The following is a 111,861-nucleotide window of genomic DNA, read 5'->3' on the forward strand; positions in this document are numbered from 1 at the left end:
ACGTCCTGGTTCATGGCGTTCTCCCTTCCGCGTCGATCGCGGCCGAAAGCAGGAGGTGGCGGGCCAGTTCGGTCAAGGCGCACAGCGGAATCGAGATCCAGTCGGGGCGGTGGGCCGCTTCGTAGCTGACCTCATAGGCGGCTTTCTCCAGCTGGGCCAGGGCCAGCAGCGAGGCCTCCTGGTCTTCCGGCGGGATCAGCACGGAGGCGCGGGCGTCGCGGTAGCCTTGCAGGAAGGCTTCGGCGGCGCGCTGCCGGAAGCGCGCCAGCAGCGCGTCGCGCAGTTCCGCGGCCGCCGCCGGGGCGCCGGGCGTCTCGCCCGCGCCGGCATTGGCGTCCGCGGGGCCGCCGATGGCGTCGGTGCGCGCCATGGTTGCGGCGGCGTAGTCGAACGAGCGCAGCATGCCCGCCACGTCGCGGTAGGGCGAGGCGAGGGCGCGGCGCGACTTGAGGCTGCTGGCGGGCTCTCCCTCGAAATCGATGAGGTAGGCGTCGGCCTGCGCCACCAGCACCTGGCCCAGGTGGAAGTCGCCGTGGGTGCGCAGGCACAGGGCGCCGGTTTCGGCCTGGGCCATGGCGGCCACGCGAGCCGCCAGGCGGGCTTGATGCTCGAAGTACCATTCCGCGCACGCCCGCGACGGGGCTTCCAGCTTGTCGTAGCGGGCGCGCAGCGCCTGTTCCGCGCGGTCCAGCAGGCGCTGGACGTGGCGGGCGCGGGCATCGGCATCCGTCTGGCTGGCGCGGCGCGGCCGGAAGGCCGGATCGTCAGTAGGCTGTGCCAGCACCGCATGCATCTGCGCCAGGCGCTCGCCAATGGTCGCCGCCATGGCGGCGTACCCCTGCAGGCTTTCCTCGAACTCGGCCGGCCCCTGCCCGACCAGCAGGGCGTTGGCCAGCGTGCGTTTCAGCGTGTCCAGCGTCCAGCTCCAGGCGTCTCCTTCGTTGGCCACGTACTGGTGCGCGACCGCCAGGGTGTGGATCACGCCGTCCGCGTCCTCGCGCTGCACTTCGCCCAGCAGGGCCGGCACGTTGGCGTAGCCCGCGCGGGTCAGGTAGCGGGTCATCTCGGCCTCGGGCGACCCGCCGGCCTGCACGGCGCGGATCAGCTTCAGGATGAGCTGGCCGCCGACGATGACCGAGCTGTTCGATTGTTCGGCCGTGAGCCATTGCAGTTCGGCGTCCGGGGCGATCTCCAGGCCGGCCAGGCCGGCTTCGGGCAGAAAGCGGATGACGCCGGGCTTGTCGCCGGGCTTGCCGCCGCTGCGGCCATCCAGTTCGGCGCCGGCGCGCAGCGCTTGCAACACGCCCCGCACGAAGCCCGGCTCAAGAAAGGCGTCGGCCAGCAGACCCACCTCGGCGCCGCGCCGCACGCGGGCGATGGCGTACTGGATGACGGCGCTCTCGTCCCACGAGAGCACGAACGGCGCCTGCGCGCGCAGGCCGCTCACGCCGTCCTCGGGTTCGATCTCGGCCCAGTAATACTCGCCCTCAGCGGCCCGGAACGGGGTGGCGTAAGCCAGGCGGGCGCGGGCGGGCGGCTCGCTCGCCGGATACCAGCGCTGGCGCGCCAGGTACTGCGGCAGGATCTCCCTTTCCAGCGTTTCGCGCGAGGCATCGGTCAGCGCGGCGCCGCCGCGCGCGCGCAGCACCAGCGTGATGAACTCGGGCATCTGCGCGGGCAGGGTGGCGTGCCAGTCCGGCGGGGCGGCGTCCACGCTCAGGTCCATCCAGTAGAACGCGTAGGGCGGCAAGGTCAGGAGATAGGGCAGCTCGCCGATGGCCGGGAACGGCGTGCCGCCCAGCATTTCGACGGGCACGCGGCCGGCGAATTCCTGCAGCGGCAGCTCGACCGGCTGCGCGGCGTTGGAGAGGTTCGCCACGCACAGGATGGTCGTGTCCTGCCATTGGCGCAGGTAGGCGAGGATCTTGCGGTTGCCGGCGACGATGAAGCGCAGCGAGCCGCGTCCGAAGGCGCGGCTCTGGCGGCGCTGGGCCAGCAGGCGGCGGGTCCAGTTCAGCAGCGAATGCGGATCGCGCTGCTGCGCTTCGACGTTGACCGCCTCATAGCCGTAGAGCGGCCCCATCAGCACCGGCAGCGGCAGCCGTTCGGGATCGGCGCGCGAAAAGCCGCCGTTGCGGTCGGGCGACCACTGCATCGGGGTGCGCACGCCGTCGCGGTCGCCCAGGTGCACGTTGTCGCCCATGCCGAGCTCGTCGCCGTAGTAGAGCACCGGCGTGCCGGGCATGGACAGGAGCAGGCTGTTCATCAGTTCCACGCGGCGGCGGTCGCGTTCCAGCAACGGCGCCAGGCGCCGCCGGATGCCCAGGTTGATGCGGGCGCGCGGATCGGCCGCGTACACGTTCCACAGGTAATCGCGCTCGCGGCTGGTCACCATTTCCAGCGTCAGTTCGTCATGGTTGCGCAGGAAGATGGCCCACTGGCACGAGGCCGGGATGTCCGGCGTCTGGCGGATGATGTCGGTGATGGGAAAGCGGTCTTCCTGCGCGATCGCCATGTACATGCGCGGCATCAGCGGGAAATGGAAGGACATATGGCATTCGTCGCCCGCGCCGAAGTACTCCTGCGCGTCCTCCGGCCATTGGTTGGCCTCGGCCAGCAGCAGGCATTGCGGATACTCGGCGTCGATCACCGCGCGGATCTGCTTGAGCACCTGGTGCGTCTCGGGCAGATTCTCGTTGTTCGTGCCTTCGCGCTCCACCAGGTAGGGCACCGCGTCCAGGCGCAGCCCGTCCACGCCCATGTCCAGCCAATACCGCATGACCGACAGCACCTCCTTCAGCACCTGGGGGTTGTCATAGTTCAGGTCCGGCTGGTGCGAGTAGAAGCGGTGCCAGAAGTAGGCATTGGCGACGGGGTCCCAGGTCCAGTTCGATTTCTCGGTATCGCAGAAGATGATGCGCGTGTCGGCGTAGGCCTTGTCGTTGTCGGACCAGACGTAAAAGTTGCGGGCCGCGGAGCCCGGCCGGGCGGCGCGGGCGCGCTGGAACCACGGGTGCTGGTCGGAAGTGTGGTTGACGACCAGCTCGGTGATGACGCGCAGGCCGCGCGCATGCGCCGCCCGGATCAGTTTGCGCACGTCGGCCACGGTGCCGTAGTCGGGGTGCACGCCGCGGTAGTCGGCGATGTCGTAGCCGTCGTCGCGGCGCGGCGAGGGATAGAAGGGCAGCAGCCAGATCGTGTTGACGCCCAGGTTGGCGATGTAGTCCAGCTTGGAGACGAGGCCGGGCAGGTCGCCGACGCCGTCGTCGTTCGAGTCGAAGAAGGACTTGACGTGCAACTGGTAGATGACCGCATCCTTGTACCAGAGGCCGTCGTCCTGGATGGGCTGGGTTTCGCTGATCATGGCAGGGAATTCGGTGTCATCCGCGCAGCGACAGGCGCCACACGCGATAGGGTTGATCGGGGAGCAGGGTCAGCTCGCGGGTCTTGCCCTGCCAGGTGTCGCGGCCTTCGGCCAGCAGGTCCTCGGCGGCGAGCGCTCCGGTATCGGGCTGGCCGAACAGCCACAGCGGCGCCTCGATGCGCGCCGGCTGGGGGTTGAAGGGATCCAGGCTGATGGCGGCCAGCACCACGTTTCCATGGCCGGGCGTGCTCTTGTAGAACGCCAGGACGCGGTCGTTGCCGCTGTCCACCAGCGTCAGCCCGCGGTGGCTTTGCAGGGCTGGATTGGCGCGCCGGATCTGGTTCAGGCGGGCGATCTCGGCGCGGATATTGCCCTCGGCGTGCCAGTCGCGCTGGCGCAGTTCGTACTTCTCGGAGTCCAGATATTCCTCCCGGCCCGGCAGGGGCGCGGCCTCACATAGTTCGAAACCGCTGTAGACGCCCCACAGGCCGGACCCGAGCGCGGCCAAGGCGGCGCGGATCAGGAAGCCGGGGCGTCCGGAGGTCTGCAGGAAATACGGGTTGATGTCGGGCGTGTTGACGAAGAAATGCGGCCGGAAGAAGTCGGCGGCGGGCGACGACGACACCTCGCTCAGGTAGGCGGCCAGTTCCGCCTTGTCGTTGCGCCAGGTGAAGTAGGTATACGACTGGGTGAACCCGATCTTCGCCAGCCGGTACATCATCTTCGGACGCGTGAAGGCTTCGGACAGGAAGATCACGTCCGGATGCTGGGCGTGCACGTCCGCGATCAGCCACTGCCAGAACGGCAGCGGCTTGGTGTGCGGGTTGTCGACCCGGAAGATCCGCACCCCGTGCCGGGCCCAGAACAGCACCACGTTGCGCAGGGCTCGCCACAAGGCCAGCTTGCGCACGCGCCGTGGCGGCGCGCCGTAGAACGCGACGTTGACGATGTCCTCGTACTTCTTGGGCGGGTTCTCGGCATAGCGCAGCGAACCGTCGGGGCGCCAGGAGAACCAGTCGGGATGCTGCGCCAGCCAGGGGTGGTCCGGCGAACACTGGATCGCGAAGTCCAGCGCCATCTCCATGCCCTGGCCGCGGGCCGCTTCCACCAGCCTGAGGAAATCCTCCAGCCTGCCCAGGCGCGGCTCGATCGCGTCGTGCCCGCCGTCCGGGGAACCGATGGCATAGGGGCTGCCGACGTCGTCCGGCTCGGCGCGCAGGCTGTTGTTGCGGCCCTTGCGATTGCGCTGGCCGATGGGATGGATGGGCGGCAGGTACAGGACGTCGAAGCCCATGGCGCGCACGTCGGGCAGGCGCTGGATCACGTCGTCGAAGGTGCCGTGCCGGCCCGGCTGCGGCGATTGCGAACGCGGGAACAGCTCGTACCAGCTGGAGAAGCAGGCCTCGCGGCGGTCCACCCAGAGCGGGTAGGGCTGCGGGCTGACGGCCTCGAACGGCCGGTCGTCCAGCGCGCGCATGGCGCGCGCGAGGCCGTCGTCGAGCAGCAGGGCGATTTGTTCCTCGTCCGGTGGCGAGCCTTCCATGTCCGCAGCGCTTCCCTCGTCGGCGGATGGCGCGGCGAGCCGGCCCAGCGCGTCTTGCAGCGTGTCTCGCGCCGGACGGGAGCCGGACTCGGGATCCGCTCCGGCGTCGGTTTCGGCCTCGGCCCGCGCCAGCGCGGCGCGCAGCAGCTGCACGCCCTCCATCCGCTCCAGGCGCAGGTCGCGGCCCGCCTTATGCTTGAGCTCCAGGTCGTGGCGGAAGGTTTCCCAGGCGTCGAACCAGGCGCAGACCACGAATTCGTGCGCGCCGACGCGGCGCGGCCGGAAGGCGGCCTCCCAGCGATCGTTCTCGCCGCGGACGAACGGCTGCACTCGCCAGCGCGTTTCGTCGACCGCCCGCCAGCGCAACTCGGCCGCCAGCTGTTCATGGCCGTCCATATAGATGTCGGCGCGCACCGCGATGCGTTCATGCGGGATGCACTTGACCGCGAACTCTCCGCCGTTCACCGTGGGGCTGACGGCCTCGACCGCGATGCGCGGGCTCGCCGCGCCGTCCGGGCGCGCGCGCAGGCGCCGCGACGGTTCGAGCACGGGCTGCGTGGGTTCGAGCAGGAACAGGGCGCAGTCGGCCGGCGCCAGGATGTGTCCGCCAGCGGTGCCGCCCACCGGCGGCGCCAACGGCACGATGTCGGCGGGCGGCAGCATCGGGGCCAGCGCATCCCAGTCGAGCAGGGCCTCGGCGTGCGCGGAGGGGTTGAGGGCCAGCGCCGCCGTCGCGCCTTCGACCGTGTCGCGCAGCAGCACGGTGCAGCGGCCGTCCCGTCCGCCCGCCATGCGCAGGGGCCCTTGCGGGCGAGCGTCGGCAAGCCAGCGGTTCACGGCTTCCACGTCGGGCAGGGTGTGCTCGTCCGCTTCGTCCAGCATCAGACCGTCCGCGCACAGCGCGGCGCTCCAGATGGCCCGCCGGCCCCGGGCCGAGGCCGCCGGGCCGGCGTCCCCGGCGCCCGGCGGCGCGGCGATGACCGGCGCGATGTCGCGCAGCCGGGCGTCTTCCTCGGCCAGCCACTCCGATCGATAGTCCCACCAGGGCAGCGACGAGCACAGGCCGTCGAAGCGGGCGTCGCGCAGGCCCGCCAGCCTGGCCGGCGTGAGGCCGGCGGCCCAGGCCAGCAGGCGCAGCCCGGGATGATGCCGCCGCAGCGTGGCGGCCAGGGTGGCCCAGTCCTCGCCCGGCAGGCTGTGCGGCGCCTGGAACATGAATCCCGTCACGCCGTGGCGGGCCCAGCGCTCCAGCCGCTCGGTCCAGGCCGCCAGGAAGCCGGGCGGCAGCGGGCCGTCGCGCAGGGTGCGCACTTCCCGCGCCTCTACCGGTTGCCGGGGATCGCGGGCCGGATCTTCGGCAGGGGGCAGATACCAGTCCGGCCCCGCGGTGCCTTCCACGGCGCCGCGGGCGCAGCGGTCCAGCGCCACGTCCACGTATAGCGCCAGTCCCTGTTTCGACAAGGTCTCGGCCGCGCCGTCGAACCATTGCGTGATGGGGACCGGGCTTGCGTCGAGCAGGGCTCGGTCCGCATCCACCGGCGCCCGGGTGCCGCCGCCAGGGGCGAGCAGCCAGGGCGCCGGCAGCAGCAGGGCGTTGAAACCGCGGCGGCGCAGGCGGGCGCACAGCGCGGCGTCCGGCCGGGCGACGGATCCCGGAGGCAGCCGGCCTTGCGCGCCGCCGAGGACGCGGTACAGGCGCAAGGGCGCCTGGACGGGGATGGCTGCGGTCGAGGTCGGCACCGCTACCCTCCCTACACGGGCGCCGGCATGGCGCCGCCCGAGCGTTGCCGCGCCGCCGGCGGAGCGGCGCCGATGGCACGCTCCGCGCGCGCCGGCACGGCGTCGTGGGTGTCCGGGTCCGCCAGCGAGCGGTACAGGCTGGCGTACAGCCCGATGGCGGAACGCCAGCCGAAGTCGGCGCTCATGGCGTTGCGCTGCATCGTCCGCCACAGCATGGCGTGGCCCCGCAGATGCACCGCGCGCGTGATGGCCTCGCACATGGCGGCGGGGCTGTCGCCGTCGAACAGCAGGCCGTTGGCGGATGCCATTGCCGACAGCGGGGCGCGCGGTCCGGGGTCCTCGATGGTGTCGGCCATGCCGCCGACCCGCGAGCCGATCGGCAGCGCGCCGTAACGCATGGCATACAGCGGCGTCAGGCCGAAGGGCTCGAAGCGGCTGGCGTGCAGCAGGATGTCGGCGCCGGCATGCAGGCGGTGGGCCGCCGCCTCGTCATAGCCGATGTGGGCGGCGCAACGTCCCGGATAGCGGTCCGCCAGCGCTTGCAGGGCCTGTTCGAGGCCGTGGTCGCCCTGGCCCAGGATCGCGACCTGCAGCCCAGGGTGGCGTTCCAGCGCGTCGGGCAGGGCCTGCGCGGCCACGTCGGCCATTTTCTGTTCGGTCAGGCGGTTGCCCATGGCCATCAGCGTCACGCCCGCATCCACGTCCAGGCCGAACTCCCGTTGCAGCGCGGCCTTGCAGCGGGCCTTGTTGGCCAGTTCGCGGACCGAAAAGCGCAGTGTGCCCAGGTGCGGATCGCGGGCGGGATTCCACAGGATGTTGTCGATGCCGTTGGGAATCGGCAGCAGGTCGTCGGCGCGGCGGCGCAGCAAATCGTCCAGCCCGCAGCCGAAGGCGGGCGTCATGATTTCACGCGCATAGGTATGGCTGACGGTGGTGACGCGGTCGGCATAGCGGATGCCGGCCTTGAGGAAATTCAACTGGCCCCAGGCGCCCACGCTCTCGCTGCCGCGGTAGCGCTCGGGGATGCCCAGGTCCGCCGCGCACTCCATCGGGAACCGGCCCTGGAAGGCAAGGTTGTGGATGGTCATGACGCTGCGCACGTCATGCAGGCCCTGGGCGCGCAGCAACAGCGGCACCAGACCCGCATGCCAGTCGTGGGCGTGCACCAGCGTAGGGTGCAGGACGCCGGGCAGGCCGCCCGCGACGCGCGCCGCCGCATGGGCCAGCGCCGCGTAGCGCAGCGCGCTGTCGGCATACTCGCGGCCCTGTTCATCGAGATAGATGCCGGCGCGGTCGTACAGCGCGTCGTTCTCCAGCAAGAGGAAATCCAGGCCGGATTGCGGGCATCTGCCGGCGATCAGGCGCGCATCGCCGCCCGGCAGGCCGGGCAGCTCGGCAACCAGCCGGACGCGCTCCAGGCGCTCGCGCACGCCCCGGTAGGCGGGCAGCAGCACGGCCAGCGGCAGGCCCGCCTGCGCCAACGCGCGGGCCATACCCGTGATGGCGTCCCCAAGGCCGCCCGTCTTGGCCAGTGGAAAGGCTTCGCCCGCCACTATCAGGATTCTCGTTTTGGCCATGCCTGCTCCCGGTGAGTTGCGGGGCGCCGGGAAAAAAGCGACGCGTCCGCCGAAGCTTTGCAAGGCGCAAGTGCCGTGCCCAAACCTCGCGCCCGGATGGTGCGCGCGCCGATTTCCGGGCGCGGGCATGGGGCTTGCTGTCCCTTTCTCCCATGGCCGCGGGCCGCAACGGGCCCCAAATAGCTAACGGAAGTCACGCTAGTAACGTAACGGGAGCAAAGTATGAAAACAGTGTCGGACTTCGTCCTCGAAAGGCTATCCCAATGGGGGGTCAGAAGGGTCTACGGCTATCCCGGCGACGGGATCAACGGCCTGATAGGCGCCTTCGGCCGGACGGAAGCGCCGCTGGAATTCATACAGACCCGCCACGAGGAAAGCGCCGCCTTCATGGCCTGCGCGCACGCGAAGTTCACCGGACAGGTGGGCGTGTGCCTGGCGACCTCGGGGCCCGGCGCCATCCACCTGCTCAACGGCCTGTACGACGCCAAGCTGGATCACCAGCCCGTGGTGGCGCTGGTGGGCCAGCAGGCCCGCAGCGCGCTGGGCGGCGATTACCAGCAGGAAGTCGACCTGATCAGCCTGTTCAAGGACGTGGCGCACGATTTCGTGCATATGGCCGCGAGCGCCGAACAGGCGCGCCACATGATCGATCGCGCCTTGCGCATCGCGATGGAGCGGCGCGCGGTTACCTGCGTCATTTTTCCAAACGATGTGCAGGATTTGCCGGCGGTCGAAACCCCGCCGCGCGAACACGGCACCGTGCGCACCGGCATCGGCCTGACGTCGCATGCGGGCGTGCCCGGCGAGGCGGCGCTGCGCAATGCGGCCGATATCCTGAACCGCGGAGAGCGGGTCGCCGTGCTGGTGGGCGCGGGCGCGCTCGACGCCGGCGCCGAAGTCCGCGAAGTGGCCGAACGCCTGGGCGCCGGCGTGGCCAAGGCCCTGCTGGGCAAGGCGGTGCTGCCCGACGCGCTGCCTTACGTCACGGGCTGCATCGGCCTGCTCGGCACCCAGCCCAGCTGGGACATGATGAACGAGTGCGACACGCTGCTGATGGTGGGCACCTCGTTCCCGTACGCCGAGTTCCTGCCGCAGGACGGGCAGGCGAGGGCGGTGCAGATCGATCGCGACGGGCGCAAGCTCAGCCTGCGCTATCCGGTCGAACTGGGTTTGGTCGGAGACAGCCGGCTGACGCTGCAGGCGCTGCTGCCGATGCTCGAACGCAAGACCGCGCGGCGCTGGCGCGAGCGCATCGAGAAGCAGGTGGCGCGCTGGCGCCAGACCGTGCGCGAACGCGCCATGGTCGATGCCCGGCCGCTCAATCCGCAGCGCCCCTTCCTGGAGTTGTCCCAACGCCTGCCGCCGCAGAGCATCATCACCTGCGATTCGGGCTCGGCCGCCAACTGGTATGCGCGCGACGTGGATCTGCAGGAAGGCATGATGGCCTCCGTGTCGGGCGGCCTGGCCACGATGGGCTGCGGCGTGCCTTACGCGCTCGCGGCCAAGCTGGCCCATCCCGAGCGGCCCGTGATCGCCCTGGTGGGCGACGGCGCGATGCAGATGCTGGGCATCAACGAATTGATCACCATCGCCCATCGCTGGAAGGACTGGGCCGATCCGAGGTTGATCGTCATGGTGCTGAACAACGGCGACCTGAACCTGGTGACCTGGGAGCAGCGCGTCATGGGCGGCGACCCGCGCTTCGCGGATTCCCAATGGCTGCCCTCGTTCTCCTATGCCGAGTACGGCCGCCTGCTGGGCCTGGAGGGCGTGCGCGTGGACAGCCCGGACGCGGTCGGCCCCGCCTGGGACCGCGCGCTGGCCGCCGCCAGGCCCGTGGTGCTGGAGATGGTGACCGACCCCGAGATGCCTCCCTTGCCCCCGCACATACCGGCCAAGCAGGTCGGGGCCTACCTGCGCGCGCTGCGCAAGGAAGACGCGGCGGCGGGCGGCGCGGCGCTGCGCGCCACGATCAAGCAATGGTGGGCGGGCTGAAGCCGGGCCCGCCCACGCCAGTTTCCAGGGTTTGCAACCCATTCAGGAGTCCATCATGGCCAAGCCCCCATCGCCCACGCCGTCCCAGCCGGGACAAGGCAATCTGCCGTTCCCGGACCAGAGCCCGGCCGAGCAGCCGCCGCCCGACCCGGCGGGCCGCAAGCCCGACAAGAACGGCCACTGGCCGCCCGACAGCCTGCCCAATCCCTTGCCCGGACTGGATCCGCAACAGACCCCGGGCATAGACCGGCTCTCGGGCACGGCGCTTGCGGATGCCATCCGCGTCCGCGCCGGACAGGGCTGGAAGCGGACTTTTTCAAGGAGACCTTATGAGCAAGCATGAACGATTGCGCGACATGTTCCATCCGGCGGACAGCTCCGCGCGCACCATCCGGGAACTGATCTCCGGGACGGAAGCGCTTTTGCGCAGCACGGCCAGTTACGGTGGCTCCGAGATCGAATCCGCGCGCGACCGGCTCAAGCAGCAGCTGGAGGCCGCGCGCGAACAGGCGAAGGGCTGGGAGCGGGTGGCCTGGGAACGCGCCAAGGACGCCTCGCACGCGGCGGATGAATACGTGCACGAGAACGCCTGGAAAAGCGTGGCCGGCGCGGCGCTGATCGGCCTGCTGGCCGGCGCCTGCCTGATGTCCGACCACTGGCGCCGCTGAGGGCGCCTCATCCTTTTTGCCCATTGATGATCCGTCACGGATCCAGGACGATGCACAGGTTGTGCCGGGCGCAAGGCTTCGCGAGGGCGGGGCCGGGAGTACCGGTCCCACCCCTCACTTCGGGAGCGCACGATGAGCATGAACGCGGTCGCGCCGGGCCGCCGGTCGCCCTGGGGCAACGCCCTGGGCGTGCTGGTCCTGCTCGCGGCGGTGGCGGCCGTGCTGGCCTTCGCCGCCGTGCGCATCGCGGAGCAGCGCATCGCCAACATGCTGGGGCCGCGCGGCCAGGTGGCGGACGTCCGGGTCGGATTCACCCAGGTGGTGCTCACCGACGTGATCGTGAGCGGCGCGACCGGCCAGGCGGATGCGCGCGCCAGCCGCGTCGTGCTGGAACCGGAGTGGTCCTCGCTGCTGGGCCAGGAAACCGTATTCAAGCGGGTGGTGGTCGAAGGATTCGACTTCGCGGTCGTGCGCGAGGCCAACGGCGATATGAACATCGCCCCGGCCCTGCAGGCCGCGCTGCGCACCGGTGAGCGCGGCCAGGGTCGCGCGGCCCGGGGCAACACCATACACGTCGCCGACCTGCAACTGCGCGACGGCAAACTGGTGTTCGAGGATGCCGCCATCTCCCGGCCGCCCCATAAAATCCCGTTCACGAGCGTGCAGGCGCGCCTGCATCCCATGGCCATTCCCGGCGACGGCACCCGCAGCGAGATGGAATTCAGCGGCAACCTGGACGAGGACCGCGGCGTCAAGAGCGTGGTGCGGGCGCAGGGCTGGCTGGTGGTGGGCGGAACGGACGCGGACATGACCGTCTCGGTGCGGAATATGGGCATCCGTCACGCGGCTCCCTATCTGGCCGAGAATGGCGCCGGATCGCTGGCCGCCGGCACGATGGACCTGGATATGAAAACCGCCATCGCCGACCGCGAGCTTCGGGCCTCGGGCACCGTGGCCCTGCATGGCCTGAAATTCAGCGGCGACGGCTCGCTGTTCTCCTTGCCGCGCAAGGCCGTGCTGGCGGCCCTGAAGGACAACACCGGCGTGCTGCGCTTCAATTTCGCGCTGGCCGGAAACCTGGACAACCCCAAGTTCTCGGTCACTCGCGGCTTCTCGGCGCAGGTGGCCCAGGGCTTCGCGCATGCTGTCGGGGTGGGCGCGGAAGGGGCGGCCGAAGGCGTGACCGGCGCGGTGAAGGAGCTGGGGAACGCGCTGTCGGACCTGCTCAGTCCCAAGCCCTGAACGCCTGGCCGGCCTGCTTTTCCGGCCCCGACGGCGGCTTGGCGGCTGCCGCCGTCGTCTGGGGGGCACGCCGCCGGTGCCGCAGACGCCATTCCATGATCAGGAAGGCCAGCAAGGCCAGGCACAGCGGCGCGAAGGCATACAGCGCCCGGTAGGCGAGCGCCGCGCCCAGGACCTCCGGCGCTGGAATGCGGGGCGCCAGCGCCGCCACGAAAATCGCTTCCGTCGTGCCCAGCCCGCCCGGCACCCGAATGATCACCGCGGCGAAGCTTGTGCACATCAGCACGCCCAGCACCGCCGGATAGCTCGCTTTGCCTTGCAGCAACACGTAGACAATGGCGCCCATGATGGCCCAGGATGTGGCGGCCACCGCGCTCTGCGCCAGCGCCATGCCGGTCCCGGGCAGGGCCGCGTGCTGGCCCATCCAGGTCCAGGTCCGGCGCCGCGACAGGGCGCAGAAGGCGAGGTAGGCCGCGGCCAGCGCCAGCATCGCCACCCCCGCCAGCCGCAGCACGGCCGTGCCCACGCCCCAGCCTTCCGGCACGGGCACGCTGCCCAGGGCGAGGAGGGCGCCGGCCAGCCAGCCGTAGCCGATCCAGTTCGACGCGGCCGAGAACAGCGCCACGCGGGTGGCGACCGACTTGCGGCAACCCAGCCGGGCATACAGGCGCAGCCGCGCGCCCAGTCCGCCCAGCAGCACGCCGAGATTGAGGTTCAGCGCGTAGCTCGTCATCGCCACGCCCAGCACCTTGGGCCAGGGCAGGGTGTGATGCGTATAGCGCTTGGCCAGAAGGTCCAGGGCGCCGTAGGCGAGATAGCCCGCGACCACCAGCCCCGAGGCCAGGGCGATGCTGCCGCCGGGAATCCGGCGCATCGACACCCAGACCTGCGGCCAGTCCACGCTTCGGCCAAAATGGATCAGCAGGGCCGCCACCACCACCAGCACCAGGGCCGGCAGGATGCGCTTGAGCCGGGGCCAGCGGTGCCGCAAGGCCCGCGTCAGGGAAGATCGGAACACTCTCATGCCGTCTCCCTTTCCGTCGTCATCGGCAGCGATTGCAGGCGAGGCTTGTGCGCCGGCAGGCTGCCCGCCCAGGCGGGGAAGCGCCGCAGGAAGTGGAAGACCACCACGCCGATCCACAGGCGCCGCAGGCGCCGGGTGGAATGCGCCGGCAGCTCGATTTGCTTGCAATCCTGTTCGATCAGGCGGTCCAGGCTGCGGCGCAGGGCCGCGTTCAGCCCGCTGTCGCGCGCCACCACATTGGCTTCCAGGTTCAGCGCCAGGCTCAACGGATCGAGATTGCTGGAGCCTATCGTCGTCCAGTCTTCGTCCACGCAGGCCACCTTGCCGTGCAGCGGCCGCTTGCAGTATTCGTAGATCTCCACGCCGGCGTCGATCAGGTAGTCGTAGAGCATGGAGGCCGCCAGCCGGGCGACCAGCACGTCGGGCTCGCCCTGCAGCAACAGCCGCACGCGCACGCCCCGGCGCGCCGCGTTGGCCAGGTCGTGCAGCAGCTGGTAGCCGGGAAAGAAGTAGGCGTTGGCGATCAGCACGTCGTGGCGCGCCGCCCGCACGCCGGCGCGGTAGTAGCGCTCGATGTCGGTCCGGTGCTCCACGTTGTCGCGCACCACCAGGCGGCCGCCGCCGTCGCCCGCGGGCATGGGGTCCCAGCGGGCGGGCCGCCTGACCAGCCGCCTCGGCCGGCCGCCCGCGAGCGCGGCCCGGGCGTAGTCGGCGATGTCGGCGGCCAGCGGCCCCTCGACCCGGACGGCGTAATCCTGCTTGGCTTCGGGGCCGTAGTCGGGCAGGTGGTCCGCCGAGAAATTGATGCCGCCGACGAAGGCGCAGCGGCGGTCCACGGCCACGATCTTGCGGTGCATGCGGCGGAACACGTTCGTGCGCACGCCCAGGAAGCGCGGCCGCGGATCGAAGATGTGCACGCGGATGCCGGCGTCCGTCATGGCGCCGATGAACGCCTCGTCCAGTTCGTCGGAGCCGTAGCCGTCCACGGTCAGGTCCACGCTCACGCCGCGCCGCCCCGCCTCGATCAGGGCGCGCTGGATCTCCTGGCCGACCGCGTCGTCGAACAGGATGAAGGTCTCCACCAGCACCTCCTCGCGCGCGCCGGCGATGGCTTCGAGCACGGCGGGGAAGTAGCCGCTGCCGTTCTCCAGCAGCGTATAGCGATTGGACTCGCGCCAGCTCAGGTTCATAGCGCGATCTCCGCGCAGATCGGCACGTGGTCCGACAGTCGCGACCACACGCGCGGCGCCAGGGGCACGGGCTGCCAGTCGCGCACGCTGCGCACGTAGATGCGGTCCAGCCGCAGCAGCGGCCAGCGCGCCGGGAAGGTGCGCGCCGGCCGACCCAGCCGCGAGGTGAAGACTTCGCGCGTGCCGCAGTCGCGCATCGGGCCGTCGGCGCGCAGCCGCCAATCGTTGAAATCGCCCGCGATCAGCAAGGGCTCGTCGGCCGGCACGCCGTCGGCCACCAGCTCGCACAGCCGCGCCAGCTGGCGGCTGCGGTGCCGCTCCAGCAGCCCCAGGTGCACGCAGATGGCATGCACTGGCGCGCGCATCGAAGGCAGCCGCAACACGCAGTGCAGGACGCCCCGGCGTTCATGTCCGTCCAGACTGACGTCGTGGTTCTCGTAGCGTTCGATGGGATAGCGCGACAGGATCGCGTTGCCGTGGTGGCCGGCCGGATAGACCGCGTTGCGGCCGTAGGCGAAATCGGTCCACAGCGTGTCGGCCAGGAATTCGTATTGCGACAGGGCGGGCCAGGACTGATGCCGCTCCGCATGCCCCTGGTGCTCGCCCAGCACTTCCTGCAGGAAGACGATGTCGGGGCCCGCCGCGCGCAGGGCGTCGCGCAGTTCGTGCAGCATGAAGCGGCGATTGAAACTGGTGAAGCCCTTGTGGGTGTTGACGGTCAGCACGGTCAGCGTGGTGGCGTCGATATAGTGCGAGGCGGGCATGGGGCGTTCCGGGGAATGCGATCCCCGCGTGGGGAGCAAGCCCCGTGCCCGGCAGGTAAAGAGGCGTAACGCCCGTCTGGCGCGCGGAGGCAAGGCGGCATGAGCAAATGAGAAATGGGCATTTCCGGGACGGGTGCACGCGGGCCTATCATCGGCTGCTTCATTTCTGCGGAACGCTCATGGCCGAATTGCTGCGCATCGACAACCTCACCGTGGACCTGCCGCCCGGCGCGGACCGTCCGCACGCCATCAAGGGCCTGTCGCTGTCGGTGAACGCCGGCGAAATCCTCTGCGTGGTCGGCGAAAGCGGATCGGGCAAATCGCTCACGGCCGGCGCCATCCTGGGGCTGTTGCCGCCGGGCGTGCGCGCCGGCGCCGGGCAGGTCCTGTGGGAAGGGCAGGATCTCCTGCGGCTGCCGGAAGACGCGCTGCGCCGCCTGCGCGGCAAGCGCATCGGCATGATTTTCCAGGAACCGATGACGGCCCTGAATCCCTTGCGCACCATCGGCGACCAGATCGCCGAAGTGTTCCGCACCCATGCCAGTCTCGCGCGCGCCGAGATCCGGCGCCGCACCCTGGCGCTGCTGGATTCGGTGCGGCTGCCGGACCCGGCGCGGGCGCTGGGCGCCTATCCGCACGAGCTGTCCGGCGGGCAGCGGCAGCGGGCCATGATCGCCATGGCCCTGGCGCTGGAGCCCGCCTTGCTGATCGCGGACGAGCCGACCACGGCCCTGGACGTCACGACGCAGGCGCAGATCCTGAGCCTGATCCACGACCTGCAGCGCCGCAAGGGCACCGCCGTGCTGTTCATCACCCACGACTTCGGCGTGGTGGCCGAGATCGCGGACCGGGTCGCGGTCATGCAACGCGGCGAACTGGTGGAAAGCGGCACGGCGAAACAGGTGCTGGAGCATCCCCGCCATGCTTATACGCGCGCGCTCATCGGCGCGGTGCCGCCGCTGTCGGCCGGCGCGGCGCGGCCGGCTTCCGAGGTCCGCGCGCCCGCCATCCTGAGCGCGCAGGCGCTTTCCAAGACGTATCGCAAGCGCGGCTGGCTGGGCCGTCCGGCCCGCGAGACGCGCGCGCTGGACGGCGTGACCCTGGCCTTGCGCCAGGGCGCCACGCTGGGCATCGTGGGCGAAAGCGGTTCGGGCAAATCCACGCTGGCGCGCGCCTTGCTGGGCCTGGCCCCGCCCGACGCGGGCCGCATCACGCTGGACGGCGAGCCGCTGGCGTTCCACGGCACGGCCGCGCGGCGGGCGCACGCCCGGCGCGTGCAGATGGTGTTCCAGGATCCCTACGGGTCGTTGAACCCGCGGCAGCGCGTGGGCGACATCGTCGCGCGCGGGCCCATCGTGCATGGCACGCCCAGGGCCGAGGCGCTGGCGCGGGTCCGCGAGCTGTTCGAACTCGTCGGCCTGTCGCCCGATGCCTTGCGGCGCTATCCGCACGAGTTCTCGGGCGGGCAGCGCCAGCGGATCGGCCTGGCGCGCGCGCTGGCCATGCGGCCTCGGGTGCTGATCGCCGACGAACCGGTGTCCGCGCTGGACGTGTCCGTCCAGGCGCAGGTGCTGGCCTTGCTGGCGAAGCTGCGCGAACAGCTGGGCCTGTCCATCCTGTTCATCACGCACGACCTGCGCGTGGCCGCCCGGGTGTGCGATGACGTGGCCGTGATGAAAGACGGCCGCGTGGTGGAGGAGGGGCCTTGCGCCGAGGTGTTCAGCCGGCCCGCCCATCCCTATACCCAGGCGTTGCTGGCCGCCGTGCCGGGCCGCGGCTGGGATCCGGCCGCGGCGGCCCTGCGCCAGGCGGCCTGAAGCCGAGGCAGGGCCGTCGAGCCGCCGGGCGGCGCGTCCTCAGACGGTGCGGGCCGCCCAGAAGGCGGTGCGCACCGCGGGCGAGGCGGCGATGCTGGCGACCACGCGGTCCAGGTCCAGCTCGTCCACCGAGGCCTCGCTCAGCGCCGCCTCGATCTCCACTTCGTTCTCGCCGAACTGATCGATCTTCAGTTCGGACAGGGGCAGCTGTTCGGCTTCCAGCACGTCTTCCAGCACCGTCATGGCGGCCTGGCGCTGCTCCACGTTCGCGATGAGGTGGATGACCGTGGTGACTTCCGTGGTCTGGGCGTCGACCGGCTGGCGGTTGACGTAGCTGACCACGGGGCGCAGCAGGGTATTGGCCGCGAGCACGAAGGCGGTGGCGGCCACGGCCTCCAGCATCAGCGAGGCGCCGGCGCAGGCGCCGATGGCCGCCGACCCCCACAGCGTGGCCGCGGTATTCAGGCCGCGGATGCTGCCGCCTTCGCGCATGATGGCGCCCGCGCCCAGGAAGCCGACGCCCGACACCACGTAGGAAATCACGCGCGCGCCGCCGTCCGAGCCGCCCACCCGGAACGCCATGTCGACGAAGATCGCCGCGCCCACCGCCACCAGCACGTTGGTGCGCAGCCCGGCCGTGCGCTGCCGGAACTGGCGCTCGAAACCGACGATGGCGCCCAGCACGAACGCGGTGAGCAGGCTGACCAGCGTGTTGGCCAGGGTCAGGTACTGGATGTTTTCGAAATTCTTCATGGGGACTCCTGCGATGACGGCGGCGCGCGCCATCATCGGTGATAGATGCGGATTCTTGATGACACCGGCCGGGCCGGCGGGGCTTCAGGCGGGCAGCACCGCGATGGCGGCGCCCGACTCGTGCTGCCAGTGCACGCGCCGCACGTCCGGGCTGCGGCCCAGCCGCAGCGCGATCGCGCCCAGCTGCGAGCGCTGGTGCGGCGGGCACTCCAGCGTCACGACCGTCGAGGCCAGCTGGTCGGACTCCGTCCGCGACATGCGCACGGCCAGCACGCGCAGATCCAGTTCGCGCAGCTCGTAATACAGCTGCTTGCGCAGGACGTTCAGCGTGGCGCCGAGGCTCACGATGGTGAACTGATAGGGGAGGAATTTCTTGACGCGCATGCTCGTCTCCTTGTCGGGGGAGTACGGTGGAAGGTCCACATGCACGCGCAGCCGAACCGGTCCGAAACGCGCGCGGCGATGCCGGCGTATCGGGTCGGTAAGCAGTACGGGGAAGGGCGGCGGCCGGGATGCGCGTGCATCGGGGCCGGGGTGCCGGATCCTGGCTCTGGGCAGGACCGGCGCGGATCAGGTCCGCGGATCCTGCGTCAAGCGGCGCGTGCAGTCGTGTTGCGACTACATCCGTCGTTGTCCACGTTGATCTCTAAAGGGTTGAAAGTGCGGCGAGTATACCGTCCCCTAGGGGTAAACACCAATAAAAATCGGAAAACGCGCGAGGGGGCCGCCCAGGCAGGCCCCTGATTTCAGGTAATATTCAGGTTCCAGTAAGAAAGAGAGCAAGGTGGATGCGCCGCCTCAACGCTGCCCCAGGCAGCCCCGGCCGTCCGCCATCTATGACCGAAGACCCTCCTCCTAGGGCGGCGCCACCCAGCTGGCGCCCTACGCCCACTCCCCGCGACGCCGCGGCCCGCGCCGCGCGTCCGTCCCACGATTTCATCCTGGCCACGGCGCCCACGCCACGCCTGGGCTGCCGCGCGCCGCCCGCCGCCGTCCGCGCGCACCCGCGCCTGCTTCCCCTTGATCCTGGCGACGCCATTCGGCGTCGCGACACGCTTTCCGTGGAACCTTGATGATTTTCGATTGGATGACCGACCCCACCGCCTGGCTAGGCCTGGCGACCCTGGTCGTGCTTGAAATTGTGCTGGGCATCGACAACCTGGTATTCATCGCCATCCTGGCGGACAAGCTGCCGCCCGAACAGCGCAACCGCGCGCGCATGATCGGCCTGACGCTGGCCATGGTCATGCGCCTGGGCCTGCTGGCGAGCATCGCCTGGGTGGTCACGCTTACCGCGCCCCTGTTCACGCTGATGGGCGCGGAGATCTCCGGCCGCGACCTGATCCTGATCCTGGGCGGCCTGTTCCTGCTCTTCAAGGGCACGATGGAGCTGCACGAGCGCGTCGAGGGCAGCGCCAGCCACGACTCGGGCCAGAAGCCGCAGCACGCGGTGTTCTGGCAGGTGATCCTGCAGATCGTGGTGCTGGACGCCGTGTTCTCGCTGGACTCGGTGATCACCGCCGTGGGCATGGTGCAGGACCTGAGCATCATGATGATCGCCGTGGTCGTGGCGATGGCCGTGATGATGCTGGCCAGCCGCCCGTTGATGGGCTTCGTCGCGCGCCACCCCACGGTGGTGATCCTGTGCCTGGGCCTGCTGCTGATGATCGGCTTCAGCCTGGTGGCCGAAGGCCTGGGCTTCCACGTGCCCAAGGGTTACCTCTATGCCGCCATCGGCTTCTCGATCCTGATCGAGCTGTTCAACCAGCTGGCGCGCCGCAACCGCGCCAAGGGCACGCACGCCCTGGGCCGCCGCCAGCGCACCGCGCAAGCCGTGCTGCGCCTGCTGCGCGCGCGGCCCGCCGGCCAGGCGGGCGGGCAGGTGGACGAGGTGGTCGCCCTGGTCGACGGCGTGGGCGACGAGCCCGCGTTCGCGCCCGAGGAAAGCACCATGATCGAACGCGTGCTGTCCATCGGCGGGCGCGACGTCCGGTCCATCATGGTGCCCCGCGGCGACATCACCTGGCTGGACGTGGCCGATACGCCGCAGGCCATCGTGCGCAAGTTCGGCAGCGGCCACTCGCGCCTGCCGCTGTGCGCGGGCGACCCTGCCAACGTGCTGGGCGTGCTGCACTTCAAGGACGTGCTGCCGCTGCTGCAGAATCCGGGCCCGATCGACCTGGTGGAGCTGGCGCGCGAACCGCGCTACGTGATGGAGACCATGCCGGTGCTCAAGGTGCTGGACGAGCTGCGCGCCTCGCGCGACCACATGCTGATCGTGGTGGACGAGCACGGCGTGTGCGAAGGCCTGGTCACGCCCATGGACGTGTTGACGGCGGTGGCCGGCGACCTGCCCGAGCATCTGGAAGACAACGCCGAGTCCTTGCGCCTGTCGGACGGGTCGTGGCTGCTGGACGGCCGCCTCGCCGTGGACGAGGCCGCGCGCCTGCTGGAAGCGCCGGCGCTGGCCGACGACTATCCCGACGCGACGCTGGCGGGCTGCCTGCTGCGCGCGGGCGGCCGGATCCCCGAAACGGGCGAGGCCATCTCCTGGCGCGACTGGCGTTTCGAGGTCACGCGGCGAGACGGCCTGCGCATCGACCAGGTGCGCGCCAGCCTGGTCCTCGACGCCGTCCAGCAATAGGGAAGAGACTGGCGGCGCACCAACCGAGAGGGCCGGGCCAGGGAAAAGCTGCGGGTGCGGCCGCCGCGCCTGGCCTTGCGCGTCGAACCGCCGTTGCCGCGCGCGTCCGACGCCTTGCGCATCGACCGCTAGCGCAGCTCACGCCCCAGCCGTCAGCTGCATATCCGCCGCCACGGCGCGATGCCGGTGGGCGGGCAATAGCCGGCGCAGGGCGTGGCGATCGAGGTGCCGCTCTGGCAGCGCAGTTCCGGCGCCTTCTCGCCGTAGGGCACCGAGCCCTGGCAGTCGCACAGCACCAGCCCCGCGCCCGAAGGCAGCTTCCTGGAGATTTCGGGCGAGTCGAACAGCTCGCCTTTGGCGGTCTTGTCCTTCCGCTCCGCGCGATCGTTCCGCGCCGCGGCCGAGGCGGGCGGCGCGGAGGACGGGGAAGACGATGTGGCGGACGAGGAGGGCGCCGCCCTGGACGACGGCGGCGGCGCCTTGTCGGCATCGTCGCCGTCGATCACGCCGCGCACCTTGGCGGCGGGCATATTGCAGGCCTTGGCGATGGATTGCACCGAACGCCCGTCCTTCGCCATCGCCAGTATCTTCTTGTCGGCGCAGGCCGCCTCCGCGCTCGGCGCCATCAGCGCATACAGCGCCAGGACGGCGGCGGCGAGAAAGCCCGGTCGATACGGCAAGGTCATGGCGCGCTCCTGCACGAAAGCCCGAAGGGCGGATATAGGCCGCAATCCCTAAGCGGAAAGCGTTCCGCGAAAAGCGTAGTGCCCGCCATTCGGCAAAGTCAATGCGCCCCGATTTAATCCCGCAAACGGGCGGAGCCGCTTGCAGGAAGGGGTATCCGTAAGGATGAGAGCGGCTTGGTGCGCGCGCAATGGCGCCTGCCTACCAGGCCTCGACCGCGCGCGCGCCGAACGCATGCCCGGCGATTTCGGCCTCGGCCCGCGCCCGCGCGGCAGCGAGCGCCTCCGCGCTGCGCGCGGTGCCCTGGACCGAGAAGAAGGTCACGTCGGTGAGGCCTATCGTGCCCAGCACGTGGCGGAGATAGGGCGTGAGGAAGTCGGGCTGGGCATGGGCGCCGCCCGAAAAATCGCCGCCCGAGGAAACCGCGACGTACACCGGGCGGTCGGCGAGGTTGCCGACTTTGCCCTCGGACGTGATGCGGAAGGTGTGGCGCACCCGCACGATGTGATCGATCCAGGCCTTCAGGGAAGAGGGTACCGTGAAGTTGTGCATCGGCGTGGCGATGACCAGATGCGTGGCCTCGCGCAGCGCGCGGATCAGGTCGGCGGACTGCCGCAGCGCGCCGCGGCCGAGCTCGTCTTCCGATGGATCCTGGGGCGAGCCCAAGGCCATGGCGTAGCCGGGATCGACGTGCGGCAGCAGGTTGGCGTCGATGTCGACCACGGGCGGCGGCGTTCCGTCCGCCGTCTCGACGAGACGGTCGACGATGCGCTGCGACAGGCGATAGCTTTCGGAGGCGGAGCCGCGGGGGCTGCAGATGATGCGTAGGATGCTCATGCGATGGAGGTGTCGAGTGTCTTGCCGAAGCGGATGGCGCCGGTCAACAGACCTTGCCGGAAATAGAAGCGTTGGGCCAGGGCGTTGGCCAGGCCGGTGTCCAGCACCAGCCGCGCGCAGCCGTGCTCGCGCGCGATGTCTTCGAGCGCCTGCAGCAGCCGGGCGCCCCAGCGCTCGCCGCGACGGTCGGGCGAGACGACCAGGTCGTCCACGTAGAGGAAACGGCCGTAGATCAGGTTTTCCTGGAAGCGGTAGCCGGCCAGCGCCACCGCATGGCCTTCGGGCACGGCCGCCAGCAGGCGGTAGCGCTCCTGGCGCATGCGGCCGATGCGTTCGATGAAATCGGCTTCTTCGTGCAGGTGCGGGCGCAATTCGCGCATCAGCGGCAGGCAGGCGCGCAGCGCGTCCGGCGTGTCGAGGTGGCGCAATAGGGTGTCGTCGGGGTATGTCATGTCTGCCATGGTAGGAGGCGCATGACATAATTAGAAGGGCCATAAATTGATTTTCTGACTATGCCATGATTCACACTACCCCGCCCGCCGCGCCGCCCTCGGCCGCCGGCGCCGAACCGCTGTACCGGCAGGTCTACGAGCGCTTCCGCAACGCCATCGCCCAGGGCACGCTCAAGCCCGGCGACCGCATCCCGTCGGCGCGGGCGCTGGCCAGGGAACTGGGCGTGGCCCGGGGCACGGTGGAAGTCGCGTACTCGCTGCTGGTGTCGGAGGGCTACCTCCAGCCGCGGGGCCAGGCCGGCACGGTGGTGTCGCCCGACCTGCAGCCGCAGGCCTCGGCCAGCGCGCCGCCGCCCGCGCGCGCCACGGCCGACGAATCCCCCTGGCCGCGGTCCTCCGGCGTCCTGCCGTTCCAGATGGGCGTGCCGGCGCTGGACGCGTTCCCGCGCAAGCTCTGGGCCCGGCTGGGGGCGAGGCAATTGCGCGCCTTGCAGGCGCCGGAACTGGCCTATCCGCCCACCGGCGGCCTGCCGGCCCTGCGCGGCGCGACGGCCGCCTACCTGCAAGTGGCGCGCGGCATCCATTGCCAGCCGTCGCAGGTGTTCATCACCTCGGGCTACAACCACACGATGCGCCTGGTCCTGCAGGCCATGTTCGAGCCGGGCGACGAGGTCTGGATGGAGGATCCGGGCTATCCGCCCACGCGGATGCTGCTGGAACAGGCGCGCCTGCGGCCGGTCCCCGTGCCCGTGGACCAGGACGGGCTCCTGGTCGGCGCCGGCCTGGACCGGGCGCCGGGCGCGTGCGGCGCGGTGGTGACGCCGGCCCACCAGAGCCCCTTGTGCATGTCGCTCTCGCTGCCTCGGCGGCAGGCGCTGCTGGATTGGGCGGAACGCTGCGGGGCCTGGATCGTGGAGGACGATTACGACGGCGAGTACCGCTACGTCAGCCGGCCGCTGCCGGCCTTGAAGAGCCTGGACGCGCAAGGGCGCGTGCTGTATGCCGGCACCTTCAGCAAGGTGCTGTTTCCCGGCCTGCGGCTGGCCTACCTGGTGGTGCCCGAGGCGCAGGCGGCGCGCTTCGAGCAGCTATGCTGGCTGTCCGGCGGCGCGCCGGCCCTGACGCAGGCCATCCTGGCCGCCTTCATGGCCGAGGGGCATTTCGGCCGCCATATCCAGCGCATGCGCAAGCTGTACGCGGAACGGCGCGACGCGGCCGCCGCGGGCCTGGCCGACGCGCTCGGCAGCCGCTTGCGGATCGAGCCGCAGCCTGGCGGGATGCACCTGGTGGCGCGGATGGAACCGGGGCAGGGCGACCGGCAACTGGCGGCGCGGATGCTGGAGCAGGGCTTGTACGCCGAAGCGCTGTCGCGCTGGTCCGCGTCGCCGGACGGCCAGCAGGCGCTGCTGCTCGGCTTCACCAATATCGCGTCCCAGGCGCAGGCCCGCGAGCTGGGCCTGCGCATCCGGGCGCTGATGTAGCGCCCGGAGAGATGCCCGGAAATGTGCGCGGACCCGCTCGTGGCGCCCGGCGGCGGCGCGCGCCCGCCCAGGTCGTATGCCTACTTCAGCCCGGCCTTGTCCAGTCCGTAGGCTGCGTCGGCCGAACCGGGCACGTTCCGGAACGACACGCTGAGCCGGTTCCAGCCGTTGATGGCGATCACCATCAGCGTGAGGTCCGAGATCTCGGCTTCCGAGAACTGTTCGCGCAGCGACTGGAAGACCGCGTCGGGCACGCCTTCGGGGCCCAGCGTGGTCACGGCCTCGGTCCAGGCCAGGACGGCGCGCTCGCGCGGCGAGAAGAGGGTGGATTCGCGCCAGATCACCAGGTGATGCAGGCGCAATTCGCGCTCGCCGTGGATCTTGGCCTGCTTGACGTGCATGTCCACGCAGAAGGCGCAGCCGTTGATCTGCGAGGCGCGGATGTCGACCAGGTGGCCGAATTCCCGCGCCATCGCCGTCTTTTTGACCGCGGTGCTGAATTCCAGGTACTTCTTGGTGAGTTCCGCCGAGGTTTCGAAGTAATTCAATCGTTGAGTCATGTTCCTACCTATCCGTATCGTCGAGACCATCTCGATAGCGCCAGGATGCGGCGTAATGGCCTAGCCCGGAAGTGCCAAGAATGACATTTCGGCCTGGGCCATGTCCGGCGGCGTAGCGGTTGAATCCGCAACGCCGCCCGGCTATAAGCTTGAACAGGGGCAGGATACGCATGCCCCGCCTGCCGATGAAGCCCAGTCCCATGCCGCTGCCTCCTCCCCATGACGAACACGTCGCCAGCCCGTCCGCGACGTCGACCCGCGCTCCGTCCGGCCCGGGCTCCTGTCTCGAAGTCTTCCTGGTCTTCCTGCGGCTGGGCCTGACGTCCTTCGGAGGGCCGGTGGCCCACCTGGCCTATTTCCGCACCGAATTCGTGGACCGCCGCCGCTGGCTGGACGATTACGCGTATTCCGACCTGGTCGCCCTGTGCCAATTCCTGCCCGGGCCGGCCAGCAGCCAGGTCGGCATGGCCATCGGGCTGCGGCGCGCGGGCTGGGCGGGCATGCTGGCCGCCTGGGTGGCATTCACGCTGCCCACGGCCGTGGCGCTGGTGCTGTTCGCGCTGGGGCTGGCGCATTTCGGCTGGCTGTCCGGCTCGGCCGCCATCCATGGCCTGAAAGTCGCGGCGGTGGCGATCATCGCCCAAGCGGTCTGGGGCATGGGCCGCTCGCTGTGCCCCGACCGGCCGCGCGCGGGGCTGGCGGTGGCCGCCGCGCTGATTACCGTGGCGCTGCCCACCGCGCTTGGCCAACTGGGCGCCATCGTGCTGGGCGCCGTCATCGGCGCGGTGGCGCTGCAGGTGCCCGCGCGGCCCGCGCTCACGGCCGAGCCGCAAGGCGTGTCCCGCCGCGCCGGCTATATCGCCCTGGGCTTGTTCGTCTTCCTGCTGGCCGCCTTGCCCGCCTGGGCCGCGCTCAGCGGAGAGCCGCTGGCGGCACAACTGGCCGGCTTCTACCGCGCGGGCGCCCTGGTGTTCGGCGGCGGCCACGTGGTGCTGCCCCTGCTGGAATCCGCGTCGGTCGCCGGCGGCATGGTCTCCAATGCCGATTTCCTCGCCGGCTACGGCGCGGCGCAGGCCATGCCCGGCCCGCTCTTCGCCTTCGCCGCGTTCCTCGGCGCCATGTCTTCCGGGCCCTTGTCGGGCTGGGCAGGCGGCCTGGCGCTGCTGGTGGCCATTTTCCTGCCGGGCGCGCTGCTGGTGGCGGCGGCGCTGCCGTTCTGGGAAAGCCTGCGGCGCCGGCCGGGGGTGCGCAATATGATCGCCGGCGTGAACGCCAGCGTGGTCGGCATCCTGCTGTCGGCGCTGTACGACCCGGTCTGGGTCAGCGGCATCCTGGGCCGCGCCGACTTCGCCCTGGCGTTGCTGCTGTTCGCGCTGCTGGTCTATGCCCGGTGGTCGCCCGTATGGGTGGTGCTGACGGCCGCGGCCGGCGGCTGGGCGCTGGGCTGGCTGGCCTAGGGCCCGCGCCCGTCCCGGCGACCGCGGGCCGCCGGCGCCCGGCGCCTCAGGCCTGCCAGCGCGCGGGCCGTTTCTGCAGGAAGGCGTCGATGCCTTCGCAGGCGTCGGCCTCCATCATGTTGCGGGCCATCACGTCGCCCGCGTAGTCGTACGCGTCCGCCAGGGCCATCTGCCGCTGCTTGTAGAACATGCGCTTGCCATAGCGAATGGCCGTGGGGCTTTTCGCGAGGATGTCGTCCACCAGCGCCTGCACGCGCCCGTCGAGCGCCGTGTCCGGCACGGCGTCGTTGATCAGGCCCCAGTCGCGGGCTTGCGCCGCGTCGATGAACCGGGCCGTCACCAGCATTTCGAAAGCCCGCTTGGCCGAGACGTTGCGGCTCAGGGCCACGGCGGGCGTCGAGCAGAACAGCCCCACGTTGATGCCCGACACCGCGAAGGTGGCCGAATCGGCGGCCACCGCCAGGTCGCAGCTGGCCACCAATTGGCAGCCCGCCGCCGTGGCGATGCCGCGCACCTTGGCGATGACGGGCACGGGCAGGGCTTGCAGGCCCTGCATGACGCTGCCGCATTTCCTGAAGAGTTCGCGGTAGTAGTCCAGCGACGGCTGGCTGCGCATTTCGCGCAGGTCGTGGCCGGCGCAGAATGCCCGGCCGGTGGATTCCAGCACGACGCAGCGCGCCTGCGTGTCGCGGGCCAGGGCGTCGATCTGCGCCTGCAACGCGGCCAGCATGGCTTCGGAAAGGGCGTTGAATTGGCCGGGCCGGTTCAGGCGCAGCGTTACCACGCCGCCCTCGTCGGTGCGCGCCAGGATCGGCTGTTCCGCCGTTTCATCGATGTTCATGTCGCCTCCAGGTTGGTATCCCTGGATACTACGGCCTGCGCCCGTCAAAAGGAACCGGGCGCGGCGGGGCCCGGTCAGCCCGCCGCCAAGCGGCGCGACATGCCGGCCGACAGGCACAGCAGCGGCGCCACGATGGCCGCGCCGATCGCGGCCATGGCCAGTTGCGGCGGCATGGCGCTGTCGAGCAGGACGGTGGCGATGAGCGCCGATCCGCTCATCTGGAACAGGCCGTACACCGCGGCCGCGGTGCCGGCGCGTTCGGCGAACGGCTCCAGCGCGAGGCTCAGGCCCGATCCCAGCGCCAGCGAAAAGCCCACGGTCAGCACCGCGACCGGCAGCATGAACGCCCAGGCCGACAAGGGCAGCCACAGCCAGGCCGCCAGGTGCATGCCGGCGGCCAGCAGCAGGGCGGCCATGCCTACGCGCACCATGGTGTGGCGCCCGAAGCGCGCGATGAAAGCGGGCGCGAGGAAGAACGCGCCGATATTGATGGCCGCGTTGCCGCCGAACCAGGCGGAGAAACCCAGTTCGGAATAGCCCAGCTGCTGCACCAGCACCACGGGGGCCGCGGACACGAACACCAGGATCATCGCCATGCCGGCCATGCCGAAGGCCGCGAAGTACAGGAAGCGGCCGCTCGCCACGATGGGCCAGTAGCGGCGCAGGCTGTAGAGCGCGCCCGGCGCGCGGATGGACGCGGCGCGGGTTTCCTCGAAGCGGCTGGCCAACAGGCCCGCCAGCGCGAGCGCGAACAGCACCATGAAGACGAAGGTGCTGCGCCAGCCCGCATGCACCGCCATCGCGCCGCCCACCATCGGCGCCAGCGCGGGCACGGTGCACAGCGCGCCGTTCAGATAGCTGTAGACGCGCGCGCCCACGGCCGGGCTGAAGCAGTCGCGCACCGCCGCGAACGCCACGAGCGACGCCGAGCAGGCGCCCAGGCCCTGGATGACGCGGGCAACGTAGAACACGTCCAGCGAACTGGCGGCCGCGCCCAGCGCCGACCCCAGCAGATAGGCCAGCACGCCGCCCAGCGCCACCGGCCGGCGGCCATAGCGGTCGGCCAGCGGCCCGATCAACATCTGCCCCACGCCCACCGCGAAGATGAACAGGGTGATGCTGGCCTGCAGCGCCGTGACCGGCCGGCCGAAATCCCGCGCCATGGCGGGCAGGGAAGGGAGATAAATGTCTATGCCCATCGGCGTGAGCGTGACCAGCCCCATCAGGAGGCCGATCAGCCAGCGTTGGCCACGGGGAGATAATGCGGACTTCATGAGCAGGCTCGGGGTTCGTTGCGAACCCGGGAAAACCCGATATTATCCATGAACGGAAGTAGAATCAGCCCATGAACGCGCCCGCCCTCCGACCCCGCATCGTCATCCTCTATTGCACCCAGTGCCAATGGCTGCTGCGCGCCGCCTGGATGGCCCAGGAGCTGCTGTCCACCTTCTCGACCGATCTCGGCGAAGTGGTGCTGCAGCCCGGCACGGGCGGCGTGTTCCAGATCACCTACAACGGCGACCTGATCTGGGACCGCAAGAGCGACGGCGGCTTCCCGGAAGCCAAGGTCCTGAAGCAGCGCGTGCGCGACCGGCTCGATCCGGGCCGGCCGCTGGGCCATATCGATGGCCACACGGCCGGCCCCTTGTTCACGCCCGAGGCCTGATCAGGCCGCCGGTTCGGAACGCAGCGCCTCGCGCGCCTTGCGCTGCCGGAACGCCGAGGCCGCCAACAGGCCGATCAGCCCGACGCACGCCACGACGAATCCCAGGCTGATGGGCCGCGACACGAAGATCGACAGGTCGCCGCGAGACAGCAGCAGCGCCCGGCGGAAGTTCTCCTCGACCATCGGCCCCAGCACGAAGCCCAGCAGCAGCGGCGCGGGCTCGAAGCGCATGCGGATCAGCGCATAGCCGGCCGCCCCGAACACCGTCACCATCGCCACGTCGAACAGGTTGTTGTTCGTGCTGTAGACGCCGACGCAGACGAAGAACAGCGCGGCGGGGAACAGGTAGCGGAAGGGGACGGTCAACAGGCGCACCCACATGCCGATCAGCGGCAGGTTCAGAAGCAGCAGCAACACGTTGCCCACCCAGAAGCTGGCGATCAGCCCCCAGAACATGTCGGCGTGCTCCACCATCATCTGCGGCCCCGGCTGGATGCCGTGGATGATCAGCGCGCCCAGCATCAGGGCCATGACGGGATCGCCCGGAATGCCCAGGCTCATGGTCGGGATGAAGCTGGTCTGCGTCGAGGCGCTGGTGGCGGCCTCGGGCCCGGCGATGCCCTCGATCGCGCCGCGGCCGAAACGCTTCGGGTCGCGCGCGACTTTCTTTTCGGTGGCGTACGAAATGAACGAGGCGATGGTCGGCCCGGTGCCGGGCAGGATGCCGAACGCCGCGCCGATCGCCGTGCCCCGCACCAGCGCGCCGCGCGACTGCTTGATGTCGCCCGCTTCCGGCCGCATCGACTTCATGCTGATCTTGCCGGCGGTGACCTTGCCGCCGTCGCCGATGCGGTTGATGTTCTTCAGGAAGTCCGCCACGCCGAACAGCCCCATGGCCAGCGCCACGATCTGCAGGCCGTCGGAGAGCTCCAGGATGCCGAAGTGAAAGCGCATCGTGCCCGTGTTGACGTCGGTGCCGACCACGCCCAGGAGCAGGCCCACCACCACCATGGCCACCCCTTTGATCGCCGATCCCTTGGCCAGCGTCGCGCCCGCCAGCAGGCCCAGCATCATCATCGAGAAATACTCGGCGGGGCCGAACTTGAACGCCACGTCCACCAGCATGGGCGAGAACAGGATCATCGCCAGGATGCCGACCGACGCGCCGCAGAAGGACGAGAACATCAGCATGAAGAGCGCGGAGCCGGCCTTGCCGTTGCGCGCCAGCGGGTTGCCGTCCAGGCAGGCCACCGCGTGGGAGGCGGTGCCGGGCAGGTTCAGCATGATGGACGTAATGCCGCCGCCGTACTGCGAGCCGTAGTAGATGCCGGACAGCATCACCAGGGCCGCCGTGGGCGTCATGGTGTAGGTGAGCGGCAGCAGGATGGAGATCGCCGCCAGCACGCCCATGCCCGGCAGCACGCCGATCAGGTTGCCCATGAAGACGCCGAAGATGGCCCACATCAGATTGTCCAGCGCGAAGGCGATGGAGAACCCGTGCATCAGGTTGTTCAAGATTTCCATGACTCAACCCCAGCGGAACAGCGGGAACTGCAATTGCAGGGCCCAGGAGAACACGGCCACGCCCAGCACCGTCACGCCCGCGGCGAGCAGGGCGGCGCTGCGCAGCGTGTGCTGGCGGTCGCCCAACGCCGAGATGAACACCAGCGCGAAAGTCGCGGGCACCAGGCCGCCGAATTTCCCGATGAGGATGAACGTCAGCAGGCCGCCGATGATGCAGCCCCAGCCGCGCCACTCGGGCGGCGGAAGATCTTCGGCATCATCATCGGCGGCCTCCGGCGCTACGGCCATCCTGGCGATCATCAGGCCCAGCATCACCAGCAACGCGCCCAGGATTGCCGGAAACATCCCGGGTCCCATGCGCGCCAGGGTTCCCAGGCTGTACGTGGACGCCTGCGCGATGGCGCCCAGGCCGAGCACGATCATCGTGCCCGCGGCCCACGCCTCGCGCCGCACGGCGCTGCGTTTGGATTGCATTGTCTTGTCCTCCCGTTGTTGCGCTTTGTCTGACTTGCGTCTGAACAAAAGCTGACTGTGCAATGAATGCGGGAGTCTAAAAATCCAAACTTCCGTTCAGCTTTCAGACAGCTCGGAAGGCGGCATTCACAGCCATATTTCTGCAAAAACGGGGGAAATCCCTAGGAAGGGGAGGAGGGGTTTCGCGGATTGCGAGGAAAAGCTCAGGTCTTGGGAACCCAGGGTTTGCGCTCGCCGCGAGTAAGCGCCGCCGCGAGCCTGCGCTTGCTGGCCTCGGGCCAGCAAGCATCCATGTCGTAGTAGCCCTCGGCCGCGGGCACGCCCTCGGGCAGGCGCAGCCAGGGGTGCTTGGAGCGCACGAAGCAATGCGCGCCGGGCGGAAAATCGGCCGCGCGGTCCAGCGTGCCCGCGTACACCAGCGCGACGGCTTCGCCATAGGCGGGATGATGGCTCCACAGCAACCCGGCGCAGGCCTTGCAGCGCACGACGACCGACGTTTCGCCGTCGTCGGCGCTGCGGTCCGGCGGGTGGCGGCTCAGCTCGCCTTGCAGCAGCATCAGGCGGTCGGACTCGATGGGCGCATTCATGGCGAACGCGGTGCCCGAATGCCGCTGGCACACGGTGCAATGACAGCAATGCACGAAGAGGGGCGGGCTGGCGAGGCGGTAGCGGGCGGCGCCGCAGTCGCAGCCGCCTTCGATCAGGGATCCGGTCACGGCGCGTCTTCCGGAAAAGAGGAAAGGGCGAGGCCAGTGTATCGGCGCGCCGGACGCGGCGGCAGAGGGAATCGCGACACAAAGCGGGGCGATTGCGACAGGGGTTCTATTTCTGTCAAAACTATGCTAAAATACGCCATCTGGCAGCAAAATAACAATAAATTCCTGCTGGAAAAAACCAAAAACCAAAAACAGACCCAAGAATAAACCCAAGGGATAAAACCCGGCGGGCAGGCCCAGCGGCCTGTCCGGTTTTGCCAGCGTTGCCCGCGCGTATGTCCCCCCGCTTCCCACCATGGAACCGCATCGAAGGCACGCTTGAATCCTGCGTATCGCGCTTGTGCGGGGGAAGCCATGCGCCCTGAATAGGAGAACGCTCATGTCTCATCAACTGGTCGGCAAGAAGTGGCGCTTCGAAATTCCTCCCCTGGACTGGAAGGCGCCCGAGGCCAAGAAAGACGCTGACATCAACTCCGTACCGGCGGACGCCGAATCCGTCGAAGACACCGAAGTCCTGCGTTCCTCCGCGTAAGGCCTGACCCGCCGCGCCCGCGCGCGGCGTCTCCCTCGACATGCCCGAGGCGGCGCGCTTCCCGCGCGCCCGCCGAGGCAGTCCCGCTTTCCCCGCATGTTTCTCCCGCAGCCGCCGTATGCCCCCGCGCGGCGGCCTGCCCCCGCGCGCCGGCTTCCGGCCGGCGCGCGCCTTCTCACAGCGAGTCCCTGGAATGCCTGAAAGCACTTCGAGTCCGTATCCGGTTAGGCCCTTCATCTACGCCACGACCACGTCGCGGTCGCTGATGTTCTCGCGCGACGAAATACAGAGCCGCATGTGGACCAAGGACCCCAACGCGCTGAACCTGGAATACACGCGCCTCATGATGGGGTTCCTGCTGCTGAACCCCGAGCCCCGTCGGATTGCGATGGTCGGCCTGGGGGGAGGGTCCCTGGCGAAGTTCTGCTACCACTATCTGCCGTCGGCGCGCATCGACGTCTTCGAGATCAACCCGCACGTCATCGCCTTGCGCGATTCGTTCCTGGTGCCCCACGACGACGACCGCTTCGCGGTGCTGCAAGGCGACGGCGCCGAGCTCATCCAGCGCTACCAGGATGAGTACGACGCCGTGCTGGTCGACGGCTACGACATCAATGGCATCCCCGCGCAGCTCACGAGCGACGCGTTCTACGAGGGCTGCTGGCGAGCCCTGGCCCCGGCGGGCGTGATGGTGTGCAACTTCCACGCGTCGAACTTCAATTACCCGCGCTATCTGAGCCGCATCCGGCAGCGCTATGCCGGCTCGGTCATCGAAGTGAGCGACACGTCCCTGGCGCACCGCATCGTGTTCGCGTGCAAGGGCGAACGCCTCAAGCGCAGCACCGGGCTGCCCACGCGCAAGCCCGAGGGCATGAGCGCCGACCTGTGGTCGCGCCTGGCGCCCGGGCTCTGGCACCTGCTGGACTGAGCCCGGCGGCCGGCTAGGCCGCCGCGTGCGTCACCACGCGGTTGCGCCCTTGCTGCTTGGCCGCGTAGAGCGCCTGGTCGGCCGCCTGGAATACCGCCTCGACCTCGGCGCCGGCCGAGGGCCATTGCGCAACGCCGGCCGACAGCGTGATGCCGGCCGTGCCATGCAGGCGGTTCGTTGCCAGGCGCTTGCACAGGCGCTCCGCCACATTGGCCGCTTCCTGCGCGCCGGCGGCGGGCAGCAGCATCAGGAACTCCTCGCCGCCGTTGCGGCACAGCACGTCCGAGGGGCGCGAGCAATCGCGCATCAACTGCGCCACGCCGCGGATCACCTCGTCTCCCACCGTGTGGCCGTAGGTGTCGTTGACCTGCTTGAAGTGATCGATGTCCAGCGCGATGACGGAGAAGGGCGCGCCCGCCGCCCGCAGCCGATCCACCGCGGCCTGCAGGCCGCGCCGGTTGTGCAGGCTGGTCAGCGGGTCGGTGATGCTGGCCTGGTTCAGCTTGCCTATCTCGTCCTGCAGGCTCGTGAAGCTGCGGATCACGGCACCCTTCAGGCGCTGGGCCTCGAAATACCACGCCTTCACGGATTGGACCCGCTGCATCGCGACGCCCACTTCCCGATGTTCGACATTGGTGGCCAACTGCGACAGCGGCTGCGAGATCTTGCGCGCGCACCACCAGATCGCCAGCAGGCAAGCCAGCGCGAACGGCGCGGCATAGCGGATCAGGGACCAGATCAACTCTTCCAGCGGCTCCAGCGTGGCCTTCGCGGGGCGCTGGGCGATCACGCCCCAGCCGCTCAGCGGCACGCCCGCGTAGCCCGCCAGCATGTCCACGCCCCGCGTATTGACCAGGCGCTGCGCCCCGGCCTGGCCGCGCATGACGGCCGCCACCACCGGGTTGGCGGTCACGTCTTCCCCCACGCGGCTGCCGTCTTCGTGATAGATCAGCCTGCCTTCGCTATCCACCACGTAGAGGTAGGAGCCGTCCTGGTAGGGATGCCTGCCCAGCAGGGTGTGCAGGGCGCCTTCGTTGCGCAGGTAGATGGTGCCGGCGATGTAGCCCAGGTAACGGCCCTCGTCGCCGTGGATGGGGTGGGAAACATTGATCAGCAGATTGCCCGTCAGCGAAACATAGGGCTTGCTGATCAGGGGCTTGCGCCCCTGCAGGGCGGCGCGGCTGCCGGGATTGTCCACCCGCGTGCCCACGAACCCGCGCAGCGTCTGCGAGGCGGCCAGGATGGTCCCATCGGCCCGGATGATGGCCACCGTATTGAAGCTGTCGGTCTGTTGCTGCAGGCGGTCGGCTTCCGTGGCAAGCAGCTCGGGCACGTCGAAGCGGCCGGCCAGGTGCCGGGCGCTGTACTCCAGTTGCCGCTGGGCCGTCCGCAGGAAGGTGCCGGCGCTCTCCGCCAGCTTCGAGGCGTAGACCCGATTGGATTCCAGCGTGTTGACGATGAGCTGCTCGCGCTGGACGCGGTAGCTGGCATAAAGGGCGTTCGCCGTGGCGACGACGGCACTGAATATGGTGAGCGCAAGCACAAGCCCGCGTAGGTGTATTCGCATGGAGAGACCGGGTCGGGCAGGGAAGGCTGGGCGGGATTTTACCGTGGGCCGGAATCGGGCTCGTCCAGCAGCCGCGCCGCCGGCGAACGGGCCGCGGATCCGGCCCGGAAGTAGCCCATCACGGTAGCCACGCTGGCGTGGCCGGTGAGCGCCATGGTGTCGCCCAGCGGCACGTTCTGCCGGCCGGCCTCGGTCACGAAACCCGAGCGCAGGCTGTGCGCCGAAAAATCCCCGGGCAGGCCAGCCAGCTTGCAGCGTTCCCGCACGATGTCGCGCACGGCCGCCGCCGCCAGCGGTTCGCCCAGCACGTCGCCGCGGCGCACCCGGCGAAACAGCGGGCCTTCCTGGATGCCGCTGGCGCGCAGCCAGGCATCGAGCGCCTGCGCCGCCATGCCGGCGATCGGCTTCTGGTCGTCGGCGCGGCTCGCGCCCGCCTGGTTGGTCTTGGACTGCCCCAGGGAAAACAGGAAGCCGTCGGCGGTGCGCCGCGTGTTCTCCACCGTGGCGCTCGCCACCTCGGAGCGCCGCCGCCCGCCGCTGGCCCAGGCGAACAGCAGCAGCGCGCGGTCGCGCAGGCCGCGCAAAGAGTCGTCGCAGGTCGCCAGCAAGGCCTGCAGCGGCTCGCGGGTCAACGCGGCCTTCCTGGCCGGCGCCACGCCGCGCCGCGCATAGGCGCGCCGGGTCCGGGCCAAGAGCTCCCGCAGCCGCGCGCCGCGGCAGGGGTTGGGATGGCCATGCAACTCATGCGCCTTGGACAGCACCGACAGGCGCTGCAACAGAGTGTTCAGACTGGGCGGGCCCAGCTTGCCCTTGGCCTTCAGGCGCACCAGCTCCTGGTCCAGCGCCAGCGGCAGCTCCCATTTCAAGCCTTCGCCCGTCGAGCGCTGGGCGTGATCCACCACGAACTGGATGACCGCGGCTTCCGGAAGGGGGAGGGCAAAGGGCTGGCCGTAGCGCAGCTCGAACCAGGCCGTCCAGTAGCGGATCGCGGCGCGGTAGCTCGCCGCGGTATTGGCCGAACTGCCTTCGCGCATCAGATCGCGCGCGGCGGCGTCGGCCTGCGCGTCCAGAAGCTGGGGATCCAGCGCGGGGAGCGAGCGTTGCAGGGTCAGGGACATAGGTGCAGGACGCGAAAAAAGGAAATCCGAATGGTATGCGGCCGGAATCGCGGTCGCGATCCGAGAATTATAATTAATCATACATATTGTGTATGATATCTAACGTAGATTGATGTTTACCCCCGATAAGGTTCCATTATCGTGAGTAATTAATCCTTGAATCCCGAAAAATCGACGGAGCCCGGCCATGGCCAGCGGAATCACCGAATCAGACGTCTGGAGCGCCGCCGACGCCTTGCTGCTTGAGGGCGCCCGCCCGACCATCGAGCGCGTGCGCCAGAAAATCGGCCGCGGCTCGCCCAATACGGTCAGCCCCTACCTGGAAACCTGGTTCCGGTCGCTGGGCGCGCGCATCAAGGATCCCGGCGCGTTCGCCGTGGCGCCGGCCGTGCCCGATCCGGTCGCCCAGGCGGCCGCGCACTTCTGGGAAGCCGCCATGGCCGAAGCGCGCGCCGAGCAGGCCGAGCGTTATCGCGAGCGCCTGGAAGCGCTGGCGCGGGATGGGGAAACGCTGGCGGCCGACGCCGAACGGCTGCAACGGCGCGAAGCCGGGCTGGCGCAGCGCGAGCAGGATCTGCAGGAAGCCCTCAGGGTCGCCACCTCGCAATTGGCGGCCGCCGAAGACCGGCTGCTGGCGGCCGAGCAGCAACGGCGCCAGCGCGACGAGCAGTTCGAACAGCAGCAGCGCCAGTTGGCCGACGCCCGCGACGCAGCGCAGGCCTTGCTGGCCGAAGCGGAGAAATCGCGCAACCAGCATGCCCAGGCGCTGGAAGCCGTGGAAGCCCGCCACGCGGCCCACGAACGCCGCTGGCTCAACGAACTGGATGCCGAGCGCGGCGCGGTCAAGCGGCTGCAGGCCCGCCTGGACGAAACGCAGGCCGCTGCGCAACAGCAGCTGGCCCAGGCGCGCAAGGCGCTGGCCGAGGAACAGGAACAGCGGCGCCAGGCGGAGCAGGGCGCTCAGGCGTTGCGCGCCGAGGCGCAGGAGAACCGGACGCGCCTGGAAGCCGAATTGGCTGCAATCCGCGCCGGCACGGCCGCTGCCAGGGAACGCGAACTGGCGCAGGAAGCAAGGCTGGCCGCCGCCGAAGCCCGGTCGGAAGATCTGCTTGCGCAGTTGAAGGCAAAGGATGGGCAGTTGGGAGAAATGGCCCGGCACCTGATGGCGCTGAGCGCGGGGGTGGCGGCCAGGGACGCCGCCGACCAGGCCCTCAAAGGCGCGACCTAGACCCGCATGTGGCCAAATCCCGCCGCCCGCCAGAATTTCTTTTCACGCCCATGAGCCAAACCGCTCCGTTCGGATTATCGTAAGCACACGTATCAGGCTGCCGATTCGGCGGCGCGATTGGCACGCAAGCTCCTCGTCCGGAGGGAACCATGTCATTCCGTGTTCTTGCCGCGCTGCTCGGCGCGCTGCTCCTGATGCCGGCCGGTCCCGCGCCGGCCCAGCAGGCCAAGGCCAAGGGCGATCCGCTGTCGCTGGCCTACAACGTGAAGCCCTGGACGGGCGACCTGGACGGCATGATCAAGCGCCGCCAGGTCCGGGTGCTGGTGCCCTATAACAGGACGCTGTACTTCCTGGACAAGGGAGGCGCCCAGCGCGGCATCATCGCCGACATGATGACCGCGTTCGAGAACGACCTGAACGCCCAACTGAAGAACCGCAACATCCGGGTGCACGTGGTGCTGTTGCCCACCTCGCGCGAGCGCCTTATTCCGGACCTGCTCGCGGGCAAGGGCGACCTGATCGCCGCCAACCTCACGGTTACGCCTGAGCGCGCCAAGTCGGTGGATTTCTCCGCGCCGCTGGCCAGCGGCGTGCCGGAGGTCGTCGTGGCCTCGCCCGGCGCGCCCGAACTGAAGTCGCTGGACGACCTGAGCGGGCAGGAGGTGTTCCTCAACCCGGTCAGCAGCTACTACGGCAGCGTCAAGAAACTGAACGAAGACCTTCAGGCCAGGGGGTTGAAGCCAGTGATTATCCGCGACGCCCCCGGGAACTTCGAAACCGACGACATCCTGGAGATGGCCAACGCCGACCTGGTGAAATACACCGTGGCCGACCGCTACCTGGCGAATTTCTGGAAACAGATATTCCTGGAGCTGCGCGTCTATGAAAACCTGCAAATCGACACCGGCAGCGACATCGCCTTCGCCTTCCGGAAGGACTCGCCGAAGTTCGCGGCGGTGCTCAACCCGTTCATGGAGAAGCACCGCGTGGGCACGTCGTTCGGCAACCAGCAGCTGACGAAATACCTGAAGTCGGTGAAATGGGTAAAGGCCGCGGCCGATCCGGGCGAGATCGACAAATTCCACCGCCTCTCGGAGTTCTTCCACAGATACGGCGACCAGTACGGCATCGATTGGCTGCTGATGGTGGCCCAGGGCTATCAGGAATCGCGCCTGGACCAGCAGGCCAAAAGTTCGGTGGGCGCGATCGGCGTCATGCAGATCATGCCGGCCACCGGCAAGGACCTGAAGGTGGGCGACATCCGGGTCGAGGAAGCCAATATCCACGCCGGGGTCAAGTACATCCGCTTCATGATCGACCAGTACTACGCGCGCGAACCCATGACGGACCTGAACAAAGGGCTGTTCGCCTTCGCCGCGTACAACGCCGGGCCGGCCCGCATCGGCCAACTGCGCAAGGAGGCCGCTTCCAAGGGGCTGGATCCCAACGTCTGGTTCGACAACGTCGAGCGCGTCGCGGCCCAGCGCATCGGACGCGAAACCGTGCAGTACGTCAGCAACATCTACAAGTACTACATCGCGTACTCGCTGATCCGCGCGCAGGGGGCGCAGGCGGCGAACTAGGGCCGAGACGGGGCAAGAGCGCCTAATGGCCCGGATACACGCCCTGGAACGGCTCGTTGTTGGGCTCGCCGAAGCTGGAGGAATGGTAGTTGGCGGGATTGGCCGACATCGAAGCGCCGGAGCGCGGCGAACTCGAACTGTAGGAACCGGTCCCGGAACAGCCGGCAAGCATAAGGGCCAGCACCAAGCCGGCCGTGGTCAGGATCCTCATGGCGTACCTCCATAGAGATGTCCGCCGCCAACGCGGCGGAAACCCATCGCCGGCAAGTTGCGTGCCCGGCGACGAGGTTTGCACTGGAACGCGGCAATTTCGGATAAATTCATCGGGTACGCATCGGCGCGTATCACCCGGGCGGGCGCCCGCTGGTCGCCATGCGCCACCATCCAGGGCGGCCGGCCCTGTCAGGAGCAGCGGGTGAACCCACCACGTCAATCAGTCGATATTGCCCGCATCCTGCTCGTCATCGTCATCCTTGCCGGGCTGATGATAGGCAGTCTTTACATCCTGCGGCCATTTTTGCCGGGCCTCGTGTGGGCGACCACCATCGTCGTCGCCACCTGGCCGGTGCTGCTGGGGATCCAGCGCCGTTGCGGCGGGCGCCGCTGGATCGCCACCATCGTCATGCTGTTCCTGCTGCTGTTCGTCATCGTGCTGCCGCTGTACCAGGCGATCTCCACCCTGGCGCTGCACGGCGGCACCATCATGGCGGCGATCAAGAGCCTGCCGGACTACGCGCTGCTGGCGCCGCCGTCCTGGGTCCGGAGCATCCCGCTGGTCGGCCAGCGGGTCGCCACGGAATGGCAGGCGCTGTCGGATGCCGGCGCCGGCGGGCTGCTGGCCCGGCTGGAACCCTATCTCACCAGCGCGGCGCGCTGGCTGCTCGGCCACGCCGCCATCGTGGGCGTGTTCATGCTGCACATGCTGGTCACCGTCGTCATCGCCGGCATTCTGTACGTCAAGGGCGACGTGGCCGCCGAATTCGTGCTGCGCTTCTTCAACCGGCTCGCGGGGCAGCGCGGCATGTCGGCGGTGCGGCTGGCCGGCGCGGCGGTCCGCGCCGTGGCGCTTGGCATCGTGGTCACCGCGGTCGTCCAGTCCGCGCTGGGCGGCATCGGGCTGTGGATCGCGGGCGTGCCCGCCGCCGGCGTCCTGACCGCGCTGATGGTCATGCTCTGCCTGGCGCAGCTGGGCCCGTTCCTGCCGATGCTGGGCGGCGTGGCCTGGCTGTTCCAGAACGACATGAGGCTGGCCGCCGGCGTGCTGCTGGTCTGGGCGATAGTGGTCGCGATGATGGACAACCTGTTGCGGCCCCTGCTGATCAAGCGCGGCGTGAACCTGTCGCTGCTGCTGATCCTGGCGGGGGTGCTGGGCGGGCTGTTCGCCTTCGGCATCGTGGGACTGTTCATCGGCCCCGTGATCCTGGCCGTGACGCAGACGCTGCTGCGCGCCTGGATCGACGAGACGCCCGCGTCCGCCGCCCAGGACCTGGAACCGCAACCGCCGGCCCAGGCATCCGCCGCCGCGGATCGGGATGCTCCCCCCGCCTGAGCCGGGGCCGCTTGAGCGCCACGGCCGCATCGGCTGGTTGCCTGGTCTGCGCCGTTACAACGCCAACGCGTGAGGCCGTTCGGCCCGCGCCGGCGACAGGGCGCGCGCGATCGGCCATTCCCGGATCAGCCTGGCGGCGTGGCGCAGGGTGTCGGGCACCACCGGATAACGGATCACGCAGGCGGGCGTCAGGATCAGGCCGCGCCCGTCGGTCTCGGCCACCGTCTGCCCGATGCTGCGGCGGATGCCGTCCAGGCGCGACTCGGTCAGGTCCTGGCGGCGCAGTCCGCCCACGATGGGGCGCGTGCCGCCGGCGCGGCGATAGTCCTCGATGCGGGTCGGGGTTTCGCCGATATGCCAGTTCAGGGCCGAGACCTCGTAGGCGCTGAGCAGGTCGAAATGGACGTCGTCCCCGTGCATGTGCAGCACGTTGAACCAGCCGCCGGCCTCGCGCGCCGCGGCCAGCACCTGGAGATCGTAGGGGCGGCCCAGTTCGGCGTACGCGGCCGCGCTGAACTTGTCCGGCGCGGCGTCCTGGGCGGCGAAGAACACCCCCGCGCAGCCCAGGCCGATCGCGGCCCGGACGAAGTCGCCGGTGACGTCGGCGATGATCTCCAGGCCGCGCCGCAGCGAAGGCGCATCCTGCGCGGCATGCTGGCGGTGCAGATCGCCGGACAGCTTGGCCGCCACCGTCATCGGCGAGAACACCGTGGCGATGACCGGGGTGCCGGGCCCGACGGCGTCGAGCAGGTATTCCAGGTGCCGCAGCTCGCGACCCAGCGCGCCGGCGCCCACGTCCAGGCGCTCCAGCGCCGCCCAGTCCGAGGCGCGGCGGATGCGCGGGGTCGATACCCGCGCCACGCCGCCGCCCTGGATGCCGCTGAAATCGCACTCCGCGCCCCAGTCCTGGACGCAATACAACCCGTTGGGCATGGCCTTCAGGAAGTCCAGGCCGTAGTCGGCGCAGAACGCGGCGGAGGTGTCCGCCAGGCGCCGCGCGTCGAGGTCGATCCCCGGGAAATGGGTCCAGAAACTGTACGGAATGCGGTCCGGCGCGGCGCCGCCCAATGCTGTCCGGATACGTTCCACCTTGTTCATGCCGATCCTCTCCTTGCTGCTTGCGATGGGCCGCCGGCCGCGCCCAAGGGCGAGCGCCGACGGCGTTTCAGGTACGGAGGGATGGTAGGAACGGGCAACTAGAAAAAACTTCCAAAGTCCGCGCGCAGGAGCCGCGCATCTGGAATTTTTTTTCGCGTCCGCGGGCCTAGGATAGGCACCAGGATGACGAATGAGGAGATTCCAGATGCCCGCCTTTCCACAGCTGGCGCAGCGCCAGCCGGCCGCGCCGCCGCTCGCGCGCTTTTCCGAGGCGCAGGCCGTCGCCGCCACCCGCTACCTGGACGACATGCGCCGCGAACTCGGGCGCGTGGACAACTGGCTCGAATGGCTGGACGAGGACAAGCGCAAGGGAGAGGAGGGCACGTATGCCCGCCACCTGCTGCATGCCTCGGACGACGGCGCATTCGCCATGATGTTCCTGGTCTGGCGTCCGGGCCAGTTCTCGCCCGTGCATGGCCATAAGACCTGGTGCGTCTACAAGGTGCTGGCGGGCGAGCTGACCGAAGAGTTCTACGCCTGCGCGGCGTCCGGCGGCGTGCGTCGCACCGGGCAGCGCGCGCGGCGTCCGGGCGACGTCACCACCGCCAGCGCGGGCATCTCGCAGATCCACCGGCTCGGCAACGGCGGCGAGAACGTGGCCATTTCCCTGCATGTGTACGGCGTGCGCGCGGCCGAAATCTCGACCGGCGTGAACATCGTCATGAACGAGCTGTCCTGACCCATTCATCAAAGCAGTGCCAAGTAGAATCGCAATCCCAATCGGAGAAAAAATGTCACGGGGAAATCTTTTCAAATTCGTCGCAGCGTGCGCCCTGGCGGCGGGCGCGGCGGCTTGCGCCCAAGCCCAGGAAGGGGTGGTCACCATCGTGGTGCCGTTCCCGGCGGGCGGCTCGCAGGACGCAGTGGGCCGGTACATGGCCGAAAAGCTGGGCGCCAGGCTGGGCGTGCCCGTCATCGTCGAGAACAAGGCCGGCGCGGGCGGCATCATCGCCGCCGACAGCGTGGCCCGCAGCAAGGACGACGGCCGCACGCTGCTGCTGGCCACCGGAGGCGCCATCTCGATCGCGCCCTTCGTGCAGAAGAAGCTTTCCTACGACGTCGACCGCGACCTGGCGCCGGTGGCGCTCGTCGCCGATACGCCGATGTCCATCGCCGTCAGCGCCGGCAGCCCCTACCAGACGCTGGGCGCGCTGATCGACGCGGCCAGGCAGAACCCCAGCCTGCTCAGCTACGGTTCCACGGGCGCGGGCACGGTGTCCAACCTGACCGGCGAGCTCTTCGCCCACGCCGCCGGCATCAACCTGCTGCACGTGCCGTACCGCGGCGCGGCGCCGGCCAACATCGACCTGATCGGCGGGCAGGTGGCGGCCGTCTTCACCAGCGCCGGCTCGATCCTTCCGCTGGTGGAATCGGGCAAGGCCCGGGTGTTGGGCACGTTCTCCAAGGCCCACCTGCCCAAGCTCGGCGATCCGCCCACCGTGTCGCAGGCAACGGGCCTGGACGGCATGGACGTGCCGATCTGGGTGGGTTTCATGGCGTCGTCCGCCATGAAGCCGGAGCGCCGCGCGCAGCTGGAACGCGAGATCCTCTCCATCTGCGAGAAGCCCGAGACCAAGGCGTATTTCGAAGAGCAGGGCGCCGTGGCCGCCTGCGCCAGCGGCGCCGCCCTCAAAGACGTGATCACGGCGGACAGCGCCCGCTGGAAGAAGGTGGTGAGCGCCGAGGCCGCCACCTGAACCTCGCGGCCGCGGCCTGGCAGGCCGCGGCTGGCCCTAAAGATAATCCATGGGCAGCATCGTGGTGGACTTGATCTGCTCCATGGAGAAGCCCGCGCAGACGTCCAGCAGTTCGTGGTTCCGGATGAGCTTCTGGTAGATCTGGTCGTAATGCTTGATGTCCGGCACCACGATGCGCAGCAGGTAATCGATCGAGCCGCTCAGGCGGTAGAACTCGACGACTTCCGGAATCAGCGAAATGGCCGTCTGCAGGCTGCTGTACCACTCCACGCTGTGGCGGTTGGTTTTCAGCAGCACGAAAACCGTGACGCCGACATTCAGTTTCTCCGCGTCCAGCAGCGCCACGCGCCGCTTGATATAGCCTTCCTTCTCCAGCCGCTGGATGCGGCGCCAGCACGGCGTGACCGACAGGTTGACCTGCTCGGCGATATCGGCGAGCGGCGCGTTGCAGTCGCGCTGCAGCAGTTCGAGCAGGCGGCGGTCGATCTTGTCGGGATGGAACGTAGTGGACGTATTCATGGCGCGATGTCGTTCAGGATCCGGCCCGGCGTTCAGACGGCGGCGTCCGGCGGGATGTCGGCGAAGTCGGGCAGCAATTGCTCGGCCACCGCGCGCACCGTCCGCACCAGGCGCTCCAGCGCCGGACTCAGCAGGGCGGACTGGGCGCTGATGACGCCGAAGCGGAAGGGGATGAGGGTGTCCAGCGGCTTGACCACCGTGCCCGCCAGCGGAATGCTGCGGGCGGTCAGCGGTTCCATCACGCAGACCCCCAGCCCCGCGCCCACGCAGGTCAGGGCGTTGATGGATGAATTCGTCTCCAGCACGGCGGCGGGCGCCAGCGCGGCGTCGATCTGGCGGCGCAGCCGGTACGGGTTCGACATGGTGACCAGCCGCCGCCGCGCGAGGGCCTGCAGCGGCACCACGTCGAGCCGGCTCAGCGGATCCGCTTCGGGCAGCACCACCACGCAGGCCGCCTGGCCCGCCCAATGCACCCGCAAGGCGTCGTGCTCCACCGGCAGGCTGGTGACGCCGAGCTGCGCGTTGCCCGTCAGCACCGCGTGCGCCACGCGCTCGGCCGGATAGCTGTGCAGATAGATATTGCCGGCGATGTCGCCCGCATCCACCGTGCGCAATGCCTGCGGCAACAGGTTGGCCGATAGCGCCGGCGTGGCCGCCACCCGCAGCGTCTTGCTCCGGCCCCGGGCGATTTCCGCGGCCTGGGCATCCAGCTGCTTCAGGCTCGACAGCGCCCGCTCGACCTCGTCGTACAGCAGGAAGCCCTGTTCCGTGGGCGCGAGGCGAGGGCCGTTGCGCACGAACAGCGGATAGCCCACCTCGGTCTCCAGTTCCTGGATCAGGCGCGTCATGACGGGCTGGGAGCGCGCCAGCAACCGCCCCGCGGCGGTGATGCTGCCCGCGTGCATGACGGCGGAGAACGCTTCCAGCGCTTTGATATCCATGGCTTATGATTCTTTATAAGAATGATGATTACGCCATTATCCTATTTATGCATGATGATCTCATCAGGTGGAACCCTAGGCGTAACATCTGCCTCACGACGCGGGCCCGGGCGCCCGCCATTCACGCACTGCCACCCAGCCATACCCATGACGATGCACCCCTTAGCCCGCGCCCCCGGCGCTCCCTCCGATCCCCAGGTTCTCGCGGCGTCCGCCGGCAAACGGGGGCGGCAATGAGCGACAGCGTGCGCCTGGCCAAGCGCGTGGCCGAGGACCAGCGATGCTCGCGCGGCGACGCGGAACGCTATATAGAGGGCGGCTGGGTCGCCGTGGACGGCAAGCGGGTGGAAGAACCCGGCTGCCGGGTCACGCCGGCCCAGGCCGTAACGCTCCTGCCCGGCGCTCGCCTGGAAGAAGCGCGCCCGGTCACGCTGCTGGTGCACAAGCCGGCCGGCCTGTACGCCAACGATGAACCGGGCTCCGCCCGCGACCTGATCCTGCCCGAGAACCTGATGCCGGGCGACCGCTCGGGCCAGCCCTACCTGAAACGCATGTTCAACGGCCTGAGGCTGGTGACTCCCCTGGAGCGCGCCGCCAGCGGGCTGCTCGTGTACACGCAGGAATACCCCGTGGCGCGCAAGCTGCGGGAAGAAGCGCGCCACGTGGAGCAGGAATACGTGGCGCAGGTGTCGGGCACCCTGGACGAAGGCGGGCTGGCGCGGCTGCAGCGCGGCCTGGCCTACGGCGGCCGGCCCGCGACGCCCATGAAAGTCAGCTGGCAGAGCGAATCCCACCTGCGCTTCGCCCTGAAGACGCCGGATCCCGGTTTCATCGAATACGCGTGCGACACCGCGGGCCTGCGCCTGCAGGCGCTGCGCCGCATCCGCATCGGCCGCCTGCCGATGGCGGGCCTGGCCGTCGGCCAATGGCGCTACCGGCTGGCATACGAACGATTCTGAGGGGAAGCAATGACGATGACGGATTCGGCACCGGGCCGGGGCGGCAAGCCCGATGGCGGACGCAGGCATTTCCTGATCGGCGCCGGCGCCTGGGGCCTGTCGGCCGCCATGCTGGGCGGTTGCGCGAGTCGCGCGCCGACGACTTCGCGGCCGCCGGCCGCCGCGCCCGTCCGGCCCGCGCCCCCGACACCCGTCGGCGCGGCGGCGGCCGTGCCGGCGCTCAAGCCGGGCGCGCGCATCGCCATCGTGGCCCCGGCCTCGGCGGCGCCGGACGCCAGCGACCTGGCCTCCGAATGGCTGGAAGCGCGCGGCTATGCGGCGCAGGTCATGCCGGCCTCCCGCACCCGGCTGGAGGCTCCCTACGACTACCTGGCCGGCACCGACGCCGAGCGCCTGGCCGACCTCCATGCCGCCTTCGCCTCGCCCGACATCGGCGCCGTCTGGTGCCTGCAGGGCGGCTTCGGATCCTGGCGCCTGCTGGACCAGCTGGATTTCGGCCTGATCCGCCGCCACCCCAAGCCCTTCATCGGATACAGCGACATCACGGCGTTGCATCTGGCCATGCAGCGGCATGCCGGCTTCGTCACTTTCCACGGCCCGATGCTGGCGCAGGACCTGCTGGCCGGCAAACGCGAACCCACCGAGTCGCACCTGCTGGCCATGATCGGCGGGCAGGTGGGGCAGGGCGCATGGATCGAGCCGCCTCTGGATGCCATCGCCACGGAGCTGATCCCGGGCACCGCCACCGGACGGCTGGTCGGCGGCAATCTGGCCTTGATCGCCGCGCTGATCGGCTCTCCCAACGAGATCGATACCCGCGACGCCATCCTCTTCATCGAAGACGTGAACGAGGCGCTGCCCCGGGTCGACCGTATGCTGAGCCAGCTGGCGGCCGCCGGCAAGTTCGAGGGTCTCAAGGGAGTGCTGGTCGGCACCTTCACCCGCATCCTGGGCGTGCAGGGGGATGACGCCCAGGCGCAGGGCATGCTGTATCCGCTCATCCTGGACCAGTTCCGCGCGCGCGGCATCCCGGTGCTGGCGGGCTGGCCCAGCGGGCACGGCACCCCCAACCTGACCCTGCCGCTGGGCGCCCGCGTCACGCTGGACACGGGGCGGGGTGCGCTACGGTTGGAGCAGGCGGTAGCCGTCTGATTCCCCAGGAATGCGCTATATATAAGTCAAATCATCGATTTATGACTCATAAATAGCGCATTCTTAATTCTTGATTGACTCATTAATAGTGCAATTTTTTCCCTAAAGCACTATTATTGAGTCATGAAAAAGAAGCTAGAACCCAGTTTCGATGGCGCTGAAGCACTGGCGCGCATCGGCGCGAACCTCCGCACCGCGCGCCTGCGCCGCGGCGAAACGGAATCCACGCTGGCCGACCGCCTGGGCGTATCGCGCGCCACCATTGCCCGCCTGGAGCGCGGCGACGGCGGCGTATCGCTCGCGCTCGCGCTGGAAGCCCTGCTGCAGTACGGCTATGCCGAGCAGGTCTTCGCGCTGGGCGATCCGGAGCTCGACGGCGTGGGCAAGCGGCTCGACGCGGTCCGCCGCCCCAGCCGCGGCAGCGCCGGCACGCTGCATACGCACCGCGCCGATCCCTCCCGGTTATAAGGGCGGGCCCCGGACATGGCACGATCCAAACGGCAGAAATCCGTCGAAAGCGAGCTCTACGTCTACGTCGACATCCGCGGCGAGGCGGTGCTGGCGGGCATCCTCACGCTGGACGACTCGGACGAAAACCACTTTTTCGCCGAATTCACCTACGTGCAATCCTACGCGGCCGATCCGCGCGCCTTCGCGCTCGATCCCCTGAATCTGCCGCTGGTCGACTCCCGCACCACGTTCCGCACCGAGAGCCGCTACGAAAAACTGGGCGCGATCTTCGACGCGGCCCCGGATGCCTGGGGGCGCAACGTCATGCGCATCGACAACGCCGGCGCCCGCGTCACGGAAGACGAGGTCCTGCTCAAGGGCAGGGGCATGGGCGTGGGCGCGCTGTTCTTCAGCGCCCGCCAGCTCACGCCCAATATGCGCAAGACCTACCGCCTTCCCGAGGTCGGCCAGCTGGAATCGCTGGCCGGCCTCATCACCGACATCGACCAGGGCGTCAAGCCCAAGGGGCTGTACCGCGACATCCTCGGCAGCTCGTGGGACATCGGCGGCGCCCGCCCCAAGACCATCGTGCGCGACGAGCAAGGCGAGATATGGATCGCCAAGTTCCCCCGCAAGGGCGATTCCTACGACCGCCAGCGGGTCGAATACGCCAATCTGCAGATGGCCAAGGCCATCGGTCTCACCGTGCCGGAAATCCGCCTGGCGGAAACGCGCCTGGGCGCGGTCCTGCTGACGCACCGCTTCGACCGCGAGCGGCTTCCCGCCGCGGCGGGCGCCGAGCCGGTCGTCGCGCGCCGGCATTTCCTCAGCGGGGCCTCGCTCATCAGCCCGTCCGTGCAGATCGGCAAGCGCGAGCTCGACGGGCCGCGCGGCAAGGCCACGTATTCCTACGCCCGGCTGGCGGACGTCACGCGCCGCGTGTCGTCCAACCCCGTGCAGGACCTGAAGGAACTGTATGCCCGCATGGTGCTGAACGTGGCCGTGCACAACACCGACGACCACCTCAAGAACGTCGGCTTCCTGAAAGACGAGGGCGCGCACAGCTACCGGCTCTCGCCCTTGTTCGACGTGGTGACGCAAGAGGGATCGGCGCGCCATTACCTGCACATCGGCGCCGCCGGCCGCGAGAGCTCCTTCGACAACTGCCTGAGCGAGTACCGGCGCTTCGGCCTGCGCTCGGAAGCCGCCGCCCGCGAGATACTCGAACACGTGCGCGAGGTGGTGGCGCAGCGCCAGCGGTTCTACGACATCGCGGGCATGACGGCGGAAGAGGTCGCCCACGTGGAAGCGTCGCTGAGCGCCTGGCGCCACGGTATATTGCCGGTATGAAAAAGCTGGACATCCCCGCCCTGGAGATCTTCGTCGCGGCCGTCGAAGAGAAAAGCCTGTCGAAAGCGGCCGAACGCGAAAACCTCGTCACTTCGGCCGCCAGCAAGCGCGTGGCGGAACTGGAGCGCCACCTGGGCCGGACCCTGCTGCACCGGCACGGACGCGGCGTGGAGCCGACGCCCGCGGGCACCTTGCTCTACCAGCGCGCCAAGGCCATCCTGCGCAGCGTGCAACTGACCGAACAGGCCATCAACGGATACTCCCTCAACGGCCAGGCGAAGATCCGGCTGGCCTCCAATCCTTCAACCATCCTGCAGTTCCTGCCGGGCGTGATGGGCCGCTTCCTGGCGGGCCGCAGCGACGTCAGCGTGGATCTGCTCGATGCCCACAGCTACGACATCCCGCGCATGGTGGCGGAAGCCGCGGTCGATATCGGCATCTATCACGCCGACCACCCGATGCCGGGCGTGGCGTCGTTTCCGTTCCGCCGCGACCGGGTAGGCCTGGTCGTCCCGGTGGGCCATCCCCTGGCCGACCGCGGCGAGCTGTTGCTCGAAGAGGCGCTGGACTACGACCTGCTGGGGTATTTTCCGCGCCATTCGCTGGACCAGTTCCTGGCCTACGCGGGCCAGACGCTTTCTCGTCCGCCCAACGTCAAGCTGCAGGTCTCCAATTTCGAGACGCGCTGCCGCATGATCCGCGAAGGGCTGGGGATAGGCATCGTGCCCGAGGGCATCGCGCGCAACTACCTGGCGTCGATGGGGCTGGTGCTGCTGCGCCTGCGCGATGAATGGGCCGAGCGCCAGTTCTACGTCTGCGTGCGCGACGCCGCGCAACTGGCGCGGCCCGTGGAAGACCTGCTGCGCGCGCTGACCGCACAGGCCGAGCCGGCGGCATAGCCGCCGGACGGCAGGGCTAGGGCCTGTTCATACTCCCCGCCTGGCGGGCGGCCGCCGCCTCCGCCAGCACCGGGCGCAGATAAGCCAGGAAGCGGTCCGGATCCTCGCTCATCGGGAAGTGCCCCATGCCCTCCATGATCTGCCACTTCGCGCCCGCGATGCGGCCCGCCAGGAACTCGGTATCCTGCGGCGTGCAGGAATAGTCGTATTCGCCGGTCAGGAGCCAGAGCGGGCAGCGCCGCGTATCGATGTCGGCGACGCGCTCGCGGATGTCGCCGTCGGCGGTATAGAAGTGCAGGTCCCCCTTGAATACGCCCGGCCCGCTCTGCATGTAGTGCCACAGCGTTTCCCAGCGGTGCCGGTCGGGGCTGCCGGGGCCCACCAGCCCCGATACGATGCCGGCGCAGACTTCGCCGCCGTGCACGTCGGGCCGGTTCAGCCATTCCAGATCGTAGTAGGGGTCCACGTGGGCGCCGGACTGCAGGCCGATCGCGCCGCCGAAACGCTGCGCGTGCTCCAGCGCCAGGTGCAGCACCATCCTGCCGCCGATCGAGCAGCCCATGACCAGCGGCCGTTCGAGCGCGAGCGCATCGGCCACGCCGAGCACGGCCTGGGCATAGTCCTGCGAGGTCAGCCGATAGGTTTCCTCGTGCCAGCCCTCGGGCGGCGAGGACTTGCCGTGCCAGGGCAGGTCGAAGGCGATGACGCGAAAGCGGCCGAGGATCTCCGGATCGTTCATCACGGCCCGGTACTGGCGCGTATCGGCCCCGGCGGTATGCAGGCACAGCAGGGGCGTCCCGCTGCCGGCTTCCTCGACGTAGACGCGATGGGCGCGCCCGCCCAGCGGCAGTTGCAGGTAGCGGCCGACGATGGGCTCGAATGCGGCGTGTTGCGGATTCACGAGGATGCTCCTTGAGTGCGTGGGCAGGCCAGCACCTCCTTGAAATACAGCAGATGGGACATGAAGGGGTAGAGATCGCCTTCCGCGCGCAGGCGGCGGAACTTGATCATCGCCATCAGGTCATGGAAACCGGGCGGCGGAGCGGGCGTCCAGAACACCGCCCAGTCCTCGGCGCGCGCCCGCAGCGCGAAATCCCAGCGCGGCATGACGAAAGGCCCCCGGCGCACCTCGGCGATGCGGCCGCCGGCCACCGTGATCAGATGGGCCGACTCGCCGGACTCCAGCATGAATACCGTGTTCAGGTGGCGGCCCCGCCAGACCAGCCGCTCACGCCCGTTCACGGCGTCGGCCAGTCGATGAAGAATGAAGTCGTCTTCTTGCATAGTGCGTTCCTCGTCACGCCGGCGGCTCGTGCAGCCGGTAGATGCCGCCGCCGGCGTCGGCCGGCGGATAGCGTTGCGCCACCAGGGGATCGTGGCCGGGCACGATGTGGGCGTCCGAATCGGCCAGCGAGCGGATGCGCGCATAGCCTTCCAGCATATCCCCCACATGGAAGATGGCGGGAAAGGGATTGCTGTCCGTGTAGTTGCGGTAATAGTGCAGAGCGTCGGAAGCCAGCACCACCCAGCCCCTCGCGGTATGCACCCGCAGCACCTGCAGCCCGGGGGTATGGCCGCCTATCCGGTAGAGTTCCAGGCCCGGGGCCAGGCGCGAATCGCCGTCATGGAAGCGCACCCGGCCGGCATAGACGCGGCGCACCACCGCCTGCACGTCTTCGGCCGAGAAGAAATGCCGCATCGCCTCGAAGCACATGTAGCGCCCCGTGGCGTAGTGCATTTCCGCTTCCTGAAGGTGGATTCGCGCCCGCGGGTAGGCGTCGACGTTGCCCGCGTGGTCGTAGTGCAGATGCGTCAGGACCACATCCTCGACCGCCTCGGGCGCCACGCCCAGGCGCGCCAGCGCGGCTTCGGGCGGCAGGCTGAATTCACGCCCCCGGGCGCGCGCCGAGCAGGCGCTGAACCCGGTGTCCACCAGCACGGTGCGGCCCGCGCCGCGCAACAGCCAGCAATAGAAGTCCAGGGCCATCGGTCCGTCGTGCTCGTCGGCGCGGGTCAGGAAGTTGTCGGCCGCCCGCCGCTTCACGCTGGCGTAGCGGATCGCATACACCTCGTAGACGGGCAGGGCGGCCGGCTCGGCCGGCGTCCCGTTCACGGCGCCTTCACCAGCTTGCACTGGCTTTCCGACAGCGGCATGAAGGCCTGCTCGCCCGGCACCGTCTTGACGACCTTGTAGTAGTCCCAGGCGCCCCTGGACTCCTTGGGGGCCTTGACCTCGACCACATAGGTGTCGTGGATCAGCTTGCCGTCCTCGCGCAGCCGCGCGTTGCGCGCGAAGGCATCGCGGATGGGCATGGTCCGCAACGTCCGCATGACGACGTCCACGTTGTCGGACCCGGACTTCTCCACCGCGCGCAGGTAATTCAGCACGGCCGAGTACTGGCCGGCCTGCAAGGCGGTCGGCATCTTGTTGGACGCCTTGAAGAAACGCTGCGCGAAGGCGCGGGTCTCATCGTCCATGTCCCAGTAGAAGGTCTCGGCGAAGGTCATGCCCTGGGCGGCCTCCAGGCCCACGCCGTGCACGTCGGTAATGCTCATCAGCATGGCGACCAGCTTCTGCCGTTCCGCCAGCCCGAACTCGCGCGCCTGCTTGATCTCGTTTTGCAGATCGGCCCCGGCGCTGGCGAACGCCACCGCATCCGCCTTGCTGGATTGCGCGGCCAGCAGGAAGGAGGCGAAGTCCGTCCCCGGGAACGGGTAGCGGACCGAGCCGGCGACCGCGCCTCCGCCATCCTTCACGAAGCGCATGCCGTCGCCCTCCAGCGAATGGCCGAAGGCATAGTCCGCGGTGACGAAATACCACTTCTTGGCGCCGGCCTCGACCAGGGGCAGGGTGCCCACCTTGGCCAGGGCGTAGGTGTCGTACACCCATTGGACGTTGTTGGGCGAGCAGTCCTCGCCCGTGATCCGGGTGGCGCCCGCGCCCGTCACCATCGTCATGCGGCCTTTCTCGCGGGCGATGTTCATGACGGCCAGCGCCACCGCGCTGTTGCCCAGCTCGGTCACCACGTCGACCTTCTCGCGGTCCATCCATTCGCGGGCGCGGCCGGCGGCCACGTCGGTCTTGTTCAGGTGATCCGCCGACACGATTTCCACCGGCTTGCCCAGCACCTTGCCGCCGAAGTCTTCCACAGCCAGCTTGGTGGCCAGCACCGAACCGGGGCCGACGTTGCCCGAATAGGCGCCGGACATATCCGTCAGCACCCCGATGCGCACGATGCCATCGGAAATGCCGTCGGACGGCTGCGCCTGCGCCGCGCCGGCGCAGGCCGCGAGCGCCATCAGCAGCGTGATCTTCTTATTCATGGTCTTCTCCTTGGGTTGGCTCACATCTGGCTCACGTACTTGACCTGCATGAACTCCTGCAGGCCTTCCACGCCGCCTTCCTTGCCCAGCCCGCTGTCCTTGACGCCGCCGAAGGGCGTCTCCGGCAGCGAGGCCTGGCAGTGGTTCACGCAGACGACTCCGCTTTCGATGCGTTCGGTGGCCTGGCGGGCGATGCCCGAATCCCGCGTGTACACATAGGAAGCCAGTCCGAACGGCAGGCGGTTCGCCAGCGCCAGCCCTTCCTCCAGGTCCTGGAAGGGATGCACCAGCGCCAGCGGGCCGAAGGGTTCGGTATTGGCCGCCAGGCAGTCGTTGCCGGCATCGCGCAGCACGGTCGGCGCCCAGAACCAGCCCGGCAGGTCGAGCCGGGCGCCGCCGGCGGCAAGGCCCGCGCCGCGCGCCAGCGCGTCCGACACCATGGATTCCATCGCCGCCAGGCGCCGCGGATTGGCCAGCGGCCCCATCTGCACGCCGGCTTCCAGCCCATTGCCGACGCGCCAGCCGCGCGCGCGCTCGGCCAGGCGTTCGACGAAGCGCTCGTACACGCCGTGCTGCACGTACAGGCGCGTGGGCGAGGTGCAGATCTGTCCGGAGTTGCGCAGCTTGGCGGCCAGCACCGCGTCCGCCGCCGCCTCGGGATCGGCATCGTCGAATACCAGCACCGGGGCATGCCCGCCCAGTTCGAGCGTGGCGCGCTTGAGCCCGGCCGCGGCCAGCGTCGCCAGTTCGCGGCCGATGGAGGTGGACCCGGTGAACGTGACCATGCGGGTCACGGGCGATTCGATCAGCCGGCGCGAAATCTCGCCGGGATCGCCGAACACCATGCCGAGCACACCCGCCGGCAGCCCGGCGTCCGCCAGGGCGCGGGCGATCTCCAACGCGATCGCCGGGGTTTCCTCCGACGGCTTGATCACGATGGAGCAGCCCGCCGCCAGCGCGCCGGCGATCTTGCGCGACGGCGTGATGGCGGGCGCATTCCAGCCCGAAAAGGCCGCGACCGGGCCGCCCGGCTCCGGTATCGCCATCTGGCGGATGCCGGCGACCCGGCCGGGAATGATGCGGCCGTACGTGCGGCGGGCTTCCTCGGCGGCCCATTCGAACATCTCGGCCGCGGTCACCACCTCTTTTTCCGATTCGGGCAGCGGCTTGCCGAGTTCGCGCGTGATCAGCCACGCGAGCAGGGCGCCGCGCTCGCGCATCAGGGCCGCGGCCCGGCGCAGGATCGCGGCGCGCTCCAGGGGCGGCGTGTCGCGCCAGCGCGGGAAGCTGCGCCGGGCCAGGTCCAGCGCTTCGTCGATATCGGCGGGGGTCGCCACGGGCAGGCGCCCCAGCACGGCCAGCGTGGCCGGATCGGTCACCTCCAGGGTGCGGCGGTTGCCGGCGGCGCGGGGGACGCCGTCGATCCACAGGGCGAGTTCGGGGTAGTTCAGGGTCTGTTCCATTCAATCCGCCTTGGCGATGTTGCCGGCCTGTATTACCTGCGCCCAGCGCTCGGTCTGGGAACGGATGTGCTGCGCGAAATCGTCCGCGCTGCCCGTCATCGGGAACTGGCCCAGCTTCAGCAGGGCCTCGCGCGATTCCTCGGTGCTCATGATCTTGTTGATCGCGGCGTTCAGGCGCCGGGTCACGTCGGGCGGCAGGCCGGCCGGCGCCAGCACGCCGTTCCACGGCTCGGCGCTGAAGCCCGGGATGCCGGCGGCCTGCGCCACCGTCGGGATCCCCGGCGCCACGGCGGAAGGCTGGGCGCTGGCGACCGCCAGCGCGCGCATCTTGCCCGCCTGGACCTGCGGCATGGCCGCGATGGCGCTCAGGAAGGCCATGTCCACCCGGCCCGCGACCAGGTCGGCGATCGCCGCCGAATCGCCCTTGTAGGGCACGTGCGTGATATCCACCTTGGACGCGCTCTTGAACCACTCGCCGGCCAGGTGGTTCACCGCGCCGCTGCCGGCCGACGCGAAGGTGAGGGCGCCCGGCGTCTTGCGCGCGCCCGCGATCAGTTCCCCCACGCTCTTGAACGGCGAATTCGCCGGAACCACCAGCAGGTAGGGGTAGCTTGCGACCAGCGCGACCGGCTGGAAGTCCTTCAGCACCTGATAGTCGACCTTCTGCTTGTAGACGGGTTCGATGGACAGCGTGCCGCTGCTGCCCAGCATCAGGGTGTAGCCGTCGGCGGCGGCGCGCTTGACGGACTGGACCGCCACCACGCCATTGGCGCCCGCGCGGTTCTCGACGACGATGGTCTGGCCGAGCTCCGCTTCGAGCTGGCGGGCCAGATAGCGGCCGACCGCGTCGGTAGGGCCGCCGGCGGTGAAGCCGATCACCAGGGTGACGGGCTTGACGGGATAATCGGCCGCGGCCGCGTTCAGGCTGAGAGCGGCGAGCGCGGGCAGCGCCCACCGGGCAAATCGTGAAGTCATGGTTGTCTCGGATCGGAAGCGGGGCGCGCGAGGCGCCGCCGGGAAGAACTTGGGGGCCTTACGCGTAGCCGCGCTCGATGAGCTTGACCATCACGGGGTAGTACTCCTTGACGTAACCGGCGGCCCGGGTGCGTTCGAGCAGGTCGTGCGTCAGGGAGGCGGCGCGCGCGTCCACCTCTCCCTGCCTGGCCAGTTCCAGCGCCAGCAGGATGTCCTTGATCGCATACTCCGTGGGGAAGGTCTTTTCCGGGAACGTTTCGGCGGCAAGCGCCTTCTGTCCGGGATTGCGCAGGACGAAACTGTCCGCCGACCCCTTGCTCAGCGCGTCCAGCAGCAGCTTGCCGTCCACGCCCGCGCTGCGCCCGATCGTGATCGCCTCGGCAAGCGCGTGCACGGTCATGAACACCACCATGTTGTTCATGATCTTCACCACCTGGCCGTTGCCGATCCCGCCGCACAGCAGCACGTCCGTGCCCATGCACGACAGGTAGGGCAGCACCGCTTCGTAGTCTTCCTGGCTGGCGCCCACGGTGATCATCAGCGTGCCCTGGCGGGCGGCTTCGCGCATGCGGGCGACGGGCGCGTCGATCAGCAGGATGCCGTGGCCGCGCAAGGTCTGCGCCAACTGGCGGGTGCGCGCCACGTCGCTGGTGCTCATGTCCACCACGACGCGCACGCGCCCGGCGGCCTCGACCAGTCCGTCCGGCCCGGTGCAGACCTGCTCCACCTGCGCGATGCTGGGCAGGGACAGGAACACGATCTCCGCATTGCGGGCGACCTCGGCCACCGAGGCGCACCCATGGCCGCCGAGCTCCGCGATACGGTCGACCGGCGCGGGGCTGATGTCGGTCACATACACCGGATGCCCGGACTTGCGGACCAGGTTGGCGCACATCGGTTCACCCATGACGCCCAGGCCGATGAACCCCAGCGGGGTCTTTGTCTCGCTCATTACTTCCTCCTTTGCATTGCGTGTGTGTGTTGTTGTTGCATGCAGCTTACGTAGCGCGCCGCGCCGCCGGTATGAAAAATTGGCAAAGCAACCTTCTCCAATTCCGCCCCCCGGGAACAAGAACGCTCCTTTTCCTTTTTATCAATGCTGCGCGGCCCGGGAAGCCTAGAGTGATCGGCAGAAGCGAAAGGCGCGCTGACGCGCCGCAACAACCGATGGAGACACGCATGCTGCTGGACACGATTGCCGCCTATGGCGCCCGCGATACGCAGGCCAGGCTGCCGGAAGAGGTCATCCACCACGCCAAGCGCGCCTTCCTGGATTGGCTGTCGGCGCTGTACCCGGGCACGCGCACTCAGCCCTGCCTGCAGCTCCTGGGCGCTCACGGGGCGGAATTGGGCGCCGGCAGCTCCAGCCTGCCCGGTTGCGCCACCACCGCCTTTCCGGCCACCGCCGCCTGGATCAACGGCAGCGTGTCGCACGCAGTGGAGTTCGACGACATCTACCGCGACGCGATCTATCACCCCGGCTGCCCGACGATCGCCGCCGCGCTGGCCCTGGCCGAAGAGGCCGACGCCGGCGGGCGCGAACTGCTCAACGCCATCGTCGTCGGCTACGAAATCTCGACCCGCATCGGCGCCGCGGTGCAGCCCGCCCACTACCGCTACTTCCACACCACGGGCACCGTGGGCTGCTTCGGCAGCGCCGCCGCCGCCGCGGCGCTGTGCGCCCCGGGCGACGCGCAAGCGATGCTGCACGCGCTGGCCACCGCCGGCACCCTGGCCAGCGGCCTGCAGCAGGCTTTCCGCTCCGACGCCATGAGCAAGGCGCTGCATGCCGGCCACGCGGCCGCGGTCGGGGTGCGGGCCGGGCAGGGCGCCGCCCACGGCATCACCGGCGTGCCCGATATCCTGGAAGGCGAAGTCGGCTTCGGCGCGGCGCTGGCGCGCGACCCGGACTGGAACGTGGCCACGGCCGGATTGGGCGAGCGCTACAACATCCTGTCCATCACCCAGAAGAACCACGGCTGCTGCGGCCACACCTTCGCGGCCATCGACGCCGCCCTGGCCCTGCGCGAGCGCGGAGCGGGCGCCGACGATATCGCCGCCATCCGCGTCGATACCTATCAAACGGCGTTGGACGTGACCGGCAACTTCGCGCCCTCCACCGCCTTCGAAGCCAAATTCAGCCTGCCTTACGTCGTGGCGCACGCCTTCGTCCATGGCTCGGTGCGGCTGGACGCCTTCGCGCCTGCGCGCCTGGCGGACCCGCGGGTGCTCCGGCTGATGCGCCGCCTGGCGCTTCAGGCCGACCCGGCGCTGACCGCGGGCTTTCCGAAGATGCGCGCGGCGCGCGTGGCGGTCACCACCGCCGCGGGCGACGTGCTCGAACACGTTGCGCCTTATCGCAAGGGCGACCCCGAATCCCCGCTGTCCGACGCCGAGCTCAACGACAAATTCGACGAGCTCGCGGGCCCGGTGCTGGGCCGCGCCCGGGCCCAGACCCTCCGCGACGCCGTCTGGCGCCTGGACGCCATGCCGGTGCGCGCGCTGCGCCTGGCCGCCGACATGCCCCGATCCTGATGCCTTCCCAACGCCCATCCATGACATCCGCCTCATCCATGCCTGACACCTCTTTCGCAGACGCGCTCCTTTCCCCCCGGTCCATCGCCCTGGTCGGCGCCTCCGGCGACGCCCGCAAGAACACCGCCCGGCCGTTGCGCTTCATGCGCAAGCACGGCTTCCCCGGCGCGGTCTATCCCATCAACGCCGGGCGGGCCGAAATCCTCGGTGAAAAAGCCTATCCCTCGCTGGTCGGCTTGCCCGGCCCGGTAGACCACGTCTTCGTCATGATTCCGGGCAGCGACGTCGCGGCCATGCTGGACGATTGCGCCCGGGCCGGCGCGCGAGTGGTGACCATTTATTCGGACGGTTTCGGCGAGACCGGCCCCGAAGGCCAGGAGCGCCAGGCCGCCCTGGTGGCGCGGGCCCGCGCCCTGGGCCTGCGCCTGCTGGGACCGAACAGCATCGGGACGGCGAACCTGCATACTGGCGCCATCCTCTCGGTCAATGCCGCGTTCGAAGCCGACACCCTGCTGCCCGGCGACATCAGCCTGGTATCGCAAAGCGGCTCGATGATGGGGTCGCTGCTGTCGCGCGCGGCGGCGCGCGGCTTCGGCTTCGCCAAATCGGTGTCGGTCGGCAACGAAAGCGACATCACCGTGGGCGAAGTGCTGGACGCGCTGGTGGACGATGCCGGCACCAAAGTGATCCTGCTGTTCCTCGAAACCCTGCGCGACGCCCCGACGCTGGCCCGGGCCCTGGCGCGCGCCCGCGCCGCCGGCAAGCCCGTGATCGCGTACAAGCTGGGGCGCTCCGAGCAGGGCGATGCGCTCGCGCAGTCCCATACCGGGGCCATGGCCGGCAACGACGTCGCGGTGGACGCCTTCCTCAAGGCCTACGGCGTCATGCGGGTGCGCAACCTGGAGACGCTGTTCGAGCTGGCGCCGCTGGCGTCCAGGCATGCCGGCGCCCGGCCGGCCGGCCCCGGCGCCGGCGGTCCCGCCCGCGTCGCCGTGATCACCACCACCGGCGGCGGCGCGGCCACCGTGGTCGACAACCTGGGGCTGCACGGCATGGTGGCCGCGGCGCCGCCGGCGGATTTCGTGCGCCGCATCGCCGAACAGGGGCTGCGCATCCGGGAAACGCCGGTCATCGACCTGACCCTGGCCGCCACCAGCGCGCAATACCGGATGCTGCTCGAACACCTCTTGCGCGCCGACTGGTGCGACGCCGTCCTGAGCGTGGTCGGTTCGTCCGCGCAGTTCCATCCCGGCCTGGCCGTCCAGCCCCTGCTGGAGGCGGACAAGCCCGTGGACAAGCCGCTGGCCGTCTTCCTGGCGCCCGAGGCGCCGGAATCGCTGGCCCTGTTGCGCGCCGGCGGGATCGCGGCCTTCCGCACGCCCGAAGCCTGCGCCGACGCGCTGGCGGTGTTCCTGACGGCCGGCGGCCAGCCGCCGGCGGCGGGCGAGGCGTTTCCCTGGCCGGCGCGACTGCCGCGCCAGGGCATGCTGAGCGAACATGAAGCCGGCGCACTGTTTCGCAACCTCGGCGTGCCGGTGGCCGGCGGCGAACTCGCCGACCCCGCGGCGCTCAAGCATGCCGTGCCGTACCCGGTGGTTGCCAAGGTCTGCTCGCGCGACCTGGCGCACAAGACCGAGATGGGCGCCGTGCGCGTCGGCATCCCCGACGCCGGCGCCTTGCGCGCCGCCGTGGACGACATGCTGGACAGCGTGGCGCGGCTGGCCCCGGCCGCCCGCGTGGACGGCATCCTGGTCCAGCCCATGGAAACCCGCCTGATCGAAATGATCCTGGGCTACCGCCACGACCCGCTGGTGGGGCCGACCGTGCTGCTCGGCGCGGGCGGGATCGCCGCGGAACTCTCGCCCGACTACGCGATCCGGCTGGCGCCGGTCGGCCTGGACGAAGCCCGCCAGATGATCGCGGAAGTGCGCCAAACCCGTCTGATACGCGGCTTTCGCGGCCTGCCCGCCGGAGACTGCGAGGCGCTGGCCCATGCCATCGCCGCATTCTCGCGCCTGGCCTGCGCCCAGGGCGCCCAGGTCGTGGAAGCCGAAATCAACCCGCTGTTCGTCCGCGCCGAGGGCGTGGTCGCGGTGGACGGCCTGGCTCGCCTGGCCTGACGCCCATTCCAGAATCCCCCTTACCAGGAAGCACACAAGATGGACTTCAAGCTGACTCCCGAACAACAGGATTTCCAGAGCGCCGTGCGGCGCTTCGCCGAAGGCGAACTGCGCGACGGCGCGGTCGAACGCGCCCATTCCGACGACTATCCCTGGGATATCGCCCGCAAGATGGCGGAGCAGGGCCTCCTCGGCATCACCGTCTCGCAGGAGGACGGCGGCGTGGGCGGCTCGCTGATGGATGCCGTCATCGCGATCGAGACCGTCGCCTCGGTCTGCCCGCGCAGCGCCGACGTGGTGCAGGCGGGCAACTTCGGCGCCATCCGCGTGCTGGCCGAATATGGCAGCGACCTGCAAAAGCAGAAATACCTGTCCGCGCTGCTCGCCGGGGAAGGGCTGATCTCCGTCGGCATGACCGAGCCCGACGCCGGCTCGGCCGTCACCGAGCTCAAGACCAGCGCCACCCGGGCCGAAGGCGGCTGGCGCATCAACGGCACCAAGATCTTCACCACGCACGGGCCCCACGCCAGCATCATCCTCGCCTACGTGCGCTTCGGCCCGGGCACGGGCGGGATCGGATCGGTGCTCATCGAGACCCGCGCCGAAGGCGTGAAGCTGGGCAAGCGGTCGGCCTTCATGTCCGGCGAGGAATGGGTGGAAATCTTCTTCGACAACGTTTTCGTCCCGGACGACATGGTGGTCCTGGGCGAGGGCGGTTTCAAGAAGCAGATCGCAGGCTTCAACGTGGAGCGCATCGGCAACACCGCGCGTTCGCTGGCGCTGGGCCGCTATGCCTATGAAGAAGCGCGCAACTGGGCGATGCAACGCAAGCAGTTCGGACGCCTGCTGTGCGAGTTCCAGGGCCTGCAATGGAAGTTCGCCGACATGCGCATCAAGCTCGACGCCGCCCAGCTCCTGCTCTACCGCGCCGCCATCGGCGCCGATACTGGTTTTCCGTCGGCGACGGACACCGCCATCGCGAAGGCGTACTGCAACCAGGTCGGGTTCGACGTCGCCAACGACGCCCTGCAAGTGCTGGGAGGGTTGGGCTACAGCCGCGAATCGCTGGTGGAATACTGCGTGCGCCGTTGCCGCGGCTGGATGATCGCGGGCGGATCGATCGAAATCCTGAAGAACCGTATCGCGGAAGGCATTTTCGAGCGCAGCTTCCCGCAACGCCCCCCGCGCTAGCAGGGGGCGGGCCCGGCGGCCTCAGGCGTGGGCCGCCGCCGTGGGGCAGTCCGGCCCGCGCGCCTGCATCCGGGCATGGAAATCCCGGCTCAGCGCCGCCAGCGTTACCTCGCCGAAGCGGCCCAGCAGCAGCGCTTCGGCGTCGTCGAAAGCGTCGGTCAGGGCGGCGTTGACGGCGGCCTCGACCAGGCAGCCGGGGGATTCGCTGCGGTTGCCCATGGCGAAAATCCCCGGCGAGCCCAGGGCCTCGTAGATGTCGCGCAGGGTGACCGCGGCGAAATCGCAGGAAATCGTCCAGCCGCCGCCATGCCCCTTCTCGGAGCGCACCAGGCCTTGCGCGCGCAGCCCCGCCATGATGCGCCGGATCACCACGGGGTTGGTCTGCATCACCTTGCCCAGCGCCTCCGAGGTCATCGGGCCGGGGGCCTCCGCCATGTGGAGCAATACGTGGAGCACGCCGGAAAGTTTGCTGTCTCGTCTCATGCAACAGATGCTATTGCATGGGCTCCGGATGGCGCAAGTGACCGCCTTGGCCGGGCCTAGCCGCGCCTGGCCGACCAGTCTCCCTGGCCCGCGGCCTTGCCGCTCATCGTCCTGCCGTTGACCAGCCCGGTGTAGCGCACGCCGTTCACGGTGAAGGCGATTTCGGCGCCATGCATCCGCGCGTCGGAAATCGGCACCGAACCCAGCTTGCCCGAGAGCTTCTGGTAGTGCTGGTCCAGTTGCAGCGTCTGTCCGCCCACCTCCCATTTGCCCTGCACCTTGGCCGGGACGATCCACAGCAGCGCGGTGCAGTAGGTGCTGCAGTCCTTCGTGACGGTCTCCTCGGCGTCGGGCTCCCAGTCGCCCATGCGGAAGGTGTTCGACACCACGCGCGTGCCGGGCGCCAGTTCCAGCAGGCGAGGCCGCAGTTTTTCGTTGATGGTCGACAGCAGGAACATGGTGATGACGTCGGCCTTGGAGAGGTCGGTGGCGAACAGGTCGGCGGCCACGAAGGTGGCGCGGTCGCCGACGCCGGCGCGCGCGGCGTTGCGGCGCGACAGTTCCACCAGGTCCGGGTTGTACTCGATGCCCTGGGCCGTGAGGCCGCGTTGCGCCGCCGTGATCACCGTGCGGCCGTCGCCCGAGCCCAGGTCCATCAGGCGGTCCTTGGGCGTGACCTTGGCCATGTCGAGCATCTTGTCCACCAGGGTCTGCGGGGTGGGCACCCAGATGACGTCCTTGCCGTCCTGCCCGACGTCGGGCACGTATTCCTTCTGCTCGGCCGCCGTCGCGGCGGGCGCGGTCTGGGCGCCGGCGCCGAAAGCCCAAGACAGGGCCAGGGCCATCGCCGAGGCGTGCGCCGCCCGCCGCCAGCGCGCTGCGGCCACCCGGTAGCCGGGCTCGGGGGACTGGATCGCGATCTGCATGATGAAGGCTCCTTGCGTAGTGGGACTCGAAAAGCCGGCCGCCGGGACGCCGCGGCTAGGGCCGCGCCGGCCCCGGCTTGAGCAGGCGCAACATGGGAAGGCCCGCCGCCAGGACGGCCAGGCCGATCAGGGCGCCGGCTCCCGCGTAGACGGCGCTCGAATACACCAGGCCGGCGCAGGTCAGCGCCAGCAGGACGGGGGGCAGGGGATAGAGGGGCACCCGGAAGGGCCGCGGGCGGTCGGGATCCAGCCGCCGAAGCCGCCACACCGACGCCGCCACCAGCAGCATGAAGATCCAGAACACCGGCGCGGTGTACGCCACCATGGTCTGCACGCTGTTCTGGCTGAAGGCGCCGAGCGCCACCAGGGCCAGGGTGATCGCGCCCTGGACCAGCAGGGCGGCCACCGGCGTGTCGTTGCGCGCGCTCCAGGCGGCCAGGCCGCGCAGGCGCGGCACGTCCCGGCCCAGCGCGCAGTACACCCGGGCGCCGGTGATGATGGTGCCGTTGATGGTGCTGAGCGCGGTGGCGCAGATCGTCAGGCTGAGGAGCGCGGCCGCATAGGGGCCGGCCGCCAGTTGCATCACGTCCGCGCCCAGCGCCGGCGTGTCGCGCAGGCCCTGCAGGCCGAAGATTTCCAGCAGGGCCAGGTTGATGAGCACATAGGCGCCGGTGACGATCGCGGTGCCGATCAGTAGCACGCGACTCATGTTGCGCCCCGGCTCGCGAAGTTCGCCGCTGAGGTAGGCGGCTTCGTTCCATCCGCCGTAGGTCAAGAGCACGAACACCATGCCCATGCCCATCAGGCCGATCGGATGCCCGGAGAGCGCGACGGGCGCCTCTCCCTGCAAGGGGCTGTCTCCGGTGGCGGACAGGCTGGCGACGAGCACGGCGGCCAGCGCGGCCAGCGTGAGCATGGTGAACGTCCATTGCAGGCGTTTGGAATACCGGGTTCCCGCCACATTCAGGGCGGTGAGCGCCACCACCGACATCGCCGCGTGCAGGGCGGGGCCATGGGCGCCCAGCGGCCAGAGGCGCTGCGCATAATCGCCATAGATATAGGCGACCACCGCGATCGCCCCGGTCTGGATCACGGTGCAGCGCGCCCAGGCGAACATCAGGCCCACGCGCTGGCCCCAGGCGCGCGTGAGGTATAGATACTCGCCGCCCGCGCCCGGATAGGCCGAGCCCAGCTCGCCGTAGCAGAGCGCGCCGATCAGCATCACGAAGCCGCCGGCGCACCACAGCGCGATATACCCCGCCTCGGAGGCGGCGTGCTGCGCCACCAGCGGAGGGAAGCCGAAGATCCCGATGCCGATCACCACCCCGACCAGCACCATGGTGGCGTCCATCACCGACAGGCCGGCCGGCGCGCCCGCCAGCCCCGCGTCCGATGCGCCGCTCATCGCAGGGGATCCCGGGAAAAAGGAATGGAACTCGCGGACGAACGCGCAGGGAAGGCTGTCATCGGGGCTCTCGGGTAGGCGGCAGGGACGGGCGCGGATGCGGCTGGCATCGACGCCTGACACTCACCTGAACATTTAAGCGACCCGCTGGCGTTGGGAAAAGTTTCTGCGGGTTTTCCCGAAAAAAAGCAGGAAGCCCCTGGCCCGGGTAAAACTTCCTGCGTGAAACAGCATTAAAAACACCCAATAACCCATTGATTATTAGCTATTTTTTAATACAAATTAAAGTGGATTATTTAAAGTGATTTCTTAGATTGCTATCCACGCACGCCTTGCGATCCGAAGGCAATAAGATGTCTTGCGCGGCCGCGCTGGCCGGCTTGCAGAGATAGATGGCGCAGGCCGCGTAGCTGATGCTGGACAGTGCCAGGGTGATCATCGGCCGGGCCAGGGCAGGGGGGAGCCCGCGCAGGAAGCGCAGGGTGAAGTCCGCCGGCTCGTCCAGCCCCTTGGCCGCCGAGTCGCGCAGCAGCCGCAGACTTACGCCATACAGCCACGAGGGATAGGCAGCGCCCCCGCGCTCGCGGTAGCTCTCCAGTTGCAGCCCGAACGCGCGCGCCAGGGCGGGATCGGTGCATTGCACCTGCGCGTCCAGCAACCGTTCCAGTTCGCCGGCGTGCCGGGCCACCAGATCGCGCAGCGGCATCTCGGTATCGGCCTGCGGCGTTGCGGACGGGGCAGCCGGGGCGGCACAATGGTTCGTCGGCGTCAGCATTTCCCGTCAGATTGCAGAATCTTCATTACTGGACTTCATGGGTGGGGATTAGATATTGCGGACGGGTCCTTGTGAATCACTGAAACTGGGTATTTGCCCGCCGGGCCTGCGCCGGGCGCGGGGAGGGCGCCCATCTCCACTCGGGAGCATCGACATGAAACGACTCTTGCGCGCAGGTTTGACGGGGCTGGCGCTGGCCGCGCTGGCGGGGGCGCCGATGGCGGCGCTGGCGCATCACGGCTGGTCCTGGGCCGAATCCGAACAGATGACCCTGCAGGGCACGGTGCAGCAGGTGCAGATCGCGCCGCCCCATCCCTGGCTGGACGTCCGCGCCGACGACGGGATCTGGCGCGTCGAACTGGGCAACCCCAGCCAGACCAAGGACGCCGGATTCGTGGAGGGCTCGGCCAAGCCCGGCGACACCGTGACCGCGATCGGCAACCGCGACCAGGACCCGGCCGTCAAGCGCATGAAGGCCGTGCAGATCAAGGTCGGCGACAAGACCTACGATATCTATCCCAGCCGCATCCGGAAGCCCTGAGCCGCGGGCCGCGACCATGCCCGACCTGCTGCGGCTCGCCCTGGAGCAGCTCGAAACCCTGCCGCCGTCGATATGGCTGCGGCGCTCCGGCACGCTGTACCTGCTGGTGAATGCCGCGCACATCGGGTCCATCGGGCTGCTCATCGGCTCCATCGTGCCGCTGGACCTGCGCCTGCTGGGCCTGATCCGGCCCGGGCCGCTGGCCGTGCTGGCGCCCGTGCTGGCGCGCACCGCCGCGGCGGGGCTGGCGCTGGCCGTGCTCACCGGCGCCATGCTGTTGAGCGTGCGGCCGCTGGAATATCTCCAGAACCCCGCCTTCCTGACCAAGATGGGCCTGTTGGGCGCGGGCGCGCTGAACGCCTGGGCGGTGCGCCGCGGCCCGGCCTGGGCCCGGGTGCTGGACCAGGGCAAGGCCGGCGGCGCCCTGCGCATCCAGGCCGGGGCGTCGCTCCTGCTGTGGCTGGGCTGCCTGGTGGCGGGGCGCTGGATCGGCTTTCTGTAAAGAGCCGACCGGCCGGCGCGCAGCCCCTCTAGACGGTCGCAGGCCCGCCCAGGATCACCGTGTACTGCGAAGACAGCACGCCGCCGTTACCGTGCGCCAGCGCGACTTCCGCGCCCTCGACCTGGCGCTGGCCGCATTCGCCGCGCAATTGGCGGATCGCCTCGATCAGCAGAAAGATCCCGTACATGCCCGGATGGCAGTAGGACAGCCCGCCGCCGTTGGTGTTGACGGGCAGCCCGCCTCCCGGCGCAATGCGACCGCTGCCGACGAAGGCGCCGCCTTCGCCCTTGGCGCAGAAGCCCAGGTCTTCCAGGAACAGGATCGTGTTGATCGTAAAGGCGTCGTACAGGCCCACCACGTCGATATCGGACGAGGTGAGGCCCGCCTGGTCATAGGCGATGCTGCCCGAGACGCGCGCGCCGGTATTGACCAGGTCCGGCATATTGCTGATGGTCAGGTGCGTGCTGCAATGCCCCGAGCCCAACAGGTAGACAGGCGCCGTCTTCAGGCCGCGCGCCCGCGCGGGCGTGGTCAGCACCACCGCGCCGCCGCCGTCGGAAACCAGGCAGCAGTCGCGGATGGTGAGCGGATGGCTGACCATCCGCGAAGACAGCACCTGTTCCACCGTCAGAGCTTCCTTTTCCCAGGCGGCGGGATTCAGCAGCGCCCAGCGCCGCGCCGCCACCGCCACCTCGGCCAGCTGCTCGCGGGTGGTGCCGAATTCATGCATGTGGCGGGCGGCCGCCATGGCGTAGGCGGTCGCCGGCAGGAAAGGCTTGAAGGGCGACTCGTACGGGTTCCATTCGGGACGGCTGGTGTTCTTGCGGCCGAGCGAGCGCTGGGTGCTGCCGTAGGCCACCACGGCGACTTCGCACAGGCCGGCCGCGATCGCCGCCTCGGCCCGCGCCAGGTGCCCCATGAAGGACGAACCGCCGGTGGACGTCGAGTCGATATAGGCTTCCGGCAGCTTGAGGTATTCGGCCAGGGCCAGCCCGGCCAGGCGGCTCTGGGTCGTGGCGCAGAAGAGGCCGTCCACGTCCTGCACGGACAGGCCGCAGTCGTCCAGCGCGCGGTACACGCCTTGCGCCATCAGGTCCAGGGCCGAATAGGCTTCGCCCACGGCGCCCAGGTCGGATTCGGCCGCGCCGGCCAGCACGGCGCGCCCGGGTCGGAAATCGGTGTTCATCGCGCGGGCTCCATCGGCGTGAAAACGGGAATCGGGTCGTCCAGGTCCGCTTCGGACACGGCGTGGAAGCGGACGCGCTGGCCGATGGCCACTTGCGCCGGGTCGGCGCCCTCGACGCGGCTCATCATGCGAAAGCCCTCGTCCAGGTCGATCAGCGCGACGTTGTAGGGCTCGCCCTTGCGTGGGTAGACCACGGAGGTGGAGTAAACGGTGCCGGTGCCGGCGCTGAGGCGCCATTCCAGGCAATCCTGGCCGGAGTAGGGGCAGCGGACCCGCGGGAAGAACACCGCGCGCCCGGCCGCCGGGCTGTATTGGTAGGCCAGTTCCCCGGCTTTCAGGTGCTGCACGTAGCGCGCATAGGGCGCGCCGTTGCCGCTGGCGTCGTCGGTGCGCATCATTTGCCCTTTTCGTACATCAGGTTCAGGGTTTCGGCGACCATGACCGGGCGCTCCTGGCCCTCGCGGTACATGCTGTTGCCGTAGGTCAGGCGCACCGCGCCCTCCATGCGCTCGAAGGCCAGCAGGCGGCGTTCCAGGCGGATGCGCGCGCCGACCTGCACGGGGGCGGTGAAGCGGACCTTGTTGGACCCGTAATTGATGCCGCGCCCGCGTTCGCGGACCTGCACCACCTCGCTGCCCATGCCGGACATCAGCGAGAAGGTCAGCATCCCGTGGGCGATGGTCTTGCCGTCCGGCAGTTCGCGGCGGGCGCGCTCCACGTCCACGTGGATCCAGTTGTCGTCGCCCGACAAGCGGGCGAAATCGTCGATCATCGGCTGGGTGATTTCCACCCAGTCCGTCAGGCCCAGGACTTTTCCGACGTGGGCTTCCAGGTCGTATGGCGTATCTAGAATCAGCATAGGCTGCCTTGGTAGAAGGCGCGCCCCGGCGCTCGGGGCGCGCGGGTTCACAGGAGGGACGCGAGGCGCCCGGTCACCAGGCCGTGCGCCTGGTCCATGATGCGGCGCACCAGGTCGCCGCAGCTGGGGATGTCGTCGATCAGGCCCTGGATCATGCCCACGGTCCAGATGCCGCCTTCGACGTCGCCGCTCTCGTACACGCCGCGCCCCTTGGCGCCCGCCACCAGCGGACCGATGCGGTCGATGCCCGCGCCGGCCCGTTCCAGTTCGACGACCTCGCCCGAGAGTTGGTTGCGCCAGACGCGGCTGGTGTTGCGCAGGCTGCGCAGGATCAGCCGGGTATCGGTTTCGCTGGACTGCGTGATGGCCTGCTTGATGGCCTCGTGCACCGGCGATTCCTGGGTGCACATGAAGCGCGTGCCCATGTTGATGCCCTCGGCGCCCAGGGCCAGCGCCGCCACCAGCCCGCGCGCGTCGCCGAAGCCGCCGGAGGCGATCACCGGCACCGTCACCTGGGCGACCGTGGCCGGGATCAGGATCAGCCCGGGGATGTCGTTCTCGCCGACGTGGCCGGCGCACTCGAAACCGTCGATCGACACGATATCCACGCCGATGTCCTGCGCCTTGCGGGCATGGCGCGGGGTGGTGCACTTGTGGATCACGCGCACGCCGGCCGCCTTCAGCACCGGCATGTGCTCCTGCGGGTTGTTGCCGGCCGTCTCCACGATCTTCACGCCCGATTCGATGATGGCGTCCCGGTATTCCACGTAGGGCACGGGCTTGAGCGTGGGCAGGAAGGTCAGGTTCACGCCGAAGGGGCGGTCGGTCATGTCGCGAACGCGGGCGATTTCGCGGCGCAGGTGCTCGGGGCTGGGTTGCGTCAGCGCCGTGAGGACGCCCAGGGCGCCGGCATTCGAGACGGCCGCCACCAGTTCGGCGCGGGCGACCCACTGCATGCCGCCCTGCACGATGGGATGCTCGATGCCGAGCATGCGGGTAACTGCGGTTTGCACCTTATTCTCCTTGAATCGCGGAATTGCGGTAGGCCAGCCCGTCCAGGGCCAGCGTGAGCGGGGCGCCGGTGACCGCCTGCAAGGCGTCCAGCGTCCAGCCGTCGGCCAGGCGGCGCACGGCCAGCCCGGACGGGGTGACGTCGATCACCGCCAGGTCGGTGTAGATGCGGTCCACGCAGCCCGGCGCAGTCAGCGGATAGGCGCAGCGCTCCAGGATCCGCGGCTCGCCGTGCTTGGTGCAGTGCTCCATCAGCACCCACACCTGCTCGGCGCCGGCGGCCAGGTCCATCGCGCCGCCCACGCCCGGGATCTGCCCGGGGGCATCGACGGTCCAGTTGGCCAGGTCGCCGTTGGCCGCGACCTGGAACGCGCCCAAGCAGGCGATCTGTATATGCCCGCCGCGTATCATCAAAAACGATTCGCTGTGGCTGAACACCGAGGCGCCCGGCAGCAGCGTCACCGGAAACTTGCCGGCGTTGATGACGTCGTAGTCTTCCTCGCCCGGCGCCGGCGCGGGCCCCAGGCCCAGCAGTCCCTGCTCGCTGTGCAGCATGAGCTCGCGGTCGGCGGGCACGTAGTCGGCGATCAGGGTCGGCAGGCCAATGCCGAGGTTGACGCAGGAGCCGTCGGGGATGTCGCCGGCGGCGGCGCGGGCGATGTCCTGGCGGCTAAGCTTGGCGTTCATTGCGCAACTCCACGAGACGGTCCACGAATACGCCCGGCGTGACGATGTGCTCCGGGTCCAGCGCGCCCAGCGGCACGATTTCACGCACCTGGGCAATGACCAGCCTGGCCGCGCCGGCCATGACCGGGTTGTTGATGCGGGCGCCGCGGTGATAGACCAGGTTGCCCCAGCGGTCGCCGCGCAGGCCCTTCAGCAGGGCCACGTCGCCCTTGATGGGATGCTCCAGCACGTAGGTCTGCCCGTCGATGACGCGGGTTTCCTTGCCCTCGGCCAGGCGGGTGCCGGCGGCCGTGCGGGTATAGAAGCCGCCGATGCCGGCGGCGCCGGCGCGGATGCGCTCGGCCAGGGTGCCCTGCGGCACCAGGTCCAGTTCGATCTTGCCCGCCGCGTACAGCTCGTCGAAGATCGTGCGGCCCTTCAGGCCGCGAGGGAACGAACACACCACCTTGCGGATGCGGCCCGCGCTCATCAATTCGCTCACGATGTCGTCGCCCACCGTGGCGTTGTTGGCGACGATGGTCAACCCCCGGACGCCCAGGTCCAGCAGGCCTTCCATCAGGTCGGCCGGACGGCCGGACGAGCCGAAGCCGCCGACCAGGATGACCGAGTCATCCTTGATGCCGGCCACCGCCTCGGCCACTGAACTCACTTGTTTATCGATCACAGCCGGCTCCCGGGTCAGTCCAGATCATGGCCTTTCATATCGACGTTGCGCCGCGCCCGCTCGGCCAGGTCGCGCATGACCGGGCCGATGCGCGCGACGTCGTCGATCGGATCCGCGGCCGGGCCGCGGCGCCAGCCTTCCATCGCCGCCAGGTGCCCGCCGCCCAGTTCGAAGATACGCCCGGTGACGTCGTGGCTGTCGGCGCTGGCCAGCCAGGCCACCGCCGGCGCGATCCAGCGCGGGTGGCGCGCCTCGATCTCCTCGGCGCTGCGCTCGCGTATGCCTTCGGTCATGCGGGTCTGGGCATGGGGATTGATCGCATTGACCGTCACGCCGTAGCGCTTGAGCTCGCGCGCCGCGATGATGGTCATGGCCGCGATGCCGGCCTTGGCCGCGCCGTAGTTGATCTGACCGATGTTGCCGTACAGCCCCGACGACGACGACGTGTTGACGATGCGGGCGTTGACCGGCTCGCCGGTCTGCTTGTAGAGGTCGCGCCAGTAGGCGGCCGCGTGGCGGCAGGGGGCGAACGTGCCTTTCAGGTGCACGTCGATGACGGCATCCCATTCCTCCTCGCTCATATTGCACAGCGTGCGGTCGCGCAGGATGCCGGCGTTGTTCACCAGGCCGTGCAAGGCCCCGAAGTGGTCCAGCGCCGCCTCGATCATGCGCCGGGCGCCGGCGAAGTCGGCCACGTTCTCGTGGTTGGCGACGGCCTGGCCGCCGCCTTCGACGATCTCGCGGACCACCGCGGCGGCGGTGCTCTCACCGGTATCCTCGCCGGAACGGGACACGCTCAGGTCGTTGACCACGACGCAGGCGCCTTGCCGCGCCAACTGCAGCGCGTACTCGCGGCCGATGCCGCGGCCGGCGCCGGTCACGATCACGACGCGGTCTTTGCAGAGTAGGGACATTGAAACTCCTTGGATGGGGGAAACTTCATTCCGGCGCCAGGCCGGGGGCGGCCTCGCGCGGACGTTGGAAACGGGGAGGGCGCTTTTCCACGAAGGCGAGCACGGCTTCCCGGTGGTCCGGGCTGTCCACGCATTCGACGTGGCGTTCGCATTCGCGGTCAAGCATGTCGGCCAGGCTCAGCGCCAGGCCGTCGTTGAGGTTCTCCTTCATGCGGCCGATGGCGGGCCGCGGCCCGCCGGCAAGGGCGCGCGCGATCGCCGCCACCTCCGGCTCCAGCCGTTCGGGGCTGAACACCTCGTGGAGCAGGCCCATGCCGGCCGCCTCGGCGGCCGACAGCATCGGAGAGCGCAAATAGAGCTCCCGCGCCTTGGCAGGCCCCACGATGCGCGGCAGGAAGTAATGGCCGCCGAAATCGCCCGGCACGCCCACGCCGACGAAGCCGGTGCGCAACCTGGCCGATCCGTCCCCGTAGCGCAGGTCGCAGGCCAGCGCCAACGACAATCCGGCCCCGACCGCCGCGCCCCGGATCATCGCCAGGGTGGGCTTGGGCATGCCGTGCAACTGTTCGACGATGCGGGTCCGGCCGCGCATGTCGGCGATGCGCTGCGCGGGAGAGGGCGGGGGCGCGTCGGCCTGGCGGCGCATGCGGGCCACGTCGCCGCCCGCGCAAAAGGCCCCGCCGGCCCCGGCCAGCACCACGGCGCCGACCGCCGGATCGCGTGCGGCGCCGTCCAGCGCGTCGAGCAGGGCTTCATACAGGCTGGGGCTGAGCGCGTTGCGGCGCTCCGGACGGTTCAGCGTCAGCCACAGCACGCCTGCCTCCAGGCGGACGATCAGTTCTTGCTCTTGCGCCATGCGCCTTCCCATTGCGGTAGTGGAATCGATGGGCTGTATGTTGCGGCGTTTTGGCCGCCGGACCGTGTCGACGGGGCCGCGGCAAGCCCAAAAGAAGTCCGCATGGTGAACTCAGGCTTCAATCGGCCCGGGCATGAGGGCACAATTCACCCCAGGGACGCGTCCGCTATGTAGACCTTCCAGAACGCGCCCGCGGCCGGAGCACCGGCGAGGAGACATTCATGACCCAGTCGAGCACCGGCGGCGCCAATGGCGCCCCGGGCACCCAATCCCTGCAGCGCGCCATCGCCTTGCTGCGTATCATCGCCGTCAACAACCGCAGCGGCAGCCGGCTCGTCGAGCTGTACCGGCGCACCGGGCTGGAGCGCCCCACGGCGCACCGGCTGCTGCAGGGCATGGTGGCCGAGAAACTCATCCGCCAGGACCTGCAGACCAAACGCTACTACCTCGGCGGCCTGGCCTACGAGCTGGGCCTGGCCGCCGCGCCCAAGGTCGCGGTGCGCGACATCTGCCTGCCTTACCTGGACGCGGTGGCCGAACACACCGGCGATACGGTTTTCCTCACCGTGCGCTCGGGCTTCGACGGCATCTGCGTGGCGCGCGCGGACGGCTCCTTCCCCATCAAGATGTTCGTGCACGACGTCGGCCGGCACCGCCCGCTGAACGTCGGCGCCAGCGGGCTCGCCCTCATGAGCGCGCTGCCCGACGACGAGATCGACCGCATCTGCCGCATCAACGTCGAACGCACGCGCCGCAAGAGCCCGCGCTTCACCGAGGCCGCCTTGCGCGCCAGCATCGAGAGCACGCGACGCCGGGGCTACGCCACCAACAAGGTCATGGACGAGCCGCCGGTGCATTCGGTCGGCATGGCGATCCGCGCGCCGGACGGCACGCCCGCGGCCGGCGTCAGCGTCTCCACGCTGGCATCGCGCCTGGGACACGACCGCCTGGAAATGGTGGTGCGCTGCCTGGACGACACGGTGCGGTCCATCGAGGCCGAGCTGCGCAGCTATGTGGATCGGGACCGAGTCCCGTACGCCATGCCCACGTTGGCGCTGGCGTGAGCCGGCTCCCCGCGCAGCCCGGCTTCCACAATGCGGACTGCGGCCCGGGAAGACCGGGCGGAATGGGTGGCGGAACAGCGCCGGTCCGGCAGGAATTCCACAGCGTGGACTCGAATCTGCGGGCCCGGCGGGCGAGGGGGGCGGGGCGGCCGCCAGGCCTCTTAGACTGCGGACAGCGTGAACCGGAGGGCAAGCCGGTTCCGATATTCCAAGAATCCACGCACAGTCTGAGGAGACCCCGGATGTTGAACTTTCGTCCTTTTGGATTGCGGCTCGCCGGCCGCATCGGAGCAGGGTTGCTGGTGGCGGGCCTGGCCGCGCCGGCCCTGGCCGAATACCCGGCGGACCGCCCCGTCCAGTTCATTTCGCCCTACGCGGCGGGCGGCGCCAACGACTACCTGACGCGCCTCATGGCCCGCTACATGGGCGAAACCATGAAGACCAACATCGTGGTCGACAACAAGAGCGGCGCCAACGGCATGATAGGCGCGTCCGCGGTGGCCAAGTCCAACCCGGACGGCTACACCATCCTGATGGGCAATAGCGCCACGCACGGCACCAACCCCACGCTCTACAAGAAGCAGCCGTACGACGCCAGCAAGGATTTCAAGCCGGTGGCCATGGTGGCCTCGGTGCCCGTGGTGATGGTGGTCAACGCCGGCCTGGGCATCAACAGCGTCCAGGACCTGCTGAAGTACGGCAAGACCCATCGCCTCTCGTTCGGCAGCAGCGGCGTGGGCGGAACCGGCCATCTCACCGGCGAAGCCTTCAAGGCCGCCACCGGATTGGACATGGTCCACGTGCCCTACAAGGGCGACAGCCCCGCCGTGACGGATGCCATGGGCGGCCAGGTCGACCTGGCGTTCGTCGGCACGGCATCGGCCACCACGCAACAAGCCTCGGGCCGGATCAAGATCCTGGCGGTCGCGCACCCGAACCGCACGCGCGCCTTGCCCGACGTGCCGACCATGGCGGAAGCCGGCTATCCGGGATTGGAATTCTCGCAGTGGTATGCCCTGTTCGCGCCGGCGGGCACGCCGGACGCCGTCGTGGCCACCCTGAACGCGGCCAACAAAGCCGCCCTGGCCAACCCCGACGTGCAGAAGAGCCTGGACGCGCAATCCGCCGAAGGCACGTATCGCACGCCGCAGGAACTGGGCGTCTTCTATCAGTCGGAAATCCAGCGCTTTGGCGACTGGATCCGCAAGCTCGACCTCTCGGCCGAGTAAACCCGGGCGGACGCGGCGCCGGGCAGAGCGCCGCGCGCCAGGCGAGGGGCGGCCGGCAAGGCCGCGGCCCGCCCCGTCAGGCCCTCAGGCCTTGGCTTCGGCCAGCGCGCGCTGCACCGCCGGCCGTTCGCCGACACGCGCCAGGTAGGCGCTCAGCTTGGGGAACTGCGCCATGTCGACGCCGTCGCCTTCGAGCCAGCTGCCGATGGTGTACAGATAGCCGTCGGCCACGCTGTAGCGCTCGCCGCCGACCCAGGGGCCGACGATCAGCGATTCCAGATAGGCGGCGCAGGCCGTCATGGTTTGCGGCACCTTGGCGCGCATCGCTTCGTGCGCCGCGGGATCGTCCGCCCAGCGCGCGCCGCGCCGCTTGTGCGCATGCGCCACGTGGGCCGTGGAGGCCAGGTAGCTCGTCAGTTCCTGCATGCGGGCGAACGCGTAGGGATCGTCCAGCGGCGCCAGGCCGGCCTGCGGAAAGCGCTGCGCCACGAAGGCCAGCAGCGCCGGGGTTTCGGTCAGCACGCCGTGCTCGGTGGCCAGCGCGGGCACGCGGCCCTTGGGATTGACGCGCAGATAGTCGGCGCTCTGCTGTTGCCCCGCGGCGAAATCCAGCTTCACGAGATCGAATTCGGCGCCCGCTTCGTGCAGCGCGATATGGGTGGCTAGCGCGCAGGTACCAGGGGCGGAGTAAAAGGTCCAACGAGACATCGGCGTCCTCTTTCGGCATGGGTGGGATGGCTATTATCTCCCTATTGCGGCGTCCGTCCAGGGTGGCGCGCGCAGACGCCCTAGGCCGACGGATCGTCGCTCCGCGCCACGGGCAGGCCGCAGGCCGGGCAGTAGCGGTCGCCGCGATCCACGTCGTGGCCCGCCGGGCAGCGGGCGCGGACCAATAATCCCGGCAGCCGCCACGCCGACACGAAAACGCAGAGGGCGGCGCCGTAGAAAAGCATCGCATGGCCGGAGAAAATGCGTATGCCGCGAAGTTCGTCGTCGGCCGCGCCACCCAGCGCGATGAAGAAATTCACGAAGGCGTACACGAACAGCGCCAGCATGCCGTACCGCAGGCCGGCCGGGCAGCCCGACAAGAGCCGTTTCCAGGAAAAGCCGCGCCGGCCCGTGCCTTCGATGCGCTGGGCGACGAACACGGCGGGCACCCACACCACGAAGAGGCCCGCCATCGCGACGACGCCGCGGTCGCCGGAAAAGGACTGGAACAGGGCGGGCATATGGCCGGCCAGGGCCGCCACGTGCAACACGGCGGTCAGGGCCAGGCCGGCGCCGGCCAACGCCATCAAAGGCAGCAGTAGAAAATTCATGGCGCGAAGCGTACCGCATTTGGCGGGCGCCGGTTCCGTCGCGGCGGCGCGACGCTATGATGGCTGCCTCCCGCTTCCCTCCACGCCACGACATGCCTTTGCAGCACCTCAGAGACTTCCTGGAACGACAGCAGGCCGCCCTCTATTTCGGCGCGGTCGCCATCGCGGCGCTCCTGGCCTGGCAGGTCCCGGCATCGACGGTCCTGGCGCCCGCGATCGACCCGCTGCTCGGTTTCATGCTGTTCGTGACCTTCCTGCAGGTGCCGCTCACCGAACTGCGCCGGGCGCTGGGCAACCTCCGCTTCCTGGGCGCGCTGCTGGCCGCGAATTTCATCGCGGTTCCGCTGCTGGTCGCGGGCCTGCTGCCTTGGCTGCCCGGCGCGCCGCTGGCCAGGATAGGCGTGCTGCTGGTGCTGCTCACGCCCTGCATCGACTACGTCGTGACCTTCGCGCACCTGGGGCGGGCCGATGCCCGCCCGCTGCTGGCCTCGACCCCGATCCTGCTGGGCCTGCAAATGCTGCTGCTGCCGGTCTACCTGGGCGCATTCCTGGGCGAGCAGGCCGCCGGCCTGGTCCAATGGGAACCCTTCATCCACGCATTCATCTGGCTGATCGCGGTGCCGCTGGGGCTGGCCGCTATCTGCCAGGCCGCCGCGGCGCGAGACCGCGCCGCGAAACGCGCGCTGGACCTGCTCGGGCTCCTGCCCGTGCCCGCGACGGCCCTGGTGCTGTTCGTCGTGGTGGCCGCGGTGGCCCCCCAGCTCGGGCTGGCATTCGACGAGGTGAGGGCGGTGGCCCCGGTCTACGTGGCGTACGCCGTGCTCGCCCCGGCCATCGGATGGGGCATCGGCAGGCTCTGGCGCCTGCCGCCGGAGCAGGCCCGGGCGATCTCGTTCAGCGCGGCGACGCGCAACTCGCTGGTCGTGCTGCCGCTGGGCCTGGCGATCCCCGGCGCGGTGCCGTTGCTGCCGGCGGTCATCGTGGCGCAGACCCTGGTGGAACTGGTGAGCGAGCTCATTTATATCCGCGTCCTGCCCCGCCTGGGCAGGACGGCGGACGCCGGGCATTAGGCCCGGCGGCGTTCAGAACCGCCAGTTCACCCGCAGCGTGCCGGCATGCTGCTTGTTGCCGCCGCCATATTCGCCGTCGTACGCCAGCGTGAGGGCCATGCCGCGCGACACGCGCCATTGCCCCGCGAGTTCGGCGGCCAGCGCGTTGCGGGCGATGGGCGCGCCCGCCACCGTGAACGCGTCGCTGCCGGCGAACGCCAGGGTCGAGGCCGGGTTCACATCGCCGAAGGCGTGGCGCCAGCCGGCGCCCACGGTGAACGCCAGGCTATCCCACTGCATCGTGCCCCGCAGGCCCAGGGTGGTGGTCGTGGTCTGATCGTGCTGGCGGTCGCCGGACAGGGCCGCGGCCCCGCCGGACTCGCTGAAGCCGCGCACGCGCTGGTCGTTGAAGGCCACGCCGGCGTACGGTTCGAGCACGGCGCGGTCGCTCACGGGCAGCCCGTAGCCGATTTCACCGAAGAGCTGGCCGGTGCTGGCGCCGTAATCCGCCTTGAGTTCCTGGTTGACGCCGGCAAAGCCCACATTGCGCTTGCTCGAAACGTCGTGCCAGGTATAGGCCGCGCCAAGCAGCAGATTGATATGGCCCGGGCCGGCATCGTAGCGGCGCCCGCCGTACACGGTGGCGCTGTAGCTGTCGATGTCGCTCTGGCTGTTCAGATCGTCCACCTTGAGCTTGCTGTTCGTGACCCCGACCGCGCCGCCCAGGCGCCAGCCATTGCCGATGGCGCGATCCGCGCCTGCATAGACGCCGCCGGTGTGCTGGCGCGTGCGGGCGATGCCGTCCTCGCCGCCGCTGCGCTGCCACTGGCCCACGACCTGGGCCCAGGCGGGCAGGGCGTCGGAACCGGGCAGGGCGGCAACGGACAGGGGCGCGTCGCTGGCGCCCGCGCTGGCCGTGGGCGAGCCGGGCGTCATCGTCGCGCCCAGGCCGCGCCGCAATTGCGCCAGTGGAATCATCCGGGCGTTCGCGCCGAGGCCGGCGAGAGCGCTGGCCGTGCTGGCATGCGACTCGCCCGACAAGGCGGCCAGCGCCTGCGGCGGCGCGCCCACGGGCAGGCCGAGCACCGCGCGATAGATCGGGTTGTCGCCGGGCAAGGACTCCAGCGCCAGGCCCACGGCCCGCTGGTTTGCCGTCGTGGCCAGGTCGTCGAAACGGATCGGCCGGGGCGCGGGCGGCGTCAGGATGGGCGGGGTGACGTCGGGAGGCACGACGATCGGCGGCAGGATGTCGCGCCGCACGAGCCGCAGGTTCACCGCCTTGGCATCGCTGTAGTCGAGCGCGGCGGTCAGGTAGGCGTACTGCGAGCTGACGCCGTCGAAACGACCTTGCACCCGGTCCGCCGACACGATGGGGTAGGTGGAACCGATAGCGAAGCCGTCGCCCACGCCGACGTGCAGGACGTTGCCGCCTTGCAGGTCGACTTGGCCGTCCGCCACCAGCCGGCCGGGCGTGCCATTCGGATCGGCGCGCACCGCAAATGTCGAGCCCTGCCGGAAAACGGCATCGCCCTTCACCTTGAAATCGCCGTCCGCAAGCGAAAGCGTGCCGCCCGGGAGCACGTGCATCGACCCCACGGTGCCGCTGCCGCCGAGCGTCGCGCCGCCATTCACGACCACGCCGCCGCCCAGGCTGGCGGCGGCCGCCAGATTCAGGGTGCCTTGCTCCACCTGCGTCGGGCCGGTGAACGCGCTGCTGTCGCCCAGGAGATCGAGCCTGCCCGCGCCGCGCTTGGTGAACGTCCCGGCGCCGCCGAGCTTGCCCGCATAGCTGCCGTCCGTTGCCCCATCGAGGGTGAAGCGGGAGCCGAGCAGCATGTCCACGTCGCCCTGGAAACGGTCGGGCGAGGCGGTCAGCCCGCCCACCACGATGCGCCAATCCAGGACGTTGGCGCCCGCCAGCGTCAACGTGCCGAGGCCGTCCTTGATCATCACGCCGCGCCGCAGATCCAGGCCCAGGATGTCGCCGGTGTGGGTCTGGTCGCCGCGGGTATAGATGGACACCACGGCGTTGCTGCCGATTCTTTGCGGCAACACCGGATTGTCCAGGATCACCAGGCCGTCGGACGCCAGCAGCGTGCCGTACTGCGCGGGCCCCTTCAGGCTCAGGGTGCCCGGACCGTCTTTCTTGAGCGTCGAGCCGCTTACGGCTTGGGAAACCACCAGAACGCCGCCGCTGGCGACGCCGATGGTGCCGACGGCGCCGGTCATCGAAACGGCCGCGTTCAGCGTTGCTTGGCCGCCGACAGCGGCGTAGGCCAGGGTGGCGTTGCCCAACGCGATCGTGGAGCTGGAACCTCCGAGCTGGGCGCCCGAGGTGAAGCTCAGGGTTCCGGATTTCACCGTCCAGTTCGGCGCTTGAGTCGCCTGGCCCGTCAGCAGCCAGGTGCTGTTTCCGGTCTTCTCCATGGTGCTGGAGAAGCCCAGATAGCCGTTGCCCCAATGCGTCAGGTTGAAACTGCTGTCGACATCCCCGCCCAGCGCCAGGACGTTGCCGATGCCGGTGCTGTTTACCCGGCCGAGGAAGGAGTAGCCGTCACGCAATTCCAGGCGGCCGCCGTCGCCCGACATGAGGACGGAATCCGCGCGCGTGCCGCCCCCGATCATCCCGCCCTGGATGGCTCCGGCATTGACGATGGTGCCTGCGCCGGTCATCTCGACACCCGCGCCGCCGGCCAGGCCATTGCCGCCGCTGATGAACCCGGCGTTCGTCAGGACGCCGCCAGTCATGGAGACGCCGGCGCCGCCATGGTTGTTCATGGAAAGGCCGACCATTCCTCCCGAAAAGCCGCTATTGCCACCCCGGATGGAAGCGCTCGATGTGTTGTTCAGCGTTCCGCTGCCCAGGACCACACCCGCTCCGCCTGCCCCCGCCACGGAGCCGGGGGCGGTGGGCGAACCCGACATGCTATTGCCGCCGTTGCCCCCCGTAATGGCGCTCCGGTTTTCGATCACGACGCCCGTGGCGGAGAGGGTGGTAATGCCATTGCCCCCCGCGCCGCCGCCGCCCGCCAAGCCATTCGTCACGCTCGACAGGCCGCCGTTGCCGCCTTCGCCGCCCGTGACGATGCCGTCATTGACGAACCGGAACGACTGGTTGGAGAAGAGTTCGATGGCATCCCCGCCGCCGCCTCCGCCGCCCGAACCCGCGCCGATCCTCCCCACGCTGTCTGCTGCGGCGCTATCGCCGCCGTTGCCGCCGCGACCGCCGGTGATCGAAATCCGGCTATTGACGTTGTCCCCGCCGCTCGTGTTGATGATACGCAGGGCCGAGCCGCCGCCGCCCCCTCCGCCCGCGCCGTGCAGGTCCACCTCGCCGCGGCTTCCGTCGAGGCCATACCCTCCGTTCAGGGCCGGCCCGGTCACCGACCCCGGCCCCCGCATCTCCATGCCCCAATGACCTCCGGTCGCCGGCCCGGCACTGCCTCCCAGCCCATTCTCGCCCATGCCGAAAGACGCGTAGCTGCCGGCGCCGCCCCCGCCGCCTTCGAAGCTCGGCATGCCTCCCTTGTTTTCGGCCTGCGCGGGCGCGCCGGCCCAGGCGAACAAGGCCGCCAATGCCGCAGCCACTGGGCGCATGGCGGGATAGGGACGCCCGGACAAGGCGGAGTTCGGGCGGGCAGCGCAATACAAGGGCATATCGGTCTCGGTGCGGGGCGGACTGGCCGTCCGCCGGGCTGTTGATACAACTCGGTCGTCAGTGACGCGAGTCGCGCGCGAGTTCCGTTTTGGCGCCTTGCCGGCCGCAAAATACCAAGTTTCAGGGATGCCGCGGCCGCTTTCCCGGCCTTTCCCGCGGACTTGCGGGCTAGGGCAACCCCAGCCACCCGTGGATGCCCACGTAGATGCCGACCGCGATGATCAACACACTCGACAGATAAGGAGCCCGCCGGGCGATCGCGCTGAACCAGGGCGCGCGCTCGGAAACGTGACGCACGCTGAGCGCCGCCACCGCGCCGACCGTCACCAGGGTGATCGCCAGTCCGATCGAAAAGCACAGCACCAGCACGGCTCCCAAGGTGAATTCCTTGAGTTGCAGGCACAGCAGCAGCACGGTGATGGCCGCGGGGCAGGGGATAAGGCCGCCGGTCAGTCCGAAGAGGGCGATCTGCCAGTTGGTCACGCTGCGATTGGCGAACCGGCGGCGGATGTCGTTGGCGTGCGCCAGCTGATGGGCATCCTGGTAGCCTTCGCCCGCGGCATCCAGTCCGCGCAGTGCTTCGTGCATGGCGTCTTGCCGATGCGAGTCCGGCTCCATGAAAGCGAGGTCATAGCTGTGGGCGTGCCCGCCGTGGGACAAGGTCAGGCGCGCCATGAAATCATGCGGTTCGGGTATCCGCTCGACGGATTCGAGATAGCCGTCCTTCTGTGCGAATCGAAACGCTTGACGGCGGCCGTCGCTTCGTTCGGTCTCGACCGCGACGTCCTCGGCCCGCCAGGTCCCGCCTCGCAAGGTGCTCAGCCGCCAATGGGGAGGCACGCCGTCCTCGAACACTTCCAGCGCGACGCGGCCGTGGCCGGTGTCGACCTCGCGGCGCGCCGGGCCGTGGGCATGCGCGTCATGTCCATGATCATGGTCCGCGGCATGCTGCTCCCGCCAGGTTCTCCAGAACATCCAGGCAGCGAGCGCCACGATGATCACCCCGGAAGCGAGCTGGAAGTAAGGCTCCAGTTCGTCCGCCGCGACGCCGCGCCACAGGTACATGCCGCCCAGGCCGATCCCCCACACGATGAGGGTATGCGAAATCGTCGCGGTGAGGCCCAGCAGCACGGCCTGCCACACCGTTCCGCGAATCGCGACGATGAAGGCCGCCATCATCGTCTTGGAGTGGCCCGGCTCCAGCCCGTGCAGGGCGCCGAGCAGGATGGCGCTGGGAATGAACAGCCAGGCGTGCGACGCGCCCTGGGCGATCAGTTCGGAAAACGACAGCATGGCGTGCCTTACAGATACTTGGTGATGGCCTTGAATTCGTCGATGGCGCGCTGCCGATCCGCGTCCAGCTCGCCCACGGCGTCTTGCAGGCAATGATCGATGTGATCCTGGATCAGGATTTTCTTGGCCTGCGAAATCGCCTTCTCGACGGCGTGCAGCTGCTGGGCGAGTTCAAGGCAGGAACGGTGCGCTTCCATCATTTGCAGGATGCTGCGCAGATGGCCTTCCGCCCGCTTGAGGCGCTTGGCGACGGCGTCGTGATGGTGGTGGGGGTCGGGTTTCGTCATGCGTGCATCATATCCCCCCCGGGGGGATACCGGCGGAGTATCCCTGCTGGCGAGCAGGGAACCGTCGATTTGGCCGCCCCGATGTCGGCGATCGCCGCGCCAGCCTCGAAATCCCGCCGCGCGAGTTAGTATCTTGCGTCCGATCGTATGGCGACAGGAGGTAACTGTTTTGTTTCTCTATTACCGGATCAGTTTCGTCATGAGCGTGTTGGCGCTGGCGGCCTGGGCAATCGGCGTCGCCGTTTACGACGCGCCTCGTTACGGCGACGGCTACGGCCCCGATGCCCTCGGTGTACTGCTTTACCTGTCGCTGTGGCCCGTCGGGCTGCTGCTGGCGCATTCGGGCATGCTCGCCTGCCTGGTCCGCGCTAGGCGACCCGCATCGATCCTGCAAGGGCGCCACGGGATTGGCATCCATCTCGCGCTGGGGGCCGGCTTCATCGCTTACGCCCTGTATAAGTTCTAGCCTGGCCGAGCGCTTTCCATTCCCGACCGAACGAGCCTGCATCCGACCATGTTGCCAGGATGGCCACGACGCAGATCAAACCCCGACGAGGTCTGTGAAAACTCCCACGCCTTTGCACGTACACTTGCACCGAGCAGACCCTTCAGGAGCCATCATGCAAACCAGCGCCCGCAATCAGTTCTCCGGCAACCTCGTTTCCGTAACCAGGGGCGCCGTCAACGACGAAGTCGTGCTGCGCACCGCCGACGGCCTGGAAATCGTGGCCATCATCACGCACGGCAGCGCACTGTCGCTCGATCTCTCGGTGGGTAAAGCCGCCATCGGGCTGGTCAAGGCATCCTCGGTCCTCCTCATGGTGGATGTCTCGGCGGCGCAGGTGTCCGCCCGCAATTGCGTCACCGGCGCGGTCAAGGCGATCGAGAAGGGGGCCGTCAACAGCGAAGTGATCGTCGAAGCCCCCGGCGGAGCCCAGGTCGCGTCCATCATCACCAACAGCAGCGTGGACCGCCTCAGCTTGAGCGTCGGCAAGCCGGTGACGGCCATTTTCAAGGCATCGAGCGTCGTGATCGCCGTGGATGCCTGAACGCCGCCGGCATTACGAAACCATCGTGGCTGCTGCCTTCGCTTTCCATCACCGACCGAACCCGCGAGACACAAGATGAAAATCGCCATTGCATCCGACCATGCCGGCTTCGACCTCAAGGAACAGCTCAAACAGGCGTTCGGCGAGGTCGATTGGCTGGACTTGGGAACGAACGGCAGCGCCTCCGTCGACTACGCCGATTTCGGCTATGCCGTCGGGCAAGCGATCACGGACCGGCAAGTCGAAAGGGGAATCGTGATTTGCGGCTCCGGCATCGGGATTTCAATTGCCGCCAACCGGTTTGCCACGGTCAGGGCGGCCCTGTGCACGAACGACACCATGGCGCGCCTGAGCCGCCAGCACAACGACGCGAACGTCTTGGCGCTGGGTAGCCGGATAATCGGGTTCGAGATCGCCTGCGATTGCGTCCGCGCCTTCCTCGGCACGGCGTTCGAAGGCGGGCGCCACCAGCGGCGAATCGACATGCTCGGCGCAGTCGGCCGCCCCGACGCGTAAGCGGCCTTGCCCCCCTAGATGGCGTTTTGCTTCATGCGGTTCGACAGGGCCGCGGCGGTTTCCTTGCGCTCGCTGTAGCGGTCCACGAGATACGGCGCGGCATCCCGAGTGAGCAGAGTGAACTTCATCAGCTCCTCGACGACGTCGACGATGCGATCATAGTAAGGGGAGGGCTTCATGCGCCCCGCATCGTCGAACTCCTGGTAGGCCTTGGCCACCGACGATTGATTCGGGATGGTCAGCATGCGCATCCAGCGCCCCAGGACCCGCATCTGGTTCACGGCGTTGAAGGACTGCGATCCGCCCGAGACCTGCATGACCGCGAGCGTCTTGCCCTGGGTCGGGCGCAGGGCGCCGACCGATAGCGGGATCCAGTCGATCTGCGTCTTCATCAAGCCCGTCATCGCGCCGTGACGCTCGGGCGAGCTCCACACCATTGCTTCCGCCCATTGCACCAGCCCGCGCAGCTCGCGGACCTTGGGATGATCCTCGCCGGCATCGTCGACCAGCGGCAGTCCGGCGGGGTTGAACAGCCGGGTTTCGCCCCCCAGCGCCTGCAACAGCCGCGCCGCTTCCTCGGCGACCAGGCGGCTGTAGGAGCGCTCGCGCAACGATCCGTACAGCAGCAGGAAGCGGGGCGGGTGCGTGGCCCGCAAGGGCGAGAACAGCCTGGCCGCATCGGGTTGCTCGAACAATGACGGCTCGATGCCGGGCAAATCGGCAAGCGCCTCAGACACGATCGCCCTCCGCGTCGATCGCCGGCGCCGCCGGCTCCGCGCCGCAGTGGCGAATCGGCCCCGGGACATTGCGCGATGCCCCGTGGGCCGGCCTGTGAGAAATCGTGGTGAAACACATGGATGACCTCTGTTGACGTAAAACCCAAGAACTTCAAGCGGCCGCAGGGCGCGCTCGCAATGCCAGCAGCGCGCCGAAGGCGGCCAGGCCGATGCCTCCGGACAGCCACAGCGCCCTGGCTCCCCAGGCGTCCAGCGCAAGCCCGAAGAGAAACGGTGCCAGCGCCTGCGCGCCCCGCGCCGGCATCATCAGCCAGCCCTGGCGCGCGCCGTACCCCTGAGGCCCGAATAGCGCCAGGGGCAAAGTGCCCTTGGCAATGGTCAGGATGCCGTTGCCCGCTCCGTGCAGAATGGCGAACGCCGGGGCCATCGCCGCGCCGCCGGTCAGCAGCACCGCAACGCCGGCCGGATGCGCAAGCGCGGCCAGGCGCGCCGACAGCAAGGGGTGAACCTGGCGCAGGAAGCCGAACTCCAACAGCCGTCCGGCCACCTGCGCCGGACCGATCAGCGCGCCCACGGCCACCGCGGCGGTGAGCGTGGCGCCGGTTGCTTCCAGCATCCGCGGCAGGTGCGTGGCCATGGCGGTGCTGATGAACCACGTCGCCGCGAACACGAAAGCGAGGAGGGCGGTCGCGTAGCCTTGCCGCCTCGGTTCGGGAGCAGGGGAGGCGTCGGCCGGCGCCGCGGCCATCGCATCCAGGCTTGCCGCCTTCGAGGGCGTCGACGCCCTGGGGAGCCAGGCATTCAGCGGCAAGCCGACCAATAAATGCAGGGCGGCCCAGCCCAGGCACGCGCCGCGCCAGCCGAATTGCGTTTCCATCCAGGCCGATAGCGGCCATCCCACGGTGCTGGCGAACCCGGCAATCAGCGTAATGCCTGTGATCGCGCCGCGGGCCTGATGACCATAAAGGCGCACCAGGCTGGAAAAGGCGGCTTCGTAGAGGCCGGCCCCCATTGCAATCCCAATGACGATCCACGCCCCTAGCATCGTCCAGAGCCCCTGGGCGATTCCGAGCATGCCCAGCCCGAGGGCAAACAGCAGGCTCGTGCCGACCAGGACGATCCGGCCGCCATGACGGTCGATCGCTTGCCCCGCCCATGGGCCTGCCAATGCCGATGCGACCATGGCGACCGAGAAGGCGGCATAGACCGTGGGCGCGGACACGCCCAGATCGCGGGCCATCGGATCCGCCAGCATCGCCGGCAAATAGTAGGAAGATGCCCAGGCCAGCGTTTGAGTGGTTCCCAGGGTGCCGATGACCCGGACAGGGGCGCCAGGCACGGATCAGTTCCGCTTGACGCCGGCGTCGTACCAACCCTTGCTCTGGTTGACGATACGCACGACGAGCAACATGACCGGCACCTCGATGAGCACGCCCACGACGGTGGCCAGGGCGGCGCCGGACTGGAATCCGAACAGGCTGATCGCGGCGGCGACGGCGAGTTCGAAGAAGTTGGATGCGCCGATCAGCGCGGAGGGGCACGCAATGTCGTGCGTCTCTCCCACGCGGCGATTGAGCCAGTAGGCCAGGCCGGAATTGAAGAGCACCTGGATGAGAATGGGCACGGCCAACATCGCGATCACCAGGGGCTGGCCGATGATGGCCTCGCCCTGGAACGCGAACAGCAGCACCAGCGTCAGCAGCAGGGCAGCCATCGAGAACGGCCCGATCCGCTCCAGCGCCGCCTCGAAAACCGCCTGCCCGCGACGCAGCAACGCGCGGCGCCAGAGCTGGGCAAGAATGACCGGAATCACGATGTACAGCCCCACGGACACCAGCAGCGTATCCCACGGCACGGTGATGGCCGACAGGCCCAGCAACAACCCCACGACCGGCGCGAAGGCGAACACCATGATCGTGTCGTTCAACGCCACCTGGGACAGCGTGAACACCGGATCTCCGCCGGTCAACCGGCTCCAGACGAAGACCATGGCAGTGCACGGAGCGGCGGCCAGGAGGATCAGGCCCGCGATGTAGCTATCCAGCTGATCGGCCGGCAACCACGGGGAAAAGACCTGGCGGATGAACAGCCAGCCCAGGAAGGCCATCGAAAACGGCTTGACGGCCCAGTTGATGAACAGCGTCACGCCGATGCCGCGCCAATGCTGCCTGACCTGCCCCAGCGCGCCGAAGTCCACCTTGAGCAGCATCGGGATGATCATCACCCAGATCAGGATCCCGACCGGCAGGTTGACCTGCGCGACTTCCCAGCGCCCGATGGCCTGGAACATCGCTGGCATGAGCTGGCCGAGCGTCACGCCCAGCACGATACAGAGAAAGACCCACAGCGTGAGGTAGCGCTCGAACACGCTCATCCCGGAGCGCTGGCGCGGTGCCGGCGCCGCCTGCGTACTGGACGACATCGATTTACCCCCGGGACTGGCCGATGCCGCGCAGCTCGGCCTGGAGCGACAGGGCGTCGAGGCGATCGAGCGGCAAAGACAGGAACAGTTCGATGCGGCGCTTCAGCGTGCGTGCCGCATCGTGAAAGGCCTTGAGGCGTTCTTCCTCGCTGCCTTCGTGCGCGGCGGGGTCCGGCACGCCCCAATGCGCCGTCATCGGATGGCCCGGCCATACGGGACAGACTTCACCCGCCGCGTCGTCGCACACCGTGATGATGAAGTCCATTTTCGGGGCCTCGGCGGTGGCGAACTCGTCCCAGCTCTTGCTCCGGTACCCGTCCATCGGCAGCGAATAGGATGCGAGGGTGACGAGAGCCAGCGAGTGAACCTCGCCCCGAGGCGCGCTGCCGGCGGAATACGCCCGGAACTGATCGCCGCCCAGGCCGTTGAGCAGGCCTTCGGCCAGGATCGAACGCGCGGAATTACCCGTGCAAAGAAAGAGCACGTTGAAAGGGGAGTGCGACATGGAAATTCCTAGCAGCAGTTGGAAACCTCGCACGGCGTGCCTTGGCAGCAATGCTCGGTGAGATAGCCGAGCAACCCGTTCATCCGCGAGAAATCGGCGCGATAAATCAGGTTGCGCCCTTGCTGCTCGACGCTGACCAGGCCCGCATGCGCGAGCTCTTTCAGGTGGAAGGACAAGGTGTTGCGCGCAACGCCCAACTGGTCCGCCAGGACGCTAGGCACGAGTCCGGGCAGGCCGGCCACCACGAGTGCGCGGAAAGTCCGCAACCGCTGGGGGTGGGCAAGGGCGCCTAGCGCCGAGATGGCTTGATCTTCATTCATAGTTCGATCATACAACTATTATTGAATTATTGACTAGAGGTTTGCCGTCCGGCAAATTTTCCAGCGCTGACTGGCAGAGCCATGCCTCTTACGAGGGCCATCAGAGGATACATTCAAGGTGCTTGCGGTTGGCCTGGCCACGACGTCGCTGCCTCCTGGATGTCGCCAGAAGAGGGCGAGCCTCCGCAATGAAGACGGCTTTCATCGATAACACTGACGCGCAGGGTGATTGAATGAACTACTCCCTTCTTCTTGCTGGACTGGCTGTCGCTTTCTTCGCTCTGCTATTGGTGGCGATTCAACTTGGCAAGTGGCTAGGACGCCATGCCGACGAGAAAGGCGGTTCGGGCGCGGCGGTCATCGAAGGTTCGGTGTTCGCATTGCTGGGGCTGTTGGTGGCCTTCACTTTCTCGGGCGCCGCCCAGCGCATGGCGGAGCGCCGCGATCTATTGGTCCAGGAGGTTAACGCCATCGGAACCGCCTGGCTGCGCATCGACATGGTCAATGCGGGCGACCAACCCCGGCTGCGCGAGCAATTCCGGCAGTATGTGGATCTGCGCATTGACTACTATCGCAACGTGGCCGACCTGGAGCAGCGCGATACGATTGCCGCGCGCATCGGGACACTGCAGAAGGAAATATGGACCACTTCGATGCAGGCCGCGCGCGCAAGCGTGCCGCCTTTTGCCACGTCCTACGTCGGAGCGGTCAACGACATGTTCGACGTCGCCTCCGCTCAGACCGTGGCGCAGAAGGTGCATCCTCCCGTCGCGGCCTATGTCTTCCTGGGTTTCCTGACGCTGGTTGCCGCCGGCCTGGTGGGATTGAACCTGGCATCCTCCAAGCGCAGGACGTTGCTGCACCAGGTGATATACGCGGTCGTCATGACTGCGGCGCTCTATATCATCATCGACTTCGAGTTCCCGCGGATTGGAACCATACGCATCGATCAGAGCGATGCCTTGCTGGTGGCGCAGCGGCAATCCATGGTCGATCCCGCAGGTGAAGCCAAGTAGGGGAACTCTCCATGCAGACCGCGCGTCTGCCGGGGTGGGGATCCGATCCGGATTTGAGGTCGAAGGGGAAGATAGGCGCATCGGCCTCGCTTCGGCCATATCCATTACTTTACATAATACACATTATGCGTATTACGTATCCCGACGCGGCTCCACCACAAACCACCCGCGTCGCCTTCCGCCCACAGGATATGAAGCTCGCTCCGTCAACGCCGAATTGAAGCGGATCGGCGCCTTCCGTCATGGCGCAATGGCACAGCAAGTGTCGCACCCCTGTGTAGCGTGACACACCCTACGCCCGCCCATTCCCTGCGTTTGCCCAGGCGGACCGACCTGGCACGGTCTTTGCATATTCGTTCGCACGCATCCCGCCAACCGAGCGGGAACGTACGAGGAGACAGTCTTCATGAATATGCCCATTCCTGGCCTCAAGGAGGCCATGCGCAATGTGCCGTCCACGGTCGCCCTGATCACCAGCCGCGATGCGGAAGGAACACCGCATGGGATGGCCGCTTCCGCGGTGATCTCCGTCACCGTCGATCCGCCAGCCGTTCTGGTTGCGGTCAATCGCACAGCGGGCATCCATCCCGTACTGGAAATGAGCGGGCGGCTCTGCATCAATTTTCTGGCGAAAGACCAGGCGCACTTGCTGGACGCGTTTTCCCGGTCCGACCTGCGCGCCGAACGGTTCACCCAGTCCGATTGGCGCGATGTCGGGGGCGCTGGCGGGAAAGACCTTCCGTGGCTGCCGGCCGCGCGCGCTGTGCTGTTCGCCGACGTCGACCAAACGATGCCCTACGGCACGCACACGCTTTTCATCGCCCGGGTTCGGGAGGTAGTGCTGCCCTCGTCCGCCGCGACCGATGCCCATCCGCTGGTCTGGCTGGGCGGGCGCAGCGTTCCGCTGGCGACGCTCGGCGCTTGATTTTCACCGCGGCGGCTACCCCTGGCCGCTCAAATTCCTAAAGCAAAACAAGGAGATACGCTATGAAACTCGGCATGTTCGCAATGCCCCTGCACCCGCCCGGCCGCCCGATGGCCGAAACGCTTGAAGAAGACGCAGACAAGGTCGTGTATGCGGATCAACTGGGCTTCGACGAGTTTTGGGTCGGCGAACACATGTCCTGCACCACCGAACCGATCTCGGCGCCGCTCATGTTTCTGGCTTCGCTGATCCATCGGACCCGGCGCATCAAGTTCGGAACCGGCGTCATTGCGCTCCCGAACCACCATCCGGCGGTCGTCGCGGCCGAAGTGGCGCAGTTCGATCATTTGAGCCGCGGACGTCTCATGTTCGGGATCGGGCCGGGAGGCCTTGCAAGCGACATGGAGCTGTTCAAGGTCCTGGACGGGGAGTACCGGAACGAGCGGATGATGGAGGCGATCGGCACGATCCTGCAATTGTGGCGCCAGGATCCGCCATACGAGATCCCCGGAAAGCACTGGCAGATCTCGCTCAAGGACATGGTCATCCCCGAGCTTGGGGTGGGCTATATCCCCAAGCCCTACCAGCGGCCGCATCCCGAAATCACCATGACGGCGATGTCTCCCTATTCCGGCAGCGTCAAGGTGGCCGCGCAACGCGGTTTCGGTCCGATGAGCGCCAATTTTTGCCCGGAATATGTGGTCAAGAGCCATTGGCAGAAGTACCAGGAAGGCTGCGAGCTGGCCAAACGCGCGGCGACCGGCGAGGACTGGCGCGTCTCACGCAACATCCTCATCGCGCCGACGGACGCCGAGGCCCGCGACCGGGTGATGAATCCGGAAGGCAGCAACTACTATTACTTCGACTACCTCTGGCGTGTCCTCAAGTCCGCCAACTACACCGCCGTCATGAAAGCGGATCCGAAACAGGCGGACGAGTCGGTGACGGTGGAGAGCCTGATCGAGAGCATGGTCGTCTACGGCTCGCCGCAAACCGTGACGGACAAACTGTTGTCCTTCCGTGAGAACGTCGGCCCATTCCATGGCTTGCTGATGGCGTCCATGGATGGGGCCGGCGCGAATCGCGCCTGGGAATGGGAGACGATGTCGCGGCTGGCGTCGGAAGTCATGCCGGCCGTGCGCAAGGCCATCGCGCGTTGAGGCCTGCCTGACCCCGGCCCGGCGGGCAGTGCCTGCCGGGCCGTCTTCTATACTCATCCGGACGAATTCTCTTCGGAGTTTTGCCATGAGCGCCCTCGTCTCGTCCCAGACGCTGCCCTGCCCTATGGACACCGCGCCGTTGATCCACGACTCGTGGCAACGCTGTTATGAGCGTTACGGCCTGTCCCCCGACCGCGTGCCCCGCCCGGACGTACTCACGCAGGCGGAGCTCAATGCCGCCCGCGCGCCCACCGAGAGCCTGGAAACGCTCGCGCACGGCGAACTCAGCCGTATGCTGGGCCAGCTCGGCAGCCACGTGCAGTTGCTGATGCTGGCGGACGCCGGCGGGACGCTCATGCTGGTCCGCTCGGACCCGACCCTGGACGACGTGTGCCGCTCGGCGTCGATTCAACCCGGCGCGATGTTCTCGGAATCGTCGCAGGGGACGAACGGCATCGGCTTGTGCATTCAGACGCGCCTGCCCGTGTCCGTGGTGATGGAAGACCATTTCGCCCAGCGGCTGTCGGGCCTGTCATGCACCGTCGCCCCGATCTTTGGCGAGCGAGGCGACCTTGCCGCCGTGCTCAACGTGACCTCATTGCAGCCCTCGAACCGCATGGTGCATGAGATCGCGCGGCGCGTGGTGGAAGCGTCGGCCCGCCGCATCGAGAATCGCAGTTTCGATATCAGGCACGCCGGCCGGGTGTTGGTGCGCCTGTCGGCCACGGGGGATTTCTGCGATCCGGCCGGCGAAGGCCGTCTGGCCCTGGACGATGCCGGGCGCGTGCTGGATGCCACGCCGTTCACCCTGGAGATGCTTGGCGCCGGCCCCCGCATCTTTGGCGAACGCCTGCCGGGCATGAATGCAATCGACGCCCTGCTTCGGATTGCGCAGAGCGATACCCCCTTCATCGAGCGCGACGGCCGGCGCCTCAGTATCCAGATCGACCACCGGGAACGCCGGCGTTCCACCTATCCGTTGGCCACCGGCACGCCGGCGGCGCCGGCCGGCCGGAGCGCGGCGCCGACGCTCGCCCAGATCGCGGGCGCCGATACCGACACGCAAGAACAGATGCGTATCGCGCAACGGCTGTATGCCCGTGGGCTGCCCATTTTGCTGCAGGGAGATAGCGGCTCGGGAAAGTCGGCCTTGGCGCGCGCGCTTCACGAGGCCGGACCGCGCCGCGCGGGCGCATTCGTGTCGATCAATTGCGCCGCGATCCCGGCCGAGCTGATCGAAAGCGAACTGTTCGGCTATCGCGCCGGCGCCTTCACCGGCGCGTCGAAGGCAGGCGCCCGAGGGCGTATCCTCGAAGCGGATGGCGGCACGCTTTTTCTGGACGAGATCGGCGACATGCCGCTGGCGTTGCAGAGCCGGTTTCTCCAGGTGCTCTCCGACAAGGAATTCGTCCCGGTGGGCGCGTCGCAACCGGTGCGCGTGGACTTCAACCTGATCGCTGCCAGCTTCCGCGATATCGAAGGCATGGTGCGCGACCAGGCTTTTCGCGCCGACCTGCACTTCCGCATCCAGGGCGCGGCCTTGCGGCTGCCCCCGCTGCGATCGCGCGACGATCTCAACGCGTTGATCGACCATGCATTCCAGGAGGCCGCGGTTGCGGCCGACGTGCCCTGCCCTCGCCTGTCCGCCGCCGCGCGCGCCGCGCTGCTGCGCCACCCGTGGCCCGGAAACATTCGTGAATTGCACCATGTGGCGCGCTACGCCCTGGCGCTTTGCGACGCGGATGAGGTTTCACCGGACTGCCTGCCGCCCGCCTTCCGGCCCGGCGGGGACAAGGCAGCCGATACGGAGGCGCGCTCCGCGTTGGACCTGGCCAGCGTGTTGGCCCGTTTCGAATGGAATGTCACGCTGGCCGCGCATAGGCTGGGAATCTCGCGCTCGACCCTGCATCGCCGGATGCGAGCGCAAGGGGTACATCGCCCCGGCTGACTCGGTCTCAGGAAGCGCGCAGCGTCTTGGCGGCGGCGACCATGTTGGTCAGCGCCGGAATCACCTCGGCCCACTGGCGGGTTTTCAGGCCGCAGTCCGGGTTGACCCACAGGCGTTCGGCCGGCACGCGCTCGGCGGCCTTCTTCATCAGTTGCACGATATGGTCCTGGCTCGGAATGTTGGGCGAGTGGATGTCATACACGCCGGGGCCGATCTCGTTGGGATAGTTGAAGTCGTCGAAGGCATCCAGCAGCTCCATGTCGGAACGCGACGTCTCGATGGTGATGACGTCGGCATCCATATCTGCGATCGAGGCGATGATGTCGTTGAACTCCGAGTAGCACATGTGGGTATGGATCTGGGTCTCGTCTTCCACGCCATTGGCGGTGATGCGGAAGGATTCCACTGCCCAATCGAGGTATTCCTTCCATTGTGCGCGGCGCAGCGGCAAGCCCTCGCGCAGGGCGGCTTCGTCGATCTGGATCACGCGCACGCCGGCCTTCTCCAGGTCCAGCACTTCCTCGCGCATGGCCAGCGCCAGTTGCTTGCACGACACCGAACGCGGCTGGTCGTCGCGCACGAAAGACCAGTTCAGGATGGTGACCGGGCCGGTCAGCATGCCCTTCATCGGCTTATCCGTCAGCGACTGGGCGTAGGTGATCCATTCCACCGTCATGGCCTTGGGGCGGCTGATGTCGCCGAACAGGATGGGCGGCTTCACGCAGCGCGAGCCGTAGGACTGCACCCAGCCGAACTGGCTGAAGGCATAGCCCTGCAACTGTTCCCCGAAGTACTCGACCATGTCGTTGCGTTCGGCTTCGCCGTGGACCAGCACGTCCAGTTCCAGCGCTTCCTGCTCGCGCACGCTGCGGGCGATCTCGGCCTGCATGGCGGCCTTGTAGCCGGCGGCGTCCAGGCGGCCGGCCTTGAATTCGCTGCGGGCATGGCGGATCTCGGCCGTCTGCGGGAAGGAGCCGATGGTGGTGGTGGGGTACGCCGGCAGCTTCAGCAGCGCGGCCTGCTTGCCGGCGCGCTCGGTATAGGCGTGCTTGCGCTCGCCGAGCTTGGCGTCGATCCTGGCCACGGCCGCCTGCACGGCCGGGTTGTTGACGCGCGGCGAGGCGCGACGAGCGGCCAGCGCGGCGGCATTGTCGGCCAGTTCCGCCTTGACGGCCCCGCGGCCTTCACGCAGCGCGCGGCCCAGGAGGCGCAGCTCATCCAGTTTCTGTAGCGCATAAGCCAGCCAGGACTTGATCTCGGCATCGAGCTTCCGCTCGTTGTCCAGGTCCACCGGCACGTGCAGCAGCGAGCACGAGGGCGCGACCCACAGGCGCGCGCCGAGCCTGGCGGCAATCGGTTCGACCCAGTCCAGCACGGCGGTCAGGTCGGTCTTCCAGATGTTGCGGCCGTTGATCACGCCCAGCGACAGCACCTGTTCCGGGGCCAAGGCGGCGATGACGGCTTGCACGTCGTCACGGCCGTTGATGGCGTCGACGTGGACGCCCGCGACCGGCAGCTTGGCCAGCAATGCCACGTTGTCCTTCAGTTGGCCGAAGTACGACGCCAGCAGCAACTTGACGCGGCTGGCCTTGAGCGCGTCATAGGCGGTCGCCAGGGCCGCTTGCCAGGCCGCATCCAGTTCGGTGACCAGGATCGGTTCGTCGATCTGCACCCACTGCACGCCTTGGTCGGCCAGGGTGTCCAGCAATTGGGCGTAGACCGGCAAAATGCGGTCCAGCAAAGCCAGCTTGTCGGATTCGTCCTTGGCCTTGCCCAGCGCCAGGTAGGTTACCGGACCGACGATCACCGGCTTGGCCGGGACACCCTGTGCCTTGGCCTCGGCCAGTTGTTCCAGCAGGCGCGAGGCGTCCAGCTTGAATTCGGTGGCCGCGGTGAACTCGGGGACGATGTAGTGGTAGTTGGTGTCGAACCATTTGGTCATTTCACCGGCGGCCACGCCGCCGCAGCAGCCCGCGTGTTCTTCGGCGCCCTTGGCCGAACGGCCGCGCGCCACGCGGAAATAGTTGTCCAGTTCGTCCCCATGGAAGCCTTGCACCCGCTCGGGCAGATTGCCCAGGGTGAAGCTCATGTCGAGCACCTGGTCGTAGAAGGCGAAGTCACCCACCGGCGCCAGATCCAGGCCGGCCTGGTTCTGCCAGTGGCGCTGGCGCAGTTCGGCGCCCAGCGCCTTGAGCGCGTCGCGCGAGGATTCGCCCTTCCAATAGGATTCGAGGGCGAACTTGAGTTCGCGCTTGGCGCCGATGCGCGGGAAGCCGAGATTGTGGATGATGGTCATGATTCGCTCTCAAAAGATCCTTGGACCGCCGAATCGTAAGGTTGCGAAACGATGAAGTAAAATGGTTTTATCTCAACGAAGTATGAATTTTGATCATTGATTATGCTTGATCGCATCCATTTGTCCATCGTCCAGGAAGTGGAAAAACAGGGTTCGCTGACGGCAGCCGCTGGCGTCCTGCACGTGACGCAGTCAGCCTTGAGCCACAGCATGAAAAAGTTGGAGCAGCAGCTGGGCACCGACATCTGGCTGCGCGAAGGCCGCAGCCTGAGGCTGACGCAAGCCGGTCAATACCTGCTGGCGGTGGCCAACCGCGTCTTGCCGCAACTGAACCTGGCCGAAGAGCGCCTGCGTCAGTTCGCCCAAGGTGAGCGCGGGTCGCTGCGCATCGGCATGGAATGCCATCCCTGCTACCAGTGGCTGCTGAAGATCGTCTCCCCTTACCTGGCTGCCTGGCCGGACGTGGACGTGGACGTGAAGCAGAAATTCCAGTTCGGCGGCATCGGGGCGTTGTTCGGCTACGAAATCGACCTGCTGGTCACGCCCGATCCGCTGAACAAGCCCGGGCTCGTGTTCGAGCCGGTCTTCGACTACGAGCAAGTGCTGGTCGTCGCCGGCGCCCACCCTCTTGCCAAGGAAGAGTACGTCACCCCCAAACAGCTCGCCAACGAAGTGCTGGTGGCCTATCCGGTGCCGGTCGACCGGCTCGACATCTACAACATGTTCCTGACGCCGGCCGGCATCAGTCCCAAGCGCCACAAGGCCATCGAGACGACGGACATCATGCTGCAAATGGTCGCCAGCGGCCGCGGGGTGGCGGCGCTGCCGCGCTGGCTGGTGCTGGAGTACGCGGACAAGATGAATGTGGTGCCGGTCCGGCTGGGCAAGAAAGGCATCGCCAAGCACATCTATCTGGGCGCCCGCGAGGCCGACGTGGGTATCGACTACCTGCGCGCGTTTATCGAACAGGCAAAAAGGCCCGCCACGGCTTGATGCATCGCGGCCGCGCGTTCCGAACTTGAGAGCGTCGGGCCGCGCCCGGCCGCAAGGCCGGATCGGCTCGCCCTTGAATCCATGAGCTTGGCTAATGGCTCCATGAAATCAATTCACTTTTATTCATGGATAGGCCAACCTAAACTACGCCTCCTGTCTCGTCGATGTCAAGACTGCTGAATAAAAAAAACAGAGAACATTGAGCAGTGTTGAAAAAGCAGGAAATAGACGCGGGTTATATCTCAGGAATTAGGGCAGCAGATCACAATGAGTAAAGATTTCACATTTGCCATCAAGAGCATTTGTTTCGACGAAGACTATCGTCCTTCGGACAATACGCGGATCACGACCAATTTTGCCAATCTCGCCAGAGGAACGAGTCGCCAGGAGAACCTGCGCAACACGCTCAGGATGATAGACAATCGCTTCAATGCCTTGGCGCATTGGGACAATCCCAAGGGCGATCGCTATACGGTCGGCCTTGAGATCATTTCCGTCGAGATGAGTATTGACGGCGCAAGCAGCGGCAATGCCCTCCCCTTGATAGAAATATTGAAGACGAGCATTCTCGACCGCAAAACCAATGAACGCATCGAAGGCATCGTAGGGAATAACTTCTCCTCCTACGTGCGCGATTACGACTTCAGCGTGCTGCTGCTGGAACACAACAAGAATCAGCCCGAATTCGGCACGCCGGAAGATTTTGGCGACCTGCATGGGAAGTTGTTCAAATGCTTCGTCAATTCAAGCACTTACAAAGAGCACTTCAGTAAGCCGCCCGTCATCTGCCTGAGCGTTTCGAGCAGCAAGGTCTACCACCGGACTGAAAATCAGCACCCGGTATTGGGCGTCGAATACCTGCAGGACGAGTATTCCCTGACCGACGAGTATTTCAAGAAAATGGGAATGAAGGTTCGCTACTTCATGCCGCCGAACAGCGCCGCGCCGTTGGCTTTCTATTTTTCCGGCGATTTGCTGGGCGATTACACCAACCTGGAGCTGATCAGCACCATCAGCACGATGGATACCTTCCAGAAGATTTACCGTCCGGAGATCTACAACGCGAATTCCGTGGCGGGGAAATCCTATCAGCCCAGCTTGAAGCACCAGGATTATTCGTTGACCCGGATTGTCTATGACCGAGAGGAACGTAGCCAGCTGGCCATCGAGCAGGGACGGTTTGTGGAGGAACACTTCATCAAACCGTACCAGGCGATTCTCCGGCAATGGTCCGCCAACTACCCTCTTTGACCCATTAAAACACCAAGGCATTTATTGTGAAGAAATTGCTCCCCACCTCGACCGCCGGCAGCTTGCCCAAGCCTTCCTGGCTTGCAGAGCCCGAGAAACTCTGGTCGCCCTGGAAACTGCAGGCTGAGGGCTTGATCGAGGGCAAGCAGGATGCCCTGCGCCTGTCTCTGCAGGAACAGCAGCACGCGGGCATCGATATCGTCAGCGATGGCGAACAGACGCGTCAACATTTCGTGACGACGTTTATCGAACACCTGGACGGCGTTGATTTCGAAAACCGCAAGACCGTCAGGATTCGCGATCGCTACGATGCGAGCGTTCCGACCGTCGTGGGTGCCGTGGCCCGCCGCAAGCCGGTATTCGTGGAAGATGCCAAATTCCTGCGCCAGCAGACCAAGCAGCCGATCAAGTGGGCGTTGCCGGGCCCCATGACGATGATCGACACGCTTTACGACAGCCATTATCAAAGCCGCGAAAAGCTGGCCTGGGAATTCGCGAAGATTCTCAACCAGGAAGCCAAGGAACTGGAAGCGGCTGGTGTCGATATCATCCAGTTCGACGAGCCCGCGTTCAACGTGTTCTTCGACGAGGTGAATGATTGGGGCGTTGCCACCTTGGAAAGAGCCATTGAAGGGCTTAAGTGCGAAACCGCCGTCCACATTTGCTACGGCTATGGCATCAAGGCCAATACGGATTGGAAAAAGACGCTGGGATCGGAATGGCGGCAATACGAAGAGGCTTTTCCCAAGCTGCAGAAGTCCAGTATCGATATCGTTTCGCTGGAGTGCCAGAACTCTCGCGTGCCGATGGACCTGATCGAACTCATCCGGGGCAAGAAAGTGATGGTGGGCGCCATCGATGTGGCAACCAACGCCATTGAAACCCCCGAGGAAGTCGCCAACACGCTGCGCAAGGCGCTTCAGTTCGTGGATGCCGACAAGCTCTATCCTTGCACCAACTGCGGCATGGCGCCCCTGTCTCGCGGCGTCGCGCGGGGCAAGCTGGGCGCGTTGAGCGCCGGCGCGGAAATCGTCCGCAGGGAACTGGCGAACTGATTCCGAGGCGGGAAATGGTCGTCGCGAGCGGTTCGCGACGACCAGGCACGGAGAATTTTTTAAACCCTACTATGTCATTTTCCAGTACTGCGATCGAGCCGTTGCGCTTTCGCGAAGCGCTCGGACATTATGCGTCGGGCATCACGGTGATTACCTCGCGCATCGAAGGCGAGCCGATAGGCTTTACCTGCCAGTCGTTCCATAGCGTGTCCATGAATCCGCCGCTGGTATCGTTCAACGTCATGCGCAGTTCGGCCAGCTATCCCGGCATTCGCCAGGCGGGTCGATTCGTCGTCAATATCCTGTCGGACGAGCAAGTCAGGATTTCCAACCAGTTCGCCCAGCGGGGCGCGGACAAGTGGCGCGAAGTGGAGTGGCGGGAATCGCCGCTGGGTAATCCGATCATTGCCGGCAGCCTGCACTGGCTTGATTGCGAGATTTACGCCGAGCACGCCGCGGGCGATCACCTGATCGTGATTGGCGAGGTAAAAGCGCTGGACCTGCAAGAAGCTGCCGCTACGCAGCCCCTGCTGTATTTCAAAGGACAGTATCGCAACATCGCCGCGCACGGCGCGGCCTGAGGGCTTCAGCCCCCCCGAGGCAAGCCTCTCCCGCTGCCGCCTCAGACAATCTGCCCGAATGCCGGCATGAACGGTTCGGCAACCGGTGCTTCGGCTTCCCCGGATTGCCGGGACTGGTCCCGAGCGCGCAGCCAATCGATCAGCTTGCGTACCTGGTCCGCGAACTGGGCCACTCTGTCGCCGATGGCTTCGGCGGTCACCGCCTCGACCGGCAGCCGCTCCAGCAACAGCACGGCGTCGGTCGCGCGGTCCACGCCGATGGACATGCCGCAGCGTTCCATCAGCAGGAAGTTCATGGACAGGAGCTGCATCAGGTCTTGCGCCGGCAAAGGCTCGGGAAATTCCGACAACAGGCCGTACAGCCCCAGCGTGTCGTCGTCCAGGCATCGGATGGAGATCAGGATGTCTTCATCCAGCATCAGCATGCAGTGGCGGCGTTCGTCGAACGCGAGCTCAAGGCCGATGGTCTTGCTCAAGGCCTGCAACAAGGCAAGGCAGGATGGGCTGGGCATGGAATTCTCTCTTTTCAATACGGGATCAGGCGGGATCAGGCGTGCTGGTCCTGGTCGAGCGTGACCAGGACTTCGCAGGCTTCCACCAGGGTGCCGGCGGCGAGCATGGCGACGAGGTCCGCGGCGGGCGCGGCGTCTTTCAGCGCATGCAGGGTTTCCACGAGCGGCTTGGCCTTGGACATCAGCGCCTGCATCCCGGCCCCGGCGTCCACCGCTGCGCGCAAGTCGGCGACCGCGCCGCTCAGCGGCGCCAGTTGGCATTGCTGCCGGGCGTCCAGGCCCTGCAATCGGGCGTCGAACTGCTGCGCAAGGCCGTCCACGCAGGATTGCAGCCCGCGGCGTTGGGCCGCGTAGTACCCCTCCTCCCCGGGCAGCTTGAGTTGCGCCGCCTCGACGGGAAACGCAGTGCGATCGTTGAGCAGGCCGGACAGGGCTTCGTGCTCGTCGCGCAAGGCGGGAATGCGCTGTTCCAATCTGGCTTTCCGCCCGACCTGCGCCGATAGCTCCTCGCGCCTGCGATTCAGGGCATTGACGTTTTTGTCGTGGCTATCCCGGTCGGCTTTCAGTTTCACGACTTCCTTGGTGTTTTCCGGATTCAGATTCTCGGCGCGGGCCTCCAGGCTTGCCGCGGTGCGATCGATCCTGTCCGACCGCGCCGCGACCTCTTTCTCCATCGCCGGAATGGTGTTCTCCAGGCCCTTCAGTTCCCGCTCCGCCTTCTGGAGCTTGTCCCGCGCATGGCCCACGTCGGCGCCCAGGCCGCGGATGCGCTGGTCGGCGGCCGCGCCCTGGGCCTGTTGGCGGGTCTGGTCGTAGGCGTCGAGGTCGTGGGCCCTGGCGTGCAAGGCGACGCGTAGCTGGGCGATGGTATCGGCCTCGGCGGGGGCCTTGCTCCACGCGGACGCGCAGTGTGCCTTGACGCTCCCCGCCTGCTCATTGAGCAGGTCTATCGCGCCCTGCAATTCCCGCGCGTAGTCGTAGGTCTTGTTGGGATCCTCGGAAATCCAGCTGGCCTCGAACGGCACGTAGATATTGGATCCGCCTGCCTGCAGCGAACGCGCCGCCACCGCCGCGCAATTCTGCGTGGTGCTGAACATGGAATAGCCGATGCGGCCTTGCGCGGCGTCCGACTTGAGCTGGTTCGCGTCGGCCAGCATATCGTGCTCGGCCAGGCCGAACAGAGAGGTCCGCGGCGACACCCCATCGTTGCCATGTTCGCCGTTGCGCCCCGCCAGGGGAAAGAAGATTTTCTCCGCGCCCGCGCCCCAGGTCCTGTCGGACACCCGTTCCTGGGAATCGCGCGGGAAGAACCCGGCGGCGGCTTGCAGTTCCTCGCGCGTCACGTCCTCGCCGAAACCCAGCCCGTCCAGCGCTTCGGCGTGCGCCTGCAGGGCGGCGCCCAGCGGATCCGACGCGCCGTCGTAGGTAAACCTATCGGCGGCCCTCAGGACATCGCGGGCGGCCTGCCCGCGCTGGAGGTTCAGGTTGGTCTTCTCGGAGATTTCATCGCCGCGGTCGCTGTCGTAGTCGGGCGCGCTCATGCCCGGCCTGGCCGCGAAATGCCCGCCCACGCCCGGCAGGCTTTCCAGCAGCCGGTTATGGGCGACCTGCACGTCGCTCTTGGCCGGCCACCAGCTCACGTATGCCTTGCCGTGGCTCCAGGCGTTCGGCGACAAGGTGTTGGCAATGGCCACGGCCGAATGTCCGCTGCGCACGACCGAGAGGCCCGAGGTGACCATCGGCCACGAGTTCAGGCACACGTTGCGCGCCTGGTCCCGCGCCTTCCCCATGCCCGACAGCCCGTGCGCCACGGAGACCATTTTGTCGATCTTGGCCTTGTCCAGCGTGGCGGTGTAGTCCCTGCCTATCACCCGGTCTACCGCGGCCGCCGCGGCCTTGTGGCCGTATTCGCCGGCCAGGGCCTGGGCAAATACCATGTTCGCCTTGAGATTGGATTCCTTGATCTGGTCGGAACCCATGACGATGCGATCCTTCAGGCGCCCGAAGACGCCGCGGCCCTGCGCGGTCTGCGCGGCGTCGTCGAGCTGCACCCGCCCGCCCTGCACCGACGCGGCAAGAAAGCTGGATAGCTGGACCATCTGGCATCACCTCCGGAACGTGGCCTGGGCCGAGGTCCGGGCCGCGCGCCGCAAGGCTGCCGCGGGCCCCCACCTCATCCCACTCGCGCCCTGAGTAACGCGAGAGAGCGGCCGGTTCCGCTTTTACGCGTCGCGGGCCGCAAAATACCAAGTTTCAGGGATGCCGGAAGGCGATCAGGGCCGCCTGCTCACGCGAAATACCGAGGCGGGCGGCAGGTTGAACGGCACGAATCCGATCCGCCGGGCCGACAGGCCGCAGGCGTCCAGCACGCCGGGCGCGACCGGGCAGCGCATGCCGTAGGTGAACAGCTCCATCGAACCGCCCTCTTCCATGGCGTCGAACACCGCCGTCAGCAGGCGGTGATGATGCGCCCCGCTCATGTTCCGCAACGGCAGGCCGCAAATGGCCGCGCCGATGCCGTCCAGCTCGGGATGGCTGTCGCGGGAGAGTTCCTGCGCGCAGACCTGCAGCACGGCCGCCTGCGGAAATTGCGCGCGCAGGCTGGAACTCATGGCCTCGTCCTGTTCCACCAGGACGAGCCGGGCGGGGTCGACGCCCTTGCGCAGCATTTCGCGCGTGAAGACGCCGGTGCCGCAGCCCAGTTCGAGGACTTTTCCGCCGTTGGGGGGGATCGACGCGGTGATGGCCGCCGCCAGCGCCGGGCCCGAGGGCGCCACGGCGCCGATGGCGGCGGGATTGGACAGGAGCGCCCGGACGAACTGCTTGCGCTCTTGCAGCCAGGTCAGGGGCGAATGGGAACGGGATGGGGATGGGTGCGCGGCGGTTCGGTATGACGGCGAGGAATGCATCGGACGCTTCTATCTCCAGGGTCGGGAACCTCAGACCTTAACTGGCGCGGGCGGGTCCGACCGGCAACCGTGCGTAAGCACCCTTGTCAATCGGACAACGCGGCCGCGCCCCGGCGCAGGCTGTCCGCGGAGGCGGACAGCTTAGGTTGCAACTCCCCTACTTCCCGGGCGGCCGCAGCGTCAGCGTATCGGACTGTTCGCTGTCCACCTTGGCGCGGCTGAACGCCATCGGGAAATACTCCCCGGTGGCCCACCCCTTGAGCAGGTCCTGGTAATGCGGGCTGCGCGGGTCGGCCGACTGGCCCGGCACGTTCTGGACGCGCGAGTTGTCCCAGTCCGCCACGTCGATCACCTGGCGGTACGAGGCCCCGCTGGTCTGGCGGAAGTCGCTCTTGCGGAACGTGGCGCGATGCACCGTGTCGTTGTCGCCGCCGACCGGATAGCGCGGCGTGCCGTAGGCCTTGGCGGTTTCCGCCGGCAACAGCGCGGCCAGGCTGTGCTCGAACTGGATGTGGTGCAGTTTGCCCCACTGCCATTGCGCCGGATCGGCGCCGAGCTTGGCGCGCAACTTCTCCATGCCGTCGGCCAGCGCCGCCAGCAGCAACGCGTCTCGGCCCTGCTCCGGCCGCGGGCCGAAGGCGGCGTCGGGCGCGGCCAGCTTCTCCAGCGTCTTGCGCGTGGACAGTTCGCCGAAGACGCTGCGGCCGGCAGGCGGCACGTACAGGTCCGACACCCGCTTGACCACCTCGGGCAGCCAGAACTCGTACACCGTGGCGGCCCGGCTGTCCGTGCCGACCCGGTAGTCCCAATCCTTCAGCAGGCTCAGGCCCTGGCCCACGCCCGGATCGGCCGAGTTCAGCGCCTTGGCGTAGCCGCCCAGCGTGCGGGCCGGGATCGACAGGTTGTCGAACTGCAGCGCCTGCGAGTTCTGGACGGTCATGCCCTTGCCGTCGGCGATCACCTCGCGGATGCGCTGGACGCGGTAGGGTTCGGCCCAGGTGCGCGCCGACATTTCCTTGTAGCGGTAGTCCGCCGGCAGGTTGTACTCGTTGGCGGTGGCGACATAGCCCTCGGGCGGGTTGTAGGCTCGCGGCAGCGCGCTGCCGGGCAGGAAGCCGCGCCATTCGAAATCGCCGTTGCCGGGCACGGGCAACATGCCGGACCAGTCGGCGCGCGGGCGTATCGGCGCGATGCTGCCGCCGAACCATCCGATGTTGCCGTCCACGTCGGCGTAGACCATGTTCTCGCTGGGCGTGTAGTGCCGTTCCATGCCGGCGACGAACTCGTTCCAGTCCTGCGCCTGGTTCAGGCGCAGGCTGGCCAGGTAGGCGGCCGTGCCCGGAAACTCCAGATAGGCCGCGCGCAGCGCATAGGCCTTGCGGCGCACCGGATCCTCATGGATCACCGGCCCGTGGCGCGTGAACTTCAACTGGCGCGTCGCGGCCGCCTGGCCGCGCACCGGGATGGACTCGTCCACCTGCCGCATCTTTTCCCAGCCGCCGCGGTAGCGGTACTCATTGGGGTTGGCGGGGTTGGTGTCGTAGACGTACAGGTCTTCCTCGTCGCCGAACGCGAAGATCGTCAGGCCGAAGGCGATGCGGTCGTTGTGCCCCATCGAGACTCCGGGCAGCGCGGGTTCGCCGGCGCCGATCACGTTCCAGCCCGGCGCGTTCAGGTGCACCATGTAGCGCAGCGAGGGCATGGTGATGGAACGGTGGGGATCGCCCGCCAGGATGGGCTTGCCGGTGGCCGTGTGCTGGCCGCTCATGGTCCAGTTGTTGCTTTCATAGCGGGTCGCCATCGGATCGAAGGCCGGATCGATCGAGGCCAGCATGCCCGCCGACAGGCTGCGGGCCAGTTCCTCGCGCTGCGCCTGCGCCAGCGGGCTGCGCGGAAAATCCGCCGCCACGAACTTCTGGCCGTTGCGCGCCAGGTTGTAGTTGGCGAGCACCGCGTTGTCCAGCAGCTTCACGTCCAGGCCCGCCGGCACCTGCAAGGCCAGCGGCGGCTCGAAGGTGCTCAGGCCCTGCACGGCATTCAGCCCCAGCGCGGCCACGCGCTGCGCCATGCGGACTTCCTCGGTGAGGTTGCGCGTCAGGCCGTAGATGCGGATGAGCGAGGTCTCGGGGCTCCAGTAGCCGGGCTCGGTGCCGGTAAGCTTGAATTCCGGCGGCATCTGGTCGGGATGCGCCTTGACCCAGTCGACGTAGGCGTTGATGCCCGCCGCGAACGAGGTCAGGATCGCCTTGCCTTGCGGGTGGTAGCTGGCGAATTCGGCCTGCATGTCGCCGCGGTACAGGAACAGGCGCGCGGCGCGGTCCTGCTCGACGAAGCGGGGGCCGAACTGTTCGGCCATCTTGCCCTCGCCCTGGCGGCGCCAGAGGTCCAGCTGCCAGAGCCGGTCGCGCGCGGCGCTGAAGCCCTGGGCGAAGAACATGTCTTCCTGGTTCTGCGCATAGATATGCGACACGCCGTGGCGGTCTCGCACGATTTCCACCGGCTGGGACAGCCCGGCCATGGCGATCGTGTCTTTCTTGCCTCCCGTTCCGGCGCAGCCCGCCAGCAACGCCATCAACCCGCTCGCCAGCAATGCGGCGGCCTTGCGATTCAACGTACGCATGACTCCTCCTCCGATTTATTTGTCTTCTATCGCTGACGGTCTTGAGGCGTCGTGCTGCCGGGCGCCGCCGTAAGCAATGTGTACAACTAAATCAGTTGCCCCGCGAAAGCTGTGTTATTTGATGAAATTTGGCAGTAGGTGTAACCCGCCGCCCGGGAACGTGAACTCCGGGACACAGCGGGTTACCGGGTAGGGACGCATCGGCGCCCTGCCCTTTTGCGGCGGGGACGCCGCTCGGCGCCGGGCGGGAAGGTGTTGGGCGCGGCGGGCGCGCGGCTCACCCCGCGTTACAAAACTCCCCTCGTACCATCGGCGCCGGCCATCGATCGGCGGCGCGGACCTTCGCCGATCACGCGCGTTCGCTGATCGCCGGCGGCTCATGGGCGCGGATCGGATGCGCCGGCCCGGTATAGCGCTCCACCTGCACTGCCGTCAGCTGGCCGGAGCAGCCCTGCGCCAGGGACGAGGTGCCGACGTCGCGGGTCAGCACGTTCGGATTGCCATGCACACACAGCGGGCGCTGCGCGTCGGCGTCCTGCGGGTCGTACCAGGCGCCGGTGGGCAGCTGCACCACGCCGGGCCGGATGTCCTCCGTGAGGCGCGCCGCCGCGAGGCAGGCGCCGCGCGCATTGAACAGGCGCACCACGTCGCCCTCGGCGATGCCGCGTTCGGCCGCGTCGCGCGGATGCAGCGAGCAGACTTCCCTGCCCTCGCGCTTCTGCGACATGCTGTGCGCGCCGAAATCCAATTGGCTGTGCAGCCGGCTGGCGGGCTGGTTGGCGACCAGGAACAGGGGATGCGCCGGCGTGGGCGCGTCTTCGGGCGCCAGCCAGGCGGGATGGCCGGGGCAATCCGCGTAGCCGAACCCGGCCACCACGGGCGAGCTGATCTGCACCTTGCCGCTGGGCGTAGGCAAGGGCTTGCCCGCGGGATCGTTGCGGAACGCCCGCAGGATGCCGCCGTCGTCGTCCTGTTGCGGCAGGATCAGTTCGCCGCGCTCCCAGAACCCGTCGAAGTCCGGCGCGTCCAGGCCCCGTTCCCGCAGCGCCGCCTGGGTCTTGGCGTACAGGTGTCGCAGCCACTCACGGCTGCTGCGGCCCTCGGTGAAGGCCTCGCGCGTGCCGAGCCGCGCCGACAGGTCGGCGAAGATGTCGTAGTCGTCCCGGGCCAGCCCGTTGGGCTCGGCCAGGCGGTGCATGGCCACCATCAGGGGATCGGTGGGCGCGCCGCCGATGTCGTCGCGCTCCAGCGTCATGGTGCATGGCAGCACGATATCCGCGTGGCGCGCGGTGGCCGTCCAGCCGATCTCGTGCACCACGAACGTGTCCAGGGTCGCGAAGGCGCGCTTGAGCCGCGCCAGGTCCTGGTGATGGTGGAAGGGATTGCCGCCCGCCCAGTACGCCAGGCGGATGTGCGGATACGGCATGCGCTTGCCGTTGTAGTCGAAGGGCTCGCCCGGATGCAGCAGCATGTCGGCGATGCGCGCCACCGGGATGAATGCCTTCACGCCGTTCACGCCCTGCGGCAGCGAGGCCACCGGCACGGCGTTGCTGCGCTTGCCGTAGTGCGCCAGCGTGCCGAGCGCGTAGGCGTACCCGCCGCCGGGCAGGCCCAACTGGCCCAGCGCGGCGGCCAGCACCGCGCCCATCCAGACCGGCTGCTCGCCGTGCTCGGCGCGTTGCAGCGAATGCGCCACGCAGACCAGCACGCGCTTGCCGGCCAGGCCGCGGGCGATGCCCGCGATCCGTTCCGCCGGCACGCCGCACAGGGGCGCGGCCCAGGCCGGCGTCTTGGGCTGGCCGTCCTGGCGGCCCAGCAGGTAGTCCTCGAAGACGTCCCAGCCCTCGCAGAACGTGCGCAGGAAGGCCTGATCGTGCAGGCCGTTGGCCACCAGCTCGTGCGTGAGCGCCAGCATCAACGCCACGTCGGTGCCGGGCACGGCCTGCACCCATTCGGCCCGGGCGTCGGCCGGAAAGTCCGAGGCCAGCGGGCTGATGTTGATGAAGCGGCAGCCGCGCGCCGCGGCCTGGCGCATCGATTCCCGCTCGATGTGGCGGCTGATGCCGCCGCTGGCCACGCGCGAATTCTTCAGCGCCATGCCGCCGAACGCCAGCACCACGTCGGTGTGCTCGACGATCTGCTCCCAGGTCACGTTGCGGCGCGCCACGTCGTCCATGCTGCCCAGGATGTGCGGCAGGATCACGGCCGACGCGCCCGCGCTGTAGCTGTTGACCGAGCGCACATAGCCGCCCAGCGCGGTATTCAGGAAGCGGTGCACCTGGCTTTGCGCGTGATGGAAGCGCCCCGCGCTGGACCAGCCGTAGGAACCGCCGAACACCGCCTCGGGCCCGTGCCGGTCGCGGACGCGGGCGAGTTCCCGCGCCAGGAGATCCAGCACTTCGTCCCACTCCATGCGCACGTAGCCGTCGCGCCCCCGGCTCGCGTCCGGCCCCGGGCCGCGTTCGAGCCAGCCCCGCCGCACCATGGGCGCGGTCACGCGGACCGGATGGTCCAGCGCGTTGGTGAAGTTGTCGATCAGCGGATTGGGATCCGGATCGCCGGGATGCGGCCGGACGTCGAGGACGCCGTCCTTCCAGGCGGCGGAGAATACGCCCCAGTGGGCGCTGTGGGGCTTGCGGCCGGTATCCGGCCGCGGCGTCGTGCGGGGGGTGTCGCGGTTCATGTTTCTAGGCGTCGGGGCCGGTGGCGACGGGCGCGTCCGGCTGGGCGCTCCATTCGCTCCACGAGCCGGGGTACAGGGCCGCGCCGGTCAGGCCGGCGATTTCCATGGCGAGCAGATTGTGGCACGCGGTGACGCCGGAGCCGCACTGGTTCACCACGGCCTCGGGCGATCGGCCGCCCATGCGGTCCAGGAAAGCCTGGCGCAAGGCGTCGGGCGGCAGGAAGCGCCCCTCGGCATCGAGATTGTCGCGGAAGAACCGGTTGCGGGCGCCGGGGATATGGCCGCCCACTTTGTCCAGCGTTTCGTTCTCGCCGCGATAGCGGTCGGGCGCGCGGGCGTCCAGCACCACGCGGTCGCCGGTCGCCAGCGCCTCGCGCATCTGCGCGTAGCTCAGCGTGCGCGGGCGGCCTGCGCGCGCCGACAGCCCGCCCGGCGCACGGGCCGCGGGCGGTTGCGTCGACAGCGGCTGGCCGGCGGCCTTCCACGCGCCGATGCCGCCGTCCAGCACGGCCACGGCGTCGTGGCCGATCCAGCGCAGCAGCCACCACAAGCGCGCGGCATACATGCCGCCGGCGTTGTCGTAGGCGACGATTTGCGTGTCCGCATCGGCGCCCAGCGCCGCCAGCGCGGCGGCCAGGGCCTCACGGTCCGGCAGCGGGTGGCGTCCGTTGGCGCCGGTCTTGGCTCCGCTCAACGTGTCGTCCAGGTGCACGTAGGCCGCGCCGGGGAGATGGCCGGCTTCGTACTGGCGGCGCCCGGCGCCGGGATCGGTAAGGTCGAAACCGCAATCCAGGACCAGGATGCCCTCGCTTCCCGGGCCGGCCAGCGCGCGGGCCAGGGTCTGCGCGTCGATCAGGGTGGTGTACATGCCGCCGCTCCCTTCAGGCCTGGCCGGCCGACAGCGCGTCCATCGCGCGCAGCGAATAGACGTAGGCCGCGCCCGCATTCAGCGCGATGGCGGTGGCCAGCGCCTCGCTCAGCTCGGCTTCGGTCACGCCGGCCTTGCGGGCCGCGTCGGCATGCGCCGCGATGCAGCCGTCGCAGCGCGTGGTGACGGCGACCGCCAGCGCGATCAGCTCGCGCGTCTTGGCGTCCAGGGTGCCGGTGGCGCCCTGCGCCTGGTTCAGCGCGCGAAACGCCGTCAGCAATTGGGGGTTGTGCTTGCCCAGTTGCTCGCCCGCCTTGCGGTTGTTGGCGAGGGTCTCGGTCCAGTTCTGCAGCATGGATGAATCTCCGGGAATGTAGGGAAAAATGAGGGGCCTGCTATTGGCCGATCTGCTTGAGCAGGTCGGGCGTGGCGGCTTTGCGGTAGTTGGCGATGTCCTCGACAATGTACTGCCGGAACTGGTCCAGGGGCAGGTCGCGCTCCATCGCCGCGTCCTTGCGGATGGTGTTCTGCACGGTGGGATCCTTCAGCGCGCGCGACAGGTTGTCGGACAGCACCTTGAGCACGTCCGGCGGCGTGCCGGCCGGCGCGGCCAGGCCGTACCACTGCGTCATGGTCATGTCGATGCCCAGCTCCTTGAAGGTGGGCACGTCGGGCAGCACCGGGCTGCGCTGGCCGCCGGTCAGCGCGAGCACGCGCAGCTGGCCCTGCTGCACCTGCGGCACCAGCGGCGAGGCCGTGGCGAAGAACATGTCCACCTGTCCGCCTATCATGTCCGTGATGGCCGGACCGGACCCCTTGTAGGGCACGTGCAGCAGCTTCAGGTGCCCCAGTTCCTTGATGGTTTCCATGCCGATGTGGGCGGCGGCGCCGGTGCCGGTGGACGCGAAGGTCAGTTCCTTCTCGCGCGACGCCTTGATCACTTCCTGCGCGGTCTTGAAGCGTGATTGCGTCGCCACGAAAAGCCCATGCGGCGCTTCCAGGATCAGGCCCACCGGCGCGAAATCGTCAGGCACCTTGTACGGCAGGGTCTGGGGCTTGAGCGCCGGCGACACCGCCAGGTTGCCGCTCATGGCGAGCAGCACGGTGTAGCCGTCGGGCGCGGCCTTGGCCACCTGGCTGGCGGCGATGTTGCCGCCCGCCCCCGGCCGGTTCTCGACGATGACGGTCTGGCCGATGGTCTTGCCCATGGCCGTCGCGATCAGCCGCCCGTACAGGTCGCCCCCGCCGCCCGGCGGGAAACCCACGACCAGCGTGATGGGGCGCTCGGGATAGGCGGCGTTGGCGCCGGCGCCGGCCAGCGCGCCCGCGGCCAGCGCCAGGGCTACCGCCGAGCGCAGCACGCGGCGCCTGCCCGGCGGGTTCGAGGAAGAAATTCGCATGGTGTTTGTCTCCTGTCGTTTTTCGTATGCCCGCGGCCGCCTCAGGCGCCCAGCCAGGCGGCTTGATGCGTATCCACCACCCGGTCCACCGAGGCGGCGCACTGTCCCAGATAGCCCGCCGGATCGGTCAGGCGCTGGATCTCCTCTTCACCCAGCAGGCTGGCCAGCTCCTGGTGCTGGCGCAGCGCGTGGGCGAAATCGAGCTTGTTGGTGATGCCGTGCATGGACGCTTCATAGATCCATTCATGCGCGGTCTGCTTGCCCACGCGCTCCGACAATTCCAGCATCACGTGTTCGGACAGCAGGTAGCCGCGCATGCGGTCCAGGTTCAGCGCCATGGCCTCCGCGTCCACCCGCAGGCCGGCCAGCAGGTTCTTGGCCTGGAACAGCATGGCGCCGGCGATCAGGCAGCATTCGGGCAGCGCCTTCCATTCGATCTTCCAGGCGATGCCGTCGCGCTCCCCTTCCTGCACCATGCCTTCGAGCATCAAGGCCGCGCTGGCGCGCAGCGGCCGGCACAGGCCCGCCAGGTTCTCGGCCGAGGTCGGGTTGCGCTTGTGCGGCATCGTCGACGAGCCCAGCTTGCCGGCGGAGAAGGCTTCTTCCACTTCCGCGAATTCGTTGCGCTGCATATTGAAAAGCTCGTTGCCGATCTTCGACAAGGTGGCGCCCAGCATCGCCAGGAGCAGCGCGTATTCCGTATAGCGGTCGCGCGCCGGCGCCCAGCTGATGTCCGGCGCCCCCAGGCCCAGCTTGGCCAGCGTGCGGCGCTCGACCTCCGCCGCCTGCTCGCCCAGCGAAGCCTGGCTGCCGACCGCGCCCACCACCATGCCGACCAGCACGCGCGGCTCGCATTCCCGCAGCCGGTCGTGATGGCGCGACAGCTCGTCCAGCCACACGGCGCACTTGTGGCCGAAGGTAATGGGCAAGGCCTGCACGCCATGGGTGCGGCCCGCCATGGGCGTGTCCCGATGGGCCCGGGCCAGCCGCGCCAGCTCCTGGCCCACGGCCGTCACGTCGCGCATGATCACGGCATGCACTTCCTTGAGTTGCAGCGCGACCCCGGTGTCGACCACGTCCTGGGTGGTGGCGCCGTAATGCAGCCACTCGCCGTGGTCGCCGCCGCAGCGCGCCTGCAACTGCTTGAGCGCCGGCACCAGGGAGTGCTTGATGCGGCGGATCTCGGCCGACATCTGGGCGATGTCGATGTTGTCGGCCTTGGCCTGGGCGCGGATCTCGCGGGCGGCCTCGGCCGGGATGATGCCGAGCTCGGCCTGGGCCTCGGCCAGGGCCGCCTCGAAATCCAGCCACTTCTGGATGCGGTTCTCCTCGGAGAAGATGGCGCGCACTTCATCGGTGCTCCAGAGGTGCTGGAGCGATTGCATATCGAAAACGGAAACGGACATGACGCGGGATCCTGGATGATTAGGAAGGCTGGTGGGCGGGACGCGGCAACAGGCGGCCCGGGTTGAAGGTGCCGCGCGGATCCAGCGCATGCTTGATGCGCTGCATGAGGTCCACGGAAACGGCGGGTTTGAACTGCAGGAAGGCTTGCTGCTTGAGCCGGCCGATGCCGTGCTCGGCGGAAATCGATCCGCCCAGGCGGGCGGCCACGCCGTGCACCACTTCATGCACCGCGTCCTCGCGCGCCCGGAACGCGGCGTCGTCCATGCCGGCGGGCTTGCTCTGGTTGTAATGAAGGTTGCCGTCGCCCACGTGCCCGAAGCACACGATCCGGATGCCGGGCATCAGGGTCTCCAGTTCCGCGCCGGCGGCGGCGATGAATTCGGGGATGCGCGATACCGCGACCGAGATGTCGTGCTTGATGGACGGGCCGTCCAGCCGCTGGGCCTCCGGCACGTGCTCGCGCAGCGCCCACAGCTCGTGCGCCTGGCGGCCGGAAGCGGCGATCACCGCGTCGGTCACGGCGCCCGCCTCCATGGCGGCTTCGAGCACCGCGTGCACCGCCGGCTCCGGATCCAGGTGCGCCGAGGTTTCGGACACGTCGAACAGCACCGACCATGGCGTGTCGATGGCGAGCGGATTGCGCATGCCGTCCAGCGGATGCGCCAGCACCTGGGCCAGCGTCTGGCGGCCGATGAGTTCGAAGGCCGTGACGCGCTCGCCCACGGCCCCGGTCAGGCGCCCCAGCAGGTCCACCGCCGCTTGCGCGGTGGGCACGGCGACCCAGGCGGTCACCACCTTGGCCGGGCGCGCGTACAGCTTGAACGAGGCGGCGGTCACCACGCCCAGCGTCCCTTCCCCGCCGATGAACAGCTGCTTCAGGTCATAGCCGGTATTGTCCTTGCGCAGCGTGCCCAGCAGGTCCAGCACGCGGCCGTCGGCCAGCACCACTTCCAGCCCGAGCGTCAGGTCGCGCGTGTTCCCGTAGCGCAGCACCTGCTCGCCCCCGGCATTGGTGGACACCACGCCGCCCACCGTCGCGCTGCCTTCCGAGGCCAGCGACAGCGCGAACAGCCGGCCCGCGTCGGCCGCCGCCTGCTGCGCCGCGAGCACCGTGCAGCCGGCTTCCAGCGTGATGCTGTTGTCCAGCGGGTCCACGCGCCGCACCGCCGTCATGCGGTCCAGGCTGAGCACCAGTTCGCGGCCCGAGGCATCGGGCGTGGACCCGCCGACCAGGCCGGTATTCCCGCCCTGCGGCACCACCGCCACGCCGTGGCTGGCGCACAGCGCCACCACCTGCGACACCTGGCCGGTATTGGCGGGGCGCGCCACCGCCCGCGCCGCGCCGGGGAAGTTGCGGCGCCAGTCGGCCGCGTACCGGGCGGTGTCGGCCGGCCCGGTCAGGACGTGGTCCCCGCCCACGATGGCGGCCAGCGCCGCCAGAAATGCATCGATCTGATTGGGCATAATGCGGTGGATCGCAAGCCCGGGCGCAAACCCGGGCCCTGCAACGCTGTCTCCTGGTGAATGAACGCGGCGGTCCCTGGTCCGGTAGCCGTTTTTCATTTCATTGATTAAAATGTGTTTTATTGATCGAAACTATAAGGAAGCATAGGAAACCGTGTCAAGCGAGAATTCCCCTAAGCCGCCCGCCGGCGTGCTCGAACGCGGCATCTCCATCCTGGAGTGTTTCGGCGAAGACAGCCTGCGCCTGTCGCTGCGCGACCTGGCC

At 68.5% G+C, this 111,861-nt stretch carries 104 protein-coding genes (1 of these 104 only partly in view); 41 read left to right on the forward strand and 63 right to left on the reverse strand.

All coding sequences use genetic code 11. The features are described 5' to 3' along the window. Window positions 1-10: 10 nt before the first annotated feature. Genes treS through glgA form a run of 3 tightly spaced genes read right to left on the reverse strand, consistent with a single transcriptional unit; the run spans window position 11 to window position 8,224 of the window. Window positions 11-3,364: a maltose alpha-D-glucosyltransferase gene (gene treS, locus ADE01S_RS11285; protein ID WP_062681788.1), complete on the reverse strand. Its 3,354-nt coding sequence runs from the start codon at window positions 3,362-3,364 to the stop codon at window positions 11-13. Window positions 3,365-3,380: 16 nt separating this feature from the next. Next, window positions 3,381-6,647 carry an alpha-1,4-glucan--maltose-1-phosphate maltosyltransferase gene (locus ADE01S_RS11290; RefSeq protein WP_062681789.1) on the reverse strand — a complete coding sequence of 1,089 codons (3,267 nt, stop codon included), beginning with the start codon at window positions 6,645-6,647 and terminating at the stop codon, window positions 3,381-3,383. Between the two features lie 11 nt (window positions 6,648-6,658). Continuing rightward, window positions 6,659-8,224 (reverse strand): glycogen synthase GlgA, encoded by a 1,566-nt coding sequence (glgA, locus tag ADE01S_RS11295; protein WP_062681790.1) that lies wholly within the window; start codon window positions 8,222-8,224, stop codon window positions 6,659-6,661. A 222-nt stretch (window positions 8,225-8,446) separates the two neighbouring features. On the opposite strand from glgA, the gene ADE01S_RS11300 reads away from it, so the two are divergent. The 4 genes from ADE01S_RS11300 (at window position 8,447) to ADE01S_RS11310 (ending at window position 12,129) form a co-directional block, all read left to right on the forward strand. Continuing rightward, window positions 8,447-10,219, forward strand: a complete 1,773-nt coding sequence (locus ADE01S_RS11300; RefSeq protein WP_062681791.1) for a thiamine pyrophosphate-requiring protein — start codon at window positions 8,447-8,449, stop codon at window positions 10,217-10,219. Window positions 10,220-10,274: 55 nt separating this feature from the next. After that, window positions 10,275-10,562 carry a hypothetical protein gene (locus ADE01S_RS31230; protein WP_075873454.1) on the forward strand — a complete coding sequence of 96 codons (288 nt, stop codon included), beginning with the start codon at window positions 10,275-10,277 and terminating at the stop codon, window positions 10,560-10,562. Continuing rightward, complete coding sequence (locus ADE01S_RS11305) at window positions 10,549-10,887, forward strand: ElaB/YgaM/YqjD family protein (RefSeq protein ID WP_062681792.1); 339 nt, start codon at window positions 10,549-10,551, stop codon at window positions 10,885-10,887. The genes ADE01S_RS31230 and ADE01S_RS11305 overlap by 14 nt, the downstream gene beginning before the upstream one ends. Before the next feature lie 132 nt (window positions 10,888-11,019). Next, window positions 11,020-12,129: a DUF748 domain-containing protein gene (locus ADE01S_RS11310; RefSeq protein ID WP_062681793.1), complete on the forward strand. Its 1,110-nt coding sequence runs from the start codon at window positions 11,020-11,022 to the stop codon at window positions 12,127-12,129. Here the strand turns inward: ADE01S_RS11310 and ADE01S_RS11315 are convergent. The 3 genes from ADE01S_RS11315 to ADE01S_RS11325 are packed head-to-tail and all read right to left on the reverse strand — an operon-like array spanning window position 12,113 to window position 15,107. After that, window positions 12,113-13,153 carry a lysylphosphatidylglycerol synthase transmembrane domain-containing protein gene (locus ADE01S_RS11315; protein WP_062681794.1) on the reverse strand — a complete coding sequence of 347 codons (1,041 nt, stop codon included), beginning with the start codon at window positions 13,151-13,153 and terminating at the stop codon, window positions 12,113-12,115. The two genes, ADE01S_RS11310 and ADE01S_RS11315, sit on opposite strands and share 17 nt — an antisense overlap. Further along, window positions 13,150-14,343 (reverse strand): cardiolipin synthase ClsB, encoded by a 1,194-nt coding sequence (gene clsB, locus ADE01S_RS11320; protein ID WP_062681795.1) that lies wholly within the window; start codon window positions 14,341-14,343, stop codon window positions 13,150-13,152. The genes ADE01S_RS11315 and clsB overlap by 4 nt, the downstream gene beginning before the upstream one ends. Continuing rightward, complete coding sequence (locus ADE01S_RS11325) at window positions 14,340-15,107, reverse strand: endonuclease/exonuclease/phosphatase family protein (protein ID WP_062681796.1); 768 nt, start codon at window positions 15,105-15,107, stop codon at window positions 14,340-14,342. The genes clsB and ADE01S_RS11325 overlap by 4 nt, the downstream gene beginning before the upstream one ends. 179 nt (window positions 15,108-15,286) lie before the next feature. On the opposite strand from ADE01S_RS11325, the gene ADE01S_RS11330 reads away from it, so the two are divergent. Beyond that, window positions 15,287-16,924 (forward strand): ABC transporter ATP-binding protein, encoded by a 1,638-nt coding sequence (locus tag ADE01S_RS11330; protein WP_062681797.1) that lies wholly within the window; start codon window positions 15,287-15,289, stop codon window positions 16,922-16,924. 39 nt (window positions 16,925-16,963) lie between these two features. On the opposite strand, the gene ADE01S_RS11335 is transcribed toward ADE01S_RS11330, so the two are convergent. Further along, window positions 16,964-17,677: an MgtC/SapB family protein gene (locus ADE01S_RS11335; protein ID WP_062681798.1), complete on the reverse strand. Its 714-nt coding sequence runs from the start codon at window positions 17,675-17,677 to the stop codon at window positions 16,964-16,966. Between the two features lie 84 nt (window positions 17,678-17,761). Then, on the reverse strand, window positions 17,762-18,061 hold the full coding sequence (locus ADE01S_RS11340; protein ID WP_242663465.1) for a hypothetical protein: 300 nt from the start codon (window positions 18,059-18,061) through the stop codon (window positions 17,762-17,764). A gap of 688 nt (window positions 18,062-18,749) precedes the next feature. Here ADE01S_RS11340 and ADE01S_RS11345 point away from each other — a divergent pair. Further along, the gene (locus ADE01S_RS11345; protein WP_062681799.1) at window positions 18,750-20,321 is read left to right on the forward strand and encodes a TerC family protein; all 1,572 of its coding nucleotides are present in this window, start codon (window positions 18,750-18,752) and stop codon (window positions 20,319-20,321) included. A gap of 152 nt (window positions 20,322-20,473) precedes the next feature. Here ADE01S_RS11345 and ADE01S_RS11350 read toward each other — a convergent pair whose 3' ends face one another. The 3 genes from ADE01S_RS11350 to ADE01S_RS11360 form a co-directional block, all read right to left on the reverse strand. After that, window positions 20,474-21,007, reverse strand: coding sequence for a hypothetical protein (locus tag ADE01S_RS11350; RefSeq protein ID WP_062681800.1), 534 nt, complete (start codon window positions 21,005-21,007; stop codon window positions 20,474-20,476). A 199-nt stretch (window positions 21,008-21,206) separates the two neighbouring features. Beyond that, window positions 21,207-21,842, reverse strand: coding sequence for an FMN-dependent NADH-azoreductase (locus tag ADE01S_RS11355; protein WP_062681801.1), 636 nt, complete (start codon window positions 21,840-21,842; stop codon window positions 21,207-21,209). After that, on the reverse strand, window positions 21,839-22,303 hold the full coding sequence (locus ADE01S_RS11360; RefSeq protein ID WP_370511536.1) for a GNAT family N-acetyltransferase: 465 nt from the start codon (window positions 22,301-22,303) through the stop codon (window positions 21,839-21,841). Before ADE01S_RS11360 ends, ADE01S_RS11355 begins: the two co-directional genes overlap by 4 nt. A gap of 56 nt (window positions 22,304-22,359) precedes the next feature. On the opposite strand from ADE01S_RS11360, the gene pdxR reads away from it, so the two are divergent. Further along, a complete protein-coding gene (gene pdxR / locus ADE01S_RS11365) occupies window positions 22,360-23,775 on the forward strand; it encodes a MocR-like pyridoxine biosynthesis transcription factor PdxR (protein ID WP_062681802.1) in 1,416 nt (471 codons plus the stop codon). Window positions 23,776-23,855: 80 nt separating this feature from the next. Here pdxR and ADE01S_RS11370 read toward each other — a convergent pair whose 3' ends face one another. Beyond that, window positions 23,856-24,335, reverse strand: a complete 480-nt coding sequence (locus ADE01S_RS11370) for a carboxymuconolactone decarboxylase family protein (RefSeq protein WP_062681803.1) — start codon at window positions 24,333-24,335, stop codon at window positions 23,856-23,858. A gap of 200 nt (window positions 24,336-24,535) precedes the next feature. On the opposite strand from ADE01S_RS11370, the gene chrA reads away from it, so the two are divergent. Next, window positions 24,536-25,792, forward strand: coding sequence for a chromate efflux transporter (gene chrA, locus ADE01S_RS11375; RefSeq protein WP_062681927.1), 1,257 nt, complete (start codon window positions 24,536-24,538; stop codon window positions 25,790-25,792). 46 nt (window positions 25,793-25,838) lie between these two features. Here chrA and ADE01S_RS11380 read toward each other — a convergent pair whose 3' ends face one another. Together ADE01S_RS11380 and ADE01S_RS11385 are read right to left on the reverse strand one after the other, a co-directional pair. Next, window positions 25,839-26,633, reverse strand: a complete 795-nt coding sequence (locus ADE01S_RS11380) for an enoyl-CoA hydratase (RefSeq protein ID WP_062681804.1) — start codon at window positions 26,631-26,633, stop codon at window positions 25,839-25,841. 74 nt (window positions 26,634-26,707) lie between these two features. Continuing rightward, window positions 26,708-27,907, reverse strand: a complete 1,200-nt coding sequence (locus tag ADE01S_RS11385) for a multidrug effflux MFS transporter (RefSeq protein ID WP_062681805.1) — start codon at window positions 27,905-27,907, stop codon at window positions 26,708-26,710. Window positions 27,908-27,978: 71 nt separating this feature from the next. Here ADE01S_RS11385 and ADE01S_RS11390 point away from each other — a divergent pair, with 71 nt between their 5' ends. Beyond that, the gene (locus ADE01S_RS11390; RefSeq protein ID WP_062681806.1) at window positions 27,979-28,299 is read left to right on the forward strand and encodes an Rdx family protein; all 321 of its coding nucleotides are present in this window, start codon (window positions 27,979-27,981) and stop codon (window positions 28,297-28,299) included. On the opposite strand, the gene ADE01S_RS11395 is transcribed toward ADE01S_RS11390, so the two are convergent. The 3 genes from ADE01S_RS11395 to ADE01S_RS11405 all read right to left on the reverse strand — a co-directional run bounded on the left by ADE01S_RS11395 (window position 28,300) and on the right by ADE01S_RS11405 (window position 31,013). Then, window positions 28,300-29,823 (reverse strand): tripartite tricarboxylate transporter permease, encoded by a 1,524-nt coding sequence (locus ADE01S_RS11395; protein WP_062681807.1) that lies wholly within the window; start codon window positions 29,821-29,823, stop codon window positions 28,300-28,302. 3 nt (window positions 29,824-29,826) lie between these two features. Beyond that, window positions 29,827-30,297: a tripartite tricarboxylate transporter TctB family protein gene (locus ADE01S_RS11400; RefSeq protein ID WP_062681808.1), complete on the reverse strand. Its 471-nt coding sequence runs from the start codon at window positions 30,295-30,297 to the stop codon at window positions 29,827-29,829. A 203-nt stretch (window positions 30,298-30,500) separates the two neighbouring features. Continuing rightward, window positions 30,501-31,013, reverse strand: coding sequence for a GFA family protein (locus ADE01S_RS11405; protein WP_062681809.1), 513 nt, complete (start codon window positions 31,011-31,013; stop codon window positions 30,501-30,503). A gap of 379 nt (window positions 31,014-31,392) precedes the next feature. Here ADE01S_RS11405 and ADE01S_RS31795 point away from each other — a divergent pair, with 379 nt between their 5' ends. Together ADE01S_RS31795 and ADE01S_RS11410 are read left to right on the forward strand one after the other, a co-directional pair. Then, complete coding sequence (locus tag ADE01S_RS31795) at window positions 31,393-31,545, forward strand: hypothetical protein (protein WP_165695655.1); 153 nt, start codon at window positions 31,393-31,395, stop codon at window positions 31,543-31,545. Window positions 31,546-31,738: 193 nt separating this feature from the next. Continuing rightward, window positions 31,739-32,473 (forward strand): spermine/spermidine synthase domain-containing protein, encoded by a 735-nt coding sequence (locus ADE01S_RS11410; RefSeq protein ID WP_062681810.1) that lies wholly within the window; start codon window positions 31,739-31,741, stop codon window positions 32,471-32,473. A 13-nt stretch (window positions 32,474-32,486) separates the two neighbouring features. On the opposite strand, the gene ADE01S_RS11415 is transcribed toward ADE01S_RS11410, so the two are convergent. After that, window positions 32,487-34,016 (reverse strand): sensor domain-containing diguanylate cyclase, encoded by a 1,530-nt coding sequence (locus ADE01S_RS11415; protein WP_305954975.1) that lies wholly within the window; start codon window positions 34,014-34,016, stop codon window positions 32,487-32,489. A 62-nt stretch (window positions 34,017-34,078) separates the two neighbouring features. Beyond that, window positions 34,079-35,158 (reverse strand): site-specific integrase, encoded by a 1,080-nt coding sequence (locus ADE01S_RS11420; protein ID WP_062681812.1) that lies wholly within the window; start codon window positions 35,156-35,158, stop codon window positions 34,079-34,081. A 187-nt stretch (window positions 35,159-35,345) separates the two neighbouring features. Between ADE01S_RS11420 and ADE01S_RS11425 the strand changes: the two genes are divergently transcribed. Together ADE01S_RS11425 and ADE01S_RS11430 are read left to right on the forward strand one after the other, a co-directional pair. Continuing rightward, a complete protein-coding gene (locus ADE01S_RS11425; RefSeq protein WP_062681813.1) occupies window positions 35,346-36,386 on the forward strand; it encodes a DNA-binding protein in 1,041 nt (346 codons plus the stop codon). A 149-nt stretch (window positions 36,387-36,535) separates the two neighbouring features. After that, window positions 36,536-37,969, forward strand: a complete 1,434-nt coding sequence (locus ADE01S_RS11430; RefSeq protein WP_062681814.1) for an MltF family protein — start codon at window positions 36,536-36,538, stop codon at window positions 37,967-37,969. A 22-nt stretch (window positions 37,970-37,991) separates the two neighbouring features. Here the strand turns inward: ADE01S_RS11430 and ADE01S_RS11435 are convergent, their stop codons facing one another. After that, window positions 37,992-38,180, reverse strand: a complete 189-nt coding sequence (locus ADE01S_RS11435; RefSeq protein ID WP_062681815.1) for a hypothetical protein — start codon at window positions 38,178-38,180, stop codon at window positions 37,992-37,994. Between the two features lie 204 nt (window positions 38,181-38,384). Here ADE01S_RS11435 and ydiK point away from each other — a divergent pair, with 204 nt between their 5' ends. Next, on the forward strand, window positions 38,385-39,518 hold the full coding sequence (ydiK, locus tag ADE01S_RS11440; RefSeq protein WP_062681816.1) for an AI-2E family transporter YdiK: 1,134 nt from the start codon (window positions 38,385-38,387) through the stop codon (window positions 39,516-39,518). 54 nt (window positions 39,519-39,572) lie between these two features. On the opposite strand, the gene ADE01S_RS11445 is transcribed toward ydiK, so the two are convergent. Continuing rightward, window positions 39,573-40,616, reverse strand: a complete 1,044-nt coding sequence (locus ADE01S_RS11445) for a uroporphyrinogen decarboxylase family protein (RefSeq protein WP_062681817.1) — start codon at window positions 40,614-40,616, stop codon at window positions 39,573-39,575. A gap of 205 nt (window positions 40,617-40,821) precedes the next feature. On the opposite strand from ADE01S_RS11445, the gene ADE01S_RS11450 reads away from it, so the two are divergent. Then, window positions 40,822-41,355 (forward strand): cysteine dioxygenase family protein, encoded by a 534-nt coding sequence (locus ADE01S_RS11450; protein WP_062681818.1) that lies wholly within the window; start codon window positions 40,822-40,824, stop codon window positions 41,353-41,355. Between the two features lie 52 nt (window positions 41,356-41,407). Next, on the forward strand, window positions 41,408-42,373 hold the full coding sequence (locus ADE01S_RS11455) for a Bug family tripartite tricarboxylate transporter substrate binding protein (protein ID WP_062681819.1): 966 nt from the start codon (window positions 41,408-41,410) through the stop codon (window positions 42,371-42,373). Between the two features lie 36 nt (window positions 42,374-42,409). On the opposite strand, the gene ADE01S_RS11460 is transcribed toward ADE01S_RS11455, so the two are convergent. Next, entirely contained in the window at window positions 42,410-42,892 is a 483-nt protein-coding gene (locus ADE01S_RS11460; protein ID WP_062681820.1) for an Lrp/AsnC family transcriptional regulator, read from the reverse strand. A gap of 32 nt (window positions 42,893-42,924) precedes the next feature. After that, on the reverse strand, window positions 42,925-43,833 hold the full coding sequence (locus tag ADE01S_RS11465; protein ID WP_062681821.1) for a LysR substrate-binding domain-containing protein: 909 nt from the start codon (window positions 43,831-43,833) through the stop codon (window positions 42,925-42,927). A gap of 233 nt (window positions 43,834-44,066) precedes the next feature. Between ADE01S_RS11465 and ADE01S_RS11470 the strand changes: the two genes are divergently transcribed. The 5 genes from ADE01S_RS11470 to ADE01S_RS11490 all read left to right on the forward strand — a co-directional run bounded on the left by ADE01S_RS11470 (window position 44,067) and on the right by ADE01S_RS11490 (window position 48,643). Beyond that, a complete protein-coding gene (locus ADE01S_RS11470) occupies window positions 44,067-44,792 on the forward strand; it encodes an RNA pseudouridine synthase (RefSeq protein WP_062681822.1) in 726 nt (241 codons plus the stop codon). A gap of 210 nt (window positions 44,793-45,002) precedes the next feature. After that, complete coding sequence (locus tag ADE01S_RS11475) at window positions 45,003-45,944, forward strand: S66 peptidase family protein (protein WP_062681928.1); 942 nt, start codon at window positions 45,003-45,005, stop codon at window positions 45,942-45,944. A 123-nt stretch (window positions 45,945-46,067) separates the two neighbouring features. Beyond that, a complete protein-coding gene (locus ADE01S_RS11480; RefSeq protein ID WP_062681823.1) occupies window positions 46,068-46,412 on the forward strand; it encodes a helix-turn-helix domain-containing protein in 345 nt (114 codons plus the stop codon). 15 nt (window positions 46,413-46,427) lie between these two features. After that, window positions 46,428-47,744: a type II toxin-antitoxin system HipA family toxin gene (locus ADE01S_RS11485; protein WP_062681824.1), complete on the forward strand. Its 1,317-nt coding sequence runs from the start codon at window positions 46,428-46,430 to the stop codon at window positions 47,742-47,744. Continuing rightward, window positions 47,741-48,643 carry a LysR family transcriptional regulator gene (locus ADE01S_RS11490; protein ID WP_062681825.1) on the forward strand — a complete coding sequence of 301 codons (903 nt, stop codon included), beginning with the start codon at window positions 47,741-47,743 and terminating at the stop codon, window positions 48,641-48,643. Before ADE01S_RS11485 ends, ADE01S_RS11490 begins: the two co-directional genes overlap by 4 nt. Window positions 48,644-48,659: 16 nt before the next feature. Here the strand turns inward: ADE01S_RS11490 and ADE01S_RS11495 are convergent, their stop codons facing one another. The 7 genes from ADE01S_RS11495 to ADE01S_RS11525 are packed head-to-tail and all read right to left on the reverse strand — an operon-like array spanning window position 48,660 to window position 55,357. Next, a complete protein-coding gene (locus ADE01S_RS11495) occupies window positions 48,660-49,544 on the reverse strand; it encodes an alpha/beta fold hydrolase (protein ID WP_062681826.1) in 885 nt (294 codons plus the stop codon). Continuing rightward, a complete protein-coding gene (locus ADE01S_RS11500; RefSeq protein WP_062681827.1) occupies window positions 49,541-49,927 on the reverse strand; it encodes a hypothetical protein in 387 nt (128 codons plus the stop codon). The genes ADE01S_RS11495 and ADE01S_RS11500 overlap by 4 nt, the downstream gene beginning before the upstream one ends. Window positions 49,928-49,940: 13 nt before the next feature. Further along, window positions 49,941-50,777, reverse strand: a complete 837-nt coding sequence (locus ADE01S_RS11505) for an N-acyl homoserine lactonase family protein (RefSeq protein WP_242663426.1) — start codon at window positions 50,775-50,777, stop codon at window positions 49,941-49,943. Next, on the reverse strand, window positions 50,753-51,967 hold the full coding sequence (locus tag ADE01S_RS11510) for an ABC transporter substrate-binding protein (protein WP_062681828.1): 1,215 nt from the start codon (window positions 51,965-51,967) through the stop codon (window positions 50,753-50,755). The genes ADE01S_RS11505 and ADE01S_RS11510 overlap by 25 nt, the downstream gene beginning before the upstream one ends. 20 nt (window positions 51,968-51,987) lie before the next feature. After that, window positions 51,988-53,430: an NAD-dependent succinate-semialdehyde dehydrogenase gene (locus tag ADE01S_RS11515; RefSeq protein WP_062681829.1), complete on the reverse strand. Its 1,443-nt coding sequence runs from the start codon at window positions 53,428-53,430 to the stop codon at window positions 51,988-51,990. Then, window positions 53,431-54,405, reverse strand: coding sequence for a Bug family tripartite tricarboxylate transporter substrate binding protein (locus ADE01S_RS11520; RefSeq protein WP_062681830.1), 975 nt, complete (start codon window positions 54,403-54,405; stop codon window positions 53,431-53,433). A 58-nt stretch (window positions 54,406-54,463) separates the two neighbouring features. Further along, window positions 54,464-55,357, reverse strand: a complete 894-nt coding sequence (locus tag ADE01S_RS11525; RefSeq protein ID WP_062681831.1) for an NAD(P)-dependent oxidoreductase — start codon at window positions 55,355-55,357, stop codon at window positions 54,464-54,466. A gap of 227 nt (window positions 55,358-55,584) precedes the next feature. Here ADE01S_RS11525 and ADE01S_RS11530 point away from each other — a divergent pair, with 227 nt between their 5' ends. The 3 genes from ADE01S_RS11530 to ADE01S_RS11540 are packed head-to-tail and all read left to right on the forward strand — an operon-like array spanning window position 55,585 to window position 60,251. Then, window positions 55,585-56,940 (forward strand): MmgE/PrpD family protein, encoded by a 1,356-nt coding sequence (locus tag ADE01S_RS11530; protein ID WP_062681832.1) that lies wholly within the window; start codon window positions 55,585-55,587, stop codon window positions 56,938-56,940. Between the two features lie 38 nt (window positions 56,941-56,978). Beyond that, window positions 56,979-59,060, forward strand: a complete 2,082-nt coding sequence (locus tag ADE01S_RS11535; protein WP_242663427.1) for an acetate--CoA ligase family protein — start codon at window positions 56,979-56,981, stop codon at window positions 59,058-59,060. Window positions 59,061-59,099: 39 nt separating this feature from the next. After that, complete coding sequence (locus ADE01S_RS11540) at window positions 59,100-60,251, forward strand: acyl-CoA dehydrogenase family protein (RefSeq protein WP_062681834.1); 1,152 nt, start codon at window positions 59,100-59,102, stop codon at window positions 60,249-60,251. 21 nt (window positions 60,252-60,272) lie between these two features. Here the strand turns inward: ADE01S_RS11540 and ADE01S_RS11545 are convergent, their stop codons facing one another. The 4 genes from ADE01S_RS11545 to ADE01S_RS11560 form a co-directional block, all read right to left on the reverse strand. After that, window positions 60,273-60,734 (reverse strand): Rrf2 family transcriptional regulator, encoded by a 462-nt coding sequence (locus ADE01S_RS11545; protein WP_062681835.1) that lies wholly within the window; start codon window positions 60,732-60,734, stop codon window positions 60,273-60,275. Between the two features lie 56 nt (window positions 60,735-60,790). Next, window positions 60,791-61,660 carry an SAM-dependent methyltransferase gene (locus tag ADE01S_RS11550; RefSeq protein ID WP_082775762.1) on the reverse strand — a complete coding sequence of 290 codons (870 nt, stop codon included), beginning with the start codon at window positions 61,658-61,660 and terminating at the stop codon, window positions 60,791-60,793. A gap of 55 nt (window positions 61,661-61,715) precedes the next feature. Beyond that, window positions 61,716-63,065 (reverse strand): APC family permease, encoded by a 1,350-nt coding sequence (locus tag ADE01S_RS11555; protein ID WP_062681836.1) that lies wholly within the window; start codon window positions 63,063-63,065, stop codon window positions 61,716-61,718. A gap of 292 nt (window positions 63,066-63,357) precedes the next feature. Further along, entirely contained in the window at window positions 63,358-63,840 is a 483-nt protein-coding gene (locus ADE01S_RS11560) for a hypothetical protein (protein ID WP_131828735.1), read from the reverse strand. Between the two features lie 154 nt (window positions 63,841-63,994). Between ADE01S_RS11560 and ADE01S_RS11565 the strand changes: the two genes are divergently transcribed. Both ADE01S_RS11565 and ADE01S_RS11570 read left to right on the forward strand, forming a co-directional pair. After that, complete coding sequence (locus ADE01S_RS11565; protein ID WP_062681838.1) at window positions 63,995-64,381, forward strand: DUF6152 family protein; 387 nt, start codon at window positions 63,995-63,997, stop codon at window positions 64,379-64,381. A gap of 16 nt (window positions 64,382-64,397) precedes the next feature. Further along, complete coding sequence (locus ADE01S_RS11570) at window positions 64,398-64,883, forward strand: DUF6644 family protein (protein WP_062681839.1); 486 nt, start codon at window positions 64,398-64,400, stop codon at window positions 64,881-64,883. 28 nt (window positions 64,884-64,911) lie between these two features. On the opposite strand, the gene ADE01S_RS11575 is transcribed toward ADE01S_RS11570, so the two are convergent. The 8 genes from ADE01S_RS11575 to ADE01S_RS11610 are packed head-to-tail and all read right to left on the reverse strand — an operon-like array spanning window position 64,912 to window position 71,060. Further along, entirely contained in the window at window positions 64,912-66,069 is a 1,158-nt protein-coding gene (locus ADE01S_RS11575; protein WP_062681840.1) for an acetyl-CoA acetyltransferase, read from the reverse strand. Beyond that, window positions 66,066-66,467 (reverse strand): Zn-ribbon domain-containing OB-fold protein, encoded by a 402-nt coding sequence (locus ADE01S_RS11580; protein WP_062681841.1) that lies wholly within the window; start codon window positions 66,465-66,467, stop codon window positions 66,066-66,068. Before ADE01S_RS11580 ends, ADE01S_RS11575 begins: the two co-directional genes overlap by 4 nt. Then, window positions 66,464-66,928 (reverse strand): MaoC family dehydratase, encoded by a 465-nt coding sequence (locus ADE01S_RS11585; RefSeq protein WP_062681842.1) that lies wholly within the window; start codon window positions 66,926-66,928, stop codon window positions 66,464-66,466. Before ADE01S_RS11585 ends, ADE01S_RS11580 begins: the two co-directional genes overlap by 4 nt. A gap of 47 nt (window positions 66,929-66,975) precedes the next feature. Next, a complete protein-coding gene (locus ADE01S_RS11590; protein WP_075873354.1) occupies window positions 66,976-67,941 on the reverse strand; it encodes an NAD(P)H-dependent flavin oxidoreductase in 966 nt (321 codons plus the stop codon). A gap of 1 nt (window position 67,942) precedes the next feature. Next, the gene (locus ADE01S_RS11595; protein ID WP_062681844.1) at window positions 67,943-68,626 is read right to left on the reverse strand and encodes a 3-oxoacid CoA-transferase subunit B; all 684 of its coding nucleotides are present in this window, start codon (window positions 68,624-68,626) and stop codon (window positions 67,943-67,945) included. Then, window positions 68,610-69,290: a 3-oxoacid CoA-transferase subunit A gene (locus ADE01S_RS11600; protein WP_062681845.1), complete on the reverse strand. Its 681-nt coding sequence runs from the start codon at window positions 69,288-69,290 to the stop codon at window positions 68,610-68,612. Before ADE01S_RS11600 ends, ADE01S_RS11595 begins: the two co-directional genes overlap by 17 nt. Window positions 69,291-69,304: 14 nt before the next feature. Beyond that, window positions 69,305-70,204 (reverse strand): SDR family oxidoreductase, encoded by a 900-nt coding sequence (locus ADE01S_RS11605; protein WP_062681846.1) that lies wholly within the window; start codon window positions 70,202-70,204, stop codon window positions 69,305-69,307. 25 nt (window positions 70,205-70,229) lie between these two features. Further along, window positions 70,230-71,060 (reverse strand): enoyl-CoA hydratase, encoded by an 831-nt coding sequence (locus tag ADE01S_RS11610; RefSeq protein ID WP_062681847.1) that lies wholly within the window; start codon window positions 71,058-71,060, stop codon window positions 70,230-70,232. Window positions 71,061-71,281: 221 nt separating this feature from the next. Between ADE01S_RS11610 and ADE01S_RS11615 the strand changes: the two genes are divergently transcribed. Continuing rightward, window positions 71,282-72,124: an IclR family transcriptional regulator gene (locus ADE01S_RS11615; protein ID WP_062681848.1), complete on the forward strand. Its 843-nt coding sequence runs from the start codon at window positions 71,282-71,284 to the stop codon at window positions 72,122-72,124. 242 nt (window positions 72,125-72,366) lie between these two features. After that, complete coding sequence (locus ADE01S_RS11620) at window positions 72,367-73,353, forward strand: Bug family tripartite tricarboxylate transporter substrate binding protein (RefSeq protein WP_062681849.1); 987 nt, start codon at window positions 72,367-72,369, stop codon at window positions 73,351-73,353. Window positions 73,354-73,437: 84 nt separating this feature from the next. Here ADE01S_RS11620 and ADE01S_RS11625 read toward each other — a convergent pair whose 3' ends face one another. After that, the gene (locus ADE01S_RS11625) at window positions 73,438-74,061 is read right to left on the reverse strand and encodes a glutathione S-transferase family protein (protein ID WP_062681850.1); all 624 of its coding nucleotides are present in this window, start codon (window positions 74,059-74,061) and stop codon (window positions 73,438-73,440) included. A gap of 80 nt (window positions 74,062-74,141) precedes the next feature. Continuing rightward, complete coding sequence (locus ADE01S_RS11630) at window positions 74,142-74,672, reverse strand: hypothetical protein (RefSeq protein WP_075873355.1); 531 nt, start codon at window positions 74,670-74,672, stop codon at window positions 74,142-74,144. Between the two features lie 98 nt (window positions 74,673-74,770). On the opposite strand from ADE01S_RS11630, the gene ADE01S_RS11635 reads away from it, so the two are divergent. Continuing rightward, complete coding sequence (locus ADE01S_RS11635) at window positions 74,771-75,742, forward strand: arsenic resistance protein (RefSeq protein WP_087881415.1); 972 nt, start codon at window positions 74,771-74,773, stop codon at window positions 75,740-75,742. 12 nt (window positions 75,743-75,754) lie between these two features. Here ADE01S_RS11635 and ADE01S_RS11640 read toward each other — a convergent pair whose 3' ends face one another. The 3 genes from ADE01S_RS11640 to ADE01S_RS11650 all read right to left on the reverse strand — a co-directional run bounded on the left by ADE01S_RS11640 (window position 75,755) and on the right by ADE01S_RS11650 (window position 80,959). Further along, window positions 75,755-79,318 (reverse strand): autotransporter outer membrane beta-barrel domain-containing protein, encoded by a 3,564-nt coding sequence (locus ADE01S_RS11640; RefSeq protein ID WP_165695634.1) that lies wholly within the window; start codon window positions 79,316-79,318, stop codon window positions 75,755-75,757. A gap of 229 nt (window positions 79,319-79,547) precedes the next feature. After that, window positions 79,548-80,672, reverse strand: a complete 1,125-nt coding sequence (locus ADE01S_RS11645) for a nickel/cobalt efflux transporter (protein ID WP_062681853.1) — start codon at window positions 80,670-80,672, stop codon at window positions 79,548-79,550. Between the two features lie 8 nt (window positions 80,673-80,680). After that, entirely contained in the window at window positions 80,681-80,959 is a 279-nt protein-coding gene (locus ADE01S_RS11650; protein WP_062681854.1) for a metal-sensing transcriptional repressor, read from the reverse strand. A gap of 133 nt (window positions 80,960-81,092) precedes the next feature. Here ADE01S_RS11650 and ADE01S_RS11655 point away from each other — a divergent pair, with 133 nt between their 5' ends. The 3 genes from ADE01S_RS11655 to rpiB all read left to right on the forward strand — a co-directional run bounded on the left by ADE01S_RS11655 (window position 81,093) and on the right by rpiB (window position 82,524). Continuing rightward, window positions 81,093-81,425 (forward strand): hypothetical protein, encoded by a 333-nt coding sequence (locus tag ADE01S_RS11655; protein WP_242663428.1) that lies wholly within the window; start codon window positions 81,093-81,095, stop codon window positions 81,423-81,425. 154 nt (window positions 81,426-81,579) lie between these two features. Next, on the forward strand, window positions 81,580-82,008 hold the full coding sequence (locus ADE01S_RS11660) for a TOBE domain-containing protein (protein WP_062681856.1): 429 nt from the start codon (window positions 81,580-81,582) through the stop codon (window positions 82,006-82,008). Window positions 82,009-82,083: 75 nt separating this feature from the next. Further along, the gene (gene rpiB / locus ADE01S_RS11665; protein WP_062681857.1) at window positions 82,084-82,524 is read left to right on the forward strand and encodes a ribose 5-phosphate isomerase B; all 441 of its coding nucleotides are present in this window, start codon (window positions 82,084-82,086) and stop codon (window positions 82,522-82,524) included. A gap of 14 nt (window positions 82,525-82,538) precedes the next feature. Here rpiB and arsH read toward each other — a convergent pair whose 3' ends face one another. The 5 genes from arsH to ADE01S_RS11690 form a co-directional block, all read right to left on the reverse strand. After that, window positions 82,539-83,261 (reverse strand): arsenical resistance protein ArsH, encoded by a 723-nt coding sequence (gene arsH, locus ADE01S_RS11670; RefSeq protein ID WP_062681858.1) that lies wholly within the window; start codon window positions 83,259-83,261, stop codon window positions 82,539-82,541. 151 nt (window positions 83,262-83,412) lie between these two features. Further along, entirely contained in the window at window positions 83,413-84,600 is a 1,188-nt protein-coding gene (locus ADE01S_RS11675; protein ID WP_062681859.1) for an MFS transporter, read from the reverse strand. 3 nt (window positions 84,601-84,603) lie between these two features. Continuing rightward, entirely contained in the window at window positions 84,604-85,683 is a 1,080-nt protein-coding gene (arsB, locus tag ADE01S_RS11680; RefSeq protein WP_062681860.1) for an ACR3 family arsenite efflux transporter, read from the reverse strand. 4 nt (window positions 85,684-85,687) lie between these two features. Beyond that, on the reverse strand, window positions 85,688-86,188 hold the full coding sequence (locus ADE01S_RS11685) for an arsenate reductase ArsC (RefSeq protein ID WP_062681861.1): 501 nt from the start codon (window positions 86,186-86,188) through the stop codon (window positions 85,688-85,690). A gap of 8 nt (window positions 86,189-86,196) precedes the next feature. Further along, window positions 86,197-86,508 carry an ArsR/SmtB family transcription factor gene (locus ADE01S_RS11690; RefSeq protein ID WP_062681862.1) on the reverse strand — a complete coding sequence of 104 codons (312 nt, stop codon included), beginning with the start codon at window positions 86,506-86,508 and terminating at the stop codon, window positions 86,197-86,199. A 233-nt stretch (window positions 86,509-86,741) separates the two neighbouring features. On the opposite strand from ADE01S_RS11690, the gene ADE01S_RS11695 reads away from it, so the two are divergent. The 4 genes from ADE01S_RS11695 (at window position 86,742) to ADE01S_RS11710 (ending at window position 91,557) form a co-directional block, all read left to right on the forward strand. After that, window positions 86,742-87,524 carry a bestrophin-like domain gene (locus tag ADE01S_RS11695; RefSeq protein WP_062681863.1) on the forward strand — a complete coding sequence of 261 codons (783 nt, stop codon included), beginning with the start codon at window positions 86,742-86,744 and terminating at the stop codon, window positions 87,522-87,524. 406 nt (window positions 87,525-87,930) lie between these two features. After that, entirely contained in the window at window positions 87,931-88,449 is a 519-nt protein-coding gene (locus tag ADE01S_RS11700) for a flavin reductase family protein (RefSeq protein ID WP_062681864.1), read from the forward strand. 62 nt (window positions 88,450-88,511) lie between these two features. Then, window positions 88,512-89,609: an LLM class flavin-dependent oxidoreductase gene (locus ADE01S_RS11705; RefSeq protein ID WP_062681865.1), complete on the forward strand. Its 1,098-nt coding sequence runs from the start codon at window positions 88,512-88,514 to the stop codon at window positions 89,607-89,609. Between the two features lie 85 nt (window positions 89,610-89,694). After that, window positions 89,695-91,557 carry a sigma-54-dependent Fis family transcriptional regulator gene (locus ADE01S_RS11710; RefSeq protein ID WP_165695635.1) on the forward strand — a complete coding sequence of 621 codons (1,863 nt, stop codon included), beginning with the start codon at window positions 89,695-89,697 and terminating at the stop codon, window positions 91,555-91,557. Window positions 91,558-91,564: 7 nt separating this feature from the next. Here ADE01S_RS11710 and metE read toward each other — a convergent pair whose 3' ends face one another. Next, window positions 91,565-93,853 carry a 5-methyltetrahydropteroyltriglutamate--homocysteine S-methyltransferase gene (gene metE, locus ADE01S_RS11715; RefSeq protein WP_062681867.1) on the reverse strand — a complete coding sequence of 763 codons (2,289 nt, stop codon included), beginning with the start codon at window positions 93,851-93,853 and terminating at the stop codon, window positions 91,565-91,567. Window positions 93,854-93,955: 102 nt separating this feature from the next. Here metE and ADE01S_RS11720 point away from each other — a divergent pair, with 102 nt between their 5' ends. The 4 genes from ADE01S_RS11720 (at window position 93,956) to ADE01S_RS11735 (ending at window position 97,733) form a co-directional block, all read left to right on the forward strand. Beyond that, a complete protein-coding gene (locus tag ADE01S_RS11720; RefSeq protein ID WP_062681868.1) occupies window positions 93,956-94,846 on the forward strand; it encodes a LysR family transcriptional regulator in 891 nt (296 codons plus the stop codon). Window positions 94,847-95,113: 267 nt separating this feature from the next. Then, window positions 95,114-96,097 carry a DUF1852 domain-containing protein gene (locus ADE01S_RS11725; RefSeq protein ID WP_062681869.1) on the forward strand — a complete coding sequence of 328 codons (984 nt, stop codon included), beginning with the start codon at window positions 95,114-95,116 and terminating at the stop codon, window positions 96,095-96,097. 26 nt (window positions 96,098-96,123) lie between these two features. Next, window positions 96,124-97,152, forward strand: coding sequence for a methionine synthase (locus tag ADE01S_RS11730; RefSeq protein ID WP_172600287.1), 1,029 nt, complete (start codon window positions 96,124-96,126; stop codon window positions 97,150-97,152). A 71-nt stretch (window positions 97,153-97,223) separates the two neighbouring features. Then, window positions 97,224-97,733, forward strand: coding sequence for a flavin reductase family protein (locus ADE01S_RS11735; protein WP_062681871.1), 510 nt, complete (start codon window positions 97,224-97,226; stop codon window positions 97,731-97,733). A gap of 41 nt (window positions 97,734-97,774) precedes the next feature. Here ADE01S_RS11735 and ADE01S_RS31550 read toward each other — a convergent pair whose 3' ends face one another. The 10 genes from ADE01S_RS31550 to ADE01S_RS11785 form a co-directional block, all read right to left on the reverse strand. Continuing rightward, a complete protein-coding gene (locus ADE01S_RS31550; protein ID WP_115599019.1) occupies window positions 97,775-98,245 on the reverse strand; it encodes a CesT family type III secretion system chaperone in 471 nt (156 codons plus the stop codon). Between the two features lie 35 nt (window positions 98,246-98,280). Continuing rightward, the gene (locus tag ADE01S_RS31555; RefSeq protein WP_062681873.1) at window positions 98,281-100,344 is read right to left on the reverse strand and encodes a hypothetical protein; all 2,064 of its coding nucleotides are present in this window, start codon (window positions 100,342-100,344) and stop codon (window positions 98,281-98,283) included. Between the two features lie 174 nt (window positions 100,345-100,518). After that, on the reverse strand, window positions 100,519-101,154 hold the full coding sequence (locus ADE01S_RS11750; protein ID WP_062681874.1) for a class I SAM-dependent methyltransferase: 636 nt from the start codon (window positions 101,152-101,154) through the stop codon (window positions 100,519-100,521). A 157-nt stretch (window positions 101,155-101,311) separates the two neighbouring features. After that, window positions 101,312-103,726 carry a penicillin acylase family protein gene (locus tag ADE01S_RS11755; RefSeq protein ID WP_242663429.1) on the reverse strand — a complete coding sequence of 805 codons (2,415 nt, stop codon included), beginning with the start codon at window positions 103,724-103,726 and terminating at the stop codon, window positions 101,312-101,314. A gap of 397 nt (window positions 103,727-104,123) precedes the next feature. Then, the gene (locus ADE01S_RS11760) at window positions 104,124-106,457 is read right to left on the reverse strand and encodes a molybdopterin guanine dinucleotide-containing S/N-oxide reductase (RefSeq protein WP_062681876.1); all 2,334 of its coding nucleotides are present in this window, start codon (window positions 106,455-106,457) and stop codon (window positions 104,124-104,126) included. Between the two features lie 4 nt (window positions 106,458-106,461). Beyond that, entirely contained in the window at window positions 106,462-107,325 is an 864-nt protein-coding gene (locus ADE01S_RS11765) for a sulfurtransferase (protein ID WP_062681877.1), read from the reverse strand. A gap of 13 nt (window positions 107,326-107,338) precedes the next feature. Further along, window positions 107,339-107,680: a carboxymuconolactone decarboxylase family protein gene (locus ADE01S_RS11770; RefSeq protein WP_062681878.1), complete on the reverse strand. Its 342-nt coding sequence runs from the start codon at window positions 107,678-107,680 to the stop codon at window positions 107,339-107,341. 40 nt (window positions 107,681-107,720) lie between these two features. Next, window positions 107,721-108,725: a Bug family tripartite tricarboxylate transporter substrate binding protein gene (locus ADE01S_RS11775; protein ID WP_062681879.1), complete on the reverse strand. Its 1,005-nt coding sequence runs from the start codon at window positions 108,723-108,725 to the stop codon at window positions 107,721-107,723. Window positions 108,726-108,766: 41 nt separating this feature from the next. Next, window positions 108,767-110,131: an adenylosuccinate lyase gene (purB, locus tag ADE01S_RS11780; RefSeq protein ID WP_062681880.1), complete on the reverse strand. Its 1,365-nt coding sequence runs from the start codon at window positions 110,129-110,131 to the stop codon at window positions 108,767-108,769. 19 nt (window positions 110,132-110,150) lie between these two features. Beyond that, a complete protein-coding gene (locus ADE01S_RS11785) occupies window positions 110,151-111,596 on the reverse strand; it encodes an FAD-binding oxidoreductase (RefSeq protein ID WP_062681881.1) in 1,446 nt (481 codons plus the stop codon). Between the two features lie 154 nt (window positions 111,597-111,750). Between ADE01S_RS11785 and ADE01S_RS11790 the strand changes: the two genes are divergently transcribed. Further along, window positions 111,751-111,861, forward strand: partial view of an IclR family transcriptional regulator gene (locus ADE01S_RS11790; RefSeq protein ID WP_232482000.1) — the 5' end (the start) only. Its footprint extends 618 nt past the window's final position; 111 of the gene's 729 nt are visible here — the first part of the coding sequence; it begins with the start codon at window positions 111,751-111,753; the stop codon falls past the right edge of the window.

The organism is Achromobacter denitrificans NBRC 15125, from assembly GCF_001571365.1.
Classification (GTDB): domain Bacteria; phylum Pseudomonadota; class Gammaproteobacteria; order Burkholderiales; family Burkholderiaceae_B; genus Achromobacter; species Achromobacter denitrificans.

Coding starts and splice junctions, on each gene's coding strand:
- treS (WP_062681788.1), bottom strand. CDS start 3,364: ATGATCAGCGAAACCCAGCCCATCCAGGACGACGGCCTCTGGTACAAG.
- glgA (WP_062681790.1), bottom strand. CDS start 8,224: ATGGCCAAAACGAGAATCCTGATAGTGGCGGGCGAAGCCTTTCCACTG.
- ADE01S_RS11300 (WP_062681791.1), top strand. CDS start 8,447: ATGAAAACAGTGTCGGACTTCGTCCTCGAAAGGCTATCCCAATGGGGG.
- ADE01S_RS31230 (WP_075873454.1), top strand. CDS start 10,275: ATGGCCAAGCCCCCATCGCCCACGCCGTCCCAGCCGGGACAAGGCAAT.
- ADE01S_RS11305 (WP_062681792.1), top strand. CDS start 10,549: ATGAGCAAGCATGAACGATTGCGCGACATGTTCCATCCGGCGGACAGC.
- ADE01S_RS11310 (WP_062681793.1), top strand. CDS start 11,020: ATGAGCATGAACGCGGTCGCGCCGGGCCGCCGGTCGCCCTGGGGCAAC.
- ADE01S_RS11315 (WP_062681794.1), bottom strand. CDS start 13,153: ATGAGAGTGTTCCGATCTTCCCTGACGCGGGCCTTGCGGCACCGCTGG.
- clsB (WP_062681795.1), bottom strand. CDS start 14,343: ATGAACCTGAGCTGGCGCGAGTCCAATCGCTATACGCTGCTGGAGAAC.
- ADE01S_RS11325 (WP_062681796.1), bottom strand. CDS start 15,107: ATGCCCGCCTCGCACTATATCGACGCCACCACGCTGACCGTGCTGACC.
- ADE01S_RS11330 (WP_062681797.1), top strand. CDS start 15,287: ATGGCCGAATTGCTGCGCATCGACAACCTCACCGTGGACCTGCCGCCC.
- ADE01S_RS11335 (WP_062681798.1), bottom strand. CDS start 17,677: ATGAAGAATTTCGAAAACATCCAGTACCTGACCCTGGCCAACACGCTG.
- ADE01S_RS11340 (WP_242663465.1), bottom strand. CDS start 18,061: ATGCGCGTCAAGAAATTCCTCCCCTATCAGTTCACCATCGTGAGCCTC.
- ADE01S_RS11345 (WP_062681799.1), top strand. CDS start 18,750: ATGATTTTCGATTGGATGACCGACCCCACCGCCTGGCTAGGCCTGGCG.
- ADE01S_RS11350 (WP_062681800.1), bottom strand. CDS start 21,007: ATGACCTTGCCGTATCGACCGGGCTTTCTCGCCGCCGCCGTCCTGGCG.
- ADE01S_RS11355 (WP_062681801.1), bottom strand. CDS start 21,842: ATGAGCATCCTACGCATCATCTGCAGCCCCCGCGGCTCCGCCTCCGAA.
- ADE01S_RS11360 (WP_370511536.1), bottom strand. CDS start 22,303: ATGGCAGACATGACATACCCCGACGACACCCTATTGCGCCACCTCGAC.
- pdxR (WP_062681802.1), top strand. CDS start 22,360: ATGATTCACACTACCCCGCCCGCCGCGCCGCCCTCGGCCGCCGGCGCC.
- ADE01S_RS11370 (WP_062681803.1), bottom strand. CDS start 24,335: ATGACTCAACGATTGAATTACTTCGAAACCTCGGCGGAACTCACCAAG.
- chrA (WP_062681927.1), top strand. CDS start 24,536: ATGCCGCTGCCTCCTCCCCATGACGAACACGTCGCCAGCCCGTCCGCG.
- ADE01S_RS11380 (WP_062681804.1), bottom strand. CDS start 26,633: ATGAACATCGATGAAACGGCGGAACAGCCGATCCTGGCGCGCACCGAC.
- ADE01S_RS11385 (WP_062681805.1), bottom strand. CDS start 27,907: ATGAAGTCCGCATTATCTCCCCGTGGCCAACGCTGGCTGATCGGCCTC.
- ADE01S_RS11390 (WP_062681806.1), top strand. CDS start 27,979: ATGAACGCGCCCGCCCTCCGACCCCGCATCGTCATCCTCTATTGCACC.
- ADE01S_RS11395 (WP_062681807.1), bottom strand. CDS start 29,823: ATGGAAATCTTGAACAACCTGATGCACGGGTTCTCCATCGCCTTCGCG.
- ADE01S_RS11400 (WP_062681808.1), bottom strand. CDS start 30,297: ATGCAATCCAAACGCAGCGCCGTGCGGCGCGAGGCGTGGGCCGCGGGC.
- ADE01S_RS31795 (WP_165695655.1), top strand. CDS start 31,393: ATGTCTCATCAACTGGTCGGCAAGAAGTGGCGCTTCGAAATTCCTCCC.
- ADE01S_RS11410 (WP_062681810.1), top strand. CDS start 31,739: ATGCCTGAAAGCACTTCGAGTCCGTATCCGGTTAGGCCCTTCATCTAC.
- ADE01S_RS11420 (WP_062681812.1), bottom strand. CDS start 35,158: ATGTCCCTGACCCTGCAACGCTCGCTCCCCGCGCTGGATCCCCAGCTT.
- ADE01S_RS11425 (WP_062681813.1), top strand. CDS start 35,346: ATGGCCAGCGGAATCACCGAATCAGACGTCTGGAGCGCCGCCGACGCC.
- ADE01S_RS11430 (WP_062681814.1), top strand. CDS start 36,536: ATGTCATTCCGTGTTCTTGCCGCGCTGCTCGGCGCGCTGCTCCTGATG.
- ADE01S_RS11435 (WP_062681815.1), bottom strand. CDS start 38,180: ATGAGGATCCTGACCACGGCCGGCTTGGTGCTGGCCCTTATGCTTGCC.
- ADE01S_RS11445 (WP_062681817.1), bottom strand. CDS start 40,616: ATGAACAAGGTGGAACGTATCCGGACAGCATTGGGCGGCGCCGCGCCG.
- ADE01S_RS11450 (WP_062681818.1), top strand. CDS start 40,822: ATGCCCGCCTTTCCACAGCTGGCGCAGCGCCAGCCGGCCGCGCCGCCG.
- ADE01S_RS11455 (WP_062681819.1), top strand. CDS start 41,408: ATGTCACGGGGAAATCTTTTCAAATTCGTCGCAGCGTGCGCCCTGGCG.
- ADE01S_RS11460 (WP_062681820.1), bottom strand. CDS start 42,892: ATGAATACGTCCACTACGTTCCATCCCGACAAGATCGACCGCCGCCTG.
- ADE01S_RS11465 (WP_062681821.1), bottom strand. CDS start 43,833: ATGGATATCAAAGCGCTGGAAGCGTTCTCCGCCGTCATGCACGCGGGC.
- ADE01S_RS11470 (WP_062681822.1), top strand. CDS start 44,067: ATGAGCGACAGCGTGCGCCTGGCCAAGCGCGTGGCCGAGGACCAGCGA.
- ADE01S_RS11480 (WP_062681823.1), top strand. CDS start 46,068: ATGAAAAAGAAGCTAGAACCCAGTTTCGATGGCGCTGAAGCACTGGCG.
- ADE01S_RS11485 (WP_062681824.1), top strand. CDS start 46,428: ATGGCACGATCCAAACGGCAGAAATCCGTCGAAAGCGAGCTCTACGTC.
- ADE01S_RS11490 (WP_062681825.1), top strand. CDS start 47,741: ATGAAAAAGCTGGACATCCCCGCCCTGGAGATCTTCGTCGCGGCCGTC.
- ADE01S_RS11500 (WP_062681827.1), bottom strand. CDS start 49,927: ATGCAAGAAGACGACTTCATTCTTCATCGACTGGCCGACGCCGTGAAC.
- ADE01S_RS11510 (WP_062681828.1), bottom strand. CDS start 51,967: ATGAATAAGAAGATCACGCTGCTGATGGCGCTCGCGGCCTGCGCCGGC.
- ADE01S_RS11515 (WP_062681829.1), bottom strand. CDS start 53,430: ATGGAACAGACCCTGAACTACCCCGAACTCGCCCTGTGGATCGACGGC.
- ADE01S_RS11520 (WP_062681830.1), bottom strand. CDS start 54,405: ATGACTTCACGATTTGCCCGGTGGGCGCTGCCCGCGCTCGCCGCTCTC.
- ADE01S_RS11525 (WP_062681831.1), bottom strand. CDS start 55,357: ATGAGCGAGACAAAGACCCCGCTGGGGTTCATCGGCCTGGGCGTCATG.
- ADE01S_RS11530 (WP_062681832.1), top strand. CDS start 55,585: ATGCTGCTGGACACGATTGCCGCCTATGGCGCCCGCGATACGCAGGCC.
- ADE01S_RS11535 (WP_242663427.1), top strand. CDS start 56,979: ATGCCTGACACCTCTTTCGCAGACGCGCTCCTTTCCCCCCGGTCCATC.
- ADE01S_RS11540 (WP_062681834.1), top strand. CDS start 59,100: ATGGACTTCAAGCTGACTCCCGAACAACAGGATTTCCAGAGCGCCGTG.
- ADE01S_RS11545 (WP_062681835.1), bottom strand. CDS start 60,734: ATGAGACGAGACAGCAAACTTTCCGGCGTGCTCCACGTATTGCTCCAC.
- ADE01S_RS11550 (WP_082775762.1), bottom strand. CDS start 61,660: ATGCAGATCGCGATCCAGTCCCCCGAGCCCGGCTACCGGGTGGCCGCA.
- ADE01S_RS11555 (WP_062681836.1), bottom strand. CDS start 63,065: ATGAGCGGCGCATCGGACGCGGGGCTGGCGGGCGCGCCGGCCGGCCTG.
- ADE01S_RS11560 (WP_131828735.1), bottom strand. CDS start 63,840: ATGCTGACGCCGACGAACCATTGTGCCGCCCCGGCTGCCCCGTCCGCA.
- ADE01S_RS11565 (WP_062681838.1), top strand. CDS start 63,995: ATGAAACGACTCTTGCGCGCAGGTTTGACGGGGCTGGCGCTGGCCGCG.
- ADE01S_RS11570 (WP_062681839.1), top strand. CDS start 64,398: ATGCCCGACCTGCTGCGGCTCGCCCTGGAGCAGCTCGAAACCCTGCCG.
- ADE01S_RS11575 (WP_062681840.1), bottom strand. CDS start 66,069: ATGAACACCGATTTCCGACCCGGGCGCGCCGTGCTGGCCGGCGCGGCC.
- ADE01S_RS11580 (WP_062681841.1), bottom strand. CDS start 66,467: ATGATGCGCACCGACGACGCCAGCGGCAACGGCGCGCCCTATGCGCGC.
- ADE01S_RS11585 (WP_062681842.1), bottom strand. CDS start 66,928: ATGCTGATTCTAGATACGCCATACGACCTGGAAGCCCACGTCGGAAAA.
- ADE01S_RS11595 (WP_062681844.1), bottom strand. CDS start 68,626: ATGAACGCCAAGCTTAGCCGCCAGGACATCGCCCGCGCCGCCGCCGGC.
- ADE01S_RS11605 (WP_062681846.1), bottom strand. CDS start 70,204: ATGTCCCTACTCTGCAAAGACCGCGTCGTGATCGTGACCGGCGCCGGC.
- ADE01S_RS11610 (WP_062681847.1), bottom strand. CDS start 71,060: ATGGCGCAAGAGCAAGAACTGATCGTCCGCCTGGAGGCAGGCGTGCTG.
- ADE01S_RS11615 (WP_062681848.1), top strand. CDS start 71,282: ATGACCCAGTCGAGCACCGGCGGCGCCAATGGCGCCCCGGGCACCCAA.
- ADE01S_RS11620 (WP_062681849.1), top strand. CDS start 72,367: ATGTTGAACTTTCGTCCTTTTGGATTGCGGCTCGCCGGCCGCATCGGA.
- ADE01S_RS11625 (WP_062681850.1), bottom strand. CDS start 74,061: ATGTCTCGTTGGACCTTTTACTCCGCCCCTGGTACCTGCGCGCTAGCC.
- ADE01S_RS11630 (WP_075873355.1), bottom strand. CDS start 74,672: ATGAATTTTCTACTGCTGCCTTTGATGGCGTTGGCCGGCGCCGGCCTG.
- ADE01S_RS11640 (WP_165695634.1), bottom strand. CDS start 79,318: ATGCGCCCAGTGGCTGCGGCATTGGCGGCCTTGTTCGCCTGGGCCGGC.
- ADE01S_RS11645 (WP_062681853.1), bottom strand. CDS start 80,672: ATGCTGTCGTTTTCCGAACTGATCGCCCAGGGCGCGTCGCACGCCTGG.
- ADE01S_RS11650 (WP_062681854.1), bottom strand. CDS start 80,959: ATGACGAAACCCGACCCCCACCACCATCACGACGCCGTCGCCAAGCGC.
- ADE01S_RS11660 (WP_062681856.1), top strand. CDS start 81,580: ATGCAAACCAGCGCCCGCAATCAGTTCTCCGGCAACCTCGTTTCCGTA.
- rpiB (WP_062681857.1), top strand. CDS start 82,084: ATGAAAATCGCCATTGCATCCGACCATGCCGGCTTCGACCTCAAGGAA.
- arsB (WP_062681860.1), bottom strand. CDS start 85,683: ATGTCGTCCAGTACGCAGGCGGCGCCGGCACCGCGCCAGCGCTCCGGG.
- ADE01S_RS11685 (WP_062681861.1), bottom strand. CDS start 86,188: ATGTCGCACTCCCCTTTCAACGTGCTCTTTCTTTGCACGGGTAATTCC.
- ADE01S_RS11690 (WP_062681862.1), bottom strand. CDS start 86,508: ATGAATGAAGATCAAGCCATCTCGGCGCTAGGCGCCCTTGCCCACCCC.
- ADE01S_RS11695 (WP_062681863.1), top strand. CDS start 86,742: ATGAACTACTCCCTTCTTCTTGCTGGACTGGCTGTCGCTTTCTTCGCT.
- ADE01S_RS11700 (WP_062681864.1), top strand. CDS start 87,931: ATGAATATGCCCATTCCTGGCCTCAAGGAGGCCATGCGCAATGTGCCG.
- ADE01S_RS11705 (WP_062681865.1), top strand. CDS start 88,512: ATGAAACTCGGCATGTTCGCAATGCCCCTGCACCCGCCCGGCCGCCCG.
- ADE01S_RS11710 (WP_165695635.1), top strand. CDS start 89,695: ATGAGCGCCCTCGTCTCGTCCCAGACGCTGCCCTGCCCTATGGACACC.
- metE (WP_062681867.1), bottom strand. CDS start 93,853: ATGACCATCATCCACAATCTCGGCTTCCCGCGCATCGGCGCCAAGCGC.
- ADE01S_RS11720 (WP_062681868.1), top strand. CDS start 93,956: ATGCTTGATCGCATCCATTTGTCCATCGTCCAGGAAGTGGAAAAACAG.
- ADE01S_RS11725 (WP_062681869.1), top strand. CDS start 95,114: ATGAGTAAAGATTTCACATTTGCCATCAAGAGCATTTGTTTCGACGAA.
- ADE01S_RS11735 (WP_062681871.1), top strand. CDS start 97,224: ATGTCATTTTCCAGTACTGCGATCGAGCCGTTGCGCTTTCGCGAAGCG.
- ADE01S_RS31550 (WP_115599019.1), bottom strand. CDS start 98,245: ATGCCCAGCCCATCCTGCCTTGCCTTGTTGCAGGCCTTGAGCAAGACC.
- ADE01S_RS31555 (WP_062681873.1), bottom strand. CDS start 100,344: ATGGTCCAGCTATCCAGCTTTCTTGCCGCGTCGGTGCAGGGCGGGCGG.
- ADE01S_RS11750 (WP_062681874.1), bottom strand. CDS start 101,154: ATGCATTCCTCGCCGTCATACCGAACCGCCGCGCACCCATCCCCATCC.
- ADE01S_RS11755 (WP_242663429.1), bottom strand. CDS start 103,726: ATGGCGTTGCTGGCGGGCTGCGCCGGAACGGGAGGCAAGAAAGACACG.
- ADE01S_RS11760 (WP_062681876.1), bottom strand. CDS start 106,457: ATGAACCGCGACACCCCCCGCACGACGCCGCGGCCGGATACCGGCCGC.
- ADE01S_RS11765 (WP_062681877.1), bottom strand. CDS start 107,325: ATGTACACCACCCTGATCGACGCGCAGACCCTGGCCCGCGCGCTGGCC.
- ADE01S_RS11770 (WP_062681878.1), bottom strand. CDS start 107,680: ATGCTGCAGAACTGGACCGAGACCCTCGCCAACAACCGCAAGGCGGGC.
- ADE01S_RS11775 (WP_062681879.1), bottom strand. CDS start 108,725: ATGCGAATTTCTTCCTCGAACCCGCCGGGCAGGCGCCGCGTGCTGCGC.
- purB (WP_062681880.1), bottom strand. CDS start 110,131: ATGTCCGTTTCCGTTTTCGATATGCAATCGCTCCAGCACCTCTGGAGC.
- ADE01S_RS11785 (WP_062681881.1), bottom strand. CDS start 111,596: ATGCCCAATCAGATCGATGCATTTCTGGCGGCGCTGGCCGCCATCGTG.